Below are 115,343 nucleotides of genomic sequence, written 5' to 3' on the forward strand. Positions count from 1 at the left end.
TTACGAATATATGGAAGGCAATGACCATAATGATTTTATAACTGCGTGCGAGAAAGTGCTTGAAAAAGACGGAGACGAGACATACAAAGAGATGCGGCGAAACATTGCCCGCACACAAGATTGGAATGTTTTATTCAAACAAATCATGAAATATACAGGGATTCAAAAACATGCGTAGTCCTTTAATTGGGATGCGCGTTTTTTGATTATACGTGTTTCTTTTTGATGAAGCTTGTTATAATAACTAAGGAGAAGGTATAATGGAAGGAACGGTTCTCTATATAAATAAAGACTTCATATAATTCCAAAGGAGACTTCTTTATGCTTGACGAACGCATGATTCGCATTGTTGTTGCGTTTATTGTCTCGCTGCTAACGGTTTTAATCATAACCCCAATCGTAAAAAGGATTGCGATTAAAATAGGTGCAGTTGATCAGCCCGGCAATCGAAAAGTACATGATAAAATCATGCCCCGAATGGGCGGGCTGGCCATATTTATCGGGGTGGTTACAGGCGTGCTTGTATCCGGTATATACACAGAAACAAGAATGACGGCTATCACAGTCGGTGCATTTATCATTATTGTGTTGGGAATTCTTGACGATAAATATCAATTAAGCGCAAAAGTTAAATTTATCATTCAATTAGCCGTAGCTATTATGATTGTAAGCACGGGCTTAAAAATGGACTTTTTCTCAGTGCCTTTTTTAGCTGAACGATTTGAATTGGGCTGGCTGGCATATCCGCTGACTGTATTATGGATTGTCGGCATCACAAACGCGATGAACCTGATTGACGGATTGGACGGCCTTGCAGCAGGTCTTTCTGTTATCGGCCTGTCCACGATTGCAGTTATGGCGCTATCTGGCGGAAAAGTACTCATTCTGTCACTTTCATTGGTTGTTATCGCAAGTACGCTCGGGTTTTTGTTCTACAATTTTCATCCGGCAAAAATCTTTATGGGGGATACGGGATCACTGTTTTTAGGGTATGTCATTTCTATTCTCTCATTGTTAGGGCTGTATAAAAGCGTAACGTTGTTCAGTATCGTCATTCCGATTATTATATTAGGCGTGCCGATTTTTGACACAACATTTGCAATCATAAGACGGATACTAAACAAACAGCCGATTTCGGCGCCCGATAAATCACATATTCACCACAGGCTGATGGCCTTTGGCCTTTCACATCGGATGTCGGTCATTGTCATCTACCTGATTGGATTTATTTTCAGCATCAGCGCAATCGTGCTGAAAAGCGCTACAATTTGGCTTTCCCTGTTTATTATCTTTATCTTAATTATATTTATGCAAATAATAGCAGAAGTGACGGGACTTGTGAATGAACGTTTTAAGCCATTTACAAAATTCTATAAACGTCTTGTGAAAAGAAATTAAAACACCGGTTCTATGAGCCGGTGTTTTTTCTGCGAAAAAAACCCGATCCGTTAAAGGACCGGGCTTTTTTTCAATATGATGAATCAGTTGTTGAATTTGTTGTGCCGTTTGAGTTTGTACTGCTGTCATTTGTGTAGCCGCTTCCGCTCGTAGTGCCGTCTGTTGCAGTGCTTCCGTCAGTGTTTGAACTGCCAGAGCTGTCTGATGTTGAGTTATTGGTACTGGAGCTGTCAGTGCTTGAACTGCTCGTATCAGGATCATAATCTAAATGCTCTTGAAGCGTTTTTCTGACGTTTTCCAGATTCGCAGCATCCGGTTCAAAATAATACGTGTTGTTAGGCCCTAAATATAAATCAGAACCAGTAATTGACAGCGTGTCGATTTTCTTGCTGGTAAAGCCGCTGTAAATTTGCTGTAAGGCTAAACCTTCAGTAATGCGAATATTGGTTTCTACGTTTTCACTGGCTGTTTCTGCGATTTTATCAATTTTTGCAATATTGCTTGCACTGGACATCCGATCGATCAACGCGTTTAAAATTTGTTTCTGTCTGTCATTACGGCCGAAATCTCCGCGTTTATCCTGTTTTCTCATGCGGGCATACGCCAAGGCTTTTTCGCCATTTAAATGCATCTCGCCTTTTTTGAAATAAATCCGTTTGCTTTCGTCCACATCGCTCTTTTCATCAAAGTCGAAAGGTACATCTACATCAATACCGCCAACTTCATTAATTACATCTTTAAATCCGTCAAAATCGACTGTTACATATTTATCGATTGGGATTTGCAAGAAGTTTTCAACAGTTTCAACAGTCTCATCTTTTCCGCCTTTGCTGTAAGCGGAATTGATCTTTGTTTTGCTGCCGGTTGTGTCACTTGCTAATTGCACACGTGTATCGCGCGGAATGCTCAGCATTTTCATGGTTTTATTTTTTGGATCAAGGGTAACTACAATAAGAGAGTCAGATCTCCCTTTTTGTCCTTTTGTCGCGTAATCTTCGATTCCCATAAATAAAATAGAAAATGGTTTTTTCTTCATATCTACAACTTCACTGCGAAGATTGGATTTATCTCCGCGGGAAAGCGCATCGTATGAATCATCCGCAGCGCTAATGGTTTTATATAGTTTATATCCTCCGAGACCTACAACTACCAATAATGCAAGGACGAACAACAACATAATCCTTTTTAAAATTTTTCTGCGTTTGCTCTTTTTCTTTTTGCGCACACGCACTCTAACGCGTTCAGCCATTATTCAGTCTCCTTTATGTGATTGACGGCTTTTTCAAGATACGTCAACTCTCCCTCTGTAATATCACTTTTTCCATTTGTTAACTCTGTCATCCACTCAGAAAACGATTGTGTTTCTTTTTCTTCTACATATGCTTCGAATTCTACGTTTTCTGCATAATGAATTTCTTTTAATAGAAAAGGTGATTCCCTTAATTCATTTTCAATCTTGCCAAGCCAAGTATAATCTGCGGAAGTATGCATAACCCTCATAAGCTTCCGTTCTACAACACCTATATGGTTTAATCCTTCAGACACTGACTTCCCATAAGCGCGGATTAAACCGCCTGCTCCCAGCTTTATGCCGCCGAAGTAACGCGTAACGACAGCACAAATATCCTTAAGTCCGCGTTTTTTTAGCACCTCGAGCATGGGTACTCCTGCGGTGCCGCTCGGTTCTCCGTCATCATTGGCTTTTTGGATATGATCGTTTTCGCCAATTACGTAAGCTGAGCAATTATGAGTTGCATTCCAGTGCTGTTTCTTTATTTTCTGTATAAATTCCTGTGCTTCTTGTTCGGTAGAAACACGGCTTAAATGACAGATAAAACGCGATTTTTCTATAACAATCTCGTGTTCTCCTGCTTCTTTCAAAGTAAAATAGCTGTGCAGCATGCTTGCTGACCCCCTGCTAAGCATAAAAGACCGCCTATACAAATTCGTACAGTCTTTAGAATTTTTGTGCGTATTTTGTTATCATAAAGAGTAAGAAGGTACATAAAATTGTTTTTTTCTAGAATATACGCATTCTTTCATTATAATTCGACACAATTTGCAGATCAATTACATTTATAATAAAAATATATGACAACACCGTGACGGAGGGAAATTATGAATAAAACAAAGATGGATTCCAAAGTTCTGGACTCTATTTTGATGAAGATGCTGAAAACCGTTGACGGGAGCAAGGATGAGGTTTTTCAAATCGGGGAGCAGTCACGCCAGCAGTATGAACAGCTGGTCGAAGAACTGAAACAAATTAAACAGCAGGTTTATGAAGTCATCGAGCTTGGTGATAAACTTGAAGTGCAAACCCGCCATGCGCGAAACCGTTTATCCGAGGTCAGCCGCAATTTTCATAGATTCAGTGAAGAAGAAATCCGCAATGCTTATGAAAAAGCCCATAAGCTGCAAGTAGAACTGACGATGATCCAGCAGCGTGAAAAGCAATTGCGCGAACGCCGGGACGATTTGGAACGCAGACTGTTAGGCCTTCAGGAAATCATCGAACGCTCAGAATCACTAGTGAGCCAGATTACGGTCGTGCTGAACTATCTGAATCAGGATCTTCGGGAGGTTGGGCTGCTTCTTGCCGATGCGCAGGCAAAACAGGATTTTGGCTTGAGGATTATTGAAGCGCAGGAAGAAGAGAGAAAAAGAGTCTCGAGAGAAATTCACGACGGCCCTGCACAAATGCTGGCAAATGTTATGATGAGATCGGAATTAATTGAACGGATTTTCCGAGACCGAGGCGCTGAAGACGGATTCCAGGAAATCAAAAATCTCCGCCAAAATGTGCGGAATGCTCTTTACGAAGTGAGACGGATTATATATGATTTAAGACCGATGGCCCTTGATGACCTAGGCCTGATTCCAACTTTGCGGAAATATCTATATACAACCGAAGAATATAACGGTAAGGTGAAAATACATTTTCAGTGTATCGGCGATACGGAGGACAAACGACTCGCGCCTCAGTTTGAAGTTGCGCTCTTCAGACTCGCACAGGAAGCTGTATCCAATGCGTTAAAGCATTCTGGATCTGAAGAAATTACAGTCAAAGTTGAGATTACAAAGGATTTTGTGATTTTAATGATAAAAGATAACGGCAAAGGATTTGACCTGAAGGAAGCGAAAGAGAAGAAAAACAAATCATTCGGCTTGCTTGGAATGAAAGAAAGAGTAGATTTATTGGAAGGAACCATGACAATAGATTCAAAAATAGGTCTTGGGACATTTATCATGATTAAGGTTCCGTTATCTCTGTGACTATGATTTGTAAAATAGAGCCAAAAGGCATATTGACCGAATACCAGAGTATATAGAACAATAATACAAGGAGGCGTGGCTTGTGACTAAAGTAAACATTGTTATTATCGACGACCATCAGTTATTTCGTGAAGGTGTTAAGCGGATATTGGATTTTGAACCTACCTTTGAAGTGGTAGCGGAAGGAGACGACGGAGATGAAGCGGCTCGCATCGTTGAGCACTATCATCCTGATGTCGTGATCATGGATATCAATATGCCGAACGTAAATGGCGTGGAAGCTACAAAGCAGCTTGTAGAGCTGTATCCTGAATCTAAAGTAATTATTCTATCAATTCACGATGACGAGAATTATGTAACACATGCTCTGAAAACAGGTGCAAGAGGTTATCTGCTGAAAGAGATGGATGCTGATACACTAATTGAAGCGGTTAAAGTAGTTGCCGAGGGCGGTTCTTACCTTCACCCGAAGGTTACTCACAACCTCGTAAACGAATTCCGACGTCTTGCAACAAGCGGAGTTTCTGCTCATCCTCAGCATGAGGTCTATCCAGAGATTCGCAGACCATTACATATTTTAACAAGACGGGAATGTGAAGTGCTGCAAATGCTTGCAGACGGAAAAAGCAACCGCGGCATCGGTGAATCATTGTTTATCAGTGAAAAAACTGTTAAAAACCATGTCAGCAATATCTTACAAAAAATGAATGTAAACGACCGGACGCAAGCCGTGGTGGTCGCCATTAAAAATGGTTGGGTAGAAATGAGATAGCATGAAATTGGACTTGCCTTTTTGAGGCAGGTCTTTTTTTAGGCCTCTGTTTCCCTTACAATAGAGTCATAAAGTGATAAGGCAGGTAACGAAGCTATGAATATTGCAGTAGTAACAGATAGTACGGCATATATTCCCAAAGAAATGCGTGAACAAAATCATATACACATGATTCCTCTCCAGGTTGTTTTTGGGGATGAAACATATCATGAAGAAACAGAAATGGACTGGAGAAGCTTTTACCAAGAAGTGAAAAAGCATACGGAGCTTCCATCCACTTCTCAGCCTGCGATTGGCGAGCTGGTTGCTTTGTATGAAGAGCTCGGCAAGTCATATGATGCGGTGATCAGTATTCATCTTTCTAGCGGAATTAGCGGAACGTTCAGCAGCGCAGCTGCAGCGAATACAATGGTCGATAATATTGAAGTATACCCGTTTGACTCAGAGATCAGCTGTCTGGCTCAAGGTTTTTATGCTCTGAAAGCAGCTGAATTGATCAGAAATGGAGCGTCATCGCCGGAAGATATTATAAAAGAACTGGAAGAAATGAAAAAAACTGTTCGGGCATATTTTATGGTGGATGATTTAACACATCTTCAGCGAGGCGGACGATTAAGCAGTGCTCAAGCCTTTATTGGGAGTCTTCTCAAGGTAAAGCCTATTCTGCATTTTGACAATAAGGTAATTGTGCCTTTTGAGAAGATCCGCACACGCAAAAAAGCAATTTCGCGGATTTACGAGCTTTTAGATGAAGACGCGAGTAAGGGCATGCCGATGAAAGCTGCCGTTATTCACGCTAATCGAGAAGAAGAAGCATCGAGTATTATTGAAGAGCTCTCTGCAAAATATCCGCATGTTGAATTTTATAACAGCTACTTTGGTGCGGTTATAGGCACTCATCTTGGTGAAGGTGCAATAGGAATCTGCTGGTGTTTTAAATAAATGATGAAATCTCCGTTTTAGAAGCGGAGATTTTTTTATATTCTTTTTTTAGCTGTTAGACAGATTATTTTCATTCCGGCATAATATCTCGCAAGGAGGCCGTACTATGCAGACTAAGACATCAGAATCGAACAGCCTATTCTCTAAAGAACTGCAGCAGCAGCTTCAGGGCCGCCATCTGCTTAGAACAGAAATCCCATTTTCTGACGAGATCATTGATTGGCATATCGAGCATGGTTATATATCTGCCGAGGAGTCTATATCAAAAAATAAATGGGGATATAGATGCAATAGATGCGGTCAAAATAATCAACAGTATTTTTCTTCGTATCATTCATCAGGAGAAGATAAAGTATACTGCCGCTCTTGTGTCATGATGGGCAGAGCGAGTGAGGATGTTTCTTTATATTCCTGGTGCAAGGAGGCAGAGGCAAACTGGAGGCCTATAAAACTGACTTGGGATGGAAAGCTTTCAAGCGGACAGCAAAAGGCCGCTGACGTCTTAATTGAAGCAATTTCGAAGCAAGAAGAGCTCCTTATTTGGGCTGTTTGCGGCGCAGGTAAAACTGAATTATTATTCCCGGGTATAGAATCGGCATTAAATCTAAGACTGCGTGTTTGTATTGCAACCCCGCGCACCGATGTTGTATTAGAGCTTGCTCCGAGACTGAAGGCTGCATTTCAGGATGCTGATATTTCAGCTCTATACGGAGGAAGTGATGACAAAGGGCGTTTATCTCCGCTTATGATTTCCACAACTCATCAGCTTTTGCGCTATAAAAACGCATTCGACGTCATGATCGTTGATGAAGTGGATGCTTTTCCATATTCCGCTGATCAAACTCTTCAATTCGCTGTTCAAAAAGCGAGAAAGAAAAACAGCACTCTTGTTTATCTAAGCGCAACACCTCCTAAAGAATTAAAAAGAAAAACGTATAAAGGTGAGTTAAAATCCGTTCGCATACCGGCCAGATACCATCGGAAGCCATTGCCTGAACCGAGCTTTCAGTGGTGCGGAAACTGGAAAAAGAAATTAACCCGAAACAAAATCCCAAATGCGGTAAAAAGATGGATAGAACAGCATGTGAAAGAAGGAAGGCCCGTTTTTTTATTTGTTCCTTCCATTTCTGTTTTGGAAAAGGCTGCTTCTTGTTTTAAAGATATGAATTATCGAACAGCGGCTGTACATGCGGAAGATAAGCTCAGAAAAGAAAAAGTGCAGCAATTTCGAGACGGTCAGTTTGATCTGTTAATCACAACAACAATATTAGAAAGAGGTGTCACAGTTCCTATGGTCCAAACAGGCATCTTAGGGGCAGAATCGCCCATCTTTACGGAAAGCGCGCTTGTGCAAATCGCAGGAAGGACAGGACGGCATAAAGAACATGCAGACGGCGATGTCATTTATTTTCACTTCGGAAAAACAAAGAGTATGATAGAGGCAAGAAAACATATAAAAATAATGAATGAATTGGCTTTAAAAAATAAATTGATAGACAGTTAATATTTAAAAACATGATACAGTATACTCATATAACTAATGAGGAGCTGTAAAAATGCTTGTCAATTCAAAAGAAATCATGATGGAAGAACTTCTTGACCGATATATGGATCAGCTTCATATGACCTGCACATGCCAAGTATGCAAAAATGATGTACTTGCACTTTCTTTAAACCAAGTAAGACCAGCTTACGTCACTGATTTAAAAAAGATTGCATATACGAAAGCTGAGCTGGTAGATAAACAGAAAAACACGGCTATGCTTGTGATTTTGGCTGAATCAGCTGCTGTGGTATCGGAGAATCCGAGTGATCAATGCGAAACGAGACAGGAGGAGGCTCTAAAAAACTGATCTGTCTATTATGTGATTCACAATTTTCTCAAGCTGTTTCATGGTGCTCACTATTCTTATTAAAACCTGGCGACAGAGTCTGTCAATCCTGCAGAAACAAATTACAGATCATCAAAGGGGCCATTTGTCCGCTTTGTGGCAGGCCTCAAACCGCTCATGAAGTGTGCGCGGATTGCGAGGCATGGAAATCAAGAATAGATGACGGCTTAAGGCTCAGCCAAAACCGTTCTGTTTACTTATATAATGACATGATGAAAGAAACGCTCGCCCGAATGAAATTCAGGGGAGATGCAGCGATAATAAACGCTTTTAAAAATGACTTTTCCTCAGAATTCTCTGCTGTCTATCCAGATAAACGCCTTGTGCTCGTTCCCATTCCGTTAAGCGAAGAACGGAACGCGGAACGCGGCTTTAACCAGTCACAAATGCTTGCTGAATGCTTAAAACGGCCCATCCTCAATCCTCTCATCCGCCTGAATAATGAAAAGCAGTCTAAGAAAAAGAAAACGGAGCGCCTGCTTTCAGAGCATGTTTTTGAAACAAAAAACAGCTCGGTTGAGGGTATGGATATTGTTTTAATCGACGATCTTTATACTACGGGTGCCACTTTGCACTATGCTGCCCGCTGTTTATTGGAGAAAGGCAAAGCTGGTTCTGTGTCATCTTTTACCTTAGTGAGAAGCTAAATGATTCAATTTTTGTGCCGATATAATGTCTAGAAATTACTGCAGGCATATTAATGAATAAGGAGTAAACATGATGGGTGAACTGGCGAATTGTCCGAAATGCAATGCTTTATTTTTAAAAACAAAGCTGCAAACCGTGTGTCAGGCGTGTATTAAGGAAGAAGAAAAATCATTTGAGACTGTATATAAATTTTTAAGGAAACAGGAAAACAGGCAATCAACACTGAGCCGCATAACTGAGGAAACAGGTGTGGAGGAAGAGCTGATTTTAAAATTCATCAGGCAAAAGCGAATCCAAATCACTCATCTGCCGAACTTGGCATACCCTTGTGAAAGGTGCGGGACATCGATTAGGGAAGGCAAGTTCTGCAAGGCTTGCCAGTCCGATATAAAGGATCAAATAGGTCATCTGAACCAAGAATCCGCATTGAAAACAGAACAGAAAAATAGTAAAAAAGACACATACTATGCCTATAATACCAAAAACAGCTGATTCCCTAAACTAACTGAAAACGCAGTCGATAAAAGGGTTAGATTGTTTAAAGACTGCAACGGAAAGCGAGAGGAATCCTATGAAAATCAATCAATTTGGAACACAATCCGTTAATCCATACCAAAAAAATTACGAAAAGCAAGCAGTGCAAAAAAATGCTGCACAGCCTAAAGATAAAATCGAAATTTCATCGCAGGCTAAAGAGCTGCAAAATGCATCCGACGCAGTCACTGGTTCACGCCAGGAAAAAATCGCGCAGCTAAAAGCGCAAATTGAAAACGGGTCATACAAAATAGACGCAAATCATATAGCAAAAAATATAATTAATTTTTATAAAAAGCAGTAAAAAAGGAGAAAGCCATGTCAGCAAAGCCAATTATCGAACAATTGAAGCGACTTTGCGTTCTGCATGAGCATTTGCTCACGCTGTCTGAGGAAAAAACGGAAGCGCTCAAAGCCGGCAAAACAAAAGAGCTTTCTAACATTTTGACAAAAGAACAAAAATATATTCAAGCAATCGAACAGACAGAAGATGACCGGATTAAAGCGGCTTCCGCTTTTCTTGGATACAGCGAAAATAACACTATTTCTGCTTGTATCGCCAAAACTTCAGGCAGTGAAAAGGAAGAGCTTGAACTTTTGTTCGAATCTCTTACTAAAGTTCTTGGGCGTTTAAAAGAAGTGAATAAGCTGAATAGACAGCTGACAAGAGACGCGCTGCAATTCATCTCTATTTCGTACGATATGCTGGTTCCTAAGGATAATAACTTTAATTACAGCAAACAGATTAAAGCTGAGCTTCCGAAGAGCAGCCGGCTGAAACTGTTCGATTCAAAAGCTTAGCGGAAAGGAATTCAGAATATGACATCTACCTTTATGGGGCTTGAAACTGCAAGGCGGGCGTTAAGCGCCCAGCAGGCAGCGTTAAGCACGACTGCAAATAACGTGGCAAATGCCAACACTGACGGTTATACAAGACAGCGAGTCTCGTTGGAGGCAACTGACTACTTCCCTGCTGTATCAAAAAACGCAGAAAAAACCGCGGGGCAAATGGGAACGGGCGTTCAAGGGAAGTCAGTTGAGAGAATAAGAGATATCTTTCTTGACTACCAATACCGTCTTCAAAACAATAGTGCCGGATACTACGACACGAAGGCCAAAGCTCTCTCCCAAATGGAAGGCATCTTAAATGAGACGGACGGCAGCGGCTTAAACAGTGTACTCAATTCGTTTTGGAATTCCCTTCAGGAATTATCGAATAATACAAACGAAGACAGTGCGCGTTCTGTTGTCGCTGAAAAAGGAAAAGCTCTGGCAGAAACGTTTAATTATCTCTCCGAATCACTTACAAATGTTCAATCGAACTTAAAAGCAGAGCTAGATACTACGGTGTTGGATGTCAATTCGGTGCTTTCCCAATTAAACAGTTTAAATAAGCAAATAGCTCAAGTAGAGCCGGTCGGGCTTATGCCAAATGGTTTATATGATCAGCGAGATTTGCTGATCGATAAATTATCCTCAATGGTTGATATTAAAGTCAGCTATAACAAATCAGGCGGTAATGCACTTGCCTCTGCTGAAGGAACCGTATCAATTGAAATCCTTGATAAAAATAAACAGTCATTGGGAACTGTTTTGGACGGTGAAAATTACGAGGTTTCAGAACTTGCAGCCAACTATGATAATGAAACTGGTTTAGTATCAAGTATTTCAATCGGAAACACTGCTCTACAGGCTGAGTCATTCAGCAGTAAGGGATCTCTTTTAGGATTTATAGAGTCTTACGGGTATGTATCAGCAGGCGGCGAAGAAAAGGGCATATATCCGGACATGCTATCTGATCTCGATAATATGGCACTTGAATTCGCTAAAGCTTTCAATGAGGTGCACCGAAATGGTTTGACCAAGAGCGGCGAACAAGGCGGGGACTTTTTTGATTTTACCGGCGGTGAAACTGAACCGGCAAAAGGAGCGGCGGGCAAGATTAAAGTAGCTGCCAGCATATCAGATTCAAGCGGCGCGAATATTGCTTTCTCACTGACTGGTGCAGCCAACGATAATTCAAATGCAACAAAATTAGCGAATGTGTTAACAGGTGATATAACCATCAATGGTAAAAAGACAAGTGTGCTAGATTACTATTCAGGTCTGATTGGCGAGCTGGGAATTAAAGCGCAAGAAGCAAATCGGCTTTCGTCTAATACAGAAACACAGCTGAATGATGCAGACATAAACCGTCAGCAAATGAGCGCTGTTTCTTTAGATGAAGAAATGACCAATATGATTCAATTCCAACACGCATACAATGCTGCCGCAAGAATGGTAACGTTACAAGACGAAATCCTTGATAAAGTAATTAATGGCATGGGTGTCGGGGGAAGGTAGGTAGATCAAATGAGAGTAACACAAGGGATGATTCAGCAAAACTCATTGAGATATATCGGTTCAAGCTACTCAAAGCTGGATAAACTTCAATCACAGATTTCTTCCGGAAAAAAAATCTCAAAAGCTTCCGATGATCCAGTAGTAGCTATGAAAAGCTTAAAGTACAATACGCAGTTATCTCAAGTTCAGCAATACCAAAGTAATGCTTCTCAAGCCTTTACTTGGCTTGAAAACACAGAAACAAACATTACTGAAGGAATTGACATTATGTCAAAGGTCAGAGAGTTAGCTGTTCAAGCTAAGAATGACACAAATGGTGGAGCAGAATTGCAAGCTATTGGTGTAGAAGTAAAACAATTAAAAGAACAGCTCTTAAATATTGCTAATACACAAGTGAACGGCAGATATATCTTCAATGGCACTAATTCAGATACACCTCCAGTTAAAGACAACGGAGACGGAACTTATACGATTTCTGATACGGCTGACGTTATTGTCAATATATCGGATAATATGTCATTAAAGGTAAACTCGGATCCGAAGGCAGCCTTTGGCGGTACTTCTGAAAGCGGACAAAATGTGTTTGAAATGCTTAATTCATTTGAGACAGCACTTAATTCAGGCTCTTTGGACGATGTGGACAGCGTTTTAGATGATATCGATCAATTTTCTGACGGTATGAGCGCAGAGCGATCTGATCTCGGAGCGAGATATAACCGTCTTGAACTGATTAATACAAGACTCGCATCTCAAGAAGAAACAGCTACAAAAGTATTGTCTGACAATGAAGATGTAGAACTGGAAGAAGTCATAACGGAATTTATTGCCCAGCAAAGTGTACATAGAGCTACCTTAGCTGTAAATGCGCAAATTGTTCAGCCTACATTGATCGACTTTTTAAAGTAAGCGGCTCTCAGGAGTTCGCTTTTTTTATAGTTTAGGAGGTAGAGTGATGCAAATTCCCAGATTGATTATGCATAGTGTTCAAGGGAAAATTGGTTTAACAACGACGCCCGCCAGCTTAAAAATGGAGCAGCCGCAAGCCGACCTGGAGATTGAACAGCCAAGCGCGGAAATGGAAATATCGGTGACACCTGGAAAACTTACGATTGACCAGACGCAAGCATGGGAAGAATTAGACAGAAAGCATGTATTCAAAAAAATCGAAGAAGCTGCCCAACAAGGGCGTGAGGATGTCATGGAGGGGATAGCTCGTACCGCAGAAGAAGGAGACGAGCTTATGAGAATTGAAAATAAGGGGAACCCAATCGCTTCACAAGCAAAGAGGAACTCTGAGATGCACCAAATTCAATTAGGCGAACATTATGCTCCTTCTCTTTCAAGGGTGAAAATCCAATATACCCCATCACAGCTTGATATTCAGATTACGCCGCGAAAGCCTGTTATTCAGGCTGAACCGCGTAAACCAATTGTTGAATATACGCCGGGAAATGTTAAGGTTGACATGCTCCAATACCCTGATTTAAATATAGAGGTAGAAAACCTAAAAGAATCACTCGAAAAGTAAAAAGAAAAGGATCGTGAACAATGATCATTCATACTAAATACCATGGCCAAATGAACGTAAAAGAAGAACAAATCATTCTTTTTGAAAACGGGATTCCGGGCTTTTTAGAAGAAAAACAGTTCGTCGTTCTTCCGCTTTCAGAAGACTCTCCATTCGTGGCACTGCAGTCCGTCACTTCAGAGAATCTTGCGTTCATCGTTGTAAGTCCGTTTATCTTTTTTAAGAATTATGAATTTGACCTTGATGAATCAACTGCTGAACTTTTGGATATCGATAATATTGAAGACGTAGAAGTCATGACATTATTGACCATGGCAGAGCCATTCGAAAAAACGACTGCTAATTTATTGGCTCCTATTATTGTGAATCGCAAGAACATGCTGGCTAAGCAAGTCGTTTTACACGACTCCCCATATACGACAAAGCATCCGATTGGAGGAGAATCATGCTAGTTTTATCTCGAAAAATGAACGAAGCGATTCAAATAGGTGCTGATATTGAAGTAAAAGTGATTGCGGTTGAGGGTGACCAAGTGAAAATTGGAATTGAAGCCCCAAAGCATATTGATATTCACAGGAAAGAAATTTACTTGACCATTCAGGAAGAAAATAACCGTGCGGCAGCGTTATCCAGCGATGTGATCTCCGCATTATCCTCACAAAAAAAGTGAGGATTTTTTTTATTTTTGTATTAACAAAATCAGAGACAATCCGATATTAATGATGTAGCCGGGAGGAGACGCAAACACTCCGCCAGTTACAAAAAAACAAGGCACAAGGACGTGCCTTAACAACACATTCAGGGAGGAACAAAACAATGAGAATTAACCACAATATCGCAGCACTTAACACATTAAACCGTTTGTCTTCAAACAACGGTGCTAGCCAAAAGAACATGGAGAAGCTTTCTTCTGGTCTTCGTATCAACCGTGCAGGAGATGACGCAGCAGGTCTTGCGATCTCTGAAAAAATGAGAGGACAAATCAGAGGTCTTGAAATGGCTTCTAAAAACTCTCAAGACGGAATTTCTCTTATCCAAACAGCTGAGGGTGCATTGACTGAAACTCACTCTATCCTTCAACGTGTTCGTGAGCTTGTAGTACAAGCAGGAAACTCTGGTACTCAAGATGGCACCGACCTTCAAGCTATCCAAGATGAGATCTCTTCTCTTGTTGAAGAAATCGGTGGTGGAGCTAATAAAAATGGTATCTCTGACCGTACTGAGTTCAACGGTAAAAAATTATTAAACGGTGACTTTGCAACTGCAAAACTTACATTCCAAATTGGTGCAAATGCTGGCCAACAACTGGATGTTAATATCGGAAACATGGCTGCTAATGCAATTGGAGCTGTAGATGATACTGGTGCTCTTGTAGCTAACCAAGCAGTTTCAAATATTGATGTAACTAAATTTAAAGATAATACTCATGACGCAGCTGATGTAGGTTTTGATACACAACTTAAAATTGTTGATGACGCTATTAACACTGTATCTACTCAACGTTCAAAATTAGGTGCGGTACAAAACCGTCTTGAGCACACAATCAACAACTTAGGCACTTCTGGTGAAAACCTGACAGCTGCTGAGTCTCGTATCCGTGACGTTGACATGGCGAAAGAAATGAGCGAGTTCACAAAGAACAACATTCTTTCTCAAGCTTCTCAAGCTATGCTTGCTCAAGCGAACCAACAGCCTCAAAACGTACTTCAATTGTTACGTTAATTTTGAAAAAGACCTTGGCGATTGCCGGGGTCTTTTTTTATATTCCCTAACTCCAAATCTTTCCCCCTGGCTGTCTATAACTCGTGATATAATAATCGGATTCTCCACTAACCTATAAAAGTATTTCCAAACAAGAAATCTAAAACAGATGAGTTTTTTTCCAAAAATATGTGTAATCTTATCTCGAATTAGTCGATATAAACGATAGATTGGGACATAGGGGATGATCAATTGAACATTGAAAGACTCACTACGTTACAACCTGTTTGGGATCGTTATGATACTCAAATACATAATCAGAAAGATCATAAGAGTGAGGTTCCTGTTCATCAAGTTTCATATACCAATCTTGCTGAAATGGTAGGGGAAATGAACAAGCTTTTGGAACCTTCGCAAGTTCACCTTAAGTTTGAGCTCCATGAGAAGTTAAATGAATACTATGTAAAAGTAATAGAGGACTCTACAAATGAAGTTGTCCGCGAGATTCCGCCGAAACGGTGGCTTGATTTTTATGCGGCTATGACTGAATTTCTTGGGTTATTTGTAGATGAAAAAAAGTAGATGAGGAGTGGTTTGGAATGGTTACGAGAATAACAGGTCTGGCATCAGGAATGGATATAGATGATATCGTATCAAAGCTGATGCAGACAGAAAGAGCGCCGCTTGATAAGCTGACACAAAAAAAGCAGACGCTTGAATGGCAGCGTGACAGCTATCGTGAAGTAAACTCAAAAATAAAAGAATTACAAGATTATATGTCTAAAAATACGATGACATATCCGAGCACGTATCAGAGCAAAACTGTGACCAGCTCCAATGAGTCTGTGTTAACTGCTACAGGAAGCGCAAGTGCGCCAAACTCGTCTTCTACTGTTGAAGTAGCGAGTTTGGCAACTGCAGCAACATATAAGGCAAATAATTATGCGGGATACACACAAGGCGATTATAATTTGGCATTTAACGTTATAGCGCCTGGTGAGACAACGGCAAAAACAGTAAACATCAGTGTGACGAACGCCGATACCATTGATAATGTGATTTCTAAACTTAACAGCTCAGATCTAGGAGTATCAGCATTTAAAGATAAAATTTGGAACGGTACAGAGTATATAGAAACGATTGCGTTTTCTTCTAAAGAAACAGGTGCAGGAGGCAGCATACAGGCAGCCGACTCTGCCACAGCCGACTTTATGTCCGGTCAGCTTGGTTTCTCTTTAGACGCTGATAATAAGCTCACTGCTTACAAAGAAGGAACAAATGCAAAGGTCACAATTAATGGCTTTGAAATGGAGAAGCTGACAAACAACTTTACGGTTAATGGCGTTACCTACTCGATCAAAAATACAACTGCAGCCACAGGCCCTGTTACCACATCTGTTTCTACTGATGTTGACGGGATTTATAACCAAATTAAAGAGTTTGTAGATAAATACAATGAATTGGTTGACAGCCTGAATGAAAAGCTCCAGGAAGAAAAATACAGAGACTATACTCCGCTGACGAGTGAACAAAAAGAAGCAATGTCTGATAAAGAGGTAGAACTCTGGGAGAAGAAGGCAAAAAGCGGTTTGCTGAGAAATGATTCCAGCATCAGCACCGGTACGAACCAAATGAGGACCGACTTTTATTCTCAAGTAAATGCGGATGGGAAAGCCTATCAATTAACTGAATTTGGCATCACAACCTCAAGTGCTTACCAATTGCGGGGACATTTAGAGATTAATGAAGACAAACTGAAAGCAAAAATACAAGAAGATCCACAAAGTGTTGCTGCCTTATTTACAAACGGGACGAACAGCAGCGCTTATAGTGATAAAGGAATTATGAAACGCATCGGTGAAACACTGAAAAGTACAGTGAAAAGCATTGAAGCAAAAGCCGGCAACTCGACAATGGGAACCAATGACTACTCAATCGGTAAAAATTTGAACACGATCAGCACTGATATCACCAAAATGCAGGACCGATTGAACACAGTAGAAAACCGCTATTATACAAAATTCAGTGCAATGGATTCTGCGATTCAAAAAATGAACGAACAAGCGTCCTATTTATCACAGCTTCTTGTACAATAAATGTAATTTGGAGGATGACACATGGCGATTCAAAATCCTTATGCAGCTTATCAGCAAAATTCAGTGAATACCGCTACGCCCGGGGAGCTGACCCTTATGCTGTATAATGGCTGTTTGAAATTTATAAAACTTGCATCTCAGGCCATTGACAATAATGATATGGAACGTAAAAATGAAAATCTGATTAAAGCGCAAAATATCATTCAGGAATTAAATGGTACGCTTAACCGCAACATAGAGCTTTCCGGTTCAATGGGTGCGATGTACGATTATATGTATCGAAGACTGGTAGAGGCAAATATCAAAAGTGATACGAGCATGCTGGCTGAGGTTGAAGGCTATGTAACAGATTTTCGTGATGCATGGAAACAGGCCATGCAAAGTGAACGGAAGGACCGGCACGGATCAGGCGGGATCGCATGAATAACATAGATCACCTATACACTGAGACGGAGAGTATGCTGTCACACATACAAAATACACCGGAAAGCGATGAACTTTTAAAGCAAATTGAAGACTTTTTGTCTAAACGGTCTGAACTTATTCAGGGGATAGCTCTGCCGCTTTCAGAAGAAGAGCGAAAGCAGATGAAACTTGTCTTGACATGGGATCAGCTTATTGTGAAGGAAATGGAAAGACTGAAGCAGTCAATCGCAGCAGAACTTCAGCAGGTGAAAAGAAAACGCGCGATGCATACGACGTATTTAAATCCTTATAACAACATCACGATTGACGGCAGATATTATGACAAGCGTAAATAGGTGAGTGCCTTGAAGAGCATTGAGGATTATACGCTTTTATCAGCTTATTATCATCTTCTTTTTACCATTGAGGAAGGGCTGTGCTATTTGATAGAGGCGGAACAGAATTTATCAAAAACAGAAGGGGATCGGATCTACCAAGATCTGATCCAAGCCTTTTTTTATTTGGATTCAACCCATTCAACTCTTCTTTTCGTGATGAACACACGGTGCGCAGAAGTATGCGTTAAGGCTTTTGACGAGATTTTTGCAGAATTTGATCAATTGGTTTCTTTCTCATTCCCCTCTCATGAATTCTGCGAGTATTTAAAAGGACATTTCCTGATTCACTATAGGAAGTGGATGCTGTCCATTCATCGATGTATGGAGCCCTTTGTGATCAATTGACTTTGTGTAAGGTATTTTTTCTTATTGCCAGCATATACATATACCTCCCGTAACTATAGGAACATCAGCATAAAACGGCATAATTCGACAAAGTTCACTGAATTTTCACAAAAGGTTTACGTTTCAGCAGGAATTGTAAAGGGTAAAGAAGAAATAGATACATATCCTTAATAAAAGGGAGGCGTTCTTTGATGAACTATAACATCAGAGGAGAAAATATTGAAGTGACACCCGCGTTAAAGGATCATGTCGAGAAGAAGATCGGCAAACTGGAGCGTTATTTTGAGCATAGTGTAAATGCCGATGTGAACGTCAACTTGAAGTTTTACAATGACAAGGAGTCCAAGGTTGAGGTTACGATTCCGATGACAGATCTGGCGCTTCGGTCTGAAGTGCATAACGAGGATATGTACAATGCAATTGATCTCGCTACAAACAAGCTGGAACGTCAAATCCGTAAGCATAAAACAAAGGTAAACCGCAAATTCCGTGAGCAGGGTCTTCCGAAATCTTCAGTGGCAAACGGCCTCGGCTCTGATACAGATATTGCGGTTCAGGACGAAATAGAAGAAGATGAAAGCTTAGAAATCGTCCGTCAGAAGCGCTTTAATTTAAAGCCGATGGATAATGAAGAAGCGATCTTGCAAATGAATATGCTCGGCCATAACTTCTTTGTTTTCACAAATGCGGAAACAAACCTTACAAACGTCGTGTACCGCAGAAATGACGGGAAATATGGCCTGATTGAACCGACTGAATAATGAAGAGCAGCCTTCCGTGATTTTCGCGGAAGGTTTTTGTTTTTTCTTATTTGCAAATTCTTTGGAAATAAGAGAAGGTATGATATGATAATGAGAGGTATACATGGACTAGTAAATTATTTATACATGCTTGTCAAACAGGCATGTGATGATAGAGGAGCGTTATAAATGCTTGGAATTTTAAATAAAATGTTTGATCCAACAAAACGTACGCTGAATAGATACGAAAAAATAGCTAACGATATTGATGCGATTCGGGGAGACTATGAAAATCTCTCGGATGATGCGCTGAAACATAAAACAATTGAATTTAAAGAGCGCCTTGAAAAAGGGGCGACAACTGATGATCTACTTGTTGAAGCATTCGCAGTGGTTCGGGAAGCTTCTCGCCGCGTAACCGGCATGTTCCCGTTTAAAGTCCAGCTTATGGGGGGCGTGGCTCTTCATGACGGAAATATCGCGGAGATGAAAACAGGGGAAGGTAAAACATTAACGTCTACTCTGCCTGTTTATTTAAATGCCTTATCTGGAAAAGGCGTGCACGTCGTGACAGTCAATGAATACTTGGCGAGCCGTGACGCAGAGCAAATGGGGAAAATTTTTGAGTTTCTCGGCTTAACTGTAGGACTGAATTTGAACTCAATGTCGAAAGATGAAAAACGGGAAGCTTATGCGGCTGACATCACTTATTCTACAAACAACGAGCTCGGCTTCGATTATTTGCGAGACAACATGGTTCTTTATAAAGAGCAAATGGTGCAGCGTCCGCTTCATTTTGCGGTAATTGATGAAGTCGACTCTATTTTGATTGATGAAGCGAGAACACCGCTTATCATTTCAGGACAAGCTGCAAAATCGACAAAACTGTACGTACAGGCAAATGCTTTTGTACGCACGTTAAAAGCAGAGAAGGACTATACGTATGATGTAAAAACAAAAGGTGTACAGCTCACAGAAGAAGGAATGACAAAGGCTGAAAAAGCGTTCGGCATCGACAACCTGTTTGATGTGAAAAATGTGGCGCTCAACCACCATATCAACCAGTCCTTAAAAGCGCACGTTGCCATGCAGAAGGACGTTGATTACGTAGTAGAAGACGGTCAGGTTGTCATCGTTGACTCTTTCACGGGTCGTTTAATGAAAGGCCGCCGCTACAGCGAAGGGCTTCACCAGGCGATCGAAGCGAAGGAAGGGCTTGAAATTCAAAATGAGAGCATGACCTTGGCGACGATTACGTTCCAAAACTACTTCCGGATGTATGAAAAGCTGGCCGGTATGACGGGTACGGCTAAAACAGAGGAAGAGGAATTCCGTAACATCTACAACATGCAGGTTGTGACGATTCCGACAAACCAGCCGGTTGTTCGTGATGACCGTCCTGATTTAATTTACCGTTCAATGGAAGGGAAGTTTAAGGCCGTTGCAGAAGATGTTGCCCAGCGATATATGACAGGACAGCCCGTTCTTGTCGGTACAGTTGCGGTTGAAACGTCTGAATTGATTTCAAAGCTGCTCAAAAACAAGGGCATCCCGCATCAGGTATTAAACGCCAAAAACCATGAGCGAGAAGCGCAAATCATTGAAGAGGCCGGTCAAAAAGGCGCTGTGACGATTGCGACAAACATGGCGGGGCGCGGAACAGACATTAAGCTTGGCGAAGGAGTAAAAGAGCTTGGCGGACTAGCCGTTGTCGGAACGGAACGCCATGAATCACGCCGGATTGACAATCAGCTGCGAGGACGTTCAGGACGTCAGGGTGATCCGGGGATCACACAATTTTATCTTTCTATGGAAGATGAATTGATGCGAAGATTTGGTGCTGAGCGGACAATGGCGATGCTTGACCGCTTTGGTATGGATGACTCCACTCCAATTCAAAGCAAAATGGTATCCCGCGCGGTTGAATCATCTCAAAAACGCGTTGAAGGAAATAACTTCGATTCACGTAAACAGCTTCTCCAATACGATGATGTTCTCCGCCAGCAGCGTGAGGTTATCTATAAGCAGCGTTTCGAAGTCATCGACTCTGAAAACCTGCGTGAAATCGTAGAAAATATGATCAAATCTTCTCTCGAACGGGCAATTTCGGCCTATACACCAAGAGAAGAGCTTCCTGAGGAGTGGAAGCTTGACGGTCTTGTAGAGCTTGTTAACGCGACTTACCTTGACGAAGGCGCGCTTGAAAAGAGCGACATCTTCGGCAAAGAGCCGGATGAAATGCTTGAGCTCATTATGGATCGCATCAAGACCAAATATAATGACAAAGAGGAAAAATTCGGCGAGGAACAAATGCGCGAATTTGAGAAAGTCATCGTGCTTCGCGCCGTCGATTCAAAATGGATGGATCATATCGACGCAATGGATCAGCTTCGCCAAGGGATTCACCTTCGTGCTTACGCGCAAACAAATCCGCTGCGTGAGTATCAAATGGAAGGCTTTGCGATGTTTGAGCATATGATCGAATCCATCGAGGACGAGGTTGCCAAATTTGTGATGAAGGCTGAGATTGAAAATAATCTGGAGCGTGAAGAGGTTGTACAAGGCCAAACCACGGCACATCAGCCGCAAGAAGGCGATGAAAACAAAAAAGCAAAGAAAGCGCCGGTTCGTAAAGTGGTTGATATCGGCCGAAATGCGCCATGCCACTGCGGAAGCGGAAAAAAATATAAAAATTGCTGCGGCCGGACTGAATAGTTCGTTCGGGCAAGTTTGCTGACCGCGGCGCCTTGAGCGCCCGCGGATCTTTTAATGAGGTGAATGGAATGGAATTATCAGAAATCAGAGTTGAGCTCGAAAATATGGCTTCTCGTTTAGCGGACTTTAGGGGGTCTCTTTGACCTCGAATCAAAGGAGACCCGCATTGCTGAGCTTGATGAGCAAATGGCTGATCCGGCATTCTGGAATGATCAGCAGAAAGCCCAAACGGTCATCAATGAAGCAAATGGTTTAAAGGATTATGTCAATTCCTATAAAAAATTGAATGAATCCCATGAAGAACTGCAAATGACTCATGACCTTCTGAAAGAAGAGCCGGATCAAGATCTTCAGCTTGAGCTTGAAAAAGAGCTAAAGGCATTAACGAAGGAGTTCAATGAGTTTGAGCTTCAGCTTCTTCTCAGTGAGCCGTATGATAAAAACAACGCCATTTTGGAGCTGCATCCGGGTGCGGGCGGCACTGAGTCACAGGATTGGGGCTCTATGCTTCTCAGAATGTACACCAGATGGGCTGAGCGCCGCGGCTTTAAAGTGGAAACGCTCGATTACCTTCCTGGTGATGAAGCCGGTATTAAGTCAGTCACATTACTGATTAAAGGGCACAACGCTTATGGATATATCAAGGCGGAAAAAGGCGTCCATCGTCTCGTGCGGATTTCTCCGTTTGACTCATCAGGCCGCCGCCACACTTCATTCGTATCTTGTGAAGTTATGCCTGAATTCAACGATGAGATCGATATTGATATCCGTACGGAGGATATTAAAGTTGATACGTATCGTGCAAGCGGAGCAGGCGGACAGCACGTCAACACGACAGACTCAGCTGTTCGGATTACCCACTTGCCGACCAACGTGGTTGTGACATGTCAAACAGAACGTTCACAAATTAAAAACCGTGAAAGAGCGATGAAAATGCTGAAGGCGAAGCTGTATCAGCGCAGAATTGAAGAACAGCAGGCCGAGCTGGATGAAATTCGCGGTGAGCAAAAAGAGATTGGCTGGGGAAGCCAAATCCGCTCTTACGTATTCCATCCGTATTCCATGGTAAAAGACCATCGGACCAATACAGAAATGGGTAACGTTCAAGCCGTAATGGACGGAGATATTGACGTATTTATTGACGCATACCTTCGTTCTAAACTTTCATAAGCGGGAAACACACCTGGTGTCTACAGGTGTGTTTTTTTATTGCCTGCATATCCTTGGTTTCACTGCTGCTTTAGCATATTACCACTTTATTTGGGTGTTATTTACATCTAATCAGGGAAGGATTAAAATGCTATCGGAGAGCATAGGAAGAAACGGAGGAAGGTTGTAATGATGGATGTACGGAATAAAAGTTTTCGGGTTATAAGGGATTATGTATACATACTGATAGGGGCAGCAATTACAGCAGTGTCCTTTAATGTCTTTCTGCTTCCTAACAAAATAGCCGCAGGCGGTGTCAGCGGGATCAGTACCATTTTACAGTCATATGGTTTTGAAGCGGCCTATGTGCAGTGGATCATTAATATTCCCTTATTTATTGCCGGTATCATTTTGCTTGGCGGTAAATTTGGACTCAAGACACTCGCGGGTTCTGTCTTTTTGCCGCTTGTCGTGTTTTTGACGAGAGACATTCAGCCTGCTACACATCATGAGCTTCTGGCGGCGATTTTTGGCGGCGTCGGCATCGGGATTGGAATCGGCATTGTGTACTTAGGCAAAGGATCGACCGGGGGAACGGCATTAGCGGCTCAAATCATTCATAAGTACACAGGTCTCTCATTAGGGACGTGTCTCGCGATCATTGACGGTTTGATTGTTGTTACGGCGATGATCGTATTTAATATAGAGCAGGGACTGTATGCCATGCTTGGGGTGTATGTATCAAGCAAAACCATTGATGTCGTCCAAGTGGGCTTCAACCGCTCTAAAATGGCGCTTATCATTACAAAACAGGAACAGGCCGTGAAGGAAGCTGTTTTTAAAAAAATTGACAGAGGCGTTACGAAAATTTCTGCAGTCGGCGGATATACTGACGATGAACGACCGATTTTAATGTGCGTGGTTGGCCAAACTGAATTCACGAAATTGAAACAAATCGTCAAACAGATTGATGAGACTGCTTTTGTGATTGTAGCAGATGCAAGCGAGGTGCTGGGCGAGGGTTTCAAACGCGCTTAAACGAGGTTATAATATGGAAGAGATCGTAAAGGAGTTGTGCTTCTCAACATGAAATCAAAACTATCGATACTGATGCTTGTATTTGCCATTTCTGCCCTGCTGGCTGCCTGCGGTTCTAACGATGCAAAAGAAGAGAAGACAGACAACGGCAGCAAAACAGAAGCCTCTGCGTCTGAAGGGGAAGAATTATATCAGCAGAGCTGTGTAGGCTGCCACGGCAAGGATTTAGAAGGTGTCTCAGGACCTAATCTCCAAGAGGTTGGGGGCAAATACGACGAAGAAAAAATTGAAAGTATTATTAAAAACGGACGGGGCAATATGCCGAAGGGGCTTGTAGATGATAAGGAAGCCGCTTCAATTGCCAAATGGCTGTCAGAGAAAAAGTAAGAGGAGAAAATCTTTGCCGCGATTCGGGCAAGGATTTTTTTATGCCGAAATAATGATGAATGAAAAGAAACTGTAATAGTATTATGTCTAAATTTGACGTATAATGAAGTGTGTTGAAAATCAAACTTTCAGATTTTTCATCTTTTTACAAATGAATGGGTCATAAACTGTCGAATGCTTTCGAAGAGTATGACCGTGCGACATAAAATGATATAAAAGATTAGGTGATTTCATGATAGAGATGAAAGAAGTATACAAAGCCTATCCGAACGGTGTAAAGGCGCTTAACGGGATTTCAGTTACCATTCATCCCGGAGAGTTTGTTTATGTTGTCGGACCGAGCGGAGCGGGTAAATCTACTTTTATTAAAATGATATACAGAGAAGAAAAGCCGACAAAAGGGCAAATTTTACTCAATCATAAAGATCTCGCATCGGTTAAAGAAAAAGAGATTCCTTTCGTGCGACGTAAAATAGGTGTAGTCTTCCAGGACTTCAAGCTTCTTCCGAAACTTACTGTGTTTGAGAATGTGGCTTTTGCCCTTGAAGTAATTGGAGAACAGCCGTCTGTTATTAAAAAACGGGTGCTTGAAGTGCTTGATTTGGTACAGCTGAAGCATAAAGCGAGACAATTCCCTGACCAGCTTTCAGGCGGGGAGCAGCAGCGTGTCTCTATAGCCAGATCAATTGTGAACAGCCCTGATGTTGTTATTGCTGATGAGCCTACGGGAAACCTTGATCCGGATACGTCTTGGGAAGTCATGAAGACGCTGGAGGAGATTAATAACCGCGGAACAACAGTCGTAATGGCGACACATAATAAAGAAATCGTAAACACCATTAAGAAACGTGTCATTGCAATCGAAGATGGTATCATTGTGCGTGATGAGTCAAGAGGGGAGTATGGTTCTTATGATTAAAATTCTCGGGCGCCATTTGCGTGAGAGTTTTAAATCTCTCGGGAGAAACACATGGATGACGTTTGCATCCATTAGTGCAGTAACCGTTACGCTGATTTTAGTCGGCGTGTTTTTAGTGATTATGCTGAATTTGAATAACATGGCTACGAATGCTGAAAAAGAAGTCGAAATAAAGGTATTGGTTGATCTGACTGCGGATAAGAAGGCACAGGACAAGCTGCAGAACGAGATAAAAGACCTGAAAGGCATTCAAAGTGTCACTTTTTCATCTAAAGAAAAAGAGCTTGACCAGTTAGTTGACAGTTTTGGAGACAGCGGAAAATCCCTGACGATGCAGGATCAGGAAAACCCGCTGAATGACGCGTTTGTCGTGAAAACGACCGATCCTCATGATACGCCAAGTGTCGCGAAAAAGATTGAAAAAATGGATCATGTCTATAAAGTTACTTACGGAAAAGAAGAGGTCAGCCGTTTGTTTAAAGTGGTCGGCGTTTCCCGCAACATCGGAATCGCGTTAATTATCGGCTTATTGTTTACGGCGATGTTCTTAATTTCCAACACCATCAAAATTACGATTTTTGCAAGAAGAAAAGAAATTGAAATCATGAAGCTTGTTGGTGCGACGAACTGGTTTATCCGCTGGCCGTTTTTCCTTGAAGGATTGCTGCTCGGCGTATTCGGTTCAGTCATTCCGATCGCACTTGTATTGAGCACTTATCAATATGTTATCGGATGGGTCGTTCCGAAGGTTCAAGGATCATTTGTCTCTCTTCTTCCATATAATCCGTTTGTATTCCAAGTCTCGCTTGTATTGATTGTGATCGGCGCAGTGATTGGAGTATGGGGAAGCCTGACTTCCATCCGCAAGTTTTTGCGGGTATAAACATAAGAAAAGCCATCCCGATTGCGGGACGGCTTTTTTCTTTTGCCTTCTTTTTCTTCTATGATTACATGAAATCTCCATCCTTTACATATACTATCTCTAGGTTTTGCAAAGACAGTCTGGCATACAGGAGGAGTAAAGGATGAATCAAAAAATAATCGCTGTGATTGCGGCGGGGAGCATGCTGTTCGGAGGCGCCGGCGTATATGCGGGAATGAACCTGCTGGAAGCCGAAAAGCCGGAAGCCGCAGCTGTTGCCGCAACGGCTCAAGCTGACTCTGATCGGGCTGCAGCTATGGATAAAATTGAAAAAGCATATGAATTGATTTCGAATGAATATGTAGAAAAGGTTGATAGAGAAAAGCTGCTTGAAGGAGCCATTCAAGGGATGCTGTCTACATTAAACGATCCTTATTCCGTCTATATGGACAAGCAGACGGCAAAGCAATTTTCTGACTCTCTTGATTCCTCTTTCGAAGGCATCGGGGCTGAGGTTGGAGTGGAAGAAGGCAAAATCATTATTGTGTCGCCATTTAAACAATCTCCTGCGGAAAAAGCCGGGCTGAAGCCGAATGATGAAATCATCAGTATTGATGGAGAATCGATGGCGGGCAAGGATTTAAATGACGCTGTCTTAAAAATAAGAGGAAAGAAAGGTTCCAGCGTGTCAATAAAGATTCAGCGGCCCGGGACGAAGAAGCAATTGTCATTCCGCATTAAGAGAGCTGAAATTCCGCTTGAAACGGTGTTTGCTTCAGAGAAAAAAGTGCAGGGGCATTCTGTCGGGTATATCGCCATTTCTACTTTTTCTGAGCATACTGCGAAGGATTTTGCAAAAGCATTGGGCAAGCTCGAGAAAAAAGGAATTGAAGGACTCGTGCTGGATGTTCGAGGAAACCCGGGAGGTTATCTTCAAAGTGTTGAAGAGATTCTTAAGCATTTCATTACAAAGGATCAGCCGTACATTCAGATTGCTGAACGCAATGGAGATAGAAAACGTTATTTTTCAACATTGACCCATAAAAAAACATACCCTGTCAATGTCATCACAGATAAGGGGAGCGCCTCTGCCTCCGAAATTCTTGCAGGCGCATTAAAAGAAGCGGGACATTATGATGTTGTAGGTGACACGTCGTTCGGAAAGGGAACTGTTCAACAAGCTGTACCGATGGGAGACGGCAGCAATATAAAACTGACGCTTTACAAGTGGCTGACGCCAAACGGGAACTGGATTCATAAGAAGGGTGTTAAACCGACCATTGCGATGAAGCAGCCTGATTATTTCTCCGCAGGTCCATTGCAGCTCAAGGAGCCTCTTAAAGCTGATATGAACAATGAAGACGTGAAACATGCACAGGTTTTGCTGAAAGGACTCAGTTTTGATCCGGGTCGGGAAGACGGCTATTTCAGCAAAGAAATGAAAAAAGCGGTTTTGGCCTTTCAGGATCAAAACAAGCTCGCAAAAACGGGTGTGATTGACAATCGCACCGCGGAGAAAATAAATCATTTAATTGAAATGAAAAAATCAGATGAAAAAAATGATTTGCAGCTTCAAACGGCGCTTAAATCATTATTTGTCAACTAAAGGAGATGGTGTTCCATCTCCTGTTTCTTTGTACTTAATGAATGAATAATCCATAAGTCACATAAAAATTGAGTTTTTGACAAGATATTAAAAAATTTTTCACAAATAAACATTTATAAAGGACCGAGATTACCCGATATCAATATATGAGAGAGACTTTCTAACGAGAAAATATGCATTTAAAATGAAACTTTTGCAAGTTGCCTAGTCGTTGTTTACTTCATACAATATAAGAAGGTTCTAAAAAGAACAGTAATCAGGTTTATGGCAGCTGAACTACAGGTATTTAAAAGAGAAACGTTAGCGAGAATGCTTGTTAGCACTCCAGTACTGCTGCTTATACTGGCCCGTGCTTATCTGTACAAAGAAAATGGGGGTTCACAATTGAAGAGGGCAAGTATTGTGCGTGAAAAAAAATATTATGAATTAGTGGAACAATTAAAAGACAGAACACAAGACGTAACATTTTCAGCTACAAAAGCACTAAGTCTTCTTATGCTGTTTAGCAGGTACCTAGTGAATTACACAAATGTTGAATCGGTCAATGACATTAATGAAGAATGTGCCAAGCATTATTTTAATTACTTAATGAAAAACCATAAACGATTAGGAATCAACCTGACAGATATAAAGAGGTCGATGCACCTGATCAGCGGGTTATTGGACGTTGATGTAAACCATTATTTAAAGGATTTTTCACTATCGAATGTCACGCTCTGGATGACGCAAGAGAGATAAACCCTCCTGAGGATATCCAAGCCATTTAATATTTGATAGAATATGAGTAACATGTTTGGCTTGAGGCGGTGAAAGATAGTGTCTGTTCAATGGGGATTTGAACTGTTAAAAAGTGCGGGCCTGTTCTTTTTGCACCCGCTATTCTGGTTTTTTGTCATTGTAAGTCTGGCTTTCGGATATGTAAGGATCAAGCGTGAGCGAAAAACCTTTCATACAAGAATAGCAGACATTTATGATGAAATGAAATTTACATATACAAAAGGGTTAATTCCCGGTATCCTTTTGTCTATTGTTTTAGGGGTACTCGGAATTTCTATTCCTCTCGGTATGCTTGCGATTATTGCCGTTATGACTGCAGCGGCAGCGCTCACTCTTCGCGCAAACTGGATGTCTGCTGCATATATCGTCAGTGTGAGTATGCTGATAGGTTTTGGACTGCAAGTGAATCAGGCTGAACCTTTTCTGGATCGGTTTCCGCAAGGCTATGCGGTCGTGTGGCCGGCCCTGGCGGTATTTTTGGGTTTATTGGTTATCGCGGAAGGAGCGGTTGCATATCGTTCTGCCCATGTGAAAACATCACCGGGATTGGTCGTCAGCAGCCGCGGTTTGCCGATCGGTCAGCAGCTTGCAAACCGTATATGGCTTTTGCCGCTGTTTATTCTTGTACCTGGCAATGGATTAGAATCACACCTCAGCTGGTGGCCTGTGTTTTCTGTTCCCGGAGGGTCATTCCATTTTCTGTGGATCCCTTACTTTGTCGGATTCGGCCAAAGGGTGCAGGGTTCCCTTCCTGAAACCAGTATAAGAATCACAGCGAAGCGAGTCTGTATACTCGGGCTTATTGTCTCCGCTCTCGGTGCTGCGAGTTTGCTGTGGACGCCGCTTGCGGGTGCAGCTGTCTGTGCGGCTGTATTAGGACGTATTTTTCTGTCTGTGAAGCAAAGGGTAAACGACAATGCAGCTCCGTTTTATTTCTCCAAGCGTGATCAAGGCTTAATGGTGCTTGGCATTATACCAAATACACCGGCTGAAGACTTGGAATTAAAAATCGGAGAAATTATTACGAAAGTCAACGGCGTGCCCGTTAAGCACGTATCTGATTTTTATGAAGCGCTCCAGCGCAACCGTGCGTATGTGAAGCTTGAAATTATCGGTCTGAACGGGGAGATTCGCTTTGATCAGCGTGCGTCTTATGAGGGAGAACATCATGAATTGGGCATTCTGTTCGTAAAGGATGACCGTGAAGATGAGGCAGCCGCTTTGCCTGGATCATAAAAAACAGCCTGACACCACATTTTGTGTGGCGCCGGGCTGTTTTGTTTTACGCTGAATTTTGTTCCATGCGTGCCGTTTCGTCAGATTTGATGCCTAACGAAACAAAAACACCAATGATGGATACCGCGAAGAGAATAATAAATAACGTGTGATACCCAGAAATCAGGCCAATTAAGGCTGACGAAATAATGCTTCCGAAATAACGGAAGGTCGAGAAAATGCCGGAAGCTACTCCGGACATCGAGGGTTCTACTGTGGCAAGGGATGACACCTGCATGCTGGTCAGTCCGACTCCGGATGCAAGCCCTCCGAGAATAAGAGAGATCATCAGGAAGAAAACGGAATGGGAGCTGCTCAAGAGCAAAAATAACAAATTGGCTCCGGCCATCATCGCAAATGAGAGAAATATGATTTTTTTCGCACCCCATTTATGATGGAGCTGAGCGCCTGCCCAATTGCTCGCCGACATAAATATCGAAAAGACGGAAAGCGCCATGCCGCTGTTAGATGTATTAAGCCCAAACTGGTTTGTCATGAATAACGGCATAATCAATAAGACGGCATACATCATTAGATTGCTTAACAAGACGGATAGATTGGCATTTGTAAAGGTTGAGCTTTTAAATAGCGCAAAATCAATGATTGGGTGCTGTGTGCGTTTTTCCCGTCTGAAAAAAAGCGGGACAAAAAGCAGTATCAATATGCTGTATAATGCATAGCCCCATGAAGACTCATTTTTCGTCAGCAGGATAATCGAAACGATGCTGCCTGCCAGCAAGAGAGAGCCGATGATATCCAGCGGCGCCTCTGATTTGTTTTCTTTATATTGAGGAAACATGGTCAATGCTGTAAATAAAGCAATGGCAAGAAACGGGATGTTGACCCAAAAAATTGAATGCCAGCTGAAGCTGTCAATCAGCATAGAGCCGATGAAAGGTCCGAGTGCTGCCCCAAGTCCTGCGCCAAGTCCGAAAAATCCAAACACTTTCGGAAGGCGTTTTTCAGAAACAACGTGACGGATAATGGCAATGCTGTTTGGCGTAAGCAGTGCGCCGCCGACAGCCTGCAATGCCCGAAATACAATTAACAAAAACAGGCTCGGCGATAGAGCGCAGCCTAATGAAGCAATCAGAAACAGGCCGACGCCCCATAAGTACATGGTTTTATTGCCGTACATGTCACCGAGTTTTCCGGCTATTGGCTGTGTGACGGCCATGACGATTAAATAAACGGTAACCACCCAAGTGATGCTTGCGATGGATTCGTTATACGTATGTGATATAGATGAAAGCGCGACCGCGATCATCGTTGAGTTAATGGGAACCAGGATGGCCCCCAATAATAGCGAGACGATCAGCGCCCATTCTTTTCTTGAGCTCATTGGGATCCTCCTTTTTGTTATGCCAAGGAGTTAATCAGCAGAAATTCCTTTGACAAATAGAGCGGTGCTATGCTCCAGCATTTTTTCCTGGGGCATTGAAATCACTCTGTCTCCTAAATGAAGACGGTGTACAAAGTAACCGAAAATCATCGAAATAAATACATCGGCATGTTCCGATTCATCTCCTGTCTGGATAGCCCCTTTCTCACCCATGCTTGTGAGATAATCAACTAAAAGCTGTTTCATAGATTGGGGATATTCAGTCACATGGTCGATGACATCCTGAAACATGGCCGGTTCACGAAAGCTGATTTTAATTATATCTTTTCTTTGTTCAAGCTCTTCCAGCAGACAGGTTCCGATATGCAGCAGGTCTTTATACAAATCACCCTCTGTTTGCTCAAAGATGCGATTTCGATTTGCAGAATGCTGAGAAAGCAGAGCCTCGACAAGCCCCTGTTTGTTTTTAAAATTCCTGAAAATCGTTGCTTCACTTACGTTTGCTTTTTCTGCAATTTCTTTTGTCGTCGTTGCACGATATCCTTTTTTGACGAGCAGCTGCATGGCAGCGTCAAGGATTCTGCGGTTTGTCGGTCTCAATACATTTCACCTCACGAATATACTGGCAGGACAAGTATACACCTGCCCCGCTTGTATAATAAAGAGGGTGGGCGCATCAGGACCGGCTGACAACTGTGATTTTGCCGCTGTTTCCGTCTACAGTGACGATGTCTCCATCTCGAAGCCTTTCTGTCGCTGCACGTGTGCCGAGAACAGCGGGAATGCCGTATTCCCGTGCGATAATCGCTGCGTGAGACAAGATTCCTCCGGTGTCTGTAATAATGGCTTTGGCATCTTGAAACAGGCTGGTCCATAGCGGTGTCGTCATTTTGCAAACCAGGATGTCTCCAGGCGCAAATCGAGAAAACTCACTGGCATCCCGAATCAATTTAACCGGCCCTGTTGCGATACCGCTTGATGCTGCAATTCCAAAAATGTCATTCTCCGTGTTTTTTTCATCTTCTATGACAGCACCGACAATTTCTTCAGCCGCTTTCAGCTGCGCTTTTGTCGGTGTACCGAGATAAGCAGGCGCCTGTGCCAGCTCATACTCATGAAAGATTTGTCTCCGTTTTTCAGCCTTCTCTTGAAGGGATACGGGATGAAGGAGCGCGTTTTCCACCTCGTCATCATATAAGAACCAAAGGTCTTCTCGATCTCGGATCACACCGCTTTTGGCCAGCAATTCTCCTACCTTCAGCAAAAAGACCCTCGCCTTGGCATCCAGCATAGCATCAATGTAAAAATGATGATCATCCTTAATATTGGACGAATTCAGCGTCCATTGATAATAACGTTCAAATTCTTTCTGCAAAGCGGAATCCTCAATGCTTTGCAAGAATTCATTGTACAACTTCTCACGTTTTTCAATGGTCTTCTTAAATTCGTTGTCAAAATGATAGCCATTGCGGACGTAGTTTTGAATATGAGTCAATGCGTAATATGGATTCTCTGTCCAAGTCTGTTCAATCAGATCGTGGCTTTTTACAGATCTCCATCCGTATTCCTGTAAAAATGCATTGACTTTTTGCAGGAAACGTCTGCCCTCGTCGATTTGTTCTAATGTCTTCTGCAGCTGTTGGGGCTCGGTATGCTCAAAAATGGCTGTCAGACTCGGATTTTCTCGTGTTTCAACGGAGAATTGCCATAGGCGGCGGTCTGTTTCCAGCGATTTGTTCATGACTCCTGTCAGCATTTCATAAAAATGTGAGTTTTCAGCTTCACCCTGAATGTTTTGATACATTGCTTGCAGTTTGTTCGTCAACAGAATTTGCGGGAAAACGATATTGAAGTGTTCCTCATAGGCCGTGAGATAAAAGGCCTTCAGTTTTTTAAAGGCCTCCAGCGCACTTTCCGGAGTGTGTTCCGTTTGTGCGAGTTGATCCAGCTTCCTGTAAAACGGGAGGTATGTGTGATTGATGATGTCATACATACGCTCCGATAATATCGGAAAAAGCTCTTTGCCGCAGTCTTCAGAAGGTGGCTGCTGTCCGCCTTGGTTTTTGGAATAAATGTGCCCGCGATAAAGTTTTACTTCGTCAACAACTACGCCAATCGGGAACTTTTGCATGCTCTTCTTCAAGCCGTATTCCAATGCTGGCACAATGAACGATGAAAATAACGGACTCACCGGACCTTCAATATTTGACTCCATGTTGAGCCAGAAATCATTCATATCAGCGTCTGTAATCATGAAGCTGCGTTCTTCTTCTGCCGCTTTTTTGTCCTGTTCAATGGTTGTAATTGGGCGGGCCTGCAGAAGGTATACTTGATGAGCAGCGATCCCGAATTCTAAATCAACAGGATATCCGTATAGGTCTTCGGTTTTTTTGGTGATTTCAGTCAGCTCAATTACCTGTTCATCTGTAAGGCAAAAACGGCTGCGCATGTCTTCACTCGTTTCTTTTTCGGCAATGCCTTCTGCTGCGGACTCCATATAGATCTCTTTTAAACCCATTTCTTTCTGAATCTCAAATGAAGCTTTATGAACGATATACGTGTCAGGAGTGACACTTCCTGATACGACCGCTTCTCCCAGGCCGTAGCTGGCGCTGATTAATAACTCTCTATCATCATGGGTAACGGGATTTTGGCTGAAAATCACACCCGATATTTCTGAATTGATCAGGCCCTGCACCACAACACCCATTAACGGCTCTGCGATTTGATTGTTCATTTTCTTCTTATAGCGGCTGACCCTGCCTGAGAAAAAGGAGGCCCAGCATTCTTTCACCTTAGCCAGAAATTCTTCTTCTGTTTTTATATTTAAATAGGTTTCATATTGACCGGCGAATGAAGCGCCCTCTAAATCTTCTGAAGCTGATGAAGAGCGGACGGCCACGGAACGATATGATTCTCTCAGCTCGTAAAAGGAGCTCGTCAGGTCATTCTTTAGCTCATCTGAAAATGCTCCGGCAATAATGGCATTTTCGCTACTTTCGCTTGAATCATGAAGCTGATTATCCTCCATAAAACGGGAGAGAGCATTCGTTTGAATGATAAACCCATCTGGGACAGGAAGTCCGTGTTTGGTCAGTTTAATCAAATTCATGCCTTTTGCTCCAGCCAGCTGACTGGATTCTTCAGCTTGGCGAAATAACACAGAGTACATGTTTAAAACCCCTCTTTCCTTAGTATTTTTCTCTCTATCTTTTATTTTTGGGAGCCAATGTTCAAAAAATGATAGTGAACACTATCACTCAATTGTAGGTTTAAAGGAAAATGCTGTCAAACGCAAAAAGTCCTAAATAAAATGAATATTTAAGTTAGTTAGATGATCATGAAAAATAAAACTGAAGCGGGTCTGTTTGCTTATTTTTTCGTATTCGCAAATCGTTTCACTGAGCTTTCAGATCACTGTTGGCCAAACTTCCTTTATTAAACGAGACTTAATACCTATCTTCCTGTTGATTTGACAATCAGTACAGTTTCAGCTCCCATTCAGACACCTAAATCAATTTTTCTTTATATTTGACCGCCTGCCGGTGATCTATTATTTTATGATGAACATGTATTCTGTCCGGGTTGAATAGCTGGATTTGGGTCTTGCAAAAACTCGGACGAGGCATCTGTCTATCTATAAGAAGAGAGTTTTGCGGCAGGGCACGATGATTGAATTGAACTGAAAAAGGGTATGGTGTATAAAGAGGGAACCATTGCACGATTGTCCGATTCTTCATTTTTTACTATAATCAAATCAGATGAAGAATCCCTGAGGAGGGTTTTTGTGATTACAAAAGCCGTTTTTGCAATATTTTTCCCTTTTATGCTTGTCGTCCTATTTACGAGAGTGACCTTTAACCATTACGTGGCGATCGCTCTTACAGCTGCATTGCTGTTTGCTTCTTATTTAAAAGGCTATACAGAAACGTATTTTATTGTAGGATTAGATGTTGTCTCTCTTGTGGCCGGCGGACTTTACATGGCCAAAAAAGCTGCTGAGAAAAAAGAAGAATAAACCGGACATAATGAATATAAAGATGAATTCCTGCTTTTACGTTTTAAAAGCAGGTTTTTTATACATGAAAATAGCTGGAAATAAAAAACCACCGAACTTTAGTTCGTATTTTTGGTGATTTTGCTTTCCATTGTGTTACTATATCTATAGGAAGATTTCGTTAAAGAAACGGAGGCTTATTTGTGAAAGATCGCTTTGAGTTAGTCTCAAAATACCAGCCCCAGGGAGATCAGCCGAAAGCCATTGAAAAGCTTGTCAAAGGCATTCAGGAGGGCAAGAAGCATCAGACTCTGCTGGGTGCAACAGGAACGGGCAAAACATTTACGGTGTCCAATTTGATTAAAGAAGTCAATAAGCCGACACTCGTCATTGCCCATAACAAAACCCTTGCCGGACAGCTTTACAGCGAGTTTAAGGAATTTTTTCCGAACAACGCTGTCGAGTATTTTGTCAGCTACTATGATTATTATCAGCCGGAGGCGTATGTGCCTCAAACGGATACATTTATAGAGAAAGATGCCAGCATTAATGATGAAATTGATAAACTCAGACACTCCGCTACATCGTCTCTGTTTGAACGGAGAGATGTGATTATCATTGCAAGTGTGTCTTGTATTTACGGTCTCGGTTCGCCTGAAGAATACCGTGAAATGGTTGTGTCATTGCGTCCTGAAATGGAAATTGAGCGCAACGAGCTGCTTAGAAAGCTTGTTGACATTCAATATGCCCGCAACGATATTGATTTTCAGCGCGGTACGTTTCGTGTGCGCGGAGATGTAGTGGAAATTTTCCCGGCATCCCGTGATGAACACTGTGTAAGAGTCGAGTTTTTCGGAGATGAAATTGAACGGATCAGGGAAGTGGACGCCCTGACCGGAGAAATTTTAGGCGACCGTGAACATATCGCGATTTTCCCGGCATCCCACTTCGTTACGCGGGCCGAAAAAATGGAAAAAGCGATTCAAAATATCGAGAAGGAGCTTGAGGAGCAGCTGAAGGTCATGCATGAAAACGGCAAGCTTCTGGAAGCGCAGCGCTTAGAGCAGCGGACGAGATATGATCTTGAAATGATGCGGGAAATGGGCTTCTGCTCCGGCATTGAGAACTATTCAAGACATTTGACGCTTCGCCCGCCGGGTTCAACGCCGTATACGCTTCTCGATTATTTTCCTGACGATTTTATGATTGTGGTGGATGAGTCGCACGTGACGATTCCTCAGGTGCGCGGCATGTTTAACGGAGACCAGGCGAGAAAGCAGGTGCTTGTGGATCACGGATTCCGTCTTCCGTCAGCGCTTGATAACCGCCCGCTCCGTTTTGAAGAATTTGAAAAGCATATGCACAATATCGTCTATGTGTCAGCAACACCAGGGCCATATGAGATTGAGCATACCGATGAAATGATAGAGCAGATCATCCGTCCGACAGGGCTTCTTGACCCGCTTATTGACGTGCGGCCGATTGAAGGGCAGATTGATGATTTAATCGGTGAAATTCATGCGAGAGTTGAACGGAATGAACGGGTGCTTGTGACGACTTTGACGAAGAAGATGTCAGAGGACCTGACCGATTATTTAAAAGAAATCGGCATCAAAGTTAATTATCTGCATTCAGAAATTAAGACGCTTGAACGGATCGAAATTATCCGTGATTTGCGTCTCGGCAAGCATGATGTGCTCATTGGCATTAACCTCCTGAGAGAGGGGCTTGATATTCCGGAAGTATCCCTGGTTGCGATTTTGGATGCGGATAAGGAAGGCTTCCTGCGTTCGGAGCGTTCGCTTATTCAGACGATCGGACGGGCGGCGAGGAACGCGGAAGGCCGTGTCATCATGTACGCCGATAAAATGACGAAGTCTATGGAAATTGCAATTAATGAAACGAAACGCCGTCGCGAGCAGCAGGAGCGGTTTAACGAAGAGCACGGTATTACGCCGCAAACGATTAATAAAGAAATTCGTGACGTGATTCGTGCGACTGTGGCTGCTGAGGACAAAGCGGAGTATAAAACAAAAGCTGCGCCGAAGCTGTCGAAAATGACGAAGAAAGAGCGTCAAAAAGTCGTCGAACAAATGGAGCACGAAATGAAGGAAGCCGCCAAGGCGCTTGACTTTGAAAGAGCCGCGGAGCTTCGCGATTTACTTTTAGAGCTAAAAGCGGAAGGATGATGAAAGAATGGCTATGGATCGGATTGAGGTGAAGGGAGCAAGGGCGCACAACCTGAAAAATATTGATGTGACCATTCCGAGAGATCAGCTTGTTGTTGTTACAGGACTGTCTGGATCAGGGAAATCCTCCCTTGCCTTTGATACCATATATGCAGAAGGACAGAGACGATATGTTGAGTCGTTATCCGCCTATGCCCGCCAGTTTTTAGGGCAAATGGATAAGCCTGATGTCGATGCGATTGAAGGGCTTTCTCCTGCCATCAGCATTGACCAGAAAACAACGAGTCGAAACCCGAGATCTACTGTCGGTACGGTAACGGAAATTTATGATTATCTGCGTCTTTTGTATGCGAGAGTAGGAAAGCCGCATTGCCCGGAGCACGGAATCGAAATCACGTCACAGACCATTGAGCAGATGGTGGACAGGATTTTGGAATATCCGGAGCGGACGAAGCTTCAGGTGCTGGCGCCGATTGTGTCCGGCAGAAAAGGCGCTCATGTAAAGGTGCTTGAGCAGATCAGAAAACAAGGCTATGTCAGAGTCAGAATTGACGGCGAGATGGCCGAGCTCTCTGATGAGATCGAATTAGAAAAGAATAAAAAACATTCAATTGAGGTTGTCATTGACCGGATTGTGGTAAAAGAAGGCGTAGCAGCCCGTCTGTCGGATTCATTGGAGACAGCGCTTCGATTAGGTGAAGGGCGTGTCATGATTGATGTAATCGGTGAGGAAGAGCTAATGTTCAGTGAGCATCATGCCTGTCCGCATTGCGGATTTTCAATCGGTGAACTTGAGCCGCGGCTTTTTTCATTCAACAGCCCATTCGGAGCGTGTCCAACGTGTGACGGTCTCGGTATGAAGCTCGAAGTTGATGCAGATCTTGTTATTCCCAACCAAGACTTGTCATTGAAAGAGAATGCAATTGCCCCTTGGACGCCGATCAGCTCACAATATTATCCGCAGCTTCTTGAAGCGGTCTGCACCCATTACGGCATTGATATGGATGTGCCGGTAAAGGATCTGCCGAAGCATCAGCTGGATAAAGTCCTTTATGGAAGCGGAGATGACCTGATTTATTTCCGTTACGAAAATGATTTCGGGCAAATACGCGAAGGTGAAATCCAATTTGAAGGCGTATTGCGCAACATTGAAAGACGCTACAAGGAGACAGGCTCGGATTTCATCCGTGAGCAGATGGAGCAATATATGTCCCAAAAGGCTTGTCCGACTTGCAAAGGGTATCGGTTAAAGAAAGAGGCGCTTGCGGTACTGGTCGACGGACGTCACATCGGAAAAATTACCGAGCTTTCTGTCGGAAATGCCCTTGATTTCTTCAAAGACCTTACTCTTTCTGAAAAGGATATGAAGATTGCCGATCTGATTTTCCGGGAAATTGTAGAGCGTTTAAGCTTTCTGGATAAAGTCGGACTTGATTATCTGACACTGAGCCGGGCAGCGGGAACATTGTCCGGGGGAGAGGCGCAGCGGATCAGGCTGGCCACTCAAATCGGTTCGCGGTTATCCGGTGTGCTTTATATTTTAGATGAGCCATCAATTGGTCTCCACCAGCGTGATAACGACCGTTTAATCAGCGCGCTGAAAAACATGAGAGACCTGGGGAACACACTGATCGTCGTAGAACATGATGAGGATACGATGATGGCAGCGGATTATTTAATTGATATCGGCCCGGGTGCCGGCATTCACGGCGGACAGGTTATTTCCGCGGGGACTCCGGAAGAAGTCATGGCAGATCAAGATTCGTTAACCGGCAGCTACTTATCAGGGAAGAAATTTATCCCGCTGCCTCCCGAAAGAAGAAAACCGGACGGCCGCTATATTGAGATTAAAGGCGCTTCAGAAAACAATCTGAAAAAGGCAAATGCCAAGTTTCCGCTAGGGACGTTTACAGCGGTTACGGGTGTATCAGGATCGGGGAAAAGCACCCTCGTCAATGAAATACTTCACAAGGCATTAGCGCAAAAGCTTCATAAAGCAAAAGCGAAGCCGGGCAGCCATAAAGAAATCAAAGGCCTCGAACATTTAGACAAAGTCATTGATATCGATCAGGCGCCGATCGGAAGAACGCCGCGGTCAAATCCTGCGACATACACCGGTGTTTTTGATGATATTCGCGATGTGTTCGCACAGACAAATGAAGCGAAAGTCCGCGGCTATAAAAAAGGCCGTTTCAGTTTTAACGTGAAGGGCGGCCGATGTGAAGCCTGCCGCGGTGACGGGATTATAAAAATTGAAATGCACTTTCTTCCTGACGTATACGTGCCATGTGAAGTGTGCCACGGCAAACGCTACAACCGGGAAACGCTTGAAGTGACGTACAAAGGAAAAAGCATTTCTGATGTGCTTGATATGACGGTCGAAGATGCTCTTTCTTTCTTTGAAAATATCCCGAAAATTAAGCGCAAGCTTCAAACCCTGCACGATGTTGGTCTAGGTTATATTACGCTCGGCCAGCCGGCGACTACTTTGTCGGGCGGTGAAGCGCAGCGGGTAAAACTTGCATCCGAACTGCATAAACGCTCAACCGGGCGCACGCTGTACATTTTAGATGAACCGACAACAGGTCTGCACGTCGACGATATCGCCAGACTTCTAGTCGTGCTTCAGCGGTTGGTTGATAATGGGGATACAGTGCTTGTCATTGAGCATAATCTTGATATCATCAAGACGGCTGATTATATTGTTGATCTGGGGCCCGAAGGCGGAGCCGGAGGCGGCACCATTGTCGCGTCGGGAACACCGGAGGAAATCACTGAAGTCGAAGAGTCGTATACAGGGCGTTATTTGAAGCCTGTTATGGAGCGTGACAAAAAACGCATGAAGTCACTCTTGGAAGCGAAAGAAACTGCAACATCTTAAAACCCTCTTTTCAGAGGGTTTTCACTTTTCTTTGCAGTATTTATTAAAACGTCTTCTTATACAGCTGCCGGCTCACATTCATTAAATCTTGAACAATATGAGTGCTGCTGCTGTCCAGAAGAACTTTTATATATTGAATGTCATGAGAGATGGGAAGAGGTCCGTGAATCTGTTCAAGCTCGGCTAACATTTCACGGTTCATTCTTTTTTGTTCATGAATCAGTTTTAAAACGGATTCTTGTGTTACTGTATAGTCACTGGGATCTTTCTCCATTGCTTGTCCAGCCTCCTTGATTGCCGTAAGCTTTTTACATATTGTAATCGGTACGGCTGAAAGATTCTACTTCTAAAACTTTTTAAAATCCAATTTCCGTAAATGGAAGCATGTCTAAAGGATGATTTTGAAACCTCTGGAGGTTTTATGCGTATATCTATCTAAGTAAAACGTCCTGACTTATTGTCACGGATAATTCACGATTGGAGTTGAATAAATTGAACCGTAACCAAGCCATAATTGCATCACTTTGTTATTTCAGCGTCTTTATCGCGCCGGTCATTGTGCCGATTGTCGCTTATTTTGTTGTTGATGAGAAAGAGACAAAACGTCACGCGATACGTTCTCTGCTTTCTCACATTGTTCCTTTTGCGGGCTGGCTGGTCTTATTTATCGCTTTTCTTGGCGGGGCTATTGCCATAGATGGGGACAGTGTGATGCCTGTAATTGTGATGATTGGCGGCGCAATCGTATATTTCTTAGTTGTGATCGGCATTATTATTTGGAACGTCATTCAGGGCATTAAGGTGCTGCGTGCAGCATAAGTAGATCATAGGGAGGAGATCGAATGAAGCAGGAAAAGGAACTAATCCTCAAGCTTGTGGAGGAAGGAAAGCTGACGGCACAGGAAGCACTGACGCTGATTGAAAAGCTCGACAGCGACTATAAGGAAAAAGAAGAAAAAATCACGGCTCTGTCAGTAAACGTTCATGAAGAGGATGAGCCATTCACAGCGGCCAAAAAAGATGGCAACAAGCCGTCTTTAGGGGCGAAGCTGTTCGATTGGATTGATTCTGCTGTGAAAAAGGTGAAAGAAGTTGATCTTGATTTAAACTTCGGGCACTCGTTTGACGTGCAGCATATTTTTCAATTTAAGGATACTGAGTTTTCCAGTGTAGAGCTCCAGATCGCAAACGGCAGCGTAAATATTGTTCCGTGGGAAGACGAGGATATCAGAGCGGAATGCCAGGCGAAGGTATATCGCACTGACAGCCAAGAAGCAGCAAGAGACGCTTTTCTTCAGCATATTGAATGTGAAATCAAAGGAAATAAGTTTTTTATCCGAACAGAAAAGAAAACGATGAAAACCAATGTCACATTGTATATTCCTCAGAAGGAGTATGATAAGATTCGGGTGAAGCTGTTTAACGGACCGATCAGAGGGGAACATTTACATGTAAAAGAGTTCTCGGCGAAAACGACAAATGGCGTGCTGTCGTTCTCGAATTTGACGGCTGCAAAAGCTTCGGCAGAAACGGCGAACGGCCAAATTAAGCTAGCCAATCACAATTGCGGCACGATAGAAGCGGAAACCATTAACGGGCTGATTGATCTGCGCGGAAAAAGCGAATCCATTGATGTTCAAAGCTTTAACGGAAATATCGCGATTACTGTAACAGAATCAGACTGCCGCTCGATTTACACAAAAACGACGACTGGAAATGTGGAGCTGTCGATTCCGGATGATCTTGCGGTGAAGGCTGAACTGAAAAGCAATCTCGGCTCGCTGTCCCACGAATTAATAGATGTTGACATGCTGAAAGAAAAAAATGATACCATTCAAAAAGAAATGATGTTCACTTCTAATCAAGCACATGATCAAAACATCGCCGTTTTCTCCGAATCATTAACTGGCGCCATCAAATTAAAGTATACACAGAGGTGATCGAATGAATAGATTATATCGTTCAGAAAAAAACAGGAAAATGGCCGGCGTCATCGGCGGCCTGGCGGAGTATTTCAACTGGGATGCGTCACTCCTCAGAGTGATAACCGTCATTTTAGCCGTTATGACAAGCGTTATTCCTGTTCTGCTCATATATATCATTTGGATTTTTATTGTTCCGTCAGAAAGGGATATGAAGTAACATGGTCAAATGGGCAGTCAGCATTTTAGTAAATGCTTTATTATTAATCGTCATTGACGGTTACATTGATTCCATCCATATCAGCAGCATCGGGGCAGCGATTATTGCCAGCCTCATTTTATCAATCTTAAACGTACTGATTAAACCGCTCTTGATTATCTTTACGCTGCCTGTCACAGTTGTGACGCTGGGTCTCTTTTTGTTTGTGATTAATGCCATCACCTTGATGATGACAGCGTCCATTATGGGTGACAGTTTTCAAATTGACGGCTTCGGATCAGCCATCTTGGCATCTGTTGTCCTGTCGGTGTTCCATTTGCTGATTCAAAAAGGCATTTTAGAACCGCTTCGAAAAAAATAAAAGCTGCCATGCAAATGGCGGCTTTTTTACATAGGATGTTTTTCTTGTTTGATGTCATGTTTCGTCCGATGCATGTACGGCAGAAGGCAAAAGTTCAATATGGCAAATACGATACCCAAAAGGCCAAATGACATGACAGACGGCATCCGTGTCAACAGATAAGCTGATATCATCGGGCCGGCCGCCATACCTGTATATCTGACAAAGTTAAAGATTCCGATCGCGCTCCCCCTGTTGTGTTCAAACTCATGGGTGATCATCGTGGAATACAGGGGAGGAATAACCCCCATCGAGACACCGAACAGCGCCAATGTGAGAGCCATGAGAATGATCGAGACGGAATGCGTAAAAGCAAATAAAATGATGCTGACCGCTGCAATTGCATTGCTGTAGATAAACAATGTACTTAGAGGAACTTTTGCCTGTATGTTTTTAAACAGAAAGGTACCAGCGATTGTGCTTAACACCAGAGGCAAATATAACAGTCCCGCTATCCGTACATCCATATGATAATGTTCCGTCAGCAATATCGGTAGATAGACAATAACCGCAAAATAAATGAAAAAGAGAAAAAAGCTTAAGGTCAAAATGACATTTCCAGCTCTGTTTGTGAAAATGGATTTATAATGAGTAAGCAAACTGCCTGATTTTGCATCTTGCATTGATCCGCTATGAGAATCCTTAGGGAAGAAAATGCTGTTTGTAGCTAATAAAATAACAGAGATCGCCGTCAGCATCCAAAAGATCCCTTCGTGTCCGAAAGCCCCGCCGAGAAATCCCCCGAGAACAGGAGCAATAGCCGGGGCGGCCGAAAGAAGCATTTGATACGTACCCATGGCATTTCCGCGAGCACTGCCTGTAAATAGCTGGCCGATTGTGGTGGCCGCAATGAGAGGGAGTGCTGCGGAACCGGCTGCCTGTACGATTCTAAAAATAAGAAACAAAGTAAAATCAGTGGTGACGGCACATCCGAAACTGGCTGCCGCCGTTGCCAGTATACCGGCAAGCAAGACATAACGCGCGCCTTTAAAATCGATGATGGCGCCCAAAATAATTTGCATAATGGCTGTCACAGTCATAAAAACTGAAACTGACAGGTTCACGAGGGTTACAGAGACATGGAATGATTCTTTAATAATCGGGATGATGGGTGAATATATATTTTGGCTTAAAGAAGCAAAAAATGCGCTGAAACAAACAATATACAAGATCAGCATTGCTTTTGATTTCGTTTGAGCCATAAAGAACAACACCGCCTTTTTTACTTTACAGGTTTCTCTGAAGTATCATCTGTTTGCTCAGCTTCAAGTCTGGAAGTAAGCTGTTCTAAAAATTTCAATACAGCATTCTGTTCATCTTGTGAGAATGAATCAAGGAATTGGTAAAATGCCAGCTCCTTTTTTTTGTGCAGTTTTTCATGCAAATCAAAAATCTGTCTGCCTTTACGGGTTAATTTGAAATAGACTTCTTTTTTGTTATCAGTCAGCTGATAGCTATTGATAAATTCTTCTTTGATCAGTTTTGTGCTGATTTTCGTTACGTTCGCTTTTGATAAATTCATTTTTTTAGCAATTCCCGTATTATTAATCGGTTCATGTTGGCCAATACAGTCAATGACATGGATGCTAGTCATGTTTTTGGGAACATCATTCACATCTTCTTCTGCGGCCTCCTTAAAGAACTGCCGAAGTGAAGTATTCGCTTTTTGTTCATTAAGATGCAGGAGCCGAACGTATATGTCGTATATCAGCTGTTTTGTCAGACCGGACATAGGCTACCTTCTTTCTTTGAATGAATGGTTTACTAGGAAACAATAAAAAATCGTTTACTGGTTAATAATTTAATTTTATCTGTTCTTGTTTTTGTTGTCAATTGCTGGTGCTTAAGGAAGCTGAAAACTGTGACATTTACACTTTTTTTCAATTTTTCAAGGCTGATGATATTGACACATGGCAGAATAAGGGATGGAATGACCGATGTTTACTGGTAAACGTTAATTATGATCATCGTCTATGAAATGAAAAAAGGTTATTACTGAAAATGGTCCGTTGAAGCTTTAAGTGCTGTCTATCAATAATCCATCTCATTTTAAGAGGTGATTGAGATGGAAGCTGTACCGTGCTTATCTCTTTTTAATGCGAACTCTTGTATCGCTTAAAATCATTCATTATGATTGCTGTTATCCATCAATCTGCCTCTCTGATTTTATCGTTAACCGGTTTAACTTCAAGAGGCCGATGTCTTTTTGTTTTTTTTGCACAAAAATAAACTCATAAGCTTCCCTGTTCAGACGCAAAATACGTGAAAAGGGAGGTGTCGTGATGAGAAAATACACAGTCATAGCTTCTTTATTATTGTCTTTTCTGTTTGTTCAGTCTGGCGGCCATCATGAAGCGAAGGCCCTGCCCGTCATAAAGCAGGAACCGTTCCAAACGCCTCATTACATACCCTTGCTTGAAAACCCTCCTCAAATTGAAGTGAAGGCTGAAATGAAGGGCAACCTGATCATTCAGGCGCACGTGCGTGACAGTGAGTATCAATCGTTTTCTGCCTTTTTATTTTATAAACAAAGCAATGAACTGGGCTATAAAATGGTGCCGATGGACCCAACCCCCGGAGCTATCCGTCAGTTTTTGGCGCAAATTCCGAAGAGGTCAATCTGGAATAGCGAGCTCGAGTATTACATTGTGTTCTCGAATGGAAAGCAGCGGGTGGAGTCAGAAACGAAGACACTGAAGCTGGATGGATTTCAGGCTGATCTCGCCCATATCCCGGAGCTGCTGATCACCGAGCTTGCGGTTGATACAAAAAATATCGGGCGTACAGACGCTTATGAATTTATTGAGGTATATAATACAACCGACAGAACAATTGATTTTAAAGATTATCACTTCCGCTATCGCTATCCGAAGGAAGGGCCGGACTCCGATCTGATTTGGAGACCTGATCAGCGGGTCGTCATTCCTTCTGGCGAAACCTGTGTATTTTGGCTCAAGCCTGCCGGACATCCTGAATTGACATCGGATGATTTTAACCGGCACTATCAGACACATTTGAGAGAAGGGAAAAATCTGTTGTTGCTGGAAGAAACAGAGGGCATGGCGAATACCCGGCCGCGTGCGGTTGCGATATCGACGAATACAGGGAAGGATATTTCAGTTGCGCACTACCGGAAACATACGCTGCGCCGCTTGTCGTCTGTGCTTTATAAATATCCTCTCGATGGAACAGCGGAACTGCTCAGCATTTCAATAGCAGAAAAAAATCCGTCGCCAGGCTCGGTTTTACAGGCGCAGGTTCCAGAGCAAAAACGAAAAATGAAGCTTGATAAAGAAAAGCCGGTTATAGAAGATTTAACAGACCGCAAGTCTGTCCGTCCGGCTGAAAGCATTGAACTGCGGGCTGACATACGTGACCGCAGTTTAGTGAAAACGGCCGCCTTTTATTATCGGACAGATGAACACAAACCGTTCAAACGCATTTTCGCTGAAAAAGACCGCAACGATCATTTGTACCATTATATTGTCTACTCGCCTGAGCTGATCGGGAAGGATCAGCTTGAGTATTACGTCGTAGCCGGTGACGGGATCAATGAAGCGAAGACGCCTGTCAAAATGATTGATATTAAGCAAACAAGCAAGTCGCACGGTTTGCGGATGAATATAGAAAACAGAGATACACTTTCGGGGACACAGTTTCTCAAAGCGACTACGGATGGGCGGACTGACAGCATTAAGCTGTGGATTGACGGAAAAAAACAACTGACAGAGCCCGCCATGGAAAAAGAAGTATATTTTGCGTTCGATACCCGAAAAACGAACCTTTACTTTAAAAATGCTGTAACGATGGACGGCAAGGTGCTAAAAGTTTTCGATGATACGACAAATCAATACCGTACCTACTCTGTCCCTTTGCCGGAGACGCTGCTTCAAAAAGGGAAGCAGCTGCAGCGTATCACGATACGATCCGGTTCAAAGGTATCTCCGTTTGATACGGCTGAAAACCGTGACGACTTTTTAGTCAAAAATGCCCGATTGGTATTATCGGATGGAACGGTGATCAGGGATGAGCGTATTTCTCCCGAGAAGGAGCTTTTTATTGGGGATAATCAGCGCTCAAATAAAAGCTGGCCGTTTCAATTTCATTTGCCTGACGGACTGTTTACGTCACAGCTGCTGAAGTGGGATACAGAGAAGCTGACTGAAGGAGCCCATCATATTGCAGTAAGCGACGGGAATGAAAACCTGAGTTTTGTAGTGCGGGTTGATAATTCAGGGCCGCACATCGAACCGAATGTGACGGACGGACAGACGTATAAAGGAAACCTGGTTCTGCAGGCAGATATGTTTGATAAATGGAGCAAAATAGAGGAAACAGAGGCATTTTTAGATGGTGACAGCATTACGCTCCCATATCATACGTCAACTTCTGAGCTGTCTCCGGGCAAACACACGCTGAAAGTCTCAGCAACAGATTTGGCTGGCAATAAAACGGTTATTGAGCGGACATTTAAGACAGAGCGGGAGCATCCGGAACAGCCGGAAATCGTAAATAGCGATGCCGATACGCACAAAGCTAAGCTTTCGGTGCGGGTGAAGGATCCGACGAATGACGCGATGGATGTGTCTTTTTACAGAGGCTTTCAATATACAGCGCAAAACAGAAATAATGTGAAAATGTTTAAGCATGCGTCACTGACTGAACCTCCGAAAAGCTTTGTCCCGGAAAGCGAGACGCCGTTTACCAATGAAGAAATAAATCGGGTGTCAGGAGCTGACGGAAAAACAGTGTCAACTGAAGAGAAGGAGCTTTTTCCTTATCACCGTTTTGAAGTGACGGTTGACCCGTCCATTGATGAGAATGATTTAGCTGAAGCCGTTTGGAGAGGAAGCTCTCTGCCGGGGAGAAAAGTGACAATGTACGCTTGGAATTACCGGATAAGCCAGTGGAAGCCGATTGACAGCTTCGTTGCCAAAGATGACAAACAGTTCACGCTAAAGGCGTCTGTCATCGCTTCCGATTATGTGCGGAAATCTAAGATGAATATCATTGTTCAGGACGAAATTCCTCCTGCGAAGGATATGTATACCTTTGTCTGGATGTCAGACACGCAGTATTATGCAAAAAGCTATCCGCATATTTTTGATAAGCAGACTGCATGGATCAAAAATAACCAAAGGAAGCTGAATACGAAATACGTGTTTCATACAGGGGATATTGTAGATGATTCCGCGGATATCAGACAGTGGAGAAACGCTGATCAATCAATGCGTGTCCTGGACAACAGCGGAATTCCTTACGGCGTGCTGGCCGGAAACCATGATGTCGGTCATAAGGACGGCTCCTACAGGGCATTTGGCAAATATTTTGGCAGCCACCGTTTCGATAAGAGACTGCATTATGGCGAATCCTACAAAAATAACCGCGGGCATTATGACCTCATATCAAGCAGCGGCAATGATTATATTATGCTGTACATGGGCTGGGGCATCACGGACGAAGACATCGCATGGATGAATCAAGTGCTGAAGAAGCACCCTGACAGGACAGCTGTCTTAGCTTTTCATGAATATTTACTCGTAAGCGGAAACAGAAGCCCGATCGGCGAGAAAATTTTCAAGAAAGTTGTTAAGCCGAACCCGAATGTCGTGATGGTGTTAAGCGGACATTATCACAGCGCGATGAGAAAAACAGATGAGCTGGATGATGACGGAGACGGAAAACCGGATCGTCTCGTACATCAAATGCTTGCTGATTATCAGGGCGGGCCGGAGGGCGGCCAGGGGTATTTGCGTTTGATGCAGTTTGACCAGGCAAACAATGTGGTGCATGTATCCACATACTCTCCGTATTTGGATGATAAAAACTTTTATGATACAGATAGTTACGGCAACAAGGATGAGTTTACGCTGGAGCTTGATCTGAAGCCGAGAATGAAAAGAGTAGAAACCGATTATTTTGAATGCAATGTCTATACAAACGAACAGCTCGGAAAACGCGAGAAAGTGAAAAGCGGGGAAACCGCCGAATTCCTTTGGGAGAATCTAGAGCCGAGTTCTGTTTATTATTGGTACACCATTGTGGAAGACAGCTTTAACGGAAAAACGAAATCACCGATCTGGAAGTTCAAGACGAAAAAAGAAACCTATCGTCCAGCGCCAGACCAGTTTGATTTTCGCCGTGTCTCCAATCCTTAAAAAGGGGTTGGAGATTTTTTTATGACAGCCGATCCATGTAGTGAACAAAAGTATAACGGTCGCCCCTGTATACAGATTTTACATGCTCAAAAGCAGTCCCGTTCTGCAAATACGTGGTTCGTTTAATCAACAGGACTGGCGCCCCCTCTTGGATGCCGAGTATGTTTGCTTCATCTTTTGTTGCGGCGCTCGGTTCAAGTTCTTGTTTGGCGCGGGAAATCGGCGTGCTGTTGTACCTTTCGATATGCTCGTAAATCGACGACTTGAAATGAGACTGATGTAATTCACCTGCCAGCTCAAATGGGATGTGTGAGGCTTCGATCGCCATAGGAATATCATTCGCCAGCCGAACCCGTGTGATTTTGTGGATGCGGGACGGGTGCCCGCATCCTAGTATGGCGGCCAGCTCCTCAGTCGAATCGATAAGCTGATAATCGATGAGCCTGCTGCTCGGCCTCATGCCGCGGCTTTTCATATCTTCGGTAAAGCTTGTAAGCCCTTGGAGCGCTTGCTCCATTTTTAGCTTGCTGACAAAGGTGCCCCGGCCTTTCTGGCGATAGAGAAAACCTTCATTGACCAAATTAGAAAGCGCTTGGCGCACTGTCATCCGGCTGATCCCGAATTGCTCGGCATATTCCCGCTCGGAAGGAAGCGGCATATCCGGCTTCAGCTCTCCGCTCTTTATGTGGGCTTTTAATTGCTCCATAATCTGATAATAAATCGGGATAGGAGATTGTTTATCGATATTCATAGCGAAAATCCTTTCAATGCCTGAACCCCGCGGCTTCTTGATCAATCAAAACCGAAACGTTAGGACGCAGGTGCAAAGAAGACGCAGGGAATTCCTCGCTGACTTGTCCTTCCAGCAGCCGTTTGGCAGCTTCGGCTTTGCTTGTGCCGGAGATAAGCAGAAGAATCCGCTTGCTTGAGAGAATCGTTTGAATCCCCATTGTAACGGCTTTTTTTGGCACACTGTCAATGGAGGGAAAATATCTGGCATTGGCCTGACGGGTTTGTTCATTTAATGCCACGACATGTGTGCGGGACTGGAATGATGTACCTGGTTCATTAAAGCCGATATGCCCGTTCCGGCCGATGCCGAGAAGCTGAATGTCCGCTCCGCCAAGTGATTCAATCAATTGTTCGTAGCGTTTGCACTCGGCTTCCAGGTCACCTGCGTTTCCATCAGGAATAAAATGCCGGCTCGGCTGACTGTCGATATGCTGAAAGAAACGGTCATTCATATAGCGGTGATAGCTATTTGGGTCATCACCGGAAAGCCCGGCGTATTCATCTAAATTAATCGTGGTGATGTTTTGAAAAGAAAGATTCTCTGTTTGGTGCAGGCGGATCAGCTCGCGGTACGTGCCTTCCGGTGTCCCGCCTGTCGCTAAACCGAGAACGGCATCAGGCTTTTCCCTGACTGTTTCAGCCACAATGCCGGCAGCTTTTTGGCTTAATGCCTCATACGATTGACATTCGATTACTTTCATATATGATCAGCCTCCTTGGATTTAAATGCAATGTTTCCGCGGCAGACGGTGAGAAGCACCTCACATTCACTGCTGACAATTACAAGATCCGCATCTTTTCCCTCTGTTATACTGCCTTTTCGGTCAAAGATGCCAAGCTGTTTGGCCGCGTTTGCTGAAGTTATATTTGCTATATCCGTCCAAGAGCAATTCGTAAACGCGCGCATATGCCGGGCGCCTTCATTCATTTTTAAAATCGAACCGGCAAGCGTCCCGTCCGGAAGAAGAGCTGTTTTTCCCTTTACTGTCACACTTTGTCCGCCGAACTCGTAGACTCCGTCTTTCAGTCCTTTCGCCCGCATCGAATCGGTGATCAAGATAAGCTTGCTGCTGCCTTTTGCTAAAAAAGCAAGCTTTGCCGCTAACGGATGGGAGTGGATGCCGTCAGCAATAAGCTCTGTGACATAACCCTCATGGGCGAGGGCTGTTCCGATTACTCCGGGTTCACGATGATGAAACGGGCTCATCGCATTGTATAAGTGAGTCATATGGCTGGCGCCTGCTTCAAAGGCTTCCAAAAGTAATGCGGAGTCTGCATCCGTGTGTCCCATTGAAGCGATAATCGACTCATCTTTTAAATAACGGATCAGTTCAAATTGCTGATCCTCCTCCGGCGCAAGCGTGACGATTTTGATCAGTCCGCCTGCCTCCTGCTGCCACTTCTTGAAAAGCGCAAGATCTGAGGGCCTGATCCATTCCTTTGGCTGCGCTCCGGCCCTTTTAGGTGAAACAAAGGGGCCCTCCAAATGAATTCCGATCAATTCCGAGCCTAATGAAGAGGATTCCTCAACAGACTTCCAATCTCTCGCATTTACCAGAGCTTGAGAAATTTGGCCATGCTCCTGTGTGATGGTTGTCGCTAAAAAACTCGTTGTGCCTTCCTCAGGCAGTCTTGAGGACATGGCGTCGAGCGCGGCAAAGCTCGCATCCATTGTATCTGCGCCATAGCCGCCGTGAATATGGATATCAATCATTCCCGGAAGCAATACGGCATCCTTTGGGCCTTGAATTTCCTTTGAGTATTGCTCTTTTGGCCGTTCTGTTGAGACAGCGCTGATTTTTCCGTCCTTGACCCCGACATAGCCGTTTTTGATCACTTCATTTTCTGTCACGATACTGATTCCGCTGAGAAGAAGACTATCTGCCATAAATGATCCGCCTTTCTGAAATATGAATACGTTTATTTTACTCTTTTTCAGACTAGTGATCTAGACCAGCTGACACGTTTGCCAGTCTTTTATAAAATCTGTTTTAGGTTCAAGCCCGAAAGTGATAAAATGAAATTATTGTTGAGCAAGCTCGGGTTATCCCGGAACAGGAGGAACATATCGTGGCAAAGGTTCGGACAAAAGATGTAATGGAACAGTTTCATTTGGAATTAATCAGCGGAGAAGAAGGTATTAACCGCCCGATTACGATGAGCGATTTATCAAGACCAGGCATTGAAATTGCCGGATATTTTACATATTACCCCAGGGAGCGCGTACAGCTTCTGGGGAAAACAGAGCTCTCTTTCTTTGAACAGCTGCCGGAAGAGGATAAAAAGCAGCGAATGGAATCTCTATGCACGGATGTAACACCAGCTATTATTTTGTCTAGAGATATGCCTATCCCGCAGGAGCTCATTGACGCTTCCGAGAAAAACAGCGTGCCTGTCCTCAGATCGCCTTTGAAAACGACAAGACTGTCAAGCCGATTGACCAACTTCCTAGAAAGCAGACTTGCGCCAACCACAGCCATTCACGGTGTGCTTGTAGATATATATGGCGTCGGAGTGCTGATCACAGGGAAAAGCGGCGTCGGAAAAAGTGAAACCGCGTTGGAGCTTGTGAAAAGAGGCCACCGCCTTGTTGCTGATGATTGTGTTGAAATTCGGCAGGAGGATCAGGATACCCTTGTCGGAAACGCCCCTGAGCTCATTGAGCATCTGCTTGAAATTAGAGGGCTCGGCATTATTAACGTCATGACGCTGTTTGGTGCCGGTGCGGTCAGAAGCAATAAACGAATTACAATTGTGATGAATCTTGAACTCTGGGAGCAGGGCAAGCAATACGACCGTCTTGGACTCGAAGAAGAAACAATGAAAATCATTGATACAGAAATTACAAAACTCACGATCCCTGTCCGTCCGGGACGAAATCTCGCGGTCATTATTGAAGTGGCTGCTATGAACTTCAGATTGAAGCGGATGGGCCTAAACGCCGCTGAGCAATTTACCAACAAGCTGGCGGATGTCATTGAAGACGGTGAACAAGACGAATAGGAGTTGGCAATAAATGAATGAAGCGATAGAACCACTCAATCCGATAGCGTTTCAGCTGGGGCCGTTAGCCGTCCATTGGTACGGAATCATTATCGGCCTCGGTGCTTTGCTGGGGCTTTGGATTGCCATGAGAGAGAGTGAGAAACGAGGACTGCAGAAAGATATTTTTATCGATCTCGTCCTTTTTGCGATCCCAATCGCGATTGTTTGCGCACGGATTTATTACGTTGCATTTGAATGGGATTATTATGCCGAACATCCGGGGGAAATCATAAAAATCTGGAAGGGCGGCATCGCGATTCACGGCGGATTAATCGGTGCCATTTTGACAGGCTATGTCTTTTCGAGAGTGAAAAACATTTCTTTCTGGAAGCTTGCGGATATCGCGGCGCCAAGCATTTTGCTCGGTCAGGCGATCGGCCGCTGGGGAAACTTTGTCAATCAAGAGGCACACGGGGAGGCGGTCAGCAGAGCCTTTTTAGAAAACCTGCACCTGCCTGAGTTTATCATCAATCAAATGTACATCAACGGGCAATATTATCATCCTACTTTTTTATATGAATCACTATGGAGCTTTGTCGGCGTTATGATGTTGCTGCTTTTGCGCAGAGCGAATTTGCGGAGAGGCGAGCTGTTTTTAACCTATATCATTTGGTATTCAATCGGAAGGCTCTTTATTGAAGGAATGCGGACTGACAGCTTAATGCTGACGAGTTCGCTTCGCATCGCTCAGGTGATCTCAATCGTATTGATTGTTTTGGCAGTAGCAGCCATCATCTTCAGACGCGTCAAGGGGTACTCGGCGAAGCGTTACGCAGAGTAGACGGTAACAAAGGGGGATGAGGGATGAAGAAGATTTTTCTGGCTGGTCTTGCGGCAGGTCTTCAAACAACATGGACACTCGGCAAAGTCATTTTTCCGGTAACTCTGGTGGTCACTTTGCTTCAGCATACGCTTGTCATGGATTGGCTGGTACGGCTGATCACACCGGTAATGGGCCTGTTCGGGCTTTCTGGTGAAGCGGCGATCCCGCTTGTTCTTGGAAATATGCTGAATCTGTACGCGGGGATTGCCGGGATATTGACACTGGATTTATCCGTGAAGGAAGTTTTTATCTTAGCGGTGATGCTTTCATTCTGTCATAACTTGATTATCGAATCGACAGTCGCAGCAAAGGTCGGAATCAGGATTGGCATCATATTGGCAGTGCGCATTGGTTTGGCAGCTGTTTCTGCAATCGTCATCAATCTCATCTGGCATGGCGGGCAGGAAACGGCGCAGTACGGTTTTATCGCTGCAAAGGGTGATGCGCCTGACGGCTGGCTGGCAATGCTGGCCGAGGGTTTAACGAAAGCCGGACTTGGCGTTTTGCAGCTGGCGGCAATTGTGATCCCGCTGATGATCATCATTCAATTTATGCGAGACTTAGGCTGGCTGCACACGTTTTCGAAGTGGCTGTCTCCGTTTACGCAGATGCTCGGCATGAATAAAAATACCTCGATGACAATGGTGGCCGGCTTGACAATCGGTCTGGCCTACGGAGCGGGTGTCATGATTAAAGCAGTCGAAGATGACGGCGTTGGCAGGCGCGACATGACACTGGTCTTTATTTTTCTCGTTGCCTGCCATGCCGTCGTTGAAGATACACTTGTCTTTATTCCGCTTGGGATTCCAGTTTGGCCGCTATTGCTGATCCGGGTCACTACGGCTGTGCTGCTGACGATGGCTATATCGTATATGTGGAAAAAATGGAAACCCTCAGCGGTTGGAAAGGAAGCAGTATGACTGATAAACAAGTAACGACGATTCTGTTTGATTTAGACGGGACCCTTATTAATACGAATGAATTAATTATCGCGTCATTTTTGCATACGCTGGAGCATTATTACCCGAGCCGCTATAAACGTGAAGATGTGCTTGCGTTTATCGGCCCGTCTCTTTTTGAAACGTTTTCTTCAATGGATGCTGAGAAAACTGAAGATATGATCAGCATGTACAGAACATACAATCACCAGATGCATGACACACTTGTCACCGAATATGAAACGGTTTATGAAACGCTGGATGAACTAAAAAAAGCGGGCTTTACATTAGGAATTGTGACAACAAAATTAAGAGATACTGTCAATATGGGCCTTAAGCTGACGGGCATCGGCGAATTTTTCGAAACCGTTGTTACACTTGATGACGTCACGATGGCAAAACCTGATCCCGAGCCTGTGCTGCTGGCGCTGAAACAGCTGGGAAGCGAGCCTGCAGAAGCCATCATGGTCGGTGACAACTATCACGATATTCTGGCGGGTAAAAACGCCGGCACAAAAACAGCCGGGGTCGCTTGGACGATTAAAGGCACGGAAGCGCTGACGAAACATGAGCCTGACTATATGCTTGAGAAAATGAGTGATCTATTACAAATCGTTGGAGTGAAGTAATCTGTGAGAAAAACAGACCGGCATCCGGTATCAGGTGCTAACTCACTGTGGCATGTCTATCAAACGGTGCCTTTTTTGAAGGTAGTGAAGAATTTCATGATTATTCAAATCGCGAGATACACACCGTTTATAGGGATGAAAAACTGGCTGTACCGTACATTTTTGCGGATGAAGGTCGGAAAGCAGACATCCTTTGCCCTCATGGTGATGCCCGATATTATGTTTCCGGAAAAGATCTCAGTCGGAACGAATTCAATCATCGGATACAATACGACCATTTTGGCCCATGAGTATTTAATTCAGGAGTATCGAACCGGTAAAGTCCTGATCGGAGACGAAGTGATGATCGGAGCCAACACGACCATTCTGCCAGGCGTAGAAATAGGGAATGGCGCAGTCGTGTCCGCCGGAACGCTTGTCCATAAGGATGTGCCAGCCGGAGCATTTGTCGGCGGAAATCCGATGAAAATCATATACACAAGGGAAGAAATGCAGGAAAGAAGAAAAAGCCCGCTGAAATAATTAGCGCGGGCTTTTTTTGTATATTAAAATTGGGTATTGTTTTTTTCCGTTACGTGCTGGACGCCGATCCATTTCTTTCCGACGTTAGAGTATCTTGTGTTCGTCATGGTGACAGTGCTCGTTTTACTGTCCGTACGGAAAATCGCTTCCTTCATGTTTGTGATGGTGCATCTGTCGATAATGACATCGGTATGGAAAGTCGACCCGCCCAGCTGTCTAATAAACTTTCCGCCGTTATCCGCAGTGAAGTTTTTCACTGTAAACGTGCTGGCTTTATTGATTTGAAAGATTTTATCAGAAGCTTTTTGAGCAGAACCGCCGTCAATGGTTACTTTTCCTTCCTTCTTCACAGTTAACGCGTCCTCACCAACATCTTCCCACGTCACATTCTGAATGTTAACGTTTCCATAAGTGTGCACGCCATCAGCAGCAGGAGCTCCGAGCACAACATTTTTCAGGGTTGCTCCGTCTTCCACACGAAAAACAGGCTTTTGGTTTTCCGATTGGCTTCCGTCACCCAATTCTTTTCCTGCTACAAACCGCTGTCCCTTCCCGTCATATGTTGTATTTTTTGGCACGATAATTGTTTCATGAACCACTTTGTCAGCTGCAAAAGCAGTTGATGTCTGAAACTGGCTGAAGCCCATAACCAAACTGAACATAAATAGGATAGACACGATTTTTTTCAATGATAAAATCCTCCCCGGATATCTTTAGTTTTGTAAGAGAAGCGTCAGCATCTTGCACCGGCTTCTCTCACATAGATCGGGGCAAGGCTGAATCTGTTTTAATCATAGAAATAGCCAGCCTGAAAGTAAAGACAAATTCGGAAGGAAAATGGAAAATGCGTCATTGTTACCTCATTTAAACATCAAGCATGAATATTGGCGTATTTGCTCAGGAGAGAGCATAAGAAAAGCTAGTGAAAGCGGGCAGCTTTACTTTTGAACGACGATGGCTTGGCTGCCCATTTGCACCCACGCTTTTTCGAAGCTGGTCCGGTCTGTTTTTCTGTTTTTATAGCCATAAGGGTCATTCACATACACGTAATTTTCATCATAACCCGTGACGGCGACACTGTGTTCGCTGTACGTGATATCGATCGTTCCGTTTGGCGTTTTCCATGTCTGCATGTTGTCAACCGGCGTAAAGTTAGCTGTCGTGATAACCCAAACCGGGTTGCCTTTCTCAAGCTGCTCATAAACAGCAGAGATGCTTTTTCCTGTCAGATCAGAAACGCTGTCCCCCGCATAGGCTTTAGCGAGCTGATAGATCGGGCCATGATAGACACCTAGCCCCGGGCCGTTCGCCATATCACCGACAAATCCGTCATTCGGATCACCTTTTAATCCGCTGCTGTATGTCAAAGGCACTGTTGCGATCTGGTTTGCCAGTGTATTCTTTGTCACGTTGTATCCCGCATAGTTCAGCACCATTGCAAGACTCGTCACCTCACAGCCATTATAGAGCTTTGGGGCATCCATCTGATTGAAAAGCGTGACGTCCATCGGCTCAGCGCTTCCTTTCAGTTTCTTCTCTTTGTTTGCTGCTTCAGATTCATTCTTCGTTGCACCTAAATCAATTTTGAAAAACGAAATATCTATATCTTTTGCATATATTTTGATGCCGAAGAAAATGACAGCAGAAAGTATGATCAGTACACATAACGTTCGCAGTGTTTTCATCTTTAACTCCTTGTTCTCTATTTGATTTGTATTATAGCATGCCAAACATCAAGAATTTGAGATATGAGCTACCTTTCATCATTTATTCATGACTTTTTCATATTTAGGAGGAGGATTTCTGAACGAAAAAGATTCATTCGAAAGTTTAAGCATTGATTTCCATTCTTTCATCTGCTAACATATTATCATATTAGCGAACTAAAGGATTCGGAATTTTCCTTCAAACAATTACGGAGGTGCTGGGTTGATGTTTATGTTTGAAAAACCGCACGGCATGAGAGATACACTGCCCGGTTTATATGAAACGAAAAAAAAGGTGAGGCAATCGTTAACCGATATGATAGATAAGTGGGGCTATCAATTTATGGAAACGCCGACGCTGGAGTTTTACGATACGGTTGGTGTACAGTCAGCAATTGAAGAGCAGCAGCTGTTTAAGCTTCTGGATCAGGATGGCAAGACACTGGTGCTTCGCCCGGATATGACAGGGCCGATCGCAAGGGTGGCGGCATCAAAGCTGCTGAAACATGATCATCCCCTCAGAGTCGGCTATGCGGCAAATGTGTTCAGAGCCCAGGAACGCGAGGGCGGACGTCCTGCCGAGTTTGAGCAGGTTGGAGTGGAATTGATCGGTGATGGCACGACAAGTGCGGACGCAGAGGTCATTGCCTTAGTAGTCGGTGCGTTAAAAAATGCCGGCTTGACTTCATTTAAAATTGCAATCGGCCACGCAGGCATTGCAGATGCCCTGTTTGTCGAGGTGCTGGGGAATGTTGAACGAGCGGACGTCCTGCGGAGGTTTTTATATGAAAAGAATTATGTCGGCTACAGAGAGCACGTCAAATCTCTTCCGCTTTCCTCCATTGATAAAAACAGATTGCTTGAGCTTCTCGAATTGCGAGGGAGCATAGAAGTATGCGGACGTGCTGAAGAAATCGTCGATTCAGCGCAAGGTAAAAGTGTGGTTGATGAACTGAAGGCGCTGTGGGAGATTCTTGAGGACTACGGATGTACGGAAAATGTCCGTCTTGATTTGAATATGGTCAGCCATATGAGCTACTACACTGGGATTTTATTTGAAGTGTACGCGAATAATGTCGGCTTTGTGATTGGCAGCGGCGGCCGTTATAACAAGCTTCTTGGACATTTTAATTCACCGGCGCCGGCGACGGGTTTTGGGCTTCGAATTGACCGGATGATTGAAGCGCTCCATATGAAAGACGAACCTTGTGAAATGGATGCTGTCATTTTCAGCAAAGAACAGCGGGTGCAGGCCATCGCTTTTGCGAATGAAGAGCGTTTGAAAGGTAAAAAAGTTGTTCTTCAGGATTTACTGGGGATTGAAAATATTGATCAGATGACAAAATCATTTGCGAATGTCACCTATTTTATCGGTGCCAGAAAGGAAGAGCAAAATGGGTAAGTTACTCACAATGGCAATGCCGAAGGGGCGAATATTTGAAGAAGCAGCAGGGCTGCTGCGGGAGGCGGGATACAAGCTGCCGGGAGAGTTTGAGGATTCCAGAAAGCTGATCATCGACGTGCCGGAGGAAAATCTCCGCTTCATTTTGGCAAAGCCGATGGATGTCACCACATATGTGGAGCACGGTGTGGCAGACGTCGGAATTGCGGGGAAGGATGTCATGCTGGAGGAAGAGCGCGATGTATATGAGGTACTGGATTTGAAAATCAGCAAATGCCATCTGGCGGTTGCCGGACTTCCCGATGCAGACTGGAGCGGCGTCGCGCCGAGAATCGCCACAAAGTATCCGAATGTGGCTTCCAGTTATTTTAGGGAGCAGGGAGAGCAAGTCGAAATTATTAAACTGAACGGCTCTATCGAGTTGGCACCTCTTATCGGGCTTGCGGACAGAATAGTCGACATCGTATCTACGGGACAGACGCTCAAAGAAAACGGACTCGTTGAAACAGAGCATATTTGTGATATCACCTCCCGCTTTATCGTCAACCCAGTAAGCTATCGCATGAAGGACGATGTCATCGACGAAATGGCATCCCGTTTATCTCTTGTTGTGGAAGGAGAAACGGCAAAATGAAAATCAAAACGATCAGCGGCGCGGACCGGCTTTCTCTCAAGCGGTCAATTGATGCCGGAACGGAAGAACAAAGAAAAGCGGTCCGATCCATTATTGAACATGTAAAAGCAAACGGTGATCAGGCCGTTCGTGACTACACGGCCAAGTTTGACGGCATCAAGCTCGACAGCGCATTGGTCACAACAGAAGAAATTGAAGAAGCATACAGCTTGCTGGATCCCCAGCTGCTGCAGGTGATCAGGCAGGCGATCAAAAACATTACTGAATATCATGAAAGACAGCTTCAGTCTTCCTGGTTTTATCACAGAAAGGATGGCACAATGCTGGGACAGAAAGTGACAGCACTTGATTCTGCCGGCGTTTATGTGCCGGGCGGAACTGCCGCATATCCGTCATCTGTTTTGATGAATGTCATTCCGGCGCTTACAGCGGGCGTGGAAAGAATCGTTCTTGTCACACCTCCGGGAAAAGACGGACGGCTGTCTCCGGGAGTCTTAGCTGCCGCTGCCGAGCTGGGCATCAAAGATATATACAAAATGGGAGGGGCTCAGGCAATTGCGGCGCTGGCGTACGGAACAGAAACCATTGAGCCGGTGGATAAAATCACAGGCCCGGGAAATATTTATGTCGCGCTTGCCAAACGAGAGGTGTTCGGTGATGTCGATATTGATATGATTGCCGGACCGAGTGAAATCGTCGTGCTGGCTGATGAAACAGCTATCCCGCGGGAAATTGCCGCCGACCTGCTGTCACAGGCGGAACACGACATGCTCAGCTCATGTGTGCTTGTTACAGATTCCATGCCGCTGGCTGAGGCGGTTTCAGCCGAGGTGAACGAGCAGCTTAAAACCTTGCCGCGCAGAGATATTGCGGGAGCTTCAGTGAGAGATTATGGATCTATCTATGTGGCTGAAACGATAGATGAAGCGGTCAATACAGTCAATACGCTCGCCCCGGAGCATTTAGAAATCATCACACAGTCTCCCGAAGCTTTGCTTGGCAATATCAAGCACGCAGGTGCGATTTTCTTAGGCAGATACAGCCCTGAACCGGTCGGAGATTATTTTGCCGGACCGAACCATGTGCTCCCCACAAATGGAACAGCCAGATTTTCAAGCCCATTAAACGTCACGGATTTTCAAAAGAAATCGAGCATTATTTCATACAGCCAATCAGCCTTTGAAGAACATGCGGGTAGCATTGCGGCTTTTGCCAGACTGGAAGGATTAGAAGCGCATGCGAGATCAATAGAAGCGAGAGAACGGAGGAATTCAAAATGAGAAAAGCGGAGCGCGCCAGAAAAACAAACGAAACAGATATCGAGCTGGCATTCGCAATAGACGGCGAGGGACAAGCGGATATCAAAACAGACGTGCCATTTATGACACACATGCTGGATTTATTCACGAAACACGGACAATTTGATCTTTCCATTAACGCGAAAGGAGATGTTGATATAGATGATCACCACACGACTGAAGATATCGGCATCTGCTTAGGGCAGGCGCTGCTTGAAGCCTTAGGCGATAAAAAAGGAATCAAACGCTACGGCTCGGCGTTTGTGCCGATGGATGAGGCGCTTGCTCAGGTGGCGGTTGATTTAAGCAATCGTCCGCACTTGGAAATGCGCGCTGACTTTCCGGCAGCGAAAGTCGGAACTTTCGATACTGAGCTTGTACATGAATTTTTATGGAAGCTGGCGCTTGAAGCACGGATGAACTTGCACGTGATCGTTCATTACGGCACAAATACGCACCATATAATAGAAGCTGTTTTTAAAGCATTAGGACGCGCGCTTGATGAAGCGACAACGATTGACCCGCGTGTCAAAGGGATTCCGTCAACGAAAGGGATGCTGTAAATGATCGGTGTGATAGATTACGGAATGGGTAATTTATACAGCGTCTCAAAGGCGCTGGAGCGTGTCGGCGTGCCGTACTTTGTTTCTGGCATGCCAAAGGAGCTGAGGAAAGCCGATGCTTTCATTTTGCCGGGAGTCGGATCATTTGGGGATGCGATGGACAATTTGTGCAACGCCAAACTCGATCAATTCATTCACGATATGGCATCAGAGGGGAGACTGCTTCTTGGGATCTGCCTTGGCATGCAGCTATTGTTTGATGAGAGCGAAGAGCATGGAACCGCTGCAGGCTTCGGTTTGTTAAAGGGAAAAGCGATCAGGCTGAAGCCGGAAGATCAGGAGGGAAACAAGCTGAAGGTTCCGCATATGGGATGGAACCGCCTTTCCTTTCATAACGAATCCCCGCTGCTGGCAGGAGTGGAGGAAGGCTACGCTTATTTTGTCCATTCCTATTATATTGACGGAATGGATGACGGCGCGCTTTTGGCAAGCGCCGAGTACGGTGTGCGGGTGCCTGCGGTTGTCGGAAAAGAGAACATCTTCGGCGCCCAGTTTCACCCGGAAAAAAGCAGCACGGTCGGAATGTCTATCTTAATCCAATTCACAAAAATGGCAGCAGAACAGAAGGTGAAAAAATGAGTGCTTTTACATTATACCCGGCCATTGATATGAGAAACGGCAAGTGCGTACGCCTCGTTCAAGGTGATTACAGCAAGGAAACTGTATACGGTGATTCACCGTTCGACATGGCCTCTTTATTTGCGAGTGAGGGGGCTGAATGGATTCATCTTGTCGATCTCGACGGCGCGAAGGAAGGAAAAAAAGTAAATGACCGTCATGTCATCGAAATTGTACAAAAGCTCAATCTGAAAGTCGAAATCGGCGGCGGCATTCGTTCGGAAAGCGACGTCTACGATTACTTATCGGCAGGAGTCGATCGCGTGATCCTGGGAAGCTCCGCTGTTTCTGATCCGCCGTTTGTAAAAAAAATGCTGAAAGAGTATGGCGAAAGGATAGCCATCGGGCTGGACGCAAGAAACGGCTTTGTTTCAACAGAAGGGTGGCTGGAAACATCAAGTCTTAAGGCGGCTGAACTCGGCAAAGAGCTCGCCAACGAAGGCGCAGAAGTTTTTATTTTTACTGATATCGCGACAGACGGGATGCTGTCAGGCCCCAATATCGAAAGCACAGTGGAACTCGCGAAGGAAACCGGAAAATCTGTCATCGCCTCTGGCGGAGTCAGCTCCGTTGCGGATCTTGAAGCTCTTGCCCGTTGTCATGCGAATGGGGTTTCTGGAGCCATTATCGGAAAAGCACTGTATACCAACCAGTTTACACTTGGCGAGGCGCTTGAAAGGATGAAGGGGAAATGATAACAAAGCGGATTATCCCATGTCTTGATGTGAAAGAAGGGCGCGTGGTCAAAGGGATTCAATTTCTTGAGCTGAAGGATGCCGGCGATCCTGTCGAGCTGGCGGAAGTATACGATCAGGAAGGCGCGGATGAACTGGTGTTTCTTGATATTTCTGCCTCGCATGAAGGCCGCAAAACGATGGTTGACGTCGTAGAGCAGGTTGCTGCAAAGCTTGCGATTCCGTTTACAGTCGGAGGCGGCATCAATCAGCTTAGCGATATGAAAACGATTCTGCGTGCCGGTGCGGACAAAGTTTCTGTAAACACGGCAGCTGTTCTCCGTCCCGAGCTGATTACCGAAGGCGCGGAGTTTTTCGGCTCTCAATGTATCGTACTCGCCATAGACGCCAAGTACGACGAAGAGTCTGACACGTATAAGGTTTACACGCATGGCGGCAGAAAGAAAACGGATTGGGAAGTTACAGCATGGGCGAAGGAAGCTGTCAAACGCGGAGCCGGAGAAATCCTCCTGACCAGCATGGACTCAGATGGGGAGAAAAAGGGCTTTGACCACAGGCTGACAAAGCTCGTGTCAGAAGCTGTTCCGGTTCCTGTCATCGCCTCAGGGGGAGCAGGAAACGCGCAGCATATGCTCGAGGCTTTTACAAAAGGGGAAGCGGACGCCGCGCTGGCTGCCTCCATTTTTCATTATAAAGAAACATCAATTAAAGAAGTGAAATCATATTTGAAAGGGCACGGGGTGAATGTGAGATGAAACAGGCAGATGAACTGCGTTTTAACGAAGACGGATTAATCCCCGCCATCGTCCAGGACGCGGCAAGCAAAGAAGTGCTGACACTTGCATATATGAACAGGGAATCGTACGAAAAAACACTGGAAACGAAAGAAACGTGGTTTTACAGCCGCTCGCGGCAAGAGCTATGGCACAAGGGAGAAACATCGGGGAATACGCAAGCCGTCAAGGGCATCCGATATGACTGCGACCAAGATGCACTGGTCGTGCTTGTAGAGCCGTCCGGTCCGGCATGCCACACAGGCAGCTACAGCTGTTTTACAAAGGAACAGACAGAAGAACAAACTTCCGGCCGATTTGACATCTTAAGCGAGCTGGAGGGCGTCATCGCAGAACGCCAAGCGGAAATGCCTGAAGGAGCTTACACCACTTACCTTTTCGACGAAGGCGTCGATAAGATTTTGAAAAAAGTCGGTGAAGAAGCATCAGAAGTCATCATCGCCGCCAAAAACCGCGATCACGAGGAACTGAAATGGGAAGCGGCAGACCTGCTGTATCACCTCCTTGTCCTGCTCAGAGAACAAGCATTGCCGCTGGATGATGTGCTGGAAGTGCTGAGAAAACGCCATACTGAATCGTAAATGGAAAGAGCCTATGGATAACGGCTCTTTTTTTATTGCAAGAAAAATGTAATGGGTATTTCACATTCCGAATGGATAAAAGAAGGTCAACACCAAGTCTGATTTCCTATTTATCCAAATTCCGCCATGATGTAACATGGAAAAGGATAATATAATCACCCCGTAACCGGGTCAATAGTATGACTTTTGAAAAATAGAATGATCTCACAAAACCCTTGGAGGTTCGTAATGAAAAAGATTATCTTTATTTGCTTCAGCTTATTACTAGCTCTGACAGGAGGATGCAGTATGAACGACAATGATAAAAACACCACAAATGACAATAAAACAGAAGCCGTAAGACCAAAAGACATGGATCCAAAAGACCTGCCGCAAGTTCCCGCGTTTCAGGACGAGAAAACGAGAGAGTACATGGTGTCAACAAAGGAAGAGGAGCCTGGGTACTATTTGCTGGAGTCTAAGCTGAAAGGATTTAGGATGTTGTTTCCGGAGGATGGGGAATATCTATCAAGAAGGTCATCTTTAACTGGGGAAAACAAAGAAAGTATGGGATTTATTAGTTATGATAAAGACACCAATGTAATGTTTGATGGCCATGTAACATATTACAAAGAAGAAAGTTTTGTGAATGAACCTGAGACAATGCTAGATATTGTTAGTGGAAAAAATGATTATAAAGGTGAATACAAAAAAAGTAGCAAAAATAAAACGGATATCTACTTTGCTAAGAAAAAAGACATCTTTGACGGTATTGATAGAAAATATAATGATTCATACAGTTACTTCGGGTATGTGAAATCTACAGAAGAAAATAACTTAGGAGTAGAATACGCCTTTACTTTCGGATGCAAAAATGAAAATCAACCATGCTCCTTAGATGAAGAAAAGGCTAAAAATAAAGTTGAGAAATTAATTAATTCTATCAATTTTTTATTAAATAAAAAGAACAAATAAGAATGGAAATCAAAAATGTTTCAATTATGCAAGTGAAGTTAAGGAAATCAAAACAAATGACGATAAAAAAACACTTTGCAATAAGGTTAGTTAAGTTAGTTAATTGGTGTTTTTTTGGTAAAGTAGCATAAAACCCTTGGAGGTTTGTCATGAAAAAGATCATCTTTATCTGCATCAGCTTATTACTTGTCCTAACAGGAGGATGCAGTATGAACGACAATGGTAAAAACAGCACAACAGAAGCCGTAAAACCAAAAAGCCTGCCAAAAGTCCCTGCGTTTCAGGATGAGAAAACGAGAGAGTATATGGTGTCAACGAAGGAAGAGGAGCCAGGGTACTATTTGCTTGAGTCTAAGCTGAAAGGATTTAGGATGTTGTTTCCGGAGGATGCGGAGTATTCCGACTCTGAAACTTCAAATACAAACGAGTCACTATTTTTTGATAGCGTTAATAAAAAAACGAATATAGTAATGAATGCCTCAGTAAAGTTCTATCAAAATGAATCGTTTATAAACGAACCGGAGACTATGTTGGATATTGTTAGCGGTAAAAATGAATACAAAGGTAATTTTGAGAAATTAGAAACGAAGGATAAGGATATTTACTTTGCTACAAAACAAGAAAACTTTAACAAAGAAGAGAAATCATCTTATATTTATCTTGGTTATATAAAATCAAAAAAACAAGATTCTTTAGGGATGGAGTATTCTTTTATGTTTAGCTGCTCAGCAAATGCACAGACATGTGAGCAAAATCCAAAAGACTACGAAAAAAAAGTTAAAAAAATATTAAACTCTGTTGCCTTTAATTTGGAGCGGGAAGAGGGGAAGTGAATAACATAATATAGAATAAAGAACATTTGTTGATGTGCACAAAAAATACAAACATTGATGTCAACGGAATAGTCATTATAGAAAGGTTCCCGATGAGGACGTTCCCCTATCCCTAAATTTTTTCGATAGTGTTCGGATGACTAAAAAAATAGGTTAAACAGCTTGCTATCGCATCAACCGATATAGATGCAGAGCTTGCCAACAGTATTTTTAGCGCTAATGGAAATGATTTTTCAGTTGTTTGACCTTTGAGCTTCTGATAAAACCGAATTCATTATACCGCAAGGAATGATTCAACGATTCGATTTCAATGATATTGTTTGGAAGAGCTGTTCTATTTGTTAGGTCAAAGTTGGCTTATCTCAAGGATTACCTATTCAAAAAAAGACAGTTATGTCTGTACGAGACTGCCGGGGGAACTCGGTGGTCTTTTTGGTGTGTGAGTTTTTTATCCTATTAATTAAGTCCTTACTTCTGTTATATTAGGTGAAACCAATTCGAATTTCCTATTTATCTAATTTATTCCATGTTGTAACATGAATAAGGACAAAATAATTACTTTGTAACAGGGTCATTAGTATGATTTTGAAAAAACAGCATAAAACCCTTGGAGGTTCGTAATGAAAAAGATTATCTTTATTTGCTTCAGCTTATTACTTGCCCTGACAGGAGGATGCAGTATGAACGACAATGATAAAAACACCACAAACGACAATAAAACAGAAGCCGTAAGACCAAAAGACATGGATCCAAAAGACCTGCCACAAGTTCCCGCGTTTCAGGACGAAAAAACGAGAGAGTATATGGTGTCAACGAAGGAAGAGGAACCTGGGTATTATTTGCTTGAGTCTAAGCTGAAAGGGTTTAGGATGTTGTTTCCGCAGGATGGGGAGTATCTTCCTGATTATTCTGAGTCAAATGGAGAAAATAGTGAATCGATAGCGTTTCAAAGCTATAATGAAACATCAAATATTCTCTTAGATGCGCAAATAAGCTACTATAACAAATCTTCATTTATTAATGATCCAGAGACAATGCTGGACCAAATTAGTAATGAGAATGGTTACAAAGGAAATTTTAAGAAGCAACAAACTAATGGAAAAGTAGTTTACGCAGCATCAAAAAAAAGCAATTTTAAAAACAGTGATCGTAAATACAATTTTTCCTTTCGTTATTTTGGATATATAAAATCCAATGAAGAAGAGTATCTGGGGATAGTATATTCTTTTATAGTCCGCTGTAAAAAAGATGAAAAACCTTGTACTTTGGATGAAGATCAAGCAAAAGAAAAAACTGATAAACTAATTAATTCTATAACCTTTTTAAGAAATAAAAAGGAGGTTAGAGATGGACAATAAGAATGTTTTCGCAAATGAAAATGTAAAGCTCCGTTTAATTAACTTAGAGTATGCCTATAAAGAAAAGTTTGCATCGAACAATCCGGAAAAAGTACAAAAAGCCAAGGAAGAGTTTGAAACTGAAATACGGAGGATCTATAAAGAAGAAACTAACTCGGAGCTTCCTAATGAAATAGAGATATATACTTCTCACGAACTTATTCAAGAAAATAAGAACATAGATAAACGGATTAAAGATTCTGGTTATGATGGTACAGCGATTTATATAAAGGAAAAGAAAAATGATATAGAGCAGCTTCATATTATTTCTGAGGGGAGTGCTGATAACGCAGATTGGTCTTATAATTTCTTTGGATTATTTTTAGGTATTGATGATATCCAATACAGAGCTACGAGAGAATTTGTAAAGAATTCAAAGAAAAAAGCAGGTGATTCAGAGGAGTTAAGAACATTTGCGCTAGGACATTCTCTAGCTAATAATAACCAAGTATTAGCTCAATTAATTGATGGAGAATTTGATGAAGTATATGGGGTGAATGGGGCACAAATAAGTGTCGACCAACTTTTATTAGCTGATAGAAATTTGGTAGATTTTCTATTAAATAAATATGATCTTAGTCGTCAAGAGCTTAAAGAGCTTCCACGAGAACAACTAAAAAAAGCGATCACCAAATACTACAAAGACAAAGGCGTAACAGCAAACATCACCCAGCGCATCTCAAAGGATGACCCTCTGTACGGTGCGAGCGGCAAGGCAGACTTCATTACATTCGGCGATGTGAGGATGGCAGATACAAACACAAGTGTAGAAGGCATCCGAAACATTATGGATGGGATTCCTGATGAAGACGTGAAAGCGATTCAAGAATTCCTTCAAAAATATAAGGATGACTATGAAAAAGATGGCTTGAACGGTTTTGTAAAGGCTGCAAGCGGGATTGACATAGAGCTGATAGATAAAGTGAAGTACACAGATGGTGCTTTAGCGAAAGCGAGTGTCATTTATGAAAATTTTGATGATGTTAAGCAAATGTATGGCCGAATTAAAGAGCAGCTGCCAGCCTTTTTAGGTTTTCTTCATACCCTGTTGGGAAACAGCGGGCCTATTGTAGATCAGCTTGCTGAAAATGGTTATATAGATGATACACAGAAAAAAGTCATCAAAAAAGAGTTATCTAATCTTAATGCGAGTATGAGAGGTATAGAATCACGATACGAACATTTCATTGATCATTTAAAGCATGGTCAATTTACGCAAGCTTTAAAAGACGTTGGTGAAATAGTGGAGTATGTAAAATCAATGATTTCTTCTTTTGAAACACTCGACAAAGAAACAAAAGACGCATTAAAACTCATCGTCGACGGCCACAGCATCGTCCAAATGCTGAACGCGTTATCAAAGGAAAAAGGCTTCAGCTATAAAGGCTCCGATATTTACTTTACAGGGAAGGGCGGCTCGGGAGAAACGATTAAAGTCAATATCTCTTCCGCTGTCAGAATCTATCAAAACGGCATGAAGATCGTTGAAGATATGGAAGATGCGATTTCTGCGTACCAAAAGGTATTCCGTCAGGAAATCGATGAAGAGTTTATAGACAAAAAACAGGCAATCATCACGTCGATTCAACATATGGAAGAAAATCCTTCGCATTATGCCTTCGATCTTCAATTCCGGCTTGCGGCCGGTTTCAGTCACACATTCGATAAATTAGAGAAAATATCAGTTCATGAATCGTTCCATACAGGTGCTCTCCCTGCTAATGACGGAATTGTTGCAGAACTAAAAAAACAGACATCGGAAAAAAAGAATTTTATCAAAAATATCCGCGAGAGTATCGAAAAGCTATTTGAAAAAGAAGAAATGATCTCACAGCTATTCGATTTTCAGCCTTAGGAGGAATAGACAGAGTGACTTCCTTATTTTCAGAAAGTGAAACAGAAATTGTATCAACCACCTATATGTTTCTAACCCATGACGAAATGAAGGGGAAAGCGGACAGTCTCAATAAACCCATCAACGACATTCTCAGCCTGACTAAAAAATTTGAGTCTGCATTAAAAGAAGAAATCAAAGGTCAAAAAGGAATGATTGTCAAAAAAATAAAAGAAGAGCTTGAATCGAAAAGCGAAAAGCAGAAAACTGCACTTCAAACGATAAAAGAAGAGCATACTGCAAAGGTTGACCGGTTCAAAATGATCATTGAAGACCTGAGACAGCAAGAGGTTACCTTAACGTATCGAAAAAAGAAGCCTGAAAAGGATCTATAATATGAAACGTCTCCTATTCGAGTCATGAATAGGGGATTTTTATTTTCAGTGTACAAGAAAAATATACTGAAAAAGTCTCTCTCCATTGTTATGATTTAGAAAGAGTAAAAATAATCCTATTATATTCCATTCAACCTTGCTGACCGCGTAAAGGGATTGAAACAGGGGGAAAAATACTATGTCAACACAGCAACCTAAAAGAAAATTCAAAGCCTTTTTTGCATTAGTGAAACAGACAAACCCATCCTATGGAAAGCTCGCTTTTGCGCTGATTCTCAGTATTGTGACAACACTGGTCAGCCTGCTGATTCCTTTATTAACGAAACAGCTTGTCGACGGTTTTTCCATGTCAGCGCTGTCCGGCACGCAAATTGGGCTGATCGCGCTCGTATTTCTTATTCAAGCCGCTTTAAGCGCCTACGCTACATACGCGCTAAACTATAGCGGGCAAAAAATCATCTCTGGGTTAAGGGATTTATTATGGAAGAAATTAATAAAGCTTCCTGTATCTTATTTCGATACTAACGCTTCCGGTGAAACTGTCAGCCGGGTCACGAATGATACGATGGTGGTAAAAGAGCTGATCACCAGCCATATCAGTGGATTTATAACAGGCATCATTTCGGTCATTGGATCACTCACCATCTTATTCATTATGAACTGGAAGCTGACGCTGCTTGTTTTAGTTGTTGTTCCATTAGCTGCGCTGATTTTAGTGCCGATCGGCCAGAAGATGTTCTCCATTTCTCGGGAAACTCAAGATGAAACCGCACGTTTTACAGGGTTGCTCAATCAAATACTTCCGGAAATCAGGCTTGTGAAGGCTTCAAATGCAGAGGAAGTCGAATACAAACGCGGAAAGCTGGGGATTTCTTCATTATTCCAGCTGGGGGTTCGTGAAGCGAAGGTGCAATCGCTTGTCGGGCCGCTTATTTCTCTCGTATTAATGGCCGCACTCGTGGCTGTTATTGGATACGGCGGTATGCAGGTGTCATCAGGCGAATTGACTGCCGGGGCACTCGTGGCTTTTATTTTATATTTGTTTCAAATCATAATGCCGATGGGCCAGATTACAACGTTCTTCACACAGCTGCAAAAATCAATCGGTGCAACGGAACGGATGATTGAGATTTTGGCAGAGGAAGAGGAAGATACCGCCACAGGTAACCAAATTGACAACGCGCATCTGCCTATCCGGCTTGATCAAGTGTCGTTTGGCTATAAGCCTGGGCAGATGATCTTGAAGGATATCAGCGCCGTGATTGAAGCGGGAAAAGTAACAGCAATTGTTGGGCCGAGCGGCGGCGGGAAAACCACGCTGTTTAAGCTGCTCGAACGTTTCTATTCTCCGACTGAAGGGACCATTCGGCTGGGAGACGAGCCGGTGGATACGTATTCGCTCGAATCGTGGCGTCACCATATCGGCTACGTGTCACAGGAAAGTCCGTTAATGTCGGGAACGATCAGAGACAATATTTGTTATGGGCTGGAACGTGATGTAACGGATGCCGAAGTCGAAAAAGCCGCAGAGATGGCATACGCGCTCAATTTTATTAAGGAACTGCCGAATCAGCTTGATACAGAGGTGGGAGAACGCGGTATTATGCTGTCAGGCGGACAGAGGCAAAGAATCGCGATTGCGAGAGCGCTTCTTCGAGATCCGAGCATTCTTATGCTGGATGAAGCCACTTCAAGCCTCGACAGCCAATCTGAAAAATCAGTGCAGCAGGCGCTTGAGGTGCTGATGGAGGGACGCACAACGATTGTCATCGCTCACCGCTTATCGACTGTTGTAGATGCTGATCAGCTATTATTTGTTGAAAAAGGGGAAATTACGGGACGCGGCACGCACCATGATTTAATGGCTTCCCATGACCTTTACAGAGATTTTGCTGAACAGCAGCTTAAAATGAATGCGGATTTAGAAAACAAAGCCGGGTAAATTCTGGTCGATTCAGCCAGTAAAAAAAGAGGAGGGATTTTCCCAATCCTTCCTTTTGAACTATTGAGGGGCTTACGATTTATGGTATACTACTGACGGTAATATTGTATAAAACGGAGGGTAGTTGTGGGAAAACACACTTCTGAACATAAAAATCACGCACAAATTGTCCAGCTGCTTCAAGATGGACATTATTTTTTTCATAAAGGTTTGAAAGCGTATAAAGAACGCAATCTGAAGCGGGCAAGCAAACTGATCCAGCGGGCGGTTCATTTGGAGCCGAAGAATTCAGAGATGCTTTCGCAGCTTGCGGTCATTTATTCTGAGATGGGGCAATACCAGGAATCCAACGATTTGCTTGATTATATTTTGGCGAATCTTGAGACGGAAATGCCGGAATGCCATTATTTTAAAGCAAATAACTTTGCCCATCTGGGACTCTTTCAGGAAGCTTATAAAGAAGCTGCCGCTTATTCAGACGCTGATCCGGACGGTGAATTTTCCGAAGAGAACGATAGTCTGCTTGAACTGCTTGATTTAGGAGACGGCGGGCCTGAGGATTCTTTATATGATCAGGATGAATTGCTTATCAAACAGGACCGGGCGAAGTCCTTGCTTGAAAGCGGTCAGCTTGCTGAAGCCGTTGCGGCCCTTGAGGAAATCACACACGAATATCCTGAGCTTTGGTCCGCTTATAATAATCTCGCCCTTGCCCACTTTTATTCCGGCAATGTTGTGAAAGCGAAACAAACGGCTTATCAAGTGCTGAATCATAATGAAGGAAATCTTCACGCATTATGTAATCTTCTTGTTTTCTACTATTATGAAAGAGAAGATGAAAAGGTGGCAGAGCTGAGTGATCAGCTTTCAAATGTATATCCGATGTTATTTGAACAGCGCTATAAACTGGGTGCCACTCTGTCGCTTGTCGGCCGGTATGATATCGGGTACAAATGGCTCAGATTACTGTATAAGAGCGGTTTTGAAGGAGACGACACATTCTACTACTGGCTCTCGTGCTCTGCTTACTTTACGGGCCATAAAGAATTTGCCGAAACGATATGGAGAAAAGTCGAGTCGCAATATCCAGGAGCAGACCGTCCGGCTCCGTGGATTGAACGGCGGGAAGTACTTCCTTCGTCAGTAGAACAGCGATTGGCGGCCTATTATATCAGCAGCACCAAGGGTGAAACGGAGCATCTTGAAGCCGTGATACGCTCGAAGCGCATCACCGCTCCTTTTGAAAACCATTTTGTTAAGCTGCTCTTAAACGGAGATTCCGCAGCAGCAGATGTGTCACAGGATGCGCTTTTCGCTTATCAAACGGTTAAATTGCTGGAAGAAGCGGAACAAGATGAGATGAAAACAGAAGTCATGAGCTGCTGGGTATTCCATGTGATACAGCAAATCCGCGCAGCGGGGCCGCTGAAAAATGTGAGCGGATGGGCTGCGGCTATCTACTATATTTGGAAAGAAGCCCATGGCAATCATGATACCAAAAAAGAAACGGCAGCCCAATTTGGCATCTCTCCGGCTACTTTGACGAAATATATGAAATATATTGATGATATTTTAGAATAGTATATTGATTGAGGGTTGATTCGCAGAATCAACTCTCTTTTTATTCTAAGAAGTATATTAAGAAAGTAATATCGACAGGTTTTTTATCAATTTAAGAAAAATGACAATTGATGTGCAACCTGACATCTGTTTGAAACATAAATGTAATAAAATTTATCGCTAATTTGTCGAAACTTGATGGTATAATGATTCTCGTACATAAGGAATTAGTGTTTTTTACATATGATGTGAAATAAACGCTATACACCCAGATTAAGAGATGCACAGAATAATTAACCATAAACAATCATCATTCCTCGTAGAGTATGAGGAACGAAACTTGATGTTCAAAATACAATTCCAAATGAGAACAGGTTCACAGTAAAAGGGAGGATATAAAAAGTGAGAAAGAGTTTATTGACACTTGGTTTGGCTTCCGTCATCGGGACAAGCAGTTTTTTGATCCCATTTACAAGTAAAACTGCATCGGCGGAAACATTAGATGAAAAGAAACAAAAAATCGAAAGCAAGCAATCTGAGGTTGCTTCCAGCATTGAAGCGAAGGAAAAAGAATTAACTGGGCTTCAGGAAAATCAATCAAAGATTGAAAAAGAACTGAAAGACATTAACGCGAAGGCGCTCGATACAAGCAACAAAATTGAAGATAAAAAAGAAGAAAACGATAAAACAAAAGAAGAAATCAAAAAACTGAAAAAAGAAATTAAAGAGACTGAAGCCCGCATCGAAAAACGCAATGAAATCCTGAAAAAACGTGTTCGTTCTTTACAGGAAAGCGGCGGTTCTCAAGGGTACATAGATGTCCTTTTAGGATCAACGAGCTTTGGTGACTTTATCTCTCGCGCGACTGCGGTTTCATCTATTGTGGATGCAGACAAAGATTTAATCAAGCAGCAAGAGCAGGATAAAGCGAAGCTTGAAGATTCGGAAGCGGATTTGAATGGCAAGCTGAAAGAAGTTCAAGCTGCACTGGCTAAATTAGAAACAATGCAAAAAGACCTTGATAAACAGCTTGATGAAAAAGACAAGCTTTTCGACGAAGCAAAAGAAAGCCAGAAGAAAACGGCTAAAGCGATTTCTGAATTAAAATCAGAAGCGTCTGAACTTGCAAATCAAAAAGCAGATACTGAAGCTGAACAAGCGCGTATCAAAAAACAACAAGAAGCTGCGGCTGCCCTGATCAAAAAGCAGGAAGAAGCACAAAAAGCATCTGATGAAACACAAACAGATGACAGCCAAACGGCTACAACTGAAACAGCAAAAGCAAGCTCATCTGATGATGATTCTTCAGACAACTCTTCTAAGGGTTCATCTAACAGTTCGTCTAACGGCTCATCTTCTAAGAAGAGCAGCAGCTCAAGCAATAACTCAGGCGGCACTGTCATCAGCAACTCAGGCGGAATTGAAGGCGCGATCAGCGTTGGTTCAAGCATTGTCGGACAATCTCCGTACAAGTTTGGCGGCGGACGCTCTCAGTCTGATATCAACAACCGTATTTTTGACTGCTCATCATTCGTTCGCTGGGCTTACGCTTCTGCAGGTGTCAACCTTGGACCTGTCGGCGGAACAACGACTGATACTTTAGTTGGAAGAGGACAAGCTGTAAGCGCGTCAGACATGAAACGCGGAGACTTAGTTTTCTTTGACACATACAAAACAAATGGTCACGTTGGAATCTACTTAGGAAACGGTACGTTCCTTAACGACAATACATCTCATGGTGTATCTGTTGACTCTATGAACAACGTGTACTGGAAAAAAGCATTTAAAGGCGTTGTAAGACGTGTTGTTCAATAATAAATAAGACAAGGGCCTTCTATGGACAGAAGGCTCTTTCTTTATTAATATACATACCCTTTTGAAATACATTTAATCGTGTTTCGAAAAAAATGAGCAAAAAAATGGCGTATCACCATGAGATTTTATAGGATATGGGTAAGGAATACGTTTGATGGGGATTCTTATCATATAAGGAAGAGCCCAACTCGAAAAGACGTTTTAAGGAGTGAATGAGTGTGTCAGAAGAAAAAATATATGACGTGATTATTATCGGCGCGGGTCCTGCTGGGATGACGGCCGCTGTATACACATCTAGAGCAAACTTATCGACATTAATGATTGAAAGAGGAATTCCGGGCGGCCAAATGGCAAACACGGAAGATGTGGAGAACTATCCAGGTTTCGAAAGCATCCTCGGACCTGAGCTTTCCAACAAAATGTTTGAACACGCGAAGAAATTCGGCGCGGAATACGCTTATGGCGATATTAAAGAAATTGTGGATGGCAAAGAGTACAAAGTTGTGAAAGCCGGTTCAAAAGAATATAAAGCACGTGCTGTTATCATTGCCGCAGGTGCAGAGTATAAAAAAATCGGCGTCCCTGGCGAAAAAGAATTGGGCGGCCGCGGTGTTTCGTATTGTGCAGTATGTGACGGCGCTTTCTTTAAAGGCAAAGAGCTGGTTGTTGTCGGCGGAGGAGACTCAGCGGTTGAAGAAGGCGTGTACTTAACACGTTTCGCTTCGAAGGTAACGATTGTACACAGACGTGACAAACTCCGTGCGCAAAGCATTCTCCAAGCGAGAGCGTTTGATAATGAAAAAGTAGATTTCTTATGGAATAAAACCGTGAAGGAAATTCATGAGGAAAACGGCAAAGTCGGTAACGTAACGCTTGTCGATACGGTAACCGGTGAAGAAAGTGAATTCAAAACAGACGGCGTATTCATTTACATCGGCATGCTTCCTCTGTCTAAACCGTTTGAAAATCTGGGCATTACGAATGAAGAAGGCTACATCGAAACAAACGACCGCATGGAAACTAAGGTTGAAGGGATTTTCGCGGCCGGAGACATTCGGGAAAAATCACTGCGCCAAATCGTAACGGCTACAGGTGACGGAAGCATTGCGGCACAAAGCGTACAGCATTATGTCGAAGAGCTCCAGGAAACGCTGAAAACCTTAAAATAAAAAGGGCTGTCATACGCGCTTCACATTACGTTACTGGGTTTTAATTCCGCTGTAACAGTTGTGTAAAACTTATCGGTTATGATTAATAAAGTAATTGACCCCCTTTTTATAATGAATACACTTTTGGCACGGATTCTCCAGTTATCCGTGTCCTTTTTTTGTCCAAAAATAAAAGACAATTTCTTTTCACGATAAAATCATCTGAACGCGGGAAAGAATATGCTGTAAAATAGAAGAAAAGATTGTCAATGTCTCTTCATTGTGGGAGGCATCTTGAAACGGTATAATAAAGAGACGATGACAGGACGAGAAGGTTAGGTGACGTATTTGCAAAGAGTGACAAATTGTGTTCTCATGGCGGATGACAACGTTCTTCTTCTTCAAAAGCCAAGACGCGGCTGGTGGGTCGCGCCGGGAGGCAAGATGGAGAGCGGAGAATCAGTCAGGGATTCCGTCATCAGAGAATTCAGAGAAGAGACTGGTATCTATATCATAAATCCCCAGCTAAAAGGAGTTTTTACCTTTATTATTAAAGACGGTGACCACATTGTGTCTGAGTGGATGATGTTTACGTTTGTTGCTGATTCCTATACGGGAGAAAGTGTATCTGAATCAGAAGAAGGCATTTTGCAGTGGCACAATGTGAAGGATATTCAAAACTTGCCTATGGCCCCGGGAGACGGCCACATCCTCGACTTTATGATGAAGGGACAAGGGCTGCTGCACGGCACATTTACGTATACACCGGATTTTGAGCTGCTCAGTTATCGTTTAGATCCGCAGCATATCAAATAGAAAGACAAGTCAGGGGGGAGAAAGATGAGTGTTAGTGAATCACATGATATTCAGCTTGTCATTATAACCGGTATGTCGGGAGCGGGAAAAACCGTTGCGATTCAAAGCTTTGAAGATCTCGGCTATTTCTGCGTCGATAATCTTCCGCCATCATTGCTTCCTAAATTTTTAGAGCTGATGAAGGAATCAAATTCGAAAATGAGCAAGGTCGCGCTCGTTATGGATTTGCGCGGGCGTGAATTTTTTGACCGGCTGATTGAAGCGCTTGATGAAATGGCGGAAAATCCGTGGATTACACCGCGAATTTTATTTTTAGACGCGAAGGATTCGATTCTCGTGACAAGATATAAAGAAACGAGACGTTCGCATCCGCTGGCAGTGACTGGCCTGCCGCTCGAAGGCATCGCGCTGGAACGTGAGCTGCTTGAGGAATTAAAAGGCCGCTCTCAAATGATTTATGATACATCAGACATGAAGCCGCGCGATCTGCGCGAGAAAATCGTAAAGCATTTTGCGACAAACCAAGGAGAGACATTTACGGTAAATGTCATGTCATTTGGTTTTAAATACGGTATTCCGATTGATGCCGATCTCGTCTTTGATGTCCGATTTTTGCCGAATCCATATTATATCGAAAGCATGAGGCCGCTGACCGGAAAAGATGAAGAGGTATCCTCTTACGTCATGAAGTGGAATGAAACACAAAAGTTCAATGAAAAATTAATCGATTTACTCAGCTTCATGCTGCCGTCCTACAAAAGAGAAGGAAAGAGCCAGCTCGTCATTGCGATCGGCTGCACAGGGGGCCAGCACCGCTCTGTGACACTTGCCGAGTATTTAGCTGACTATTTCAAAAAGGATTACTATACTCATGTTACTCACCGGGACATTGAAAAGAGAAGCCGGAAATAAGATGGTACAAAAACCGAAAATCGCAATCTTTGGCGGCGGCACAGGCCTTTCTGTATTGCTTCGGGGCTTAAAGCATAAACCCGTTGATATTACGGCGATTGTCACAGTTGCTGATGACGGAGGGAGCTCGGGGCGGCTGCGGAACGAACTGCAAATCCCTCCACCAGGAGACATCAGAAATGTACTTGCCGCTTTATCCGATGTGGAGCCGCTAGTTGAAGACCTCTTTCAGCACCGCTTTAATAAGGGGAACGACTTAACGGGTCATTCACTCGGAAATTTAATTTTGGCAGCGATGACGAATATAACCGGTGATTTTTTTCACGCTGTCACAGAAATGAGCAAGGTGCTGAATGTAAGAGGAAAGGTGTTGCCGGCAGCCAATGCCAGTGTTGTTCTGCATGCCGAAATGGAGGACGGCCGCGTGGTCTCAGGCGAGTCCACTATTCCGGAGTACGGCCAGCGTATTAAGCGCGTTTTTCTGACGCCTGAAAACATTGATCCGCTGCCGGAAACGATAGACGTGATCAGGGAAGCGGATCTGATTATTATCGGACCGGGAAGCCTTTATACCAGTATTCTCCCTAATTTGCTCGTCCCGAAAATTGGAGAAGAAGTGATCAAGGCGCCGGCGAAAAAAGTGTATATCTGCAACGTGATGACACAGCCCGGAGAAACGCTGCATTATACCGCTGCCGATCATGTGAAAGCGCTCAATCAGCATATGGGCTGCGGCTTTATCGATACCATACTTGTTAACAGTGAAGACATTCCTGACGAAATAAAACGTAAGTACGCAGCAGAATCGGCGCGTCCTGTTGATTTTGATATCGAAGAGCTGAAAGCGATGGGGCTTGAAGTTATCAGAGATCAAATCGTAACACATAAAAATGACGTAATTCGTCACGATACACATAAAGTGGCTTCTCTTCTTGTTGATTTACTGAAAGAATGAAGCCTTGAAATGAGGTGGCTATATGTCATTTGCATCGGAAACAAAAAAAGAATTAACGAACCTGGAAGTGAAGGACTGCTGCATTAAGGCAGAACTGTCTGCACTTATCCGAATGAATGGATCTTTATCATTTGCTAACCGCCATCTCGTACTTGATGTTCAAACTGAAAATGCAGCGATTGCCCGCCGCATCTATACATTGCTGAAAAGACAATATGATGTGTCGGTTGAGCTGCTGGTCAGAAAGAAAATGCGGCTGAAAAAGAATAACGTCTATATTGTGCGTTTTTCAGAGAATGCAAAGTTCATCTTAGAAGATTTAAAAATACTTGGCGAGAATTTTGTGTTTGAGCGAAATATTTCAAAAGAGCTTGTCAAAAAGAGATGCTGCAAGCGTTCTTACATGAGAGGGGCATTTTTGGCGGGAGGTTCAGTCAATAACCCGGAAACCTCCTCGTACCATCTGGAAATTTTTTCTCTTTATAAAGAGCATAACGATTCATTATGCGACCTGTTAAATGAGTTTCATTTAAACAGCAAAACGCTCGAACGGAAAAAAGGCTATATCACTTACTTAAAAGAGGCAGAAAAGATTACTGAATTTCTGAACGTAATCGGCGCACATAATTCGCTGCTGCGTTTTGAGGATGTCAGAATCGTCAGAGACATGAGAAATTCGGTTAATCGCCTTGTCAATTGTGAGACAGCCAACTTAAACAAAACCATCGGGGCTTCGCTCAGACAGGTAGAAAATATTAAATACATCGATGAAAGAATCGGCTTGGAGGCGCTTCCTGAAAAACTTCGGGAAATCGCGCAGCTGCGGATTGATTACCAGGAAGTGACGCTGAAAGAGCTAGGGGAAATGGTAGCAAGCGGGAAAATCAGCAAATCAGGAATCAACCACAGGCTGAGAAAACTTGACGAAATCGCAGAACAGCTGCGGACAGGGCAAACCGTCACTTTAAAATAACCGTAAAGAAAAGGGGAGATCTTATGGTTCAGCAGAAAGTGGAAGTTCGATTAAAGACAGGACTGCAGGCGCGTCCTGCTGCTTTGTTTGTACAAGAAGCAAACCGGTTTACGTCAGATGTGTTTCTTGAGAAGGATGGGAAAAAAGTAAATGCGAAAAGCATCATGGGACTGATGAGCCTTGCGGTAAGCACAGGCACAGAAGTCACATTGATTGCTGAGGGAGAAGATGAACAAGAGGCGCTGGAAAAGCTTTCGGCGTATGTTCAAGAGGAAGTTTAGGTGATACAAAATGAGTGATTTTCTGAAAGACTGTTTTAAGAAAATCGGCTGGAAGAAGGATCATGTCAGCTTCGACGATCTTCCCCTTTTTCTAAAAGCAATGGCGTACCGATACCCTTTTGAAAACCGGGCAGTTCTTGCAAAAGAGAATTATAAGGTAACCAAAGAGGAGCTTTGGCGCCGTCTGATCAAAGAACAGCATGGGGGACTATGCTACGACCTGAATGGTTTTCTTTACTATGTCTTACGTGATGCCGGTTTTCATGTGAAGCTCATTCGCGGAACAGTTTATGCAGGAAAGCAAGAAGAGTGGGCATTAGAAGGAACCCATGCTGCTGTATGGCTGTCGGCAGAAAAGGGAGATTACATTGTTGATATTGGTTTTGGCATCAACCTGGCGCTGGAGCCGATACCGCTTTCCGGAGAAACGATACAATCTCCTGTGGGAGCATTCCGAATCAAGGAAAAAGCGACGGAAATGGGCACCCATCTTCTGTTGATGGACAAAGGAGAAGGCTGGCAAATCGGTTATGCCTTTACCCTTGATGAAAGTGACGTCCGTGATTTAGACATGATGAAGGATATAATCCACTCTCATGAAAAATCGCCCTTTAATAAATCACTGCTTGCTTCTAAGCTGACCCCGAACGGACGGATCGTCATGTCAGACCGTCATCTTACGATTCAAGAAAATGACGGAGAAGTACAGAAAAGGGACATCACCAGCACGGAGTTCGAAGAGAAGCTAAAAGCTCATTTTTTTAAGGGTTAAGCTTGCAGAATGTCTGCAAGCTTTTTTCTTTGGTTTCAGCAGTTTTCACCTTATGAACACGTATTGATGGCTGCATCAAATGCATCCTCTGGAATATATACATTTCCGTTTTCCTTCTTGTAAGGAATTTGATTGTCTTTCAAGCATTCTTTGTTGTTTTCTGACAGTGTATTTCCCCAGACGATGTATTTGCCCGTATAGTTCGGCTGGCAAGCTGAAAGAGTTGCCGTTATAACCAGCAGTATCATCCTTTTCTTCAAAGAAACACCTTCCGAACATGAAATATTTTCCTTTCATATTCTATCATAACGAATGCCAGGTTTTCTATTCCTCCTTCATGCTATAATAATTTTGGAATCTTCTAGAAAAATTACCGTGCTAGACATATAAGGGGGATAAATGTGTATCGGATCTTACTCGTGGAAGATGATGAACGGATTGCTTCATTGCTGGGCGGCCATCTTCAGAAATACGGATATCATATAAAAATAGCTGAAAAGCTGAATGACATAAAGGAAGAATTTGCGGAAATGAAACCGGATCTTGTGCTGCTCGATATTAATCTCCCTTTTTTTGACGGGTTTTATTGGTGCAGGCAAATTCGGACGGTTTCCAATGCTCCTATTATTTTTATCTCGGCGCGGACTGATGAAATGAATCAGGTGATGGCGATTGAGAACGGGGGCGATGACTATATCACAAAGCCGTTTCACTTAGAAGTCGTCATGGCCAAAATCAAAAGCGTACTGCGCCGGACTTATGGTGAGTATTCTCCTTCTTTGTCTCCGGAATCAAGACTGGTGGAGCTTGGCGGTCTAACGATATATCCAGATCAATATGAAGCGGAGTGGAAGAACAGCCGTATCTCGTTTTCACAAAAAGAATTTCAGCTGCTTTCGATTTTCATAAGGGAGCACAAAAAAATTGTCTCGCGTGATGAATTGCTGGAGGCATTATGGGACGACGTCGATTTTGTTGATGATAATACATTAACGGTTAATGTAAACCGGCTGCGGAGAAAGCTGGAGAATGCCGGATTGAAAGACGCCATTGCAACCATCAGAGGGCAGGGCTATGTATTTGAAGTCAATCGGAAGGATGAACGGGAGTGTTAAAGACTTATATAATCGACCGATTAGCCATTATTCTTTTTTCCTTATTAAGCATAGGTGCCGCCATGTTTATTGCCTATTTAAGCATGATAGAGAGCGGTGCCGAGCCTTCTTCAGAAAATATGATGTACATATGGGTTCTGCCTGGTGTCCTTTTGGCGGCCGGTTTTACTGCCGATTACATCCGGCAAGTGTCCTTTCTGGCATTTTTGAAAAAACTGGCCGATCAGGCACCCGCTTCGAATGACATAGGGCGGTCGCTTGAAGCCCGCAAGCCAAGAACCAGAGAGCAAGCCCTCTGGACAAAAATGATTAACGCGCTTGGTGATCAATATGCCGGAAAGCTCTCACAATATATCAATAAACAAAAACAGCATTATACATTTACGAATCAATGGATTCACCATATGAAAACACCCGTATCCGTCATTTCCTTAATGATTCAAGAAGGAAAGAACGGGACCGCTTCTTCCTTTCAGACATTTTTAGAGGAGCTGGAAGATGAAAATGAACGGTTTCGCCACGGGCTGGATATGATGCTGCAAACAGCCCGGCTGGAGGAGTTCGCTTTTGATGTAAAACCAGAAACCTTTGATTTGACAGAGCTTGTCCGCTCATTGATCAATCAGGAAAAACGGCAGTTTATTAAACGGCGGCTTTTTCCGAAATTACATGTGCCGCCAAACGCCGTCCAGGTTTCCAGTGATCAAAAGTGGCTCTCCTTTGTTATGGAGCAAATCCTTTTCAATGCCCTGAAATATTCAAAGCAAGGCGTTGGGGACCATATTACCATCCGGATTGAAACGCAAGGCCATGAAACGCGTTTATCAGTTGCAGATGACGGTATCGGCATCCCGGCGCAGGATCTTCCTCGGATTTTTGATCCGTTTTTTACTGGTGAAAACGGGCGAAGCATGACGCAGGCGACAGGAATGGGCCTATATTTGGCGAAAGAGGTGTGCAGCCAGCTGGGCCATAAACTGTACGCGCAATCAAAAGAGGGAGCGGGCACGGTTGTGACAATCGTCTTTTCAAGTGACACTCTGGCGAATGTGACAGCATTGTAAGGTTCGAAAGCGAGATTGAAAGAAAGTTCGATGGGAGGCTGCTGACTTCCTTTTTATAATAAAGAAAAAAGGAGGATCAGAGGCATGAACGTGCTGCAAACAACGAAGCTGTCAAAAACATATTATTCAAATAAAGGAACGGTGTCATATCAGGCGCTTAGCGATTTTGACCTCAGTGTAAATAAAGGAGAATTTGTCGGCATCATGGGGCCGTCGGGAAGCGGAAAAACCACGCTCCTGAATTTGCTGGCCACCATTGATAAGCCGACCCAGGGCGAGATGATGATCAACGGCATTCAGCCGAAAACGTTAAAGGATCAAGAGATGGCTCTGTTTCGCAGAAGAGAGCTGGGCTTTGTCTTCCAGGACTTTAATCTGCTTGATACGCTGACGATTCGGGAAAACATCCTGCTTCCGCTCGCGTTGGACAAGGTAAAACTGAGTGAAATGGAAAACCGCTTAGATGAACTGGCAGATACATTGCAAATCAAACATATTCTGGACCACCGTACATACGAAGTGTCGGGAGGCCAGCAGCAGCGTGCGGCCTGTGCAAGAGCCATTATTCATAATCCGGCTCTGATATTGGCGGATGAACCGACAGGCAACCTTGATTCAAAATCTGCAAAACAGGTCATGAACACACTGGCTCAGCTAAATGAAGAAAAGGAAGCAACGATACTATTGGTTACGCATGATGCCACAGCGGCAAGCTTCTGTAAACGGATCATCTTTATTAAAGACGGAAGATTTTTTTCAGAGATCCGCAGGGGAACGAATCAGCAGGTGTTTTATCAAAGTATCCTAGATACCCTGAGTGTGTTGGGAGGCGATTTTCATGAATTTGAGAACCATCGCCCGTAAAAACATTATTGGGAATCTGCAAAGATATGTTGCTTACTTTTTAAGCTGTGTGTTTGCCGTCTCGGTCTTTTTCGTCTTCACATCTTTTATTTTTCACCCGGATGTGACGGAAGACAATGTGTATGGCGGAAGCCTTGTGAAAACGTGTTTGAGCGCGGCTCTTATCGTCATTATTGTATTTTGTATATTCTTTATTTCTTATTCAAATTCAGCATTTTTACAAGCGAGAAAGAAAGAGTTTGGCTTGTTTACGCTGTTCGGGACATCAAAGCAGCAGCTCCGAAAGATGATTTATTATGAGCAGTCGCTGATTTCTCTTGCGGCGATTGCGACCGGTATCGGCACGGGGCTGTTATTTTCAAAACTGTTTTTTATGGTCATGACATGGATGCTCAGTGTGAAAGTGCCGATCTCGTTTGCGATTGTACCGAAAGCATTTGTGCTGACGGCGGTCGGTTTTCTCATATTGTTTCAAGTCCTGCTTATTTTATCGCTGGGGCAGATTCGCAAGCTCGAAATCATAGATTTGATTAAATCAGCTCAAAAACCTAAACATTTACCGGCCTATTCAAAATGGCTCACTGTGCTGTCTTTGCTTTGTCTGGCTGGCGGTTATTATCTGTCTGCCACAGCCAATGCGATCGACATGATGTTTCGTGTCTTTCCGATTTTGATTTTAGTGTTAATCGGCACGTATTTCTTTTTTACACAAAGCAGTGTCGCGTTTTTCCGCATGCTGTACAGAAAGAAACACAGCTTTTACAAAGGAACCAATATCATTGTGCGTTCCAACATGATATTCAGGCTGAAAGATCACGCACGCATGCTGTTTTTAACCTCTGTCATTACAGCAGTCATTTTAACCGCTACAGGTGTGATCTATATGTTTTATGCTGATTTAGAAAGGCAGGAGGAGCAAAGCTTTCCCCAATCTGTTGCCTGGGTGGAAAAAGACGCTTCCCGCTTTCAGGTTATGAAACCTGAGACGGCTGAGAATACATTGAAAAGAGCAGATGCTGAGATTAAATATAAGGTGAATGCCACAGGTATTCCTGTTACATTTCAATCAGACTTGCCGTATGGAAACAGGAAAGCGGAAGCGGAGGCATTGCTGATTTCAGAGAAAATCTATAATCAAGTCGCAAAGGAAAAAGGTTTTCCTGTTATTCATTTACAAGAAAATGAAGCGTTTATCAATGTTCCGTTTCAAATGATGGTGAAAGATACGTTCGGGGAAGGGGAAAAAGCAGCGTTTCATATGAAGTCAGGAAAATCACTTTCCTATGTCATGAAAAAGCAGCAGTCCAAAGGGATATTAATGTCAGTCGGAGGAGTCAGCCGTTTATTGGTTGTCAGTGAAAAAAGCTTCGACAGCCTGACACAGGAGGTGCCGCTGAAGGATCAGACGAGAGTGGTAGGCTACGAGCTTGAGCATTGGCAGGAGACGGTGGACGTCTCTGAGAAGCTTGAAAACATGGTGCCAAAAGAACATACATCTGATTTTCAAACGCGTGCTCCGAGTTTTCAAGTTGTGAAGCAGGGAGTCGCACTAATGCTGTTTATCGGTCTGTTTGTCAGCGTACTGTTTTTTATCGTTCAAGGAAGCATGCTGTATTTGCGGATGTTTACTGAAATAGAAGATACGAGAGTGCAAGTGTTAGCATTAAAGAGAATGGGGGTTACGGACAAAGAGATTCACTCCATCCTTGGAAGACAAATTGGATTTTTGTTCTTCATCCCGTTTATCGCAGGCACGATTCACGCCGGTTTTGCGTATGTGGCGTTAAGCAACATGCTGAATGCTAACTTATTTCTTGAGGCCGTGATTGTCATCTTCATTTATTTTGTGTTCCAGGCTGTTTATTATATCGTCACTCGTCATATTTATAAGCGTGCTGTTCTCCAGCATATGTAATATGAAATCCGGTCTTTATCAGACCGGATTTTTTGATTTACTGAAATTCTCTTGTCAGATTTTTCGGTGTTTCCCCTTTGATAGCTGCGATCATGTTTTCAGCGGCCTGTTTACACATATTGAAGCGCACTTTCGCTGTTGCTGAGCCAATATGCGGCAGCAGGGTGACATTGTCGAGCTGCAAGAGCGGGTTGTCTTTTGCGACAGGTTCTTCTTCGTACACGTCTAAACCGGCACCGCGAATCCGACCTTCTTGAAGAGCGCGGATGAGGGCTTTTTCATCAACCGTCTTTCCCCGGGAAATATTGACGAAAATTGCGGAATCCTTCATCAGTTTAAATTCACGTTCCCCGATCATGTGATACGTTTCGTCAGTCAGTGGAGTAATCAGCAGAACAAAATCTGATTGCTTCAGCAGTGTGTCAAGCTCAGCGTATTTGACGCCGATGCTTTCTTCAGTTTCTTGTTTGCGATGGCGGTTATGATAAAGCACGTCCATATCGAAACCGAATTTGGCGCGTCTGGCCGCTTGCTCGCCGATTCTGCCCATGCCGATAATGCCTAATGTTTGATGATGGACGTCAATGCCGAAAAGCTCTTCTTCTTCAACCGTACCCCATTTACCTGCCCGGACGAAACGGTCCAGTTCAGCAACACGTCTGGCCGATGATAGAATTAAAGAAAAGGCCAGATCGGCCACTGTGTCATCCAGTGTATAAGGCGTATGAGTGCCGACGACGCTTCTTTCTTTCATCGCTTCTATATCAAAATTATCGTAGCCGACGGATTGATTGCTGACGACCTTCAGCTTAGGAGCATGTTCAAGCAGCTCACTGTTGATGGACGGCCCAGATGTTCCAGTGGTTAAAAGCCCTTCAGCATCTTTCATTTTCTCGAATAGCACCTCTTGCGGAAGTGTATCCTCCTGCCATATCTCGTAGCGGCAATGCGCACTGATCATGTTTTCAATCTCTTCAGGAATCGGTTTGGTGATAAATACAAATGGTTTCAACAAGGCTCCCCCTTTATGGCTGTTGTCTATTTTATTATATCGGAAAGAAATAGAAGTTAGAAATATTGCTGCGTTTGTTAAAATTTCTGGTTCTTTTGAACTTAAAATGGTCAAAGTGACTGAAAAAATAGCAGCCTCTGCTTAAATAAGTTTTTTAATTATCTGAATTCGCCTATATTTTTGTCTGACAAATCATCAAAATATAAACAGAACCTGGATTATAGGATTCAATAAATATAAATTTTATTATCTTTGAAAGATATAAATTTTTGAGTTTTTATTTTACAGTCCAATTAGATCGTCTTTTGTTGAAAGCCTTTTCACGGCCTGTTCCTATGCTATAATTCCTTACTGTAAGCTGGGTAAGAAGGCTTGCAATAACACAGGGATGGGAGATGAATAAAAATGGTTTCTTTAACTTCAATTTTGGAACACAATCAGCAGTTTGTCAGAGAGAAGAAGTACGAACCCTACAAAACGACAAAATTTCCTTCAAAAAAGCTCGTTATTGTTACCTGTATGGATACAAGACTCACAGAACTTCTTCCGCAAGCAATGGGGCTTAAAAACGGCGATGCTAAGATTGTAAAAAACGCGGGAGCCATCGTTTCTCACCCATTTGGAAGTGTCATGCGCAGCATATTGGTCGCCATTTATGAATTGCAGGCTGAAGAGGTTTGCATAATCGGCCACCATGAATGCGGGATGTCAGGCCTGAATGCTACCTCGATTCTAGAAAAAGCAAAGGAACGCGGGGTAGAAGCAAGCTGCCTGAGTTTGCTTGATAGCGCCGGATTAGATTTAAAAACTTGGCTGACCGGCTTTCACAGTGTGGAAGAAAGCGTTTCCCACAGTGTCAATCTGATCAAGAATCATCCGCTGCTGCCAAAAAAGCTGCCGGTTCACGGGCTTGTGATCCACCCGGAGACAGGCAAACTTGATGTCGTGATTAACGGTTATGAAACTGAGCTCATAAAGACTAATCCATAAGGGAGGTTTTAACAAAATATGCGATTCTCTGGGAGATTCAAGGGATACAATTTGCAGAAATTTCAGAAAGACCTAATTGCAGGTATCGTAGTAGGAGTCGTGGCAATTCCTTTAGGGATGGCGTTTGCCATTGCCTCGGGAGTCGAGCCTGAATACGGGCTGTATACTGTTGTTGTGGCGGGGATCTGTATTTCTTTGTTCGGGGGATCTAAATATCAAATTGGCGGTCCGACAGGCGCGTTTGTCCCGATTTTATTCGGTATTGTGATGCAGTATGGTCTGGAAAATCTGCTGATAGCGGGGTTTATGGCAGGCGTCATGCTGGTGCTGTTCGGATTGTTTAAGCTCGGCAAAATTATGAAGTACGTGCCGAAGCCAGTTATCGTCGGGTTTACGGCTGGAATCGCCGTGTTAATCTTCACTGAACAAATCGCTAATTTTCTCGGTTTGAAAAACGTAGAAAAACATGAGAACTTTCATCACAACATGTTTGAAATTGCACAGAAGCTCGGCACCTTTAATGGATATGCCATTTTGACAGCAGTCATCGGACTTGTCATTTTGCTTGTATCCGCCAAAGTGATGCCAAAGATACCCGGAGCTTTATTGGCTCTTCTCATTTCTACGCTTGTTGCGGTTGTGTTTTTCCCTGACCGCATGGCAACGATTGGCTCAACCTATGGAGATATTCCTCGCCATTTGCCGGAATTTCAGTTTCCGGAGCTGACAATAGATAAAATGGTCATGCTGTTTCCGGCAGCGCTTGTCATCGCGCTTCTTGGCGGTCTCGAATCGATTTTATCCGCGATGGTAGCCGATAATATGAAAGGGTCAAAGCACGACAGCAACAAAGAGCTTGTCGGCCAAGGGATTGCGAATATGGCCGCGCCGCTGTTTGGCGGAATCCCGGCTACCGGAGCGATTGCGCGGACGGCAACCAATATTAAAAACGGAGCGGTTTCACCTGTCTCAGGTGTCGTTCACGGCGTCGTGGTTCTTCTTGTACTGCTTGTATTCGCGCCTTATGCTTCCCACGTTCCGCTTGCAAGTATGGCGCCGATATTGATGGTTGTCGCATGGAATATGAGTGAGCGGAAGGAAGTCGCAAACATGCTGAGGCTGAAAAACGCCGATTCCTTCATTTTAGCCGCTACCTTTGTCCTGACGGTTCTGTTTGATTTAATCGTCGGTGTGGCGACCGGATTGCTGCTCGCATTTGTGTTCTTCATCAGAAGAATGAGCGAAGCGACCCGTATTCACAATCAGGAGTCTCATCCAGCTCTTGCGAAAGCGGCTGAGAGGGAGCAGGGGACAGATCCTTCTGTCAGCATGTACTCCATAGAAGGACCGCTGTTTTTCGGATCGATTGATTCGCTTGAATCGTCACTGTTAGAGCATGTACAGAAAAAGCCGAAGACCCTCATTTTACTCATGAATAAAGTACATTATATGGATACGTCCGCAGAAGCGGTGCTTGTGAACATCATGAACAGAATTAAGCGCCACAACGGAAAGCTGATGATCGTAGGGCTGCAGTCTCAGCCTAAAGAGCTCCTGCATAAAACAGGCCTCTTTCACAAAATAGGAAAGCAGCATTTCTTTGATCATCATGATGAAATCACAGGATGAAAAAAACGGCCGACTCTGGCCGTTTTTTTACGCATGCTCAAATCGCTTTGTCAATTTTTCTTGGTGGGCTTTCATCACGTCTTCTAAAGAAACGCCGTACATATCAGCAAGGATGGCGATATTTCCGATGACGTCTCCCATTTCTTCAATCAATTCTTGTTTTTGTTCAGCTCGTGTCGATTCTTTCTCATCCGGCCGGTCTCTGCCGATTTCGTACGCCCTGACAGCCCGTGCCAGCTCTCCGGCTTCCTCCATTAAAAACCCGACTCGAATAAACGGTCCGTATTCCGTCCAGCCCCTTTTTTCGTAAAACTCTTTCATCCATTTTTCAGCATCAGCCAGCTGCAACATCATCACTCCTGCATTCTTTATGTATTTCATATTGATATTATCACATGAAGATGGGACAATATATAGTGTGTTTTTTGAATGTTAACACGATATATAGATGCGGAGATGACGAGATGAAAACAATTTGTGTATTTGCGGGCTCAAACCCGGGGGGAAATGAAGCGTATAAAAGAAAAGCGACAGAGCTTGGCGTGTATATGGCAGAGCAGGGAATCGGCCTGGTATACGGGGGCTCTCGTGTAGGATTGATGGGCGCGGTCGCCGATGCGTTAATGGAAAACGGCGGCACTGCAATTGGCGTGATGCCAAGCGGCCTGTTCAGCGGAGAGGTTGTCCATCAAAATCTGACAGAGCTGATTGAAGTCAACGGCATGCACGAACGGAAGGCAAAAATGAGCGAACTGGCGGACGGCTATATCGCCATGCCGGGCGGTTTCGGTACATATGAAGAATTATTTGAAGTGCTTTGCTGGGCGCAGATCGGCATTCATCAAAAGCCGATCGGACTTTACAATGTGAACGGATATTTTGAACCGATGATGAAGATGGTCAAGTACAGCATTCAAGAAGGGTTTTCTAACGACTCTCATCTTAAACTGATCCACAACTCTTCACGGCCCGATGAGTTAGTTGAGCAAATGAAGAACTATTCATATCCGATTTTAGAGAAAAAGTGGACAGAAATTTAATGAGCCATTTAAAGCTTATATCCGAGTTTTCTCGACAATGTGAGGTTTCCTGAAGGAAATCTCTTTTTTAGTTTCTTTTAGGTTACATAGTATAATTTACTATAATAAAGGACTTTTTCACTAGTTTGGACAGATGTAATAAGCATAGGTGAGGAGTGGATGAAAATGGCAACATTGTCAGATGTGGCGAAAAAAGCAAATGTTTCGAAAATGACGGTATCACGAGTGATCAATCATCCTGAGACGGTGACAGACGAATTAAAAAAACTTGTTCATTCCGCGATGAGAGAGCTGAATTACATCCCTAATTATGCGGCAAGAGCGCTCGTGCAAAACAGAACACAGGTTGTCAAACTGCTGATTCTCGAGGAAATGGATACGACAGAACCGTATTACATGAACCTGTTAACTGGAATCAGCCGGGAGCTGGATCGCCATCATTATGCTTTGCAGCTTGTGACAAGAAATTCTCTTAATATTGGGCAATGCGATGGTATTATCGCTACTGGCTTGAGAAAGTCCGATTTTGAAGGCGTGATCAAAGCTTTCGAAAAACCGCTCGTCGTATTTGGGCAAAATGAAATGGGCTATGACTTTATCGATGTGAATAACGAAAAAGGCACTTTTATGGCAACCCGCCATGTCATGGGACTGGGGGAGCGGGAAGTTGTCTTTTTTGGCATTGATTTAGATGAGCCTTTCGAACGCTCGAGAGAACAGGGGTATATTCGTGCGATGAATGAAAGCTTTAAAAAAAATAATATGTTTCGGATCGAAAACAGTTCTAAAAAAAGTGAATGCCTTGCAAGAGCAGTCCTGAAATCCCTGGACAATCAGGCAGCGTTTGTCTGCGCATCTGACCGAATCGCGCTCGGCGTCATTCGTGCGGCGCAATCGCTTGGAAAACGAATTCCGGAAGACGTTGCGGTTACCGGGAATGACGGTGTATTTCTTGATCGCATCTCCTCGCCCCGGTTGACTACAGTCAGACAGCCAGTAGTTGAAATGGGTGAGGCCTGTGCGAGAATGCTGCTGAAAAAAATGAATGAAGACGGTGCTCCCCAAGGGCATCTATTTTTTGAGCCGGAGTTAATTGTGCGTGAATCGACTCTGTAAGAGCCTTATTCTGTTATCGATAACAAGGCAAAAAGGATTGTTCCTGCGATTTTATCATGATACTTTCAAACTTGAGCCGGATATAAAACGGAAATCAAAGGGGGAGACATGATGGAATATGCAGCGATTCATCATCAGCCGTTCAGTTCTGATGCTTATTCTTATGACGGACGGACAGTGCATATTAAGATTCGGACGAAAAAAGGTGATGCCGATCACATTCGATTGATTTGGGGTGACCCTTATGAGTACAGCGGCGGCAGGTGGTCGGCAAACGAGCAGCCGATGAGGAAGATCGCCGCAACAGACATGCATGATTATTGGTTTGCTGAAGTGGTGCCGCCATATAGGCGTTTGCAATATGCGTTTGTTGTAACAGACCATCATGAAGACATCTTTTTTGGAAGCTCAGGTGTATGTCCTTATAACGAAAAAACGCTGGAGACGATCCATTATTATTTTAAACTTCCTTTTGTTCATGAGGCCGATACATTCCAAGCGCCTGAGTGGGTCAAATCAACGGTCTGGTATCAAATTTTTCCGGAGCGTTTTGCAAATGGACGAGAAGACTTGTCACCAAAGAATGCATTGCCGTGGGGGAGCAAGGACCCGGACGTCAATGATTTTTTTGGGGGAGATTTGCAAGGGATTATCGATAAGCTTGATTATTTAGAGGATTTAGGGGTGAACGGCATTTATCTGACGCCGATCTTTTCCGCGCCTTCCAATCATAAATACGACACATTGGATTACTATACCATTGATCCGCATTTTGGAGATCCGGAGCTTTTTCGCACATTGGTCAGCCATCTTCATCAGCGGGGGATGAGAATTATGCTTGATGCTGTTTTTAATCATATAGGCAGCTCTTCTCCGCAGTGGCAGGATGTTGTGAAAAACGGAGCTCAATCCCGCTATAAAGACTGGTTCCATATTCACTCGTTTCCTGTCAGAGAAGACAATTATGACAGGTTTGCTTTTTCAGCTGATATGCCGAAGCTAAACACGGCGAATCCCGAGGTGCAGAAATATTTGCTTGATATTGCTTTGTACTGGATTCGGGAATTTGATATTGACGGCTGGCGTTTAGACGTGGCAAATGAAGTGGATCACGCTTTTTGGAAGACATTCAAGCAAGCCGTATCAGCAGAAAAGCCTGACGTTTATATTTTGGGGGAAATCTGGCATTCTTCCGAACCTTGGCTTAGAGGAGATGAATTTCATGCGGTGATGAACTATCCTTTTACAGAACCTATGATTGAGTATTTTGCTGACCGGGAGATTCCAGCCTCACGCATGGCCCACCGGTTAAATGCGCATTTGATGACTGGGATGAAGCAGGTCAATGAGGTGATGTTTAATTTACTGGATAGCCATGATACAAAACGTCTTTTGACCAGGTGCCGCAATGACGGAAAAAAAGCACGTGCTTTGCTGGCCTTTATGTTTGCTCAGACAGGTTCACCATGCATCTATTACGGAACGGAAATCGGATTGGACGGCGAAAATGATCCGTTATGCCGGAAATGTATGGTTTGGGAAAAAGAGAAGCAAAACCAAGAGATGCATACATTTATGAAACGGTTAATTGCTTTACGCAAACAGGAAAACACTTTATTGACTTATGGAGATCTTGAGTGGAATCTGCTGGATGACCAAAACGATTTTATCCGCTTTTCGAGGACGCTCGATGAAAAAAAACTGATTTACTTCTTCAATCAGGGGAACGCGGCTCAACATGTCAGTTTGCGAGATTTGAAAATTGATCGCTATCAGAAGATCTACGATGTGTGGACAGAGCAGCCGCTTCATCATGAAGATGTGATTGCCGTTCAGCCGGGGGAATTTTTTATTTTGGGTGCTGCTGACAATGTATAAATTCTGTTATCGGTAACAAGCTGAAATAACTTGTAACCGCTTTCTGGAGAACAATACAATTGTTATAGATTCATATATCAAAGGGGGAAAAGAGATGGCAGTTTTTAAAAAGGGCTTCGCCTTATTGGCGGCATCAGTCCTGACATTCGGCCTTGCCGCCTGCTCAAATTCAAAAGATCCGGCAAGCTCGGACGGTAAAAAGGTACTGACTGTGTCTGTCGAAGAAACCTATAAAGAATACATTGAAAGCATCAAAGCAAAGTTTGAAAAAGAGAATGATGTCACAATAAAAGTCGTTGAAAAGCAAATGTTCGACCAATTGGAAGCGCTTCCCCTTGATGGCCCGGCGGGGAACGCACCTGATGTTATGCTTGCAGCATACGACCGGATCGGCGGTTTGGGCCAGCAAGGACATTTGCTTGACGTTAAGCCATCTAACACAACAAGTTTTGGCGATAAAGAAATGCAGCAGGTGACAATTGACGGCAAGGTGTATGGAATGCCGCTGGTCATTGAAACACTCGTTTTATATTACAACAAAGATCTTTTAAAAACAGCACCAAAAACATTTAAAGACCTTGAAAAATTAGCGGAGGATTCCCGCTTTGCGTTTGCTTCGGAAAAAGGAAAATCAACCGGATTTTTAGCGAAATGGACTGACTTTTATCTGTCGTACGGTTTATTGGCAGGTTACGGCGGATATGTATTTGGAAAAAATGGCACAGATTCCGGGGACATCGGCCTGAACAACAAAGGGGCAGTAGAAGCTGTGAAGTATGCGGAGAAATGGTTTAAAACCTATTGGCCAAAAGGCATGCAAGACAATACAAGCGCAGACGATTTTATTCAACAGATGTTTATAGATGGCAAAGCGGCTGCTATCATCGGCGGACCTTGGTCAGCTGCCAACTATAAGGAGGCTAAATTGAACTACGGAGCGGCTCCTATCCCGACATTGCCAAACGGAGAAGAATATGCCCCTTTTGCCGGCGGCAAGGGCTGGGTTGCTTCAAAATATACAAAAGAACCCGAACTGGCTGAAAAATGGCTTGAGTATGCTACAAATGACGCCAATGCTTACGTTTTTTATGAGGATACAAACGAAGTTCCGGCCAACACAGCTGCAAGAAAGAAAGCGGATGAGCAAAAAAATGAGCTGACGTCAGCTGTGATTAGACAATATGAAACAGCGACACCGACTCCGAATATTCCGGAAATGGCTGAGGTATGGACAGGAGCGGAAAGTTTGATTTTTGATGCGGCTTCAGGAAAAAAAGCGGCACAACAATCAGCGGATGATGCTGTAAACGTCATAAAGGAAAATATCAAAGAAAAGTATGTGAAATAAAACGGCGGGACAGCGTCCGGAAGAATAGAGGGCGAAAAAATGAATAAACACCACACACTTGCAAAGCAAAAACGAAAGGCTGGGTTTTTATCGATCATTCCAGGGCTTGGGCAGATTGCAAATCAGCAGTTTTCAAAGGGGCTCTTGTTTCTTGCCATCACAGGTTTGTTTGTTTTTGAATTATGCGTTTTCGGTATTCAGGCGCTAACCGGATTGATGACATTGGGAAGTGTTCCCGGTGAGGATCACTCACTGTTTATGCTGATTGAAGGCACGCTGCAATTGATCGTGACAGTGATTTTCCTCATGTTCTATCTCTTTAATATTTATGATTCGCGTAAGACCGCCGCTATGAAAGCGGCGGGTTTGAAGGTCAATACAACGGCCAGGGACATGATCTGTCATGCGGGAGATAAAGGGTTTCCATATTTATTTACACTGCCGGCATATATCATGATGGTGTTTGTGATTATTTTTCCGGTTTTGGTGACTCTGTTTGTTGCATTAACAAACTATGATTTTTATCATATTCCGCCTAATCGTCTGATTGACTGGGTCGGTTTTAAAAATTTTTTGAATATTTTTTTCCTCGGCTCCTATCGTGAAACATTTGTGAATGTACTGGGCTGGACGATCATCTGGACAATCTGTGCGACAACGCTGCAAATCATTTTGGGTATCTTGACGGCCCTTTTCGTCAATCAGGATTTTATCAAAGGCAAGCGGATATTTCGAATGATTTTCTTATTACCATGGGCTGTTCCGGCGTTTATTACAATTATGAGTTTTTCCAACATGTTTAACGACAGCATAGGGGCGATGAATGCACAGGTGATCCCATTATTGAATCACCTGCCGTTTGTAGAGCTGCCGGCAATCGCGTGGAAGACCGATCCTTTCTGGACGAAGACGGCCCTCATTATGATTCAGACCTGGCTTGGTTTTCCTTATATTTATGTCATGGTAACAGGCGTGCTTCAGGCGATTCCAGGTGAACTGTATGAAGCGGCAAAGATTGACGGGGCCACGTTTCTTCAGCGTTTTAAACATATTACTTTCCCGATGATTTTATTTGCGACAGCACCTGTGATGATTACCCAGTATACGTTTAATTTCAATAATTTCTCGATCATCTACTTATTTAATGAGGGAGGACCGGGCAGCGCGGGAGCGGGCGCCGGGTCGACTGATATTTTAATTTCTTGGATTTATAAGCTGACAACAGGCACATCACCGCAATATTCTGTTGCGGCGGCTGTTACACTGTTAATTTCATTCATTGTCATTGGAATTTCCCTGATTGCTTTTAAAAAATCGAATGCCTTTGGCAATGAGGAGGTTATGTAGGTGAATGCGAGAACTGCCAGAATGCTTAATAGGATCTGTACCTATTTATTTTTGACGCTTTTAAGTATCGTCATTCTGTATCCGCTGCTGATTACCGCATCATCCGCTTTCCGTGTAGGGAATGTGGCGGCTTTTCAGCTCGATTTTTCGGGTTCTTGGACTTTGGACCATTTTAAGCGGCTGTTTGACGAGACGCTTTATCTTCATTGGTACGGCAATACACTAGTCATCGCGCTATCGGTCATGGTATTGCAGGTTACGATTGTGACACTTGCCGGGTATACGTACAGCCGCTATCGGTTTGCAGGCAGAAAAAAGAGTCTGGTATTCTTTTTAATCATTCAAATGGTGCCGACGATGGCAGCGCTGACTGCTTTTTACGTTCTGGCCATGCTGATAGGCGCACTCGATCAATACTGGTTTTTGACAGCGATTTATATCGGCGGCGGGATTCCGATGAACACGTGGCTGATGAAGGGTTATTTTGATACTGTACCGAGAGAAATCGATGAAGCAGCGCGAATTGATGGAGCCGGACATCTGAGGATTTTCGCTTCAATTGTTTTGCCGCTTGTTAAGCCGATGCTTGCGGTACAAGCGCTTTGGGCATTTATGGCACCGTTTGGCGACTATTTGCTGGCAAAATTTTTGCTTCGCACACCGGAAAGACTGACCATCGCTGTGGGTCTGCAATCATTCATTTCAAACCCGCAGCAGCAAAAAGTCGCCCTGTTTGCGGCCGGAGCGATACTTGCCGCACTGCCGATATGCATTTTGTTCTTTTTTCTCCAAAAGAACTTTGTGTCCGGGCTGACAGCCGGCGGGACAAAGGGGTAGTTCGATGAAGAATCTGCAAAATGAAAGCTTTATCATTCGCTCCCTTAAAGCGGCCGCATCTCCATCAGGCGTTTGCCGTTACGGGAATACATTCAGCTGGCTGCAGCTCACCTTTCTCTTTATGTTTTTGACGGCCTGTTTGATGGCGCCTTTTACGATTTCGTTTATGAAAATGGATCGCTTTAACGTTCAATTTTTCATGCCGTCAGTTATTCAAAAGGTCAATGATCGATTTGCTGATCAATTACAAGGCTTTCAAATAAGAAACGGAAAACTGACAGGCGGGAAGAGCTCTGATCGGATTGAAGATGGACAGAATTTGCTGGCGGTTGATATGGAGCATGAGTTTAAGACAAGCGGTGAAAATGGGCGTTTGAAAGTAACTGGATATGATAACGCAATCATATTTCAGTCTGAGCATCTGATCATCACCGATCAAAATGGAACAGGGTTTTCTGTCCGCTATGCGAAAATGGACGCCAAGCTTAAGAATCCAAACACCCATGATGTAGAGAGTTTTATCAATGAATGGTGGCTGGCACAGTATAAGCCGATGATCATGATGCTGGCATGTGCCGTGATTTTTATGATCCAGTTTTTTTTGATTGCTGTTCTTGCGGGAGGCATGTGGATCACAAAATTATCAAACATGATCTCTATTGCGTCATTCAAGGAAGCGGCATCTATAGCAATTTGCGCATCAGCACTGCCGGCATTTGTGGCAGCTGCTGTCGGCATGGTTCATTTTGACTTGATCACTGTATTGATGATCCATTCGTGTGGCGTCACTTTGATGATCTCTTTTACATTTAGATATTTGGCCAAAACCCGCCGTTATAAAGGAGACTTACATTCGGGAGGAAAATATGATAAATCAGCGGTTATTTGAGATTGATGAATGGAAAATCAAAACTAATCATTTTCAAAAGGAACATATGCGGCTGCAGGAAAGCCTGACTTCTCTTGCAAACGGTTATATGGGAGTCAGGGGAAATTTTGAAGAAGGCTATTCAGGCGACAGTCATCAAGGCACATATATCGCAGGCGTGTGGTTCCCTGACAAAACGCGGGTAGGCTGGTGGAAAAACGGGTATCCGGAATATTTCGGAAAAGTAATCAATGCGATGAACTTTATTGGCATAGATTTATATATTGACGATAAAAAAGTCGATCTTTATCAAACTCAAATTAAATCATTTGAGTTAGAACTCAATATGAAAGAAGGAATTCTGCGGCGAAGCGCTGTTGTCCGCATCCAGGATAAAACGGTCAGAATCAGATCGGAGCGATTTCTTAGCCTTGCCGTTAAAGAGCTTTGTGCGATTCATTACGAAGCAGAGTGCCTGACGGAAGATGCTGTCATTACGCTTGTTCCTTACCTAGATGGAAATGTCGCAAATGAAGATTCTAACTACCAGGAACGATTTTGGCAGGAAGAAGCCAAAGGGGCTGATTCTCACCGCGGCCATGTAGTGGCAAAAACGATCGAAAATCCGTTTGGAACACCTCGCTTTACTGTTTCGGCCGCAATGGCGAACGTGACTGAAGGCTTTGTCAGTGAAAGCTATAAAACAGCTGGCATGTATGCTGAGAATCGCTACAGCTATCAAACGAAGGCTTCTTTAAAAAAGTTTATTATTGTCACGACTTCCCGTGATTATCTGGAGGCAGAGCTTTTATCAAAAGGCAAGGAGCTTTTGGCGGATGTTCTTGAGAACGGGTATGAGGAAGCAAGACGAAGGCACACTGATCAATGGAAGGAAAGATGGGCAAAAGCAGACATAGAGATTAAAGGGGATGAGGAACTTCAGCAAGGAATCCGCTACAATATCTTTCAGTTATTCTCGACATATTACGGGGGCGATGCCCGTTTGAATATCGGGCCGAAAGGATTTACAGGCGAAAAATACGGAGGTGCCGCCTATTGGGATACTGAGGCATATGCCGTGCCGATGTATTTGGCTGCTGCCGATCCGGAAGTGACGAAACACCTGCTTTTATACCGTTATCACCATTTGGAGGCTGCCAAACGAAATGCCGCAAAATTGGGACTGAAGGGGGCGCTTTACCCGATGGTGACGTTCACAGGAGATGAATGCCACAACGAATGGGAGATCACCTTCGAAGAAATTCACCGCAATGGTGCGATTTGCTATGCGATCTGCAATTATGTCAATTATACAGGCGACCGTGACTACATGGAAGAATACGGGATAGATGTTCTCGTGGAAGTCAGCAGATTTTGGGCTGACCGCGTTCACTTCTCGAAACGAAAAAACAAATATATGATCCACGGCGTCACAGGGCCTAATGAATATGAAAACAATGTCAACAACAATTGGTATACGAATGTAATCGCGGCTTGGACATTGGAGTATACATTAGAAAATCTCGAAAGGATTTCAGCGGAAAAACGCCGTCTGCTTGATGTGCAGGAAGAAGAACTGAAGGTGTGGAGAGATATTATCCGGCAGATGTACTATCCGTATAGTGAAGAACTGCAAATTTTCATACAGCATGACACATTCTTGGACAAAGACCTGCGATCAGCGGATGAATTAGATCCAGCTGAGCGGCCGCTTTATCAGAATTGGTCATGGGACAAAATTCTCCGCTCCAATTTTATTAAGCAGGCAGATGTTCTTCAAGGCATTTATCTTTTTCATGACCGTTTTACAATGGAAGAAAAACGGCGAAACTTTGAATTTTATGAACCGATGACTGTTCATGAATCGAGCCTGTCGCCTTCTGTCCATGCGGTTCTCGCAGCAGAACTTAAAATGGAAAAGAAAGCGCTTGAATTATATAAGCGTACAGCAAGGCTGGATCTTGACAATTACAATCATGACACGGAAGAAGGCCTGCACATTACATCAATGACGGGAAGCTGGCTCGCGATCGTGCAGGGCTTTGCCGGCATGCGTATCACAAATGAGACGCTGTCATTTGCTCCGTTGTTGCCGAAAGAATGGGACGGATATTCGTTCAACATCAATTATCGAAATCGCTTAATCAATGTGACGGTTGACGAAAAGAGCGCTATCTTTGAGCTTTTAAAAGGCGAGCCGCTGCATATGAAAGTTTATGAGGAACCGGTTGTGCTAACTGAACGATGTGAAAGGAGAACGCCTGATGAGTAAATGGTGGAAGGAAGCTGTCGTTTATCAAATTTACCCGCGCAGTTTTTATGATTCCAATGGAGATGGATTCGGTGATTTGCAAGGCGTGATTCAAAAGCTGGATTACATCAAAAATCTCGGGGCGGATGTGATCTGGCTCTCACCGGTGTTTGATTCCCCGCAGGATGACAATGGCTATGACATCAGCGATTACAGAAACATGTACGAAAAATTTGGGACAAATGAAGATATGTTTCAGTTAATTGATGAAGTGCATCAGCGCGGAATGAAAATCATCATGGATTTGGTTGTGAACCACACGTCGGATGAGCATGCGTGGTTTGACGAAAGCCGCAAGTCGAAGGACAATCCTTACCGGAATTATTATTTTTGGAAAGATCCAAAACCGGATGGATCTGAGCCCAATAACTGGGGATCAATCTTCTCAGGCCCGGCGTGGACGCTTGATGAACGGACGGGGCAATATTATTTGCACTACTTTTCGAAAAAGCAGCCTGATTTAAACTGGGAAAATGAAGCGGTACGCCGGGAAGTTTATGATTTGATGAGGTTCTGGATGGATAAAGGCGTTGACGGCTGGCGGATGGATGTGATCGGTTCCATTTCCAAATACATCGATTTTCCGGACTACGAAACAGATGACAGCCGCCGCTATATCGTCGGCTGCTATCATTCAAACGGCCCCCGCCTGCATGAGTTTATTCAAGAAATGAACCGGGAAGTTCTTTCTCATTACGATTGCATGACGGTGGGAGAGGCAAACGGTTCCGATACAGAAGAGGCGAAAAAGTATACGGATGAAAGCAGACATGAGCTGAATATGATCTTTACGTTTGAACATATGGATATTGATTCGGTACCGCATTCGCCAAATGGAAAATGGCAGATCAAGCCGTTTGATCTGATCGCTTTAAAGAAGACGATGACAAGGTGGCAGAACGCGTTAATGAATGTCGGCTGGAATACCCTTTATTTTGAAAATCATGATCAGCCAAGGGTTATTTCCCGCTGGGGAAATGACGGCGAGCTGCGAAAGCAGTGTGCAAAAGCATTTGCAACGGTTCTTCACGGTATGAAAGGAACCCCGTTTATTTACCAGGGAGAAGAAATCGGCATGGTCAACAGTGATATGCCGCAGGAAATGTATGATGATCTTGAAATAAAGAATGCATATCGTGAACTGGTCATCGAAAACAAAACGATGTCAGAAAAAGAGTTTCTAAAAGCCATAACGAAAAAAGGAAGAGATCACGCGAGAACACCGATGCAATGGGATGCCGAAAAACATGCGGGATTCACAGCCGGAAACCCTTGGATAGCGGTAAATTCCCGCTATCATGAAATCAATGTGCAAGAGTCCTTGGACGATCAAGATTCGATTTTCTACTACTACCAGAAGCTTATTCAATTACGAAAGCAATATAAGATCATGATAGATGGAGATTATCAGCTGCTGCTGGAGGATGACCCGCAAATCTTCTCTTACATCCGTGAATATCAAGGGGAAAAGCTTCTCGTCGTTGTGAATTTGTCAGAAGACAAGGCTCTGTTCGAAGTGCCTCAGGAACTGATTCATGAGCGTTGGAAAGTGCTCATTTCCAACTATTCGCAGAAGAGAGCTGACATGAAGCATATTTGCCTTGAACCCTATGAAGCTATGATGGGTATCAGCATATGAAAGCGGTCATTTTTGATTTAGACGGAGTGATCACAGATACTGCTGAATATCATTTTCTCGCTTGGAAGCACATAGCAGAACAAATCGATATTCCCTTTGACCGAAGTATGAATGAAAGCCTCAAAGGAATCAGCAGAGAAAAGTCGCTTGAAAACATACTTATTTATGGCGGAGCGGAAGCAACATATACAAATGCGGAGAAACAAGATCTTCTGCACCAAAAAAACAAATATTATCAGACGTTGATCAGCAAATTGACGCCGGAAGATCTTTTGCCGGGAATCGGCAGGCTTCTTTGTGAATTAAAAGTCGAAAATATAAAAATCGGGTTAGCGTCTTCAAGTCGCAACGCCCCCGAGATTTTAAAACGTTTGGAGATTATTGATGATTTTCATGCCATTGTTGACCCGACGGCTCTTGCGAACGGGAAACCTGATCCCGAAATATTTTTAACCGCCGCGGCGCTGCTTGGCGTCTCCCCAGCTGATTGTGCGGCAGTAGAAGACGCTGAAGCGGGAATTGCCGCAATCAAATCTGCCGGGATGTTTGCGGTTGGAGTCGGTCATGAACAGTCAATGCATGATGCCGATCTGATTGTCAGGCAAACTTGCGATTTGACGTTTGAGGTGCTGAATGAAGAGTGGAAGTCGTATACAATAAATCGTTTTCAAAAATGAAAGGAGGGAAAAGGGACTGCATTTCCGATATTTCGTATGTATGTTTCACTTGTTAGTGAGTGAATTCCTTCAGCATTAAAAAACCTGCAAGAGACATGTCTCTTGCAGGTTGCGGTATTACTTTTGCTCTTCTGTGTTGCGAGTCAGAATTTTGTCAATCAGGCCGTATTCAAGCGCTTCTTCAGCAGACTTGAAGTTATCGCGGTCTGTGTCGCGTTCGATCACTTCAAGCGGCTGGCCAGTACGTTCAGCAAGCACTTTGTTTAATTTGTCGCGAAGCAAGAGAATGCGTTTCGCGGCAATTTCAATTTCTGTTGCCTGACCTTGCGCACCGCCAAGAGGCTGGTGAATCATAACTTCACTGTTCGGAAGCGCATAGCGTTTGCCTTTTTCTCCGGCAGCAAGCAAGAACGCGCCCATTGACGCAGCCATACCGATACAAATTGTAGATACCTTCGGCTTAATAAACTGCATGGTATCATAGATCGCCATACCGGCCGTGATAGAGCCGCCCGGGCTGTTGATGTAAATAGAAATATCTTTTTCAGGGTCTTCCGCTTCTAAGAATAAAAGCTGTGACACGATGGAGTTCGCAACGTTGTCATCAATCGCAGATCCAAGCATGATGATACGATCCTTTAATAAACGAGAATAAATGTCATACGCTCTTTCCCCGCGGTTCGTTTGTTCAATGACTGTAGGTATTAAATTCATAATGCTCCTCCTTCACCTTTTAGGTAAGTATGTAGTTACATGATACATTTTTGGTCAATAAAGGTCAAACAAAAAGCTGGCTTGACATGCAAACTCTTCTCTTTTTCCCATTTTCCCCAAAAATACAACGGTTCAAACCATCGTATGTGAGCTTCGGAAAGAAGATGATGTGTCTTCTTAAAAAAACAGCCCTTTAAAATAGAGGGTTGTTATTTCGGCTGAAATACCGTATAATGAGTTATGCTGACGTTATCATCACGCAGTGAAAATATGTCAATATGCGCTCGTAGCTCAGTTGGATAGAGCGGTGGTTTCCGGTACCACGTCTGCCGGGGGTTCGAATCCCTCCGAGCGCGTCCAATAGAACAACAGGAAAGACAAGGGTTTGGCATTTGCCGCTCTTGTCTTTTTTGTTGTTTCCAGAAAACTTCTAGTAAGTACATAATTTTTCCTCCTGCTGGGCATCGTAGGTGATGAACAGTATTGAATTTGTTAAGGAGGAAGACAATGGGAATTTTAAGCGGTAATCCGCAAGAAGAACCGATGCATTACGGTGAGGTATTCAGTTTGTGGAGTTATGTGATGGCGGGAAATAAAATGATCGGCAATTACCAGATGTTATTGCATCATGTTGGTGATGGCGATTTAAAGAAGCTGCTTCGTGAGTCCATCGAGAAATGCCAAGATGAAATCAAACAGGTCAGCAATATCCTGAAAGAAAATGGCGTGGGGCTTCCGCCCGCTTCTCCTGAGCCGCCGGATGCAGATCTTAACGACATTCCGCCGGGCGCGCGGTTTCTCGATCCGGATGTGGCCGCATCCGCAGCGGCGCAAAATGCAGCCGGTCTTGTGACATGCAGCAAAATTATGGGGCAGTCGATTCGCGAAGACATCGCGATGATGTTTGGACAATTTCATATGACCAAGGCGGCAACAGGGGCAAAATACTTAAGGCTGCTGAAAAACAAAGGCTGGCTCATCCCGCCGCCGCTTCATCTTCATAAACACCAGGATGATGAGTAAAAGATAAAAGGCATATACAGCTTTCTGTATATGCCTTTTATGATTAAGACGTAAGACGCAGGCCGATGACGCCGGCAAGTATCAGGCAAAGAGAAATCAGCTGAGAAAGCTGAAACCGTTCCTTAAACCAAATCAGGCTGACTGCTGTTACGCCTATGCTGCCTATACCGGTCCAGACGGCATAAGCAACGCCGGAAGGCAGGACTTGCATAGCCTGTGATAGACAGTAAAAAGATAAAGCAAATCCGGCAGTCATCACAATAATCGGCCATTTTTTCTTTGTGCCGTCTATATATTTCATGGCGATGGCAGCTATAATTTCTTCTATACCGGCAATGAATAATAAAAACCACGCCATTATTTTTCACCTCTCGGCTGAGTTTTACTTTCTTTTGTGAAAAGCTTCATTCCTAAAATACCGGCTAGCAGCAGCATCAAAAAGAAGATTTGCGCTGCTGAGAAGGATTCGCCTAAGAAGATCCCGGTCGTGTAGGTTCCGACCGTTCCAATTCCGACAAATACGGTATACGCCGCGGCCATAGGAATTTTTCGATAAGAGCGGATTAACAGTATAAAGCTTATCGCTATTAATAGAAAAACGATAATCCAATCAAAAAGCGAATCCGCATGTTTGAGGGAGGAGGCCCAAACCACTTCTAAAAGCCCTGCTATCAAAACAAGTACCCAATACAACATTAACACCTCTTTATATGAATGAACGTCAGTCATTTTTAGGCGTTAAAAAATGAGCGGTGTCACCCAGTCATTTTTTAAGCTTTACCTAAGCTCCGTTTTAAGAATGTGAAAATTTCTTTTTTAGATACTTCAAGGTTTTCATCTTGTTCAAACCCGATATAAAACCGTTCTGCTGTGTTCTCAACCAAATTGATGATGGTTCTTGCCGTCCATTTTGCATTGATGCCTTCAATCACATTTTGGCTGTCGATCGCCTTATTGATGATGTTCTCAAGCCAAGAATAATAAGGCTGATAAATGGTCTCCCATTTTTCCATGGAATGGTCGATGGCAAGCCCTGAGTAGCAGAGGACAATAATATCTTTATGGCGCTCTGTGATGTGAAACGTCTCATCAATTAAGGTTTGTAAGACGGTCCAAAAATCTTCCTCGCCATTCAGTCTTCCTTTGATTTGCTCTAGCGTATGAGTGAGAAGGTTTTCCGCAATGGCCGGAATCAGAGCATTTTTGGATGAAAAATATAAATAAAACGTTCCTTGGGCAGTGCCGGCTTTTTTTACGATCTCTGAGATGGAGGCTTTATCGAGTCCCTTTTCAGAAATGACTTCAATCGCCGCCTGCAGAATCTTTTCATATTTTCCTGATGTTTGTTTTGGCACGAGGAACACCTCCTGTAATGACTGACTATCATTCATTTTATCTCGAGTGATGGTGTTTGTAAAGCGAAAAAAGAAGCAAGAGAAACTCCTGCTTCTTTATTTATCATAATCAATCGCGGCTTTCGGGAGCCCGGTATACTTTGCCCAATAGTAAATCGCAAGCGAGCCGACGGCAACCAATATGAGATCGACGGGATTGCTGATAATGCCTAAGCCATGCCCGAAAGAGCCGATATAGGAAAAAATCAGCATCATGACATAAAATCCGACGAGCCACCAGGCTGATTTCAGCTGCTGGGCCAGGCTGACGTCTTCTTTAGGCGCGTATTTCCTGAAGCAGAGATAGATCAAAAACATGACGAGCTGTGAGCCGAGAAGCCAGGAAACGGTTGTCCATCCTGACCAGTACACAATAAACGCCGTAAAAATAAATGAAAGCGGCCCGATGATGCTCATTCCTTTTAAATAAAACGGCCTGTTTAAGTCCTTCGCATTTACTCTCAGTGCGGCTGAACAAATTGGTGCAATCGCATAAGAAAGGATGAGAGCGACAGAACAGACATTGACGAGCGCGTTCCACGAAGGGAAGGGGAGCGTCCAGAAAATCGACATGGCAAATGAAAGCCAGAGTGAAGCGCGGGGTGTTCCCGTTTCTTGATTGACCTTTGAAAATATGCCAAATAATGTGCCGTTCCGCGCCCAGGCGTAAACGAGGCGAGATGTCGTATTCATAAAAATATTCCCGTTTCCTCCCGGAGACAGAATGGCGTCTAAAATGACAAGCGTTGCAAGCCATCCTAAACCGAGCATGACCGCAATGTCTTTAAACGGCAATGAAAACTCACGGCCGATTGCCGGCCAGCCATTTTTCAGCGTTTCTGTCGGAATTGCACCGATAAAGGTGATTTGCAAAATTGTGTAAATAATGGTTGAAACGATAATACAGATAATTAAAGCGATCGGGATATTGCGTTTCGGGTTTTGCACCTCACCGGCAACAGACACAATAGGGTGCAGCCCGAGATATGCAAACATGACACCCCCGGTCGAAATGGCGGCCTGTATGCCTGTAAAACCAAAAGGCGCAAACCCTTCAACCGATAAGTTTTCCGGCTGAAAATGAAAAAACAGCACAACAATGATCGTGACCGGTACGATATATTTAAAAATAGAAATAATGAAATTGGCTTTTGCAAAGGTTTTAACGCTCCAGTAATTCAGCAGGAAAAACAAACAGAGCAAGGCAAACTGCAAAATCCAGCCTGCAATGGTCGGTGAGTCAGAGCCCTCTTTGGTCAGGCCCGGAAACCAATAGGCCACATATTGCCGGACGGCTGTGACTTCAATCGAAATCAAGCTTGTGTAAGCGACAATCGTGACAAACGAAATTAAATAGCCGACCAAATGGCCGTGTGAATAGACCGGATACCTGATGATGCCTCCAGTGCGGGGCAAAGCGGCTCCGAGCTCTGCATATACGAGCCCGATTAACAAAATAATGGCTCCTCCGAGGATCCAGGAAAAAGCGCCGGAGGGCCCTGCTTTTGAAGCGACATTACTGACAGCGAACAGCCACGCTGATCCAAAGATGGCTCCCATCCCAATCAAAATCAGATCAAACAGAGACATTGATTTCTGAAAATTCCCTTGTTTAGACATTCGCTTCCTCCTTTGAAACCAGCCTTATATTTCTTACAATGCCCAATATGTAACAGAGAATACCGTTCCGAATAAAAAAAAGGCGCAGCCCGCGCTGCACCTGTTTTTATTCATGAATCGAATCAAAGTGTTTCACTGTTATATTTTTGAAGGAGGCTGAGCCGCCATCAGAAAAAAGGGTAATACCTTTATCTTCAGGCTTTGGGAAGACTTCATTTGAAAAAACGGTTTTCCCGTCGTCAACAAATACCTCTATCGTTGTTTTATCGACAAGTATTTTCAAATGCACCTTACGTTTGCTTACATCATAAGGAGCTTTGCTTTCGACATAGGTATTGCTTTTGTCAGGCTGATTTGTGCCTGCTCTATTGACATATGCATAGCCGTCTTCAGCGAATATGCCGACATCAATATGGCGTTTTTGATCTTCTGACTCTCTCAGTCTGACGCCAGCATTCTTCAGCTCTGACCAAGAAAGATCCGTATCAAGCTGGTACGTATCACCTGTTATCGACAGAGTTTTTGATCCGTTCACATCCTGATCCTCTATTTCGTCAGTTGAAACAGTCAGCTGCTCCAAAGCTTCAATCGGCTGTGAGACGAGGCTGTATGTTCCGTCCTGCTCCTGCAGCCGGAGTTCGCGTATGACAGAATCTGTGCCGTTAAAGCCGTTCTTCATTGTCGGGGTGTTGTTGGCATAATCCCAATTGTTCATCCAGGCAAGCGCATACCGCTTTTCTAATGGATCTGTGTTTTTGCTGTCTTCGAACGTCACACCGCCGTACCAGTCGAAGCCATAGTCAAGCCATTGGGCTTCAGTCTGATCCGCTGTAAATTCTTTTCCGTCGAAGCTACCGGTCCAGTAGGCGTACGTATTTGGTTTGCCCCACGGTTTACCGTTCGCGCTCGCACCGAGAACCCATTTATTCGTTCCGTCGCTTGCCCGCATCATGTAGAGGTCAGGACATTCGACCATTCCCGCCTGCTCTGGGAAGAATCCGCTTGTGTAATGCCAGTCCTTAAGATTATCGGATTCATAAAAGCCGATTTTTGATCCTTCAGCCATGACCATGACCCATTTGTTATCCTGGTCATCCCATATCACTTTCGGATCTCTAAAATCGTCTGTGCCCGGATTAGGCATAACGGGGTTGCCACTGTAGAATTTGAATGATTTTCCTTTGTCTGTGCTGTACCACAAATATTGTTCCTGTTTTTTGTCTTTGGCTGAGGGCTGTGTCACAATCGCGACAAGCGCATTTTTCCCGAAGCCGGCTGTGTTCTCTTTATCCACCACGACGGAACCGGTCCAAATATCACCGTCCGGGTTTGTATATTTCGGAATCGCCACGCCTTCATCTGTCCAGTGCACCAAATCGTCTGATACGGCATGGCGCCATTCTGTGCCGTTGCCTTTTGGGTAATCCCCGTTATATAGATAGAAATAATGATACTTGCCATCAAAATAGATCGGTTTTTGCGGGTCATTTTTCCATTTATCCGGCGTCGTAAAATGATATGCCGCCCGGTAGTCCGGCTTCTGTGTTGATTTTGGTTTTTGGTCATGTCCTTCTTTTGGAAATAAGTCGATAAACAGCAATATTCCTAAAAAGCTCAGGAATACGGTTAGCCATTTGCCTGCTTTTTTATAGTTCATATGGGATTCACCTTTATGATGTTGATAAGAAATAAAAGAAAATGCCAATAGGTTATCGGCATTTTCTTTTGCGTTTTTATTTGTTAACTGTTAATTGTCCTTGTTCAAGGATGCTGTCTTTGACAACAGATGTTTTCTTGCCTTTAATGTTCAGCAGGAAGCTTGGCGCAAACGTTGATTGTTTGTCTGCGTAGAATCCTCTGTTTGTCATGTAGCTTGTAATCACGACATTGTTTCCTTTCGCTTGAGGTACAGCGAAGTGTGAGTAAGTAAAGGTCACATCGTTAGGATCAAGGTCCATTTTTAACACAAGACCTGTTTTGTTCAGCGGCTTGTATGGGCCAGTTAAAGAATTAGAAACATAGCCAAGCATGTAAATATCGTTAGACGTGATGCCGTCAATCGTCATTTTTGACCCGCGGGAGTCAGTGAACAGATACCATTTGCCGTTCATTTTGAAGACATTCGCGCGTTCGATTTCGTCAGTTACTGTGTTAGATGTGATCAGCGGCTTCATGACTTTCTTCAGTGTGTAGTCATCGTTAAGCTCAATTATGCCGAGTGCGCCGTTAGCTAATTCAGCAGTGCGCTTTTTATCACTTTGCAGAAGCTTTTGACTTTCTTGACGGAAGAATGATGTGCTTTTGCCATAGTATGCTTTGTTAAATAAAGATTCTTCGCCTTGGTAGCCATCTTCAGTTCCAGTGTTTGCTTCAAATACTAAGTATTTGTGGCCTTTATCTTCTACGTAGTGGGGATCTCTCAGCGTATGGTTATCGCCTGAGCTGTAGTTGCCTTCATCGATGAACTGCTGTACATTTTGATACGTTTTGCCGTCACCGTCAAAGATTGATTTATGATCCTCTACACCGTTGATGTTCAAAGAGCTGTCTGATGTTGATACGTTAACCTGTGCAGTTGTCAGTGTTTGTTTGCCGTAATGTTTACCAGAAAAGTCAGTGTAGAACAAACGGATGTGGCCGTCAGATGTGAATGTCGCTGAGCCAGACCATTCTTGTGTTTGGTCTTTCAGGATTGAATCATTTGCATCGAATTTGTCGCTGTCTTTGAAGACGCGGCCAGCGTTTTTCCAGCTGTCAATAGAAGTTTCGCCGACTTTCTGATAGAACATGTAGATAGATGTGTCATCCGCATTTTTAGGATCTCCGGCTAATGCAAAGACAATGTGGTAGCCGTGATAGTTTGCGACTGTGCCGTCAGCGTTTTGCAATGGCCAGCTGTCCCAAACGTCCAGGCCTTTTGCAGAAGAGATATTTTTAATTGTGGATTGGTCGAATTCAGGAACCTGATATTTTTCACTTTTTTGCTGTTCAGGGATTTGCAGCATGTCATGGCGGGTAATATGGGAAATACCGTACGTTTCCTTATATGGTTTTTGAGTTGTTTCTTTCGCAAACGCTTGAGTCGCGCCTCCTGCCAGCAGTGCAGTAGTAAAGGTTAATACTGTTGCTTGTTTGGCAAACTTTTTGATGTTCATCGTTCATGTCTCCTTTTTTATGTACTGTGTTAGCGGTCTGCTTTCTTCCAGCCCTCCTGTTGATAATGGCAAGTCGGTTACGTGCAATAAAAAAAGACCAAAAATATGAAAAGGGGTGACGTCAAAGAATACACTTTGCCCTTAACACATTTTAGGTCTTGCCTGCTTTATCAGTAACAAACCTGCGTAATTTACTTTTCGACATTATTCTATTAGACACTGATTGTTATTTCAACGGGTCTATTTTCCTCTTTTGTTTGATAGAAAATGAAGAAAAAGAATTTAAGAGTACAGGTCTTATGGACTAATCCGGCTGATTATTTCTTTGCATCTTCTACAGATTATAAAAAGCTTTCGCATGGGCATAAAGTTCCTTTTTATCAGGTCTATCCGAACAACACAAAAGTGATAAAAAAATGTAAATTCATAAATCATTCACAATATGTGACAGTATAAATAAACCTATTTCAGCTTGATAAGGGAAGGAATAATAATAAAAAAGATTTTAAACGGTGGTCCTTTTTCTTCTATAATATAAGTGTTGACTTATATAAATGGTGGATTATACAATGAACGCGGAAGGGAGCTGATGCTTTGATGAAGCATGACTTGACATCTGCTGAAATCAGTCACTGCCTGAAGCTTCTTCATGATCAAACCAGGCTTTTGATCATGAAGAAGCTGGAGAAAAAAACATACTGTGTCTGCCAGTTTGTCGATATGTTTGACGTGAGCCAGCCAGCTATCAGCCAGCATTTACGGAAGCTGAAACAGGCCGGATTTGTGAATGAAGAGAAAAAGGGACAATGGCGGTTTTATTCAATTAATTCGGCTTGTCCTGAATATGGATTGATTCAATCGATTCTCGGTCACATCAGCTCAGATGATGACGTGTTGCAGTCTATTCAGAAAAAAGAAACTCAAGTTTCTTGTAAGTAGGAGGTTCTCGTTTGAGTTCAGCAGTTTTAGCAGCAATGATCTTTATCCTTACACTTATTTTTGTTATTTGGCAGCCGAAAAATCTGTCTATTGGCTGGTCAGCCTGCGGGGGAGCGGTTTTGGCTTTGCTTGCGGGGGTTGTGAGCCTAAAGGATGCGGCGGACGTTACCGGCATTGTATGGAATGCGACTCTGGCGTTTGTGGCGATCATTCTCATCTCGCTCATTTTAGACCACATTGGCTTTTTCGAATGGGCTGCTTTGCATATGGCGAAGGCGGCTAAAGGCAGCGGCCTGCGTATGTTTATTTATATTTCCGTTTTAGGCGCCGTCGTGGCGGCGTTTTTTGCCAATGACGGTGCGGCGCTTATTTTAACGCCGATTGTGCTTGCGATGATGCGGGCTTTGCGTTTTGAAGAAAAGCTGGTGTTCCCATTTATTATCGCGAGCGGGTTTATCGCTGATACAACATCGCTTCCGCTTGTGGTCAGCAATTTGGTGAATATCGTGTCGTCGGATTTCTTTCACGTTGGGTTCATTGAATATGCGGCACGGATGATTGTCCCGAATCTCTTTTCGCTTGCGGCAAGTATACTCGTCTTATACTTATTTTTCAGAAAAGGCATTCCGAAACATTATGATCTCAGTCAGGTGAAGAAACCGGCTGACGCCATTAAAGATATAAACATGTTTCGTATGTCATGGCTTGTGCTGGCCATGTTATTAATCGGTTATTTTGTAAGCGAAATATGGTCCATCCCCGTATCCTTTATAGCCGGTGCGGTGGCTGTTTTCTTTCTTCTTATGGCGAAGAACAGCCCGGCCGTTCATACGAAGCAGGTGGTCAAAGGGGCACCTTGGGCGATTGTGTTTTTTTCCATTGGGATGTATGTCGTTGTGTACGGGTTAAGAAACGCCGGCTTAACAGACCTTCTGTCCAGCCTTATACAGGCAGCCGCGGATCAGGGGCTGTTGGCGGGAACCATGGGAATGGGCTTTATCGCGGCTATTTTATCATCGGTAATGAATAACATGCCGACCGTCATGATTGACGCTATTGCGATAGCCGGTACGGATACACATGGAATGATGAAGGAAGCCTTAATTTATGCAAATGTCATCGGCTCTGATCTGGGGCCGAAAATCACGCCGATTGGGTCGCTGGCGACGCTGTTATGGCTTCATGTTCTCGCGCAAAAAGGAGTGAAAATCTCTTGGGGGACATACGTGAAAACAGGGGTGATTCTGACTGTTCCGACCCTGCTGATGACTCTTTTCGGCCTTTATATCTGGTTATTGATCATTCACTAAAACATCTGGGAGATGAACAAACATGTCTAAAAAAACCATCTTATTTTTATGCACTGGCAACTCCTGCCGCAGCCAAATGGCTGAAGGCTGGGCGAAACAATATCTAGAAGATGAATGGAATGTATACAGCGCGGGAATCGAAGCGCACGGGCTCAATCCGAATGCTGTAAAAGCGATGAAGGAAGCGGGGATCGACATCTCCGGCCAAACATCAGATATCATCGACCCGGCTATATTAAACAGTGCTGATCTTGTCGTAACGCTTTGCGGTGACGCGGCTGATCAATGTCCGATGACGCCGCCTCACGTTAAGCGCGAGCACTGGGGCTTTGATGACCCTGCAAAAGCGGGAGGATCGGAAGCGGAAAAATGGGTGTTCTTTCAGCGAGTTCGTGACGAAATCGGCGAGCGGCTCAAGCGCTTTGCGGAAACAGGTAAATAAGCTGGAAAAGCCGGGAGGATGGTCTCCCGGCTTTTTTGTGGCTCTCGTCACGGTGATGATGATGGCTGTACCCCAGGTAGGGGATATCAAATTGCCATTGGTGATTCTCGTAATCGCAATTTAAAATGTAGATTAATCTTCTATCTTTTTTATGGTCTTGTCATAGAAGCGGTAATCCGTTTTGGAACTAGCAGCTTTCATTTTTGTTTTGAGTTTAGTCGGGCAGATACCGTTTCAAACCCTGTAACAATCAATATAATAATGTATTGCGAAAGCAAACAAATGATAGAAGCGAAAGAAAACGTATAAGGAGGAATAAGTCAATGCCACCACGGCCAACTAAATGGATTAAGAGAAACGATCGACCGGAACCTCTTTTATCACCAAGTGTCATGCAAGGCAGAAATGGAAATACCCCACTCACTCAACAAAACCAGCTCTTCGCACCCATTACATCAGATACGAACCAGCCTATTTCTGCTTTCAGAGCCACCAGCAATGCGAATCTGTCAGTGGCTGCAAATGCAGCTAGCGGAGTCCGATTTCAAAATGTGCAATTTGATTTGGCGAATGAATATAACCCCAACACATCTACATTTTCACCGAGAACAGCAGGCGTATATTCTTTAAATGCATCAGTTGAGTTTCAACCGAATGCGATTGTTGACTTCAACTTAGAAGTCGTATTTCTCGTGAATCAAGATGTGGTAGGCGGAAATAGCCAATTTCAAGCAGGAAATCTTCCGGCAGTCGTAGCCATTACGGAAATTCTTCAGTTAAACGCCGGAGATACGGTGACAGTTGCAATGAGAAGTACTGCCGCCGGATTCATTCAAGCGACTCCGAGAACCCGTTTTGCAGCCGCCAGAGTTCCTTCTCCGACTGCGTAAAAAGGAGATTTTGATTCAATGTACATCTAAAGTTGATTTTTCCTGTTAGAGGATTGATCAGCTTTTTTTATATTTTCAAAATAATTGAAACATTAATAAGCTCAGTATCGTACGAAAAAGGGGGAGGTGGAGCAATGAAGCAGAAGAAAAGGAAGGAACTTAAGACTTTATTTGAAACATTAGGCGAAAGAAAACATTTCAACGGGGCGGTTTTAGCCGCAGAGGATGGCGACATATTATATCATCACGCTTTCGGTTATGCGGATTTGCCGGGAAAACGGCTTTTGCAAGAAAATTCTTTGTTTGAGCTGGCATCACTATCAAAGCCTTTTACAGCAATGGCAGTTGTTCAATTGGAGGAGAAAGGGATGCTTGGTTATGAGGATACAGTGGAGCGCTGGATTCCCGGATTTCCATATGAGGGCGTTACGATACGGCACTTATTGAACCATACATCCGGGCTTCCCGATTATATAGAGTGGTTTTTTGCCAATTGGAATAAAAGCAGGATTGCAGTGAACCAGGATGTAGTGGATATGCTGATGAATGAGCAGCCGCCCTGCTATTTTGCTCCGAATGAAGGCTGGCTGTACAGCAATACGGGGTATGTGCTGCTGGCAGTTTTGATTGAGAAGGCATCCGGCATGAGCTATGCGGATTTTTTGAAACAACATATTTTCACCCCGGTCGGCATGGCGAACACGAGAGTATATAACAGAAGGCTGCGTCCTGAGCAGATTGATGGCTATGCGTATGGATATGTGTATGATGTGCATTCCGGCCAGTACGTTCTTCCAGATGACCTGGAGGAAACGAACTATGTTGTGTATCTGGATGGAATACAGGGAGACGGTACAGTGAATTCTGTCACAAGCGATTTATTTCGATTTGATCAGGCTTTATATCAGGACAAATTGATCAGCGAGGTTTCTAAGGAAGCCGCGTTTTCTCCTGTACAACTGAACAATGGGGAAACGGTTGACTATGGATTTGGCTGGGTGCTGCAAAACAGTCCTGAAAAAGGACGAATTGTCAGCCATAGCGGAGGCTGGCCCGGCTATTCAACGATGATGATCCGATATATAGACCAACGTAAAACGCTGATCTATTTGGGCAATATGGAACAGGATGCCGAATATGAACAAGCGATTCTGAAGGCGGCGGAGAATATTTTATTTGACCAGCCTTATGAGATCCCGGAACGTCCTGCTGATAAAAAGAAAAAAGACATTGATACAGCGATTTACAGCCGCTATGTTGGCAGCTACTCCATTCATGATGGGACAGCTGCGGCGGTGACAGCCGAGAACGAGCGGCTTTATCTGCAAATCACCGGACAGATGAGGTTTGAATTATTTCCTTCCTCGGAAACCCGTTTCTTTATGCAATCATTGCCTGTTGAAGTTGAATTTATGTTAGGGGATGGTGCTGCGAAGAGCTTTATCATTTATCAGGACGGAAGAGAGGAAGAAGCGGTCCGGACGGATAGAAAGGAATGAATTTGATGATTGGCATATTAGCTGGAATGGGGCCAAAATCGACCTCTCCGTTTTTAGATAAGGTCATTGATTACTGTCAGAAGCTGTATGGCGCTTCACATGATATCGACTACCCGCAGATGATGATTTATTCCTGTCCGACACCCTTTTATGTCGATCGTCCAA

Annotated in this window: 114 protein-coding genes and 1 tRNA gene (2 of these 115 running past the window's edge); 92 read left to right on the top strand and 23 right to left on the bottom strand. The window is 43.6% G+C overall.

From position 1 onward, the window contains the following. Positions 1–178 carry the 3' portion of a teichuronic acid biosynthesis protein TuaH gene (gene tuaH / locus M1D69_RS03295; protein ID WP_082687855.1) on the top strand. The gene continues 1,013 nt to the left of window position 1, outside the view, so only the last 178 of its 1,191 coding nucleotides appear in the window; the start codon falls outside the window, past its left edge; the stop codon is at positions 176–178. 143 nt (positions 179–321) lie between these two features. After that, positions 322–1,398: a glycosyltransferase family 4 protein gene (locus tag M1D69_RS03300; RefSeq protein WP_044159481.1), complete on the top strand. Its 1,077-nt coding sequence runs from the start codon at positions 322–324 to the stop codon at positions 1,396–1,398. 70 nt (positions 1,399–1,468) lie between these two features. Here the strand turns inward: M1D69_RS03300 and M1D69_RS03305 are convergent, their stop codons facing one another. Next, positions 1,469–2,647, bottom strand: coding sequence for an LCP family protein (locus M1D69_RS03305; protein ID WP_458104587.1), 1,179 nt, complete (start codon positions 2,645–2,647; stop codon positions 1,469–1,471). Continuing rightward, positions 2,647–3,300 (bottom strand): YigZ family protein, encoded by a 654-nt coding sequence (locus tag M1D69_RS03310; protein WP_458104586.1) that lies wholly within the window; start codon positions 3,298–3,300, stop codon positions 2,647–2,649. The genes M1D69_RS03305 and M1D69_RS03310 overlap by 1 nt, the downstream gene beginning before the upstream one ends. A gap of 216 nt (positions 3,301–3,516) precedes the next feature. Between M1D69_RS03310 and degS the strand changes: the two genes are divergently transcribed. The 30 genes from degS to M1D69_RS03460 all read left to right on the top strand — a co-directional run bounded on the left by degS (position 3,517) and on the right by M1D69_RS03460 (position 29,707). Then, positions 3,517–4,674, top strand: coding sequence for a two-component sensor histidine kinase DegS (gene degS, locus M1D69_RS03315; RefSeq protein ID WP_024123030.1), 1,158 nt, complete (start codon positions 3,517–3,519; stop codon positions 4,672–4,674). Positions 4,675–4,756: 82 nt separating this feature from the next. After that, the gene (gene degU / locus M1D69_RS03320; RefSeq protein ID WP_003219701.1) at positions 4,757–5,446 is read left to right on the top strand and encodes a two-component system response regulator DegU; all 690 of its coding nucleotides are present in this window, start codon (positions 4,757–4,759) and stop codon (positions 5,444–5,446) included. A gap of 96 nt (positions 5,447–5,542) precedes the next feature. Further along, on the top strand, positions 5,543–6,388 hold the full coding sequence (locus tag M1D69_RS03325) for a DegV family protein (RefSeq protein WP_198098077.1): 846 nt from the start codon (positions 5,543–5,545) through the stop codon (positions 6,386–6,388). A gap of 106 nt (positions 6,389–6,494) precedes the next feature. Then, positions 6,495–7,892, top strand: coding sequence for an ATP-dependent helicase ComFA (gene comFA, locus M1D69_RS03330; protein ID WP_458104585.1), 1,398 nt, complete (start codon positions 6,495–6,497; stop codon positions 7,890–7,892). Positions 7,893–7,944: 52 nt separating this feature from the next. Then, positions 7,945–8,241: a late competence development ComFB family protein gene (locus M1D69_RS03335; protein ID WP_059292436.1), complete on the top strand. Its 297-nt coding sequence runs from the start codon at positions 7,945–7,947 to the stop codon at positions 8,239–8,241. After that, positions 8,205–8,927: a phosphoribosyltransferase family protein gene (locus tag M1D69_RS03340; RefSeq protein WP_458104584.1), complete on the top strand. Its 723-nt coding sequence runs from the start codon at positions 8,205–8,207 to the stop codon at positions 8,925–8,927. The genes M1D69_RS03335 and M1D69_RS03340 overlap by 37 nt, the downstream gene beginning before the upstream one ends. A 73-nt stretch (positions 8,928–9,000) precedes the next feature. Then, positions 9,001–9,420 (top strand): TIGR03826 family flagellar region protein, encoded by a 420-nt coding sequence (locus tag M1D69_RS03345; RefSeq protein ID WP_458106213.1) that lies wholly within the window; start codon positions 9,001–9,003, stop codon positions 9,418–9,420. 79 nt (positions 9,421–9,499) lie between these two features. Next, positions 9,500–9,766, top strand: coding sequence for a flagellar biosynthesis anti-sigma factor FlgM (gene flgM, locus M1D69_RS03350; protein ID WP_024123025.1), 267 nt, complete (start codon positions 9,500–9,502; stop codon positions 9,764–9,766). 14 nt (positions 9,767–9,780) lie between these two features. Next, positions 9,781–10,263, top strand: a complete 483-nt coding sequence (gene flgN, locus M1D69_RS03355; protein WP_010332064.1) for a flagellar protein FlgN — start codon at positions 9,781–9,783, stop codon at positions 10,261–10,263. A gap of 18 nt (positions 10,264–10,281) precedes the next feature. Beyond that, positions 10,282–11,805 (top strand): flagellar hook-associated protein FlgK, encoded by a 1,524-nt coding sequence (gene flgK / locus M1D69_RS03360; RefSeq protein ID WP_458104583.1) that lies wholly within the window; start codon positions 10,282–10,284, stop codon positions 11,803–11,805. Positions 11,806–11,814: 9 nt separating this feature from the next. Beyond that, positions 11,815–12,711 (top strand): flagellar hook-associated protein FlgL, encoded by an 897-nt coding sequence (flgL, locus tag M1D69_RS03365; protein ID WP_458104582.1) that lies wholly within the window; start codon positions 11,815–11,817, stop codon positions 12,709–12,711. 46 nt (positions 12,712–12,757) lie between these two features. Further along, positions 12,758–13,333, top strand: coding sequence for a DUF6470 family protein (locus tag M1D69_RS03370; protein ID WP_458104581.1), 576 nt, complete (start codon positions 12,758–12,760; stop codon positions 13,331–13,333). Between the two features lie 20 nt (positions 13,334–13,353). Next, positions 13,354–13,785, top strand: a complete 432-nt coding sequence (gene fliW / locus M1D69_RS03375) for a flagellar assembly protein FliW (protein ID WP_458104580.1) — start codon at positions 13,354–13,356, stop codon at positions 13,783–13,785. After that, positions 13,779–14,003, top strand: a complete 225-nt coding sequence (gene csrA, locus M1D69_RS03380) for a carbon storage regulator CsrA (protein ID WP_059292441.1) — start codon at positions 13,779–13,781, stop codon at positions 14,001–14,003. Before fliW ends, csrA begins: the two co-directional genes overlap by 7 nt. 146 nt (positions 14,004–14,149) lie before the next feature. Next, on the top strand, positions 14,150–15,055 hold the full coding sequence (hag, locus tag M1D69_RS03385; protein WP_458104579.1) for a flagellin Hag: 906 nt from the start codon (positions 14,150–14,152) through the stop codon (positions 15,053–15,055). A 231-nt stretch (positions 15,056–15,286) separates the two neighbouring features. After that, complete coding sequence (flaG, locus tag M1D69_RS03390) at positions 15,287–15,616, top strand: flagellar protein FlaG (RefSeq protein WP_458104578.1); 330 nt, start codon at positions 15,287–15,289, stop codon at positions 15,614–15,616. Between the two features lie 17 nt (positions 15,617–15,633). Continuing rightward, a complete protein-coding gene (locus M1D69_RS03395; RefSeq protein ID WP_458104577.1) occupies positions 15,634–17,130 on the top strand; it encodes a flagellar hook-associated protein 2 in 1,497 nt (498 codons plus the stop codon). A gap of 21 nt (positions 17,131–17,151) precedes the next feature. Then, complete coding sequence (fliS, locus tag M1D69_RS03400; protein WP_458104576.1) at positions 17,152–17,553, top strand: flagellar export chaperone FliS; 402 nt, start codon at positions 17,152–17,154, stop codon at positions 17,551–17,553. Then, positions 17,550–17,891: a flagellar protein FliT gene (locus M1D69_RS03405; protein WP_458104575.1), complete on the top strand. Its 342-nt coding sequence runs from the start codon at positions 17,550–17,552 to the stop codon at positions 17,889–17,891. The genes fliS and M1D69_RS03405 overlap by 4 nt, the downstream gene beginning before the upstream one ends. Before the next feature lie 9 nt (positions 17,892–17,900). Continuing rightward, on the top strand, positions 17,901–18,278 hold the full coding sequence (locus M1D69_RS03410) for a hypothetical protein (RefSeq protein WP_024123013.1): 378 nt from the start codon (positions 17,901–17,903) through the stop codon (positions 18,276–18,278). A gap of 191 nt (positions 18,279–18,469) precedes the next feature. After that, complete coding sequence (gene hpf / locus M1D69_RS03415; RefSeq protein ID WP_044159437.1) at positions 18,470–19,039, top strand: ribosome hibernation promotion factor; 570 nt, start codon at positions 18,470–18,472, stop codon at positions 19,037–19,039. Positions 19,040–19,207: 168 nt separating this feature from the next. Further along, positions 19,208–21,733, top strand: coding sequence for a preprotein translocase subunit SecA (gene secA / locus M1D69_RS03420; RefSeq protein WP_458104574.1), 2,526 nt, complete (start codon positions 19,208–19,210; stop codon positions 21,731–21,733). Between the two features lie 68 nt (positions 21,734–21,801). After that, positions 21,802–22,903 (top strand): peptide chain release factor 2 gene (prfB, locus tag M1D69_RS03425; RefSeq protein ID WP_458104573.1). Its coding sequence is split into 2 segments (ribosomal slippage): positions 21,802–21,873 and positions 21,875–22,903, totalling 1,101 coding nucleotides; the frame shifts between segments, so codons are not numbered across the junction. Between the two features lie 171 nt (positions 22,904–23,074). Further along, positions 23,075–23,920 carry a YitT family protein gene (locus M1D69_RS03430; protein ID WP_069487008.1) on the top strand — a complete coding sequence of 282 codons (846 nt, stop codon included), beginning with the start codon at positions 23,075–23,077 and terminating at the stop codon, positions 23,918–23,920. 48 nt (positions 23,921–23,968) lie between these two features. After that, entirely contained in the window at positions 23,969–24,307 is a 339-nt protein-coding gene (gene cccB, locus M1D69_RS03435) for a cytochrome c551 (RefSeq protein WP_024123008.1), read from the top strand. Positions 24,308–24,539: 232 nt separating this feature from the next. Next, on the top strand, positions 24,540–25,226 hold the full coding sequence (gene ftsE / locus M1D69_RS03440) for a cell division ATP-binding protein FtsE (RefSeq protein WP_010332047.1): 687 nt from the start codon (positions 24,540–24,542) through the stop codon (positions 25,224–25,226). Continuing rightward, entirely contained in the window at positions 25,219–26,109 is an 891-nt protein-coding gene (ftsX, locus tag M1D69_RS03445; protein ID WP_458104572.1) for a permease-like cell division protein FtsX, read from the top strand. The genes ftsE and ftsX overlap by 8 nt, the downstream gene beginning before the upstream one ends. Before the next feature lie 142 nt (positions 26,110–26,251). Further along, entirely contained in the window at positions 26,252–27,694 is a 1,443-nt protein-coding gene (ctpB, locus tag M1D69_RS03450) for a carboxy-terminal processing protease CtpB (protein ID WP_458104571.1), read from the top strand. Positions 27,695–28,078: 384 nt separating this feature from the next. After that, on the top strand, positions 28,079–28,432 hold the full coding sequence (swrA, locus tag M1D69_RS03455) for a swarming motility protein SwrAA (protein ID WP_015251121.1): 354 nt from the start codon (positions 28,079–28,081) through the stop codon (positions 28,430–28,432). A gap of 78 nt (positions 28,433–28,510) precedes the next feature. Then, positions 28,511–29,707 (top strand): PDZ domain-containing protein, encoded by a 1,197-nt coding sequence (locus M1D69_RS03460; RefSeq protein ID WP_458104570.1) that lies wholly within the window; start codon positions 28,511–28,513, stop codon positions 29,705–29,707. 46 nt (positions 29,708–29,753) lie between these two features. On the opposite strand, the gene M1D69_RS03465 is transcribed toward M1D69_RS03460, so the two are convergent. The 3 genes from M1D69_RS03465 to M1D69_RS03475 form a co-directional block, all read right to left on the bottom strand. Further along, positions 29,754–31,088, bottom strand: coding sequence for an MFS transporter (locus M1D69_RS03465; RefSeq protein ID WP_458104569.1), 1,335 nt, complete (start codon positions 31,086–31,088; stop codon positions 29,754–29,756). A 30-nt stretch (positions 31,089–31,118) separates the two neighbouring features. Continuing rightward, entirely contained in the window at positions 31,119–31,688 is a 570-nt protein-coding gene (locus M1D69_RS03470) for a TetR/AcrR family transcriptional regulator (RefSeq protein WP_458104568.1), read from the bottom strand. A gap of 76 nt (positions 31,689–31,764) precedes the next feature. After that, positions 31,765–34,260 carry a PEP/pyruvate-binding domain-containing protein gene (locus M1D69_RS03475; RefSeq protein ID WP_458104567.1) on the bottom strand — a complete coding sequence of 832 codons (2,496 nt, stop codon included), beginning with the start codon at positions 34,258–34,260 and terminating at the stop codon, positions 31,765–31,767. A 615-nt stretch (positions 34,261–34,875) separates the two neighbouring features. Between M1D69_RS03475 and M1D69_RS03480 the strand changes: the two genes are divergently transcribed. From M1D69_RS03480 to uvrA, 3 genes are all read left to right on the top strand, one after another. After that, positions 34,876–35,106, top strand: coding sequence for a DUF2198 family protein (locus M1D69_RS03480; RefSeq protein ID WP_458104566.1), 231 nt, complete (start codon positions 34,876–34,878; stop codon positions 35,104–35,106). 182 nt (positions 35,107–35,288) lie between these two features. Continuing rightward, the gene (gene uvrB / locus M1D69_RS03485; RefSeq protein ID WP_010332039.1) at positions 35,289–37,274 is read left to right on the top strand and encodes an excinuclease ABC subunit UvrB; all 1,986 of its coding nucleotides are present in this window, start codon (positions 35,289–35,291) and stop codon (positions 37,272–37,274) included. A 7-nt stretch (positions 37,275–37,281) separates the two neighbouring features. Further along, complete coding sequence (gene uvrA, locus M1D69_RS03490; protein WP_458104565.1) at positions 37,282–40,155, top strand: excinuclease ABC subunit UvrA; 2,874 nt, start codon at positions 37,282–37,284, stop codon at positions 40,153–40,155. A gap of 43 nt (positions 40,156–40,198) precedes the next feature. Here uvrA and M1D69_RS03495 read toward each other — a convergent pair whose 3' ends face one another. After that, on the bottom strand, positions 40,199–40,429 hold the full coding sequence (locus M1D69_RS03495; protein WP_024123000.1) for a hypothetical protein: 231 nt from the start codon (positions 40,427–40,429) through the stop codon (positions 40,199–40,201). Between the two features lie 218 nt (positions 40,430–40,647). On the opposite strand from M1D69_RS03495, the gene M1D69_RS03500 reads away from it, so the two are divergent. The 4 genes from M1D69_RS03500 to M1D69_RS03515 are packed head-to-tail and all read left to right on the top strand — an operon-like array spanning position 40,648 to position 42,658. Beyond that, positions 40,648–40,974 (top strand): hypothetical protein, encoded by a 327-nt coding sequence (locus M1D69_RS03500; protein ID WP_458104564.1) that lies wholly within the window; start codon positions 40,648–40,650, stop codon positions 40,972–40,974. Between the two features lie 23 nt (positions 40,975–40,997). Further along, complete coding sequence (locus M1D69_RS03505) at positions 40,998–42,095, top strand: DUF4097 family beta strand repeat-containing protein (RefSeq protein WP_458104563.1); 1,098 nt, start codon at positions 40,998–41,000, stop codon at positions 42,093–42,095. Between the two features lie 4 nt (positions 42,096–42,099). After that, positions 42,100–42,297 (top strand): PspC domain-containing protein, encoded by a 198-nt coding sequence (locus M1D69_RS03510; RefSeq protein ID WP_024122997.1) that lies wholly within the window; start codon positions 42,100–42,102, stop codon positions 42,295–42,297. Between the two features lies 1 nt (position 42,298). Continuing rightward, positions 42,299–42,658, top strand: a complete 360-nt coding sequence (locus tag M1D69_RS03515) for a phage holin family protein (RefSeq protein WP_010332033.1) — start codon at positions 42,299–42,301, stop codon at positions 42,656–42,658. Positions 42,659–42,684: 26 nt separating this feature from the next. Here M1D69_RS03515 and M1D69_RS03520 read toward each other — a convergent pair whose 3' ends face one another. Both M1D69_RS03520 and M1D69_RS03525 read right to left on the bottom strand, forming a co-directional pair. Beyond that, the gene (locus M1D69_RS03520; RefSeq protein ID WP_458104562.1) at positions 42,685–43,899 is read right to left on the bottom strand and encodes an MFS transporter; all 1,215 of its coding nucleotides are present in this window, start codon (positions 43,897–43,899) and stop codon (positions 42,685–42,687) included. Between the two features lie 20 nt (positions 43,900–43,919). Beyond that, the gene (locus M1D69_RS03525) at positions 43,920–44,429 is read right to left on the bottom strand and encodes a MarR family transcriptional regulator (protein ID WP_458104561.1); all 510 of its coding nucleotides are present in this window, start codon (positions 44,427–44,429) and stop codon (positions 43,920–43,922) included. 550 nt (positions 44,430–44,979) lie between these two features. Between M1D69_RS03525 and M1D69_RS03530 the strand changes: the two genes are divergently transcribed. Continuing rightward, positions 44,980–48,855, top strand: coding sequence for a metallophosphoesterase (locus tag M1D69_RS03530; protein ID WP_458104560.1), 3,876 nt, complete (start codon positions 44,980–44,982; stop codon positions 48,853–48,855). Between the two features lie 19 nt (positions 48,856–48,874). On the opposite strand, the gene M1D69_RS03535 is transcribed toward M1D69_RS03530, so the two are convergent. The 3 genes from M1D69_RS03535 to nagA are packed head-to-tail and all read right to left on the bottom strand — an operon-like array spanning position 48,875 to position 51,535. Continuing rightward, the gene (locus tag M1D69_RS03535; protein ID WP_458104559.1) at positions 48,875–49,606 is read right to left on the bottom strand and encodes a GntR family transcriptional regulator; all 732 of its coding nucleotides are present in this window, start codon (positions 49,604–49,606) and stop codon (positions 48,875–48,877) included. A 13-nt stretch (positions 49,607–49,619) separates the two neighbouring features. Further along, complete coding sequence (gene nagB, locus M1D69_RS03540) at positions 49,620–50,348, bottom strand: glucosamine-6-phosphate deaminase (protein WP_458104558.1); 729 nt, start codon at positions 50,346–50,348, stop codon at positions 49,620–49,622. Next, positions 50,345–51,535 (bottom strand): N-acetylglucosamine-6-phosphate deacetylase, encoded by a 1,191-nt coding sequence (gene nagA, locus M1D69_RS03545; RefSeq protein ID WP_458104557.1) that lies wholly within the window; start codon positions 51,533–51,535, stop codon positions 50,345–50,347. The genes nagB and nagA overlap by 4 nt, the downstream gene beginning before the upstream one ends. Before the next feature lie 182 nt (positions 51,536–51,717). Here nagA and hprK point away from each other — a divergent pair, with 182 nt between their 5' ends. The 5 genes from hprK to M1D69_RS03570 are packed head-to-tail and all read left to right on the top strand — an operon-like array spanning position 51,718 to position 55,604. Beyond that, positions 51,718–52,650, top strand: a complete 933-nt coding sequence (hprK, locus tag M1D69_RS03550) for an HPr(Ser) kinase/phosphatase (RefSeq protein ID WP_458104556.1) — start codon at positions 51,718–51,720, stop codon at positions 52,648–52,650. 13 nt (positions 52,651–52,663) lie between these two features. Beyond that, positions 52,664–53,473 carry a prolipoprotein diacylglyceryl transferase gene (lgt, locus tag M1D69_RS03555; protein WP_458104555.1) on the top strand — a complete coding sequence of 270 codons (810 nt, stop codon included), beginning with the start codon at positions 52,664–52,666 and terminating at the stop codon, positions 53,471–53,473. Between the two features lie 23 nt (positions 53,474–53,496). Continuing rightward, the gene (locus M1D69_RS03560) at positions 53,497–54,435 is read left to right on the top strand and encodes a nucleoside recognition domain-containing protein (RefSeq protein ID WP_458104554.1); all 939 of its coding nucleotides are present in this window, start codon (positions 53,497–53,499) and stop codon (positions 54,433–54,435) included. Then, the gene (ppaX, locus tag M1D69_RS03565; RefSeq protein ID WP_099043495.1) at positions 54,432–55,082 is read left to right on the top strand and encodes a pyrophosphatase PpaX; all 651 of its coding nucleotides are present in this window, start codon (positions 54,432–54,434) and stop codon (positions 55,080–55,082) included. Before M1D69_RS03560 ends, ppaX begins: the two co-directional genes overlap by 4 nt. Positions 55,083–55,085: 3 nt before the next feature. After that, positions 55,086–55,604 carry an acyltransferase gene (locus M1D69_RS03570; RefSeq protein WP_458104553.1) on the top strand — a complete coding sequence of 173 codons (519 nt, stop codon included), beginning with the start codon at positions 55,086–55,088 and terminating at the stop codon, positions 55,602–55,604. Between the two features lie 23 nt (positions 55,605–55,627). On the opposite strand, the gene pelC is transcribed toward M1D69_RS03570, so the two are convergent. Continuing rightward, on the bottom strand, positions 55,628–56,293 hold the full coding sequence (gene pelC, locus M1D69_RS03575) for a pectate/pectin lyase PelC (RefSeq protein WP_010332018.1): 666 nt from the start codon (positions 56,291–56,293) through the stop codon (positions 55,628–55,630). Positions 56,294–56,542: 249 nt separating this feature from the next. Continuing rightward, positions 56,543–57,289, bottom strand: coding sequence for a C39 family peptidase (locus tag M1D69_RS03580; RefSeq protein ID WP_458104552.1), 747 nt, complete (start codon positions 57,287–57,289; stop codon positions 56,543–56,545). Positions 57,290–57,536: 247 nt separating this feature from the next. Here M1D69_RS03580 and M1D69_RS03585 point away from each other — a divergent pair, with 247 nt between their 5' ends. From M1D69_RS03585 to M1D69_RS03695, 23 genes are all read left to right on the top strand, one after another. Beyond that, the gene (locus M1D69_RS03585; protein WP_446837876.1) at positions 57,537–58,712 is read left to right on the top strand and encodes an ATP phosphoribosyltransferase regulatory subunit; all 1,176 of its coding nucleotides are present in this window, start codon (positions 57,537–57,539) and stop codon (positions 58,710–58,712) included. Then, entirely contained in the window at positions 58,705–59,346 is a 642-nt protein-coding gene (gene hisG / locus M1D69_RS03590) for an ATP phosphoribosyltransferase (RefSeq protein ID WP_458104551.1), read from the top strand. The genes M1D69_RS03585 and hisG overlap by 8 nt, the downstream gene beginning before the upstream one ends. Further along, positions 59,343–60,626, top strand: coding sequence for a histidinol dehydrogenase (gene hisD, locus M1D69_RS03595; protein ID WP_458104550.1), 1,284 nt, complete (start codon positions 59,343–59,345; stop codon positions 60,624–60,626). Before hisG ends, hisD begins: the two co-directional genes overlap by 4 nt. Then, on the top strand, positions 60,623–61,207 hold the full coding sequence (gene hisB, locus M1D69_RS03600; RefSeq protein ID WP_458104549.1) for an imidazoleglycerol-phosphate dehydratase HisB: 585 nt from the start codon (positions 60,623–60,625) through the stop codon (positions 61,205–61,207). The genes hisD and hisB overlap by 4 nt, the downstream gene beginning before the upstream one ends. Next, entirely contained in the window at positions 61,208–61,846 is a 639-nt protein-coding gene (gene hisH / locus M1D69_RS03605; protein WP_458104548.1) for an imidazole glycerol phosphate synthase subunit HisH, read from the top strand. Further along, complete coding sequence (gene hisA / locus M1D69_RS03610) at positions 61,843–62,580, top strand: 1-(5-phosphoribosyl)-5-[(5-phosphoribosylamino)methylideneamino]imidazole-4-carboxamide isomerase (protein ID WP_059353608.1); 738 nt, start codon at positions 61,843–61,845, stop codon at positions 62,578–62,580. Before hisH ends, hisA begins: the two co-directional genes overlap by 4 nt. Next, positions 62,577–63,335 (top strand): imidazole glycerol phosphate synthase subunit HisF, encoded by a 759-nt coding sequence (gene hisF, locus M1D69_RS03615; RefSeq protein ID WP_458104547.1) that lies wholly within the window; start codon positions 62,577–62,579, stop codon positions 63,333–63,335. The genes hisA and hisF overlap by 4 nt, the downstream gene beginning before the upstream one ends. Further along, on the top strand, positions 63,332–63,955 hold the full coding sequence (gene hisIE / locus M1D69_RS03620; RefSeq protein WP_458104546.1) for a bifunctional phosphoribosyl-AMP cyclohydrolase/phosphoribosyl-ATP diphosphatase HisIE: 624 nt from the start codon (positions 63,332–63,334) through the stop codon (positions 63,953–63,955). The genes hisF and hisIE overlap by 4 nt, the downstream gene beginning before the upstream one ends. A gap of 228 nt (positions 63,956–64,183) precedes the next feature. Further along, positions 64,184–64,909 carry a lipoprotein YvcA gene (locus tag M1D69_RS03625; protein ID WP_458104545.1) on the top strand — a complete coding sequence of 242 codons (726 nt, stop codon included), beginning with the start codon at positions 64,184–64,186 and terminating at the stop codon, positions 64,907–64,909. A 149-nt stretch (positions 64,910–65,058) separates the two neighbouring features. Beyond that, positions 65,059–65,742 carry a lipoprotein YvcA gene (locus tag M1D69_RS03630; protein WP_458104544.1) on the top strand — a complete coding sequence of 228 codons (684 nt, stop codon included), beginning with the start codon at positions 65,059–65,061 and terminating at the stop codon, positions 65,740–65,742. 620 nt (positions 65,743–66,362) lie between these two features. After that, a complete protein-coding gene (locus tag M1D69_RS03635) occupies positions 66,363–67,100 on the top strand; it encodes a lipoprotein YvcA (RefSeq protein WP_458104543.1) in 738 nt (245 codons plus the stop codon). Further along, entirely contained in the window at positions 67,090–68,994 is a 1,905-nt protein-coding gene (locus tag M1D69_RS03640; protein ID WP_458104542.1) for a DUF6792 domain-containing protein, read from the top strand. Before M1D69_RS03635 ends, M1D69_RS03640 begins: the two co-directional genes overlap by 11 nt. Positions 68,995–69,008: 14 nt before the next feature. Continuing rightward, entirely contained in the window at positions 69,009–69,368 is a 360-nt protein-coding gene (locus tag M1D69_RS03645) for a hypothetical protein (RefSeq protein WP_458104541.1), read from the top strand. Between the two features lie 178 nt (positions 69,369–69,546). After that, positions 69,547–71,310: an ABC transporter ATP-binding protein gene (locus M1D69_RS03650; RefSeq protein WP_458104540.1), complete on the top strand. Its 1,764-nt coding sequence runs from the start codon at positions 69,547–69,549 to the stop codon at positions 71,308–71,310. A 126-nt stretch (positions 71,311–71,436) separates the two neighbouring features. Then, complete coding sequence (locus M1D69_RS03655) at positions 71,437–72,891, top strand: tetratricopeptide repeat protein (RefSeq protein ID WP_458104539.1); 1,455 nt, start codon at positions 71,437–71,439, stop codon at positions 72,889–72,891. Positions 72,892–73,272: 381 nt separating this feature from the next. Further along, on the top strand, positions 73,273–74,685 hold the full coding sequence (cwlO, locus tag M1D69_RS03660) for a peptidoglycan DL-endopeptidase CwlO (protein ID WP_458104538.1): 1,413 nt from the start codon (positions 73,273–73,275) through the stop codon (positions 74,683–74,685). A 218-nt stretch (positions 74,686–74,903) separates the two neighbouring features. Further along, entirely contained in the window at positions 74,904–75,854 is a 951-nt protein-coding gene (gene trxB, locus M1D69_RS03665; protein WP_458104537.1) for a thioredoxin-disulfide reductase, read from the top strand. Positions 75,855–76,172: 318 nt separating this feature from the next. Beyond that, positions 76,173–76,649, top strand: coding sequence for an NUDIX domain-containing protein (locus M1D69_RS03670; RefSeq protein WP_458104536.1), 477 nt, complete (start codon positions 76,173–76,175; stop codon positions 76,647–76,649). 24 nt (positions 76,650–76,673) lie between these two features. Continuing rightward, positions 76,674–77,561, top strand: a complete 888-nt coding sequence (gene rapZ / locus M1D69_RS03675) for an RNase adapter RapZ (protein WP_059334990.1) — start codon at positions 76,674–76,676, stop codon at positions 77,559–77,561. Position 77,562: 1 nt separating this feature from the next. Beyond that, a complete protein-coding gene (gene mgfK, locus M1D69_RS03680) occupies positions 77,563–78,516 on the top strand; it encodes a gluconeogenesis morphogenetic factor (protein ID WP_458104535.1) in 954 nt (317 codons plus the stop codon). Between the two features lie 22 nt (positions 78,517–78,538). Beyond that, a complete protein-coding gene (gene whiA, locus M1D69_RS03685) occupies positions 78,539–79,489 on the top strand; it encodes a DNA-binding protein WhiA (protein WP_024122966.1) in 951 nt (316 codons plus the stop codon). 23 nt (positions 79,490–79,512) lie between these two features. Then, positions 79,513–79,770, top strand: a complete 258-nt coding sequence (locus tag M1D69_RS03690) for an HPr family phosphocarrier protein (protein ID WP_024122965.1) — start codon at positions 79,513–79,515, stop codon at positions 79,768–79,770. Between the two features lie 10 nt (positions 79,771–79,780). Beyond that, complete coding sequence (locus tag M1D69_RS03695) at positions 79,781–80,542, top strand: arylamine N-acetyltransferase family protein (protein WP_458104534.1); 762 nt, start codon at positions 79,781–79,783, stop codon at positions 80,540–80,542. 50 nt (positions 80,543–80,592) lie between these two features. On the opposite strand, the gene M1D69_RS03700 is transcribed toward M1D69_RS03695, so the two are convergent. Then, entirely contained in the window at positions 80,593–80,802 is a 210-nt protein-coding gene (locus M1D69_RS03700; RefSeq protein ID WP_458104533.1) for a hypothetical protein, read from the bottom strand. A 141-nt stretch (positions 80,803–80,943) separates the two neighbouring features. Here M1D69_RS03700 and M1D69_RS03705 point away from each other — a divergent pair, with 141 nt between their 5' ends. From M1D69_RS03705 to M1D69_RS03720, 4 genes are all read left to right on the top strand, one after another. Beyond that, positions 80,944–81,657 carry a winged helix-turn-helix domain-containing protein gene (locus M1D69_RS03705; RefSeq protein ID WP_458104532.1) on the top strand — a complete coding sequence of 238 codons (714 nt, stop codon included), beginning with the start codon at positions 80,944–80,946 and terminating at the stop codon, positions 81,655–81,657. After that, positions 81,651–82,721, top strand: a complete 1,071-nt coding sequence (locus M1D69_RS03710; protein ID WP_458104531.1) for a HAMP domain-containing histidine kinase — start codon at positions 81,651–81,653, stop codon at positions 82,719–82,721. Before M1D69_RS03705 ends, M1D69_RS03710 begins: the two co-directional genes overlap by 7 nt. 84 nt (positions 82,722–82,805) lie before the next feature. Further along, entirely contained in the window at positions 82,806–83,585 is a 780-nt protein-coding gene (psdA, locus tag M1D69_RS03715; protein WP_458104530.1) for a lantibiotic ABC transporter ATP-binding protein PsdA, read from the top strand. Beyond that, positions 83,560–85,500, top strand: a complete 1,941-nt coding sequence (locus tag M1D69_RS03720) for an FtsX-like permease family protein (RefSeq protein ID WP_458104529.1) — start codon at positions 83,560–83,562, stop codon at positions 85,498–85,500. Before psdA ends, M1D69_RS03720 begins: the two co-directional genes overlap by 26 nt. A 37-nt stretch (positions 85,501–85,537) precedes the next feature. Here M1D69_RS03720 and M1D69_RS03725 read toward each other — a convergent pair whose 3' ends face one another. After that, the gene (locus tag M1D69_RS03725; protein WP_458104528.1) at positions 85,538–86,515 is read right to left on the bottom strand and encodes a 2-hydroxyacid dehydrogenase; all 978 of its coding nucleotides are present in this window, start codon (positions 86,513–86,515) and stop codon (positions 85,538–85,540) included. Positions 86,516–86,917: 402 nt separating this feature from the next. Between M1D69_RS03725 and M1D69_RS03730 the strand changes: the two genes are divergently transcribed. Next, positions 86,918–87,502, top strand: a complete 585-nt coding sequence (locus M1D69_RS03730) for a beta-class carbonic anhydrase (RefSeq protein WP_458104527.1) — start codon at positions 86,918–86,920, stop codon at positions 87,500–87,502. 18 nt (positions 87,503–87,520) lie between these two features. Further along, on the top strand, positions 87,521–89,131 hold the full coding sequence (locus tag M1D69_RS03735; RefSeq protein ID WP_458104526.1) for a SulP family inorganic anion transporter: 1,611 nt from the start codon (positions 87,521–87,523) through the stop codon (positions 89,129–89,131). Between the two features lie 27 nt (positions 89,132–89,158). On the opposite strand, the gene M1D69_RS03740 is transcribed toward M1D69_RS03735, so the two are convergent. Beyond that, positions 89,159–89,479 (bottom strand): MazG nucleotide pyrophosphohydrolase domain-containing protein, encoded by a 321-nt coding sequence (locus M1D69_RS03740; protein ID WP_003219846.1) that lies wholly within the window; start codon positions 89,477–89,479, stop codon positions 89,159–89,161. 116 nt (positions 89,480–89,595) lie between these two features. Between M1D69_RS03740 and M1D69_RS03745 the strand changes: the two genes are divergently transcribed. The 10 genes from M1D69_RS03745 (at position 89,596) to pgmB (ending at position 102,192) form a co-directional block, all read left to right on the top strand. Further along, a complete protein-coding gene (locus M1D69_RS03745) occupies positions 89,596–90,171 on the top strand; it encodes an LOG family protein (protein ID WP_458104525.1) in 576 nt (191 codons plus the stop codon). A gap of 165 nt (positions 90,172–90,336) precedes the next feature. Further along, on the top strand, positions 90,337–91,287 hold the full coding sequence (locus M1D69_RS03750) for a LacI family DNA-binding transcriptional regulator (RefSeq protein ID WP_458104524.1): 951 nt from the start codon (positions 90,337–90,339) through the stop codon (positions 91,285–91,287). Positions 91,288–91,395: 108 nt separating this feature from the next. After that, positions 91,396–93,165: a glycoside hydrolase family 13 protein gene (locus M1D69_RS03755; protein WP_458104523.1), complete on the top strand. Its 1,770-nt coding sequence runs from the start codon at positions 91,396–91,398 to the stop codon at positions 93,163–93,165. A 94-nt stretch (positions 93,166–93,259) separates the two neighbouring features. Next, positions 93,260–94,513: a maltodextrin ABC transporter substrate-binding protein gene (locus M1D69_RS03760; RefSeq protein WP_458104522.1), complete on the top strand. Its 1,254-nt coding sequence runs from the start codon at positions 93,260–93,262 to the stop codon at positions 94,511–94,513. A gap of 39 nt (positions 94,514–94,552) precedes the next feature. Beyond that, entirely contained in the window at positions 94,553–95,860 is a 1,308-nt protein-coding gene (gene mdxF, locus M1D69_RS03765) for a maltodextrin ABC transporter permease MdxF (protein WP_458104521.1), read from the top strand. Beyond that, entirely contained in the window at positions 95,861–96,697 is an 837-nt protein-coding gene (gene mdxG / locus M1D69_RS03770; RefSeq protein ID WP_316274059.1) for a maltodextrin ABC transporter permease MdxG, read from the top strand. Between the two features lie 4 nt (positions 96,698–96,701). Continuing rightward, positions 96,702–97,586 carry a DUF1189 domain-containing protein gene (locus tag M1D69_RS03775; RefSeq protein ID WP_458104520.1) on the top strand — a complete coding sequence of 295 codons (885 nt, stop codon included), beginning with the start codon at positions 96,702–96,704 and terminating at the stop codon, positions 97,584–97,586. Continuing rightward, positions 97,564–99,837, top strand: a complete 2,274-nt coding sequence (locus tag M1D69_RS03780) for a glycoside hydrolase family 65 protein (RefSeq protein ID WP_458104519.1) — start codon at positions 97,564–97,566, stop codon at positions 99,835–99,837. The genes M1D69_RS03775 and M1D69_RS03780 overlap by 23 nt, the downstream gene beginning before the upstream one ends. Next, on the top strand, positions 99,830–101,515 hold the full coding sequence (locus M1D69_RS03785) for a glycoside hydrolase family 13 protein (RefSeq protein WP_458104518.1): 1,686 nt from the start codon (positions 99,830–99,832) through the stop codon (positions 101,513–101,515). The genes M1D69_RS03780 and M1D69_RS03785 overlap by 8 nt, the downstream gene beginning before the upstream one ends. Next, positions 101,512–102,192 (top strand): beta-phosphoglucomutase, encoded by a 681-nt coding sequence (gene pgmB / locus M1D69_RS03790; protein ID WP_458104517.1) that lies wholly within the window; start codon positions 101,512–101,514, stop codon positions 102,190–102,192. Before M1D69_RS03785 ends, pgmB begins: the two co-directional genes overlap by 4 nt. Before the next feature lie 117 nt (positions 102,193–102,309). On the opposite strand, the gene clpP is transcribed toward pgmB, so the two are convergent. Further along, entirely contained in the window at positions 102,310–102,906 is a 597-nt protein-coding gene (gene clpP, locus M1D69_RS03795) for an ATP-dependent Clp endopeptidase proteolytic subunit ClpP (protein ID WP_003219849.1), read from the bottom strand. 280 nt (positions 102,907–103,186) lie between these two features. On the opposite strand from clpP, the gene M1D69_RS03800 reads away from it, so the two are divergent. Beyond that, a tRNA-Arg gene (locus M1D69_RS03800) sits at positions 103,187–103,262 on the top strand. Positions 103,263–103,413: 151 nt separating this feature from the next. Beyond that, the gene (locus tag M1D69_RS03805) at positions 103,414–103,929 is read left to right on the top strand and encodes a DUF3231 family protein (RefSeq protein ID WP_024122953.1); all 516 of its coding nucleotides are present in this window, start codon (positions 103,414–103,416) and stop codon (positions 103,927–103,929) included. A gap of 43 nt (positions 103,930–103,972) precedes the next feature. Here the strand turns inward: M1D69_RS03805 and M1D69_RS03810 are convergent, their stop codons facing one another. From M1D69_RS03810 to sacB, 6 genes are all read right to left on the bottom strand, one after another. Next, on the bottom strand, positions 103,973–104,287 hold the full coding sequence (locus M1D69_RS03810; RefSeq protein WP_024122952.1) for a DMT family transporter: 315 nt from the start codon (positions 104,285–104,287) through the stop codon (positions 103,973–103,975). Continuing rightward, positions 104,287–104,622 carry a DMT family transporter gene (locus M1D69_RS03815; RefSeq protein ID WP_458106212.1) on the bottom strand — a complete coding sequence of 112 codons (336 nt, stop codon included), beginning with the start codon at positions 104,620–104,622 and terminating at the stop codon, positions 104,287–104,289. Before M1D69_RS03815 ends, M1D69_RS03810 begins: the two co-directional genes overlap by 1 nt. A gap of 77 nt (positions 104,623–104,699) precedes the next feature. Then, complete coding sequence (locus tag M1D69_RS03820) at positions 104,700–105,284, bottom strand: TetR family transcriptional regulator (RefSeq protein ID WP_044159262.1); 585 nt, start codon at positions 105,282–105,284, stop codon at positions 104,700–104,702. A 96-nt stretch (positions 105,285–105,380) separates the two neighbouring features. After that, the gene (gene aspP, locus M1D69_RS03825; RefSeq protein ID WP_458104516.1) at positions 105,381–106,943 is read right to left on the bottom strand and encodes an aspartate/proton symporter AspP; all 1,563 of its coding nucleotides are present in this window, start codon (positions 106,941–106,943) and stop codon (positions 105,381–105,383) included. A 106-nt stretch (positions 106,944–107,049) separates the two neighbouring features. Continuing rightward, a complete protein-coding gene (gene levB / locus M1D69_RS03830; RefSeq protein ID WP_458110423.1) occupies positions 107,050–108,600 on the bottom strand; it encodes a 2,6-beta-fructan 6-levanbiohydrolase in 1,551 nt (516 codons plus the stop codon). Between the two features lie 76 nt (positions 108,601–108,676). After that, the gene (gene sacB, locus M1D69_RS03835; RefSeq protein WP_458104515.1) at positions 108,677–110,098 is read right to left on the bottom strand and encodes a levansucrase; all 1,422 of its coding nucleotides are present in this window, start codon (positions 110,096–110,098) and stop codon (positions 108,677–108,679) included. A gap of 597 nt (positions 110,099–110,695) precedes the next feature. Between sacB and M1D69_RS03840 the strand changes: the two genes are divergently transcribed. The 6 genes from M1D69_RS03840 to M1D69_RS03865 form a co-directional block, all read left to right on the top strand. Then, the gene (locus M1D69_RS03840) at positions 110,696–111,037 is read left to right on the top strand and encodes an ArsR/SmtB family transcription factor (protein WP_044159253.1); all 342 of its coding nucleotides are present in this window, start codon (positions 110,696–110,698) and stop codon (positions 111,035–111,037) included. Positions 111,038–111,048: 11 nt separating this feature from the next. Further along, complete coding sequence (locus M1D69_RS03845; RefSeq protein WP_458104514.1) at positions 111,049–112,347, top strand: arsenic transporter; 1,299 nt, start codon at positions 111,049–111,051, stop codon at positions 112,345–112,347. A gap of 22 nt (positions 112,348–112,369) precedes the next feature. Beyond that, positions 112,370–112,789, top strand: coding sequence for an arsenate reductase (thioredoxin) (arsC, locus tag M1D69_RS03850; RefSeq protein ID WP_458104513.1), 420 nt, complete (start codon positions 112,370–112,372; stop codon positions 112,787–112,789). Positions 112,790–113,112: 323 nt separating this feature from the next. Then, complete coding sequence (locus tag M1D69_RS03855; protein WP_458104512.1) at positions 113,113–113,679, top strand: C1q-like domain-containing protein; 567 nt, start codon at positions 113,113–113,115, stop codon at positions 113,677–113,679. 134 nt (positions 113,680–113,813) lie between these two features. Continuing rightward, complete coding sequence (locus M1D69_RS03860) at positions 113,814–115,178, top strand: serine hydrolase (protein ID WP_458104511.1); 1,365 nt, start codon at positions 113,814–113,816, stop codon at positions 115,176–115,178. Positions 115,179–115,183: 5 nt separating this feature from the next. Next, positions 115,184–115,343, top strand: the start of a protein-coding gene (locus tag M1D69_RS03865; RefSeq protein WP_458104510.1) for an aspartate/glutamate racemase family protein. The gene runs 548 nt beyond the window's last position; the window shows 160 of its 708 coding nt (coding positions 1–160); the start codon lies at positions 115,184–115,186; its stop codon lies off the right edge, out of view.

Source organism: Bacillus sp. PK3-037, assembly GCF_054161355.1.

Bases quoted from the DNA above. Each gene is read 5' to 3' on its own strand.
- psdA (WP_458104530.1), top strand. From the start codon at position 82,806: ATGAACGTGCTGCAAACAACGAAGCTGTCAAAAACATATTATTCAAAT.
- mdxF (WP_458104521.1), top strand. From the start codon at position 94,553: ATGAATAAACACCACACACTTGCAAAGCAAAAACGAAAGGCTGGGTTT.
- cccB (WP_024123008.1), top strand. From the start codon at position 23,969: ATGAAATCAAAACTATCGATACTGATGCTTGTATTTGCCATTTCTGCC.
- flgK (WP_458104583.1), top strand. From the start codon at position 10,282: ATGACATCTACCTTTATGGGGCTTGAAACTGCAAGGCGGGCGTTAAGC.
- M1D69_RS03650 (WP_458104540.1), top strand. From the start codon at position 69,547: ATGTCAACACAGCAACCTAAAAGAAAATTCAAAGCCTTTTTTGCATTA.
- hisIE (WP_458104546.1), top strand. From the start codon at position 63,332: ATGAAACAGGCAGATGAACTGCGTTTTAACGAAGACGGATTAATCCCC.
- M1D69_RS03810 (WP_024122952.1), bottom strand. From the start codon at position 104,287: ATGGCGTGGTTTTTATTATTCATTGCCGGTATAGAAGAAATTATAGCT.
- flgL (WP_458104582.1), top strand. From the start codon at position 11,815: ATGAGAGTAACACAAGGGATGATTCAGCAAAACTCATTGAGATATATC.
- M1D69_RS03515 (WP_010332033.1), top strand. From the start codon at position 42,299: ATGGTCAAATGGGCAGTCAGCATTTTAGTAAATGCTTTATTATTAATC.
- hisH (WP_458104548.1), top strand. From the start codon at position 61,208: ATGATCGGTGTGATAGATTACGGAATGGGTAATTTATACAGCGTCTCA.
- M1D69_RS03475 (WP_458104567.1), bottom strand. From the start codon at position 34,260: ATGTACTCTGTGTTATTTCGCCAAGCTGAAGAATCCAGTCAGCTGGCT.
- M1D69_RS03690 (WP_024122965.1), top strand. From the start codon at position 79,513: ATGGTTCAGCAGAAAGTGGAAGTTCGATTAAAGACAGGACTGCAGGCG.
- M1D69_RS03780 (WP_458104519.1), top strand. From the start codon at position 97,564: ATGATAAATCAGCGGTTATTTGAGATTGATGAATGGAAAATCAAAACT.
- levB (WP_458110423.1), bottom strand. From the start codon at position 108,600: ATGAACTATAAAAAAGCAGGCAAATGGCTAACCGTATTCCTGAGCTTT.
- M1D69_RS03305 (WP_458104587.1), bottom strand. From the start codon at position 2,647: ATGGCTGAACGCGTTAGAGTGCGTGTGCGCAAAAAGAAAAAGAGCAAA.
- M1D69_RS03855 (WP_458104512.1), top strand. From the start codon at position 113,113: ATGCCACCACGGCCAACTAAATGGATTAAGAGAAACGATCGACCGGAA.
- mgfK (WP_458104535.1), top strand. From the start codon at position 77,563: ATGGTACAAAAACCGAAAATCGCAATCTTTGGCGGCGGCACAGGCCTT.
- secA (WP_458104574.1), top strand. From the start codon at position 19,208: ATGCTTGGAATTTTAAATAAAATGTTTGATCCAACAAAACGTACGCTG.
- fliW (WP_458104580.1), top strand. From the start codon at position 13,354: ATGATCATTCATACTAAATACCATGGCCAAATGAACGTAAAAGAAGAA.
- sacB (WP_458104515.1), bottom strand. From the start codon at position 110,098: ATGAACATCAAAAAGTTTGCCAAACAAGCAACAGTATTAACCTTTACT.
- ftsX (WP_458104572.1), top strand. From the start codon at position 25,219: ATGATTAAAATTCTCGGGCGCCATTTGCGTGAGAGTTTTAAATCTCTC.
- ctpB (WP_458104571.1), top strand. From the start codon at position 26,252: ATGAATCAAAAAATAATCGCTGTGATTGCGGCGGGGAGCATGCTGTTC.
- ftsE (WP_010332047.1), top strand. From the start codon at position 24,540: ATGATAGAGATGAAAGAAGTATACAAAGCCTATCCGAACGGTGTAAAG.
- hag (WP_458104579.1), top strand. From the start codon at position 14,150: ATGAGAATTAACCACAATATCGCAGCACTTAACACATTAAACCGTTTG.
- M1D69_RS03640 (WP_458104542.1), top strand. From the start codon at position 67,090: ATGGACAATAAGAATGTTTTCGCAAATGAAAATGTAAAGCTCCGTTTA.
- fliS (WP_458104576.1), top strand. From the start codon at position 17,152: ATGGCGATTCAAAATCCTTATGCAGCTTATCAGCAAAATTCAGTGAAT.
- M1D69_RS03760 (WP_458104522.1), top strand. From the start codon at position 93,260: ATGGCAGTTTTTAAAAAGGGCTTCGCCTTATTGGCGGCATCAGTCCTG.
- M1D69_RS03430 (WP_069487008.1), top strand. From the start codon at position 23,075: ATGGATGTACGGAATAAAAGTTTTCGGGTTATAAGGGATTATGTATAC.
- M1D69_RS03805 (WP_024122953.1), top strand. From the start codon at position 103,414: ATGGGAATTTTAAGCGGTAATCCGCAAGAAGAACCGATGCATTACGGT.
- M1D69_RS03340 (WP_458104584.1), top strand. From the start codon at position 8,205: ATGCGAAACGAGACAGGAGGAGGCTCTAAAAAACTGATCTGTCTATTA.
- M1D69_RS03505 (WP_458104563.1), top strand. From the start codon at position 40,998: ATGAAGCAGGAAAAGGAACTAATCCTCAAGCTTGTGGAGGAAGGAAAG.
- whiA (WP_024122966.1), top strand. From the start codon at position 78,539: ATGTCATTTGCATCGGAAACAAAAAAAGAATTAACGAACCTGGAAGTG.
- clpP (WP_003219849.1), bottom strand. From the start codon at position 102,906: ATGAATTTAATACCTACAGTCATTGAACAAACGAACCGCGGGGAAAGA.
- ppaX (WP_099043495.1), top strand. From the start codon at position 54,432: ATGACTGATAAACAAGTAACGACGATTCTGTTTGATTTAGACGGGACC.
- arsC (WP_458104513.1), top strand. From the start codon at position 112,370: ATGTCTAAAAAAACCATCTTATTTTTATGCACTGGCAACTCCTGCCGC.
- M1D69_RS03860 (WP_458104511.1), top strand. From the start codon at position 113,814: ATGAAGCAGAAGAAAAGGAAGGAACTTAAGACTTTATTTGAAACATTA.
- hisG (WP_458104551.1), top strand. From the start codon at position 58,705: ATGGGTAAGTTACTCACAATGGCAATGCCGAAGGGGCGAATATTTGAA.
- M1D69_RS03535 (WP_458104559.1), bottom strand. From the start codon at position 49,606: ATGAATATCGATAAACAATCTCCTATCCCGATTTATTATCAGATTATG.
- lgt (WP_458104555.1), top strand. From the start codon at position 52,664: ATGAATGAAGCGATAGAACCACTCAATCCGATAGCGTTTCAGCTGGGG.
- M1D69_RS03395 (WP_458104577.1), top strand. From the start codon at position 15,634: ATGGTTACGAGAATAACAGGTCTGGCATCAGGAATGGATATAGATGAT.
- M1D69_RS03525 (WP_458104561.1), bottom strand. From the start codon at position 44,429: ATGTCCGGTCTGACAAAACAGCTGATATACGACATATACGTTCGGCTC.
- M1D69_RS03465 (WP_458104569.1), bottom strand. From the start codon at position 31,088: ATGAGCTCAAGAAAAGAATGGGCGCTGATCGTCTCGCTATTATTGGGG.
- M1D69_RS03335 (WP_059292436.1), top strand. From the start codon at position 7,945: ATGCTTGTCAATTCAAAAGAAATCATGATGGAAGAACTTCTTGACCGA.
- M1D69_RS03695 (WP_458104534.1), top strand. From the start codon at position 79,781: ATGAGTGATTTTCTGAAAGACTGTTTTAAGAAAATCGGCTGGAAGAAG.
- M1D69_RS03750 (WP_458104524.1), top strand. From the start codon at position 90,337: ATGGCAACATTGTCAGATGTGGCGAAAAAAGCAAATGTTTCGAAAATG.
- nagA (WP_458104557.1), bottom strand. From the start codon at position 51,535: ATGGCAGATAGTCTTCTTCTCAGCGGAATCAGTATCGTGACAGAAAAT.
- M1D69_RS03560 (WP_458104554.1), top strand. From the start codon at position 53,497: ATGAAGAAGATTTTTCTGGCTGGTCTTGCGGCAGGTCTTCAAACAACA.
- M1D69_RS03370 (WP_458104581.1), top strand. From the start codon at position 12,758: ATGCAAATTCCCAGATTGATTATGCATAGTGTTCAAGGGAAAATTGGT.
- M1D69_RS03530 (WP_458104560.1), top strand. From the start codon at position 44,980: ATGAGAAAATACACAGTCATAGCTTCTTTATTATTGTCTTTTCTGTTT.
- M1D69_RS03735 (WP_458104526.1), top strand. From the start codon at position 87,521: ATGCGATTCTCTGGGAGATTCAAGGGATACAATTTGCAGAAATTTCAG.
- csrA (WP_059292441.1), top strand. From the start codon at position 13,779: ATGCTAGTTTTATCTCGAAAAATGAACGAAGCGATTCAAATAGGTGCT.
- M1D69_RS03510 (WP_024122997.1), top strand. From the start codon at position 42,100: ATGAATAGATTATATCGTTCAGAAAAAAACAGGAAAATGGCCGGCGTC.
- hisB (WP_458104549.1), top strand. From the start codon at position 60,623: ATGAGAAAAGCGGAGCGCGCCAGAAAAACAAACGAAACAGATATCGAG.
- M1D69_RS03630 (WP_458104544.1), top strand. From the start codon at position 65,059: ATGAAAAAGATCATCTTTATCTGCATCAGCTTATTACTTGTCCTAACA.
- hisF (WP_458104547.1), top strand. From the start codon at position 62,577: ATGATAACAAAGCGGATTATCCCATGTCTTGATGTGAAAGAAGGGCGC.
- M1D69_RS03580 (WP_458104552.1), bottom strand. From the start codon at position 57,289: ATGAAAACACTGCGAACGTTATGTGTACTGATCATACTTTCTGCTGTC.
- nagB (WP_458104558.1), bottom strand. From the start codon at position 50,348: ATGAAAGTAATCGAATGTCAATCGTATGAGGCATTAAGCCAAAAAGCT.
- rapZ (WP_059334990.1), top strand. From the start codon at position 76,674: ATGAGTGTTAGTGAATCACATGATATTCAGCTTGTCATTATAACCGGT.
- M1D69_RS03785 (WP_458104518.1), top strand. From the start codon at position 99,830: ATGAGTAAATGGTGGAAGGAAGCTGTCGTTTATCAAATTTACCCGCGC.
- M1D69_RS03300 (WP_044159481.1), top strand. From the start codon at position 322: ATGCTTGACGAACGCATGATTCGCATTGTTGTTGCGTTTATTGTCTCG.
- flgN (WP_010332064.1), top strand. From the start codon at position 9,781: ATGTCAGCAAAGCCAATTATCGAACAATTGAAGCGACTTTGCGTTCTG.
- M1D69_RS03325 (WP_198098077.1), top strand. From the start codon at position 5,543: ATGAATATTGCAGTAGTAACAGATAGTACGGCATATATTCCCAAAGAA.
- M1D69_RS03310 (WP_458104586.1), bottom strand. From the start codon at position 3,300: ATGCTGCACAGCTATTTTACTTTGAAAGAAGCAGGAGAACACGAGATT.
- M1D69_RS03520 (WP_458104562.1), bottom strand. From the start codon at position 43,899: ATGGCTCAAACGAAATCAAAAGCAATGCTGATCTTGTATATTGTTTGT.
- M1D69_RS03345 (WP_458106213.1), top strand. From the start codon at position 9,001: ATGGGTGAACTGGCGAATTGTCCGAAATGCAATGCTTTATTTTTAAAA.
- comFA (WP_458104585.1), top strand. From the start codon at position 6,495: ATGCAGACTAAGACATCAGAATCGAACAGCCTATTCTCTAAAGAACTG.
- degS (WP_024123030.1), top strand. From the start codon at position 3,517: ATGAATAAAACAAAGATGGATTCCAAAGTTCTGGACTCTATTTTGATG.
- pgmB (WP_458104517.1), top strand. From the start codon at position 101,512: ATGAAAGCGGTCATTTTTGATTTAGACGGAGTGATCACAGATACTGCT.
- M1D69_RS03585 (WP_446837876.1), top strand. From the start codon at position 57,537: ATGTTTATGTTTGAAAAACCGCACGGCATGAGAGATACACTGCCCGGT.
- M1D69_RS03730 (WP_458104527.1), top strand. From the start codon at position 86,918: ATGGTTTCTTTAACTTCAATTTTGGAACACAATCAGCAGTTTGTCAGA.
- hpf (WP_044159437.1), top strand. From the start codon at position 18,470: ATGAACTATAACATCAGAGGAGAAAATATTGAAGTGACACCCGCGTTA.
- uvrA (WP_458104565.1), top strand. From the start codon at position 37,282: ATGGCTATGGATCGGATTGAGGTGAAGGGAGCAAGGGCGCACAACCTG.
- hisD (WP_458104550.1), top strand. From the start codon at position 59,343: ATGAAAATCAAAACGATCAGCGGCGCGGACCGGCTTTCTCTCAAGCGG.
- M1D69_RS03720 (WP_458104529.1), top strand. From the start codon at position 83,560: ATGAATTTGAGAACCATCGCCCGTAAAAACATTATTGGGAATCTGCAA.
- flgM (WP_024123025.1), top strand. From the start codon at position 9,500: ATGAAAATCAATCAATTTGGAACACAATCCGTTAATCCATACCAAAAA.
- aspP (WP_458104516.1), bottom strand. From the start codon at position 106,943: ATGTCTAAACAAGGGAATTTTCAGAAATCAATGTCTCTGTTTGATCTG.
- M1D69_RS03625 (WP_458104545.1), top strand. From the start codon at position 64,184: ATGAAAAAGATTATCTTTATTTGCTTCAGCTTATTACTAGCTCTGACA.
- M1D69_RS03635 (WP_458104543.1), top strand. From the start codon at position 66,363: ATGAAAAAGATTATCTTTATTTGCTTCAGCTTATTACTTGCCCTGACA.
- M1D69_RS03840 (WP_044159253.1), top strand. From the start codon at position 110,696: ATGAAGCATGACTTGACATCTGCTGAAATCAGTCACTGCCTGAAGCTT.
- hisA (WP_059353608.1), top strand. From the start codon at position 61,843: ATGAGTGCTTTTACATTATACCCGGCCATTGATATGAGAAACGGCAAG.
- M1D69_RS03405 (WP_458104575.1), top strand. From the start codon at position 17,550: ATGAATAACATAGATCACCTATACACTGAGACGGAGAGTATGCTGTCA.
- M1D69_RS03755 (WP_458104523.1), top strand. From the start codon at position 91,396: ATGATGGAATATGCAGCGATTCATCATCAGCCGTTCAGTTCTGATGCT.
- M1D69_RS03495 (WP_024123000.1), bottom strand. From the start codon at position 40,429: ATGGAGAAAGATCCCAGTGACTATACAGTAACACAAGAATCCGTTTTA.
- M1D69_RS03775 (WP_458104520.1), top strand. From the start codon at position 96,702: ATGAAGAATCTGCAAAATGAAAGCTTTATCATTCGCTCCCTTAAAGCG.
- M1D69_RS03745 (WP_458104525.1), top strand. From the start codon at position 89,596: ATGAAAACAATTTGTGTATTTGCGGGCTCAAACCCGGGGGGAAATGAA.